Here is a 92,860-nt window from a genome sequence, read left to right on the forward strand (position 1 = left end):
TGACGAAGAAATCCATGGCGATTGCCCGTCTGGACGTTGACAAGGCGATGCATGGGACGAAACTCGAAGTCCGCGGCAAGACCGTGAAGGCAAGCGCCACCGCCCACACGCTTCCCTTCGACGATCCGGAGAAGAAAAAGAGGATTGCCGTAGGTTAAGGAGCACGCGAATGCTCGTTGCAGGCATCAAAAGCCGACCAGTCTACACGGGCTTGACCATCCAGCCGCGCGCCCGGCGGCACATTTTCGCGCTTGAAGGGGAGGGCGCCAAGGCTCTGCTCGATCAGCAGCCGGAGCTTGACGAAACAGCTCTTTCCCGCAGCGAAATCCTCTATGTCGCCCGCGGCTCGCAGGGTACTGGCCTGGACGAGGCGCTGGCCCGCCTCGGCGCCGACATGTTCTTCACGGCGCCGACGATCGCCACGCTGCTCTTCCGATTGAAGGGTTCGCTTGCCACCGCCCATATGGGCACGCGGCTTTATCTGTCGGGCACGGAAGGCTTCATCGGCCAGGCAATGCTCGTGGCGCTCGATTACGGCATGGACCATGCCTCTGTCATCACCGAGCATCGCGGCTCCCTGGCCCGGCGCGTACAGTGCGTCCATTGCAAGGGCATCACCGACGACGTCACCACCAGCCCCTTCAATTGTAGCCATTGCGGGCTGCCCCTTCTGGTGCGCGACCATTATTCGCGCCGGCTGGCTGCCTTCCAGGGCGTCAACATCGATGCGGAAGAACCGGGCAGCGCGCCTGATCCGGAGGAGTTGTTCCTTTGAGCGGTGGCACTGAAATTCCTGTCCGCGTGACGAGGATCACGCCGATCGCCGAGCGGGTCAAGCGCTTCCGTTTCGAGCGCCTTGACGGCAAGCCGATGCCCTATTTCTCCGGCGGCGCCCATGTCATCGTTTTGATGAACGATGGCGGCCATATGCGCCGCAACGCCTATTCGCTGATGTCGCCGCCGCATGATTGCGCAGCCTATGAGATCAGCGTTCTGCACATCGAGGATTCGCGCGGCGGCTCCACCTTCATGCATGAGAAGGTCCGCGAAGGCGACGAGCTGAAGGTCAGCTATCCCGTCAACCTGTTCCAGCCGGACTGGCGCGGGCGCAAGCACCTGCTGATCGCCGGCGGCATCGGCATTACCCCCTTCATCGCGATGATGGAGCAGTTTTCCCGCGAGGGCGCCAATTTCGAACTGCATTATGCCATCCGCACGCGCGACCGCGGTGCCTATTGGCGGCAACTCGTCGAGCGCTATGGCGGACATCGCATCAAGATCTATTGCGATGCCGAAGGCGGCGCCATCCCGTTGACACGCCTGCTCGACAGCCAACCGCTCGGCACGCATCTCTATGTCTGCGGCCCGTCCGGGATGATCGACGGCGTGCTGAAAACCGGCCTCAACGCCGGCTGGCCGGAGCAGAACCTGCATTCGGAACGGTTCCTGTCGTCTCTGCCAGGCAAGCCCTTCGCGATCGAGCTCCTGCGGTCCGGCAAGACCGTGAAGGTCGGCCATCACGAAAGCATGCTGGAGGCGATCGAGGCGGCGGGCGTCGACGCGCCCTTCCTCTGTCGCGGCGGCGCCTGTGGTCAATGCGAGACCGGGGTCGTCACCTGCGACGGCAAGCTGCTGCACCATGACGTCTATCTGACGAACGAAGAAAAAGCATCTGGCCGCAAGGTGATGATCTGCGTTTCCCGCTTCGAGGGAAACACGCTGCATCTTGATCTCTAGCGGCATCGGAAGCGGAACAAGGAGACCGGACATGGCAATCGTCTTCAAGCAGGAAACCTTCCGGAACGATTTCAGCTATCGGAACAGCCCCGAAAACATCCGGCGTTTCCCGTTTCCGTTCGACCGCGACGAATACATGTATTCGGTCAATATGGAGCCGCATGTGCACGGCCGGGCGGGAACCGTCTACGAAAGCCTGATCGACGTCGACGAGCATTATGTCGCCGAGATGCACGACCGGGCGTTGGTCCTGAAGGAAGATCCGCTGCGCTATCAGGCCCTGCCGCACATGATGAGCGCGCAATGGGATACGCTCGAACTTTTGATGGAAGAGCAGGCGGCGGGTTACCCCGACCATTTCACCCTGATCCGCGACGGCGACCAGTGGCGCTGGATCAACCGCCCACTCGGTATCGACGACAGCTTCACCTTCGGTGATGCTTCGACGCTGCCCTATGAGCCCTTCGAATATATCACCCGCCAGGCCCAGGGCGATTTCTGCATCGTCGACCAGCGCGACAGCAATCTCTGGATGGACGCCGGCATGGTGACGACGCAGGCCGACTGGTCGCTCGATTTTGATATCGGCATGAATTTCATGGAATGGCACGGGCCGGTGCCGCTCGCCCACCAGATCGGCGTCTTCGACCGGGCGCTGAAATTCCTGCTGAACCTGCAGCAGGGCAAGCCGACACGGCGCTTCAACTGGACGATGACGATCAATCCGCGCCTCGACACCAGCCCGGAGAATTATCACAAATGGGGTCCTGACCGCACGACGGTGACGCCGGACAATGTCGGCGAAAAGGTGCATCTGCGCGTCGAGCTGCAAAGCCTCTGGCGCCTGCCGCGCTCGAACGCCATCCTCTTCGTCATCCGCTGCTACCTGATGAACATGGAAGAGCTCGTCACCGTGCCGAAATGGGCACGCCGCTTCCCGCGCGTGCTGAAGACGCTGCCGCCCGAGCTCATCGACTATAAGGGCCTCACCCGCTTCCGCGAGACGACGATCGACTGGCTTGCCAAATATGACGACGGGGCACCGACCAGCCCCGGCATCTATCCGGACTGACACGCAGGACAATGCGATATAATCAAGAGGGGAATGCTTCATGACAAGAGTAGCCGTCATCGGTGCCGGGCCTTCCGGGCTGGCGCAGTTGCGCGCCTTTCAATCGGCCGCCCAGAAGGGCGCCGAAACCCCGGAGATCGTCTGCTTCGAAAAGCAGTCGGATTGGGGCGGGCTCTGGAACTATACCTGGCGCACCGGCCTCGACGAATATGGCGAGCCGGTCCATGGCAGCATGTATCGTTACCTCTGGTCGAACGGTCCGAAGGAATGCCTCGAATTCGCCGACTATTCCTTCGAGGAGCATTTCGGCAAGCCGATCGCCTCCTACCCGCCGCGCGCCGTGCTCTGGGATTACATCAAGGGCCGCGTCGAGAAAGCCAACGTCCGCCACTGGGTGCGCTTCAGCACGCCGGTGCGCATGGTGCGCTTCGACGATGAGACGAAGAAGTTCACGGTGACGGCGCATAACCGCATCGAAGACCGGATGTATGACGAGGAGTTCGACTATGTCGTCGTGGCATCGGGTCACTTCTCGACGCCGAATGTGCCCTATTTCGAAGGCGTGAAGACCTTCAACGGCCGCGTGCTGCATGCCCACGATTTCCGCGACGCGCTGGAGTTCAAGGGCAAAGATATCCTCATAGTCGGCCGCAGCTATTCGGCCGAGGACATCGGCTCGCAATGCTGGAAATACGGCGCGAAATCGGTGACGACCAGCTATCGCTCGAAGCCGATGGGCTTCAAATGGCCGGAGAATTTCGAGGAGCGGCCGCTGCTGGTGAAGCTCGAAAACCGCACGGCGCATTTCCTCGACGGCTCGACCAAGGAGGTCGATGCCGTGATCCTCTGCACCGGCTACCAGCACCATTTCCCCTTCCTGCCCGATGATCTCCGGCTGAAGACCGCCAACCGCCTTTGGGCCGACAGCCTCTACAAGGGGGTGATTTTCGACAAGAACCCGCGGCTTTTCTATATCGGCATGCAGGACCAGTTCTACACCTTCAACATGTTCGACGTGCAGGCCTGGTGGGCGCGCGACGTGATGATGGGTCGCATCACCCTGCCATCCGAAGAGGAGCTGAAAGCCAATTTCGACATGTGGCGCGCCCGTGAGGAAACGCTCGAGGATGCCGAGCAGATGATCTGGTATCAGGGCGACTATGTGAAGGAACTGCTCGCCGAAACCGATTATCCCAACTTCGACATCGAGGGGACCAACCAGACCTTCATGGAGTGGGAACATCACAAGGCTCACAACATCATGGGCTTCCGCGACCATGCCTACCGATCGCTGATGACCGGCAATATATCGCCGACGCACCACACGCCCTGGGTCGAGGCGCTCGACGATTCCATGGAGGAATATCTGCGCAACTGACGAGGCGGGCCTGCATTGCCGGAGGAGGGTGTGCGGGCACTCTCCTCCGGCATATTGTGAGCCGCGCCTTTGAGCGAGACGACTGCAGCTCTTTTCTTCGGATGTCGCCTTCATGGATTTTCAAACGAGCATTCTCGGGCGCATGAGCGGTTTTCTCTACCGCTGCCATGCCGATGAAAACTACACGATGCTTGAGATGACCGACGGCATCGAGCGCATCTTCGGTTATCCGGCCGACGAAATCATCGGCAACCGCACGCGGACCTTCACCTCGATCATGTACGAGGAAGACGTGCCTCTGATGGACGAGATCGTCGGGCGGGCGCTGGAGAGACGCGCGGACTGGACGATGGAATACCGCATCCGTCACGCCATGGGGCATCTCATCTGGGTCACCGAGACGGGCGGCGGCATCTGGGACGAGAAGGGCGAGCTTCTCTATCTCGAAGGCAGCATCATCAACATCGAATCACTCTATCAGCGAATCGATGACCAGACCGCCGACATGCGCATCACCGCTTCGAAGACCAATGAGATCCTGCAATCGCTGCGTTACCTGAAGCTGCTGGCCGTCAATGCCGGTATCGAGGCCGCCCGCGCCGGCACGGCCGGATCGGGTTTTGCCGTGCTGGCCGCCGAGATGCGCACGCTTGCCAACTCCTCGGAAGAGGCCGCACGCGCTATTTCCAACGCACAACGCACGGCGAAAGGCTGAGCGTTACCCAAGCAGCGGCGGATTTGCGGCTCAAGTTCAAAGCCGCGTCATTAACCGTTCAGTGCTTCCAGAGATTGCGACGCTTTCCCAATGACTTGCGGTAATTCCGCGCTTAAAGAATCTCAGGTGATTGTCGGTGATATTAAGGTCGCGTTAACTTTTTGTTAACCATAGCAGCGGTAGACATGGTCAACGATTTCTTCACATAGATGACCAAAGTGCTAACAGACGCTCGCTCCATCCGCATCAAGGGCCGTTCTTTCCTCGCGGTCATGCTGTCTCCGGATCTTCCGATCGATGATTGGTTGATCCGGCTGGACGATCTGGCCGCGCGTTCGGCCGGCTTCTTCCTCGGACGGCCTGTCGTGCTCGACCTGACGGACCTGCAAATCGACCGGCCGCAGCTGAAGGACCTGATTGCCGAACTTGCCAAGCGCAATGTCAGCATCATGGGCATTGAGGGCGCGCGGCCTTCGATCCTCGGGTCCGGCATGCCGCCGGCACTCAAAGGCGGTCGTTCGGTTTCCGATATCGAGGTTCAGGCAAAGGAACCTGCCGATCCGCCCGGCAAAGCGGCAGTGGCAGAGACCCGCCCGGCCATGCAATCGATCGTCATCAGGGAGCCTGTGCGCTCAGGCCAATCGGTGATCTTTCCGGAAGGCGACGTCACCGTCATCGGATCGGTCGCCTCGGGTGCCGAGGTCATCGCCGGCGGGTCCGTCCATATCTACGGGACCTTGCGTGGCCGAGCCATGGCGGGATCCATCGGAAACGCATCGGCGCGGATCTTTTGCCGCAAGCTCGAGGCCGAGCTGGTTGCAATCGACGGCATCTACAAAATGGCGGAAGACATGGCGCCCGATCTTCGCGGACAGGCTGTTCAGCTCTGGCTCGAAGACGACGCGATCATGGCAGAGAAACTGATCTGACGACAGCGCCGCGCGCCTGTTCGAGAGCCGCAAGCGACGCTTTAACACTTTGAATTACTGGGGCCACGGCAAAGGAGAGACAATGATGGGGAAAGTGATCGTCGTCACGTCAGGCAAGGGCGGGGTTGGCAAGACCACCTCGACCGCCGCACTGGGAGCGGCACTGGCGCAACGCAATGAAAAAGTCGTCGTCGTCGATTTCGACGTCGGCCTGCGCAATCTCGACCTCGTGATGGGCGCCGAGCGCAGGGTGGTCTACGACCTGATCAATGTCATTCAGGGCGACGCCAAGCTTACCCAGGCGCTGATCCGCGACAAGCGGCTGGAGACGCTGTTCCTGCTGCCGGCCTCGCAGACGCGCGACAAGGACAATCTGACGGCCGAAGGCGTCGAGCGCGTCATCAACGACCTGAAGCGCTATTTCGACTGGATCATCTGCGACAGCCCCGCCGGGATCGAGCGCGGCGCAACGCTCGCCATGCGCCACGCCGATGTTGCCGTGGTCGTCACCAATCCCGAGGTCTCCTCGGTGCGCGATTCGGATCGCATCATCGGCTTGCTGGATGCCAAGACTGCCAAGGCCGAACGCGGCGAACGGATGGAAAAGCACCTGCTGCTCACCCGCTACGACGCCAACCGCGCCGAACGCGGCGACATGCTCAAGGTCGACGACGTCCTGGAAATCCTGTCCATCCCGCTGCTCGGCATCATACCCGAAAGCATGGATGTTCTGCGTGCATCCAATATCGGTGCGCCGGTCACGCTGGCAGACAGCCGCAGCGCGGCTGCGATGGCCTATTTCGACGCCGCTCGCCGGCTCGCCGGCGAAGTTGTGCCGATCGCGATCCCAGAGGAAAAGAGGAATATTTTCGGCAAGATCTTCGGACGGAGGGCGGCATGAACATTTTCCGTCTTTTCAACAAGCAGAGAACCGCACCGGCCGCCCGCGAACGGCTGCAGGTCCTTCTCGCCCATGAACGTTCCTCGGCGGGGTCGGACCTGGTTACCCTGCTGCGCGAGGAAATCCTGGCGGTGATCGCAAAGCATGTGCAGCTTGACCACGACAAGGTGCAGGTGACGATCGATCGCAACGAGTACGTCTCGACCCTTGAGATCGACGTCGAAATCCCGCTGAATGCAGCCGTGCAGGCCGCTTGAAAGAGAGCGCTGCCTGTCTTGACGACAGGCGGCGCTGACGATCAGGACTTCCTGGCTTTGCGATTGGCGTAACGCAGGTCGCGTTCGGCCTTTCGGGCAGCTTCGTCGGCAATCACGCGGGCGATCCGGTCTTTGTCAGCCGCTTCGCGCGCGTCGGCATCGGCGCGTGCTGCGGCCTCGGCGGCAGCCTGACGTTCGGCCTCGGCGGCCTGAGCCCGCTCCAGCTCCTCGAGCTTGACCCGTTCCCGCTGAGCGCGACGTTCTTCCCTGGCCGCGGCAATGGCTTGACGCTCCGCCTGCTTTGCCAGCCTTGTGGGTTCGGCTGAATCCTTGGCGCTACGATACGCATTGAGGAGAGCCGCCTTGGCTTCGGCAGCGGCGCTGCGGCGATCGGAAAGCTCGTTGTTTCTGGCGTTTTTCAAATCTGTTTCCTGACTGTTTGACTTCGACCCTACGGCGCCGCGCGTCTTCAGACGCGCAAAGGACGCTGCAATATTTGAACATCTACATTTTATCCTGAAATCGAATCCGATTTAAGGAATTATTCGGTAGGGTCAGATTTTCTTTTTTCGCTTCGCGCTGGGAGCAGTAACCCCTGTCAAGCGATCCTGCAATTCCTTGGCCTCACGCGCTTCGCGTAACCGCAAGGTTTTTTCCTCGCGGGCACGTACGGTCGAATCGATTTCCTCGACTGCGCGGCTTCGCGCCAGGAACTGCGATTGCACGTTTCCGAAGGCAATCTCCGCCTGCTTGCGTGATTTGCTGTGTGACTCTGTCATATCAATCCTGGATTTATGAGCCCGCTTGGCGAACGCAGCAAAAAGGCCAGGCAAATTGCCTGACCTTAATAGTATCATACTTTCGACTGTGCCGGTACATCCGCGGTCAAAGGAAAGCAGATTTCAGTTTAAGCAGCTTGGAGATTGCAAGCGGACATTTTGCCCGACTTGTTATCGCGCTCAAGCTCGTAGCCGATCTTCTGGCCTTCGACGATTTCGCGCATGCCAGCGCGTTCGACGGCAGAGATGTGGACGAAGGCGTCAGCGCCGCCGTCATCAGGCTGAATGAAGCCGAAGCCCTTGGTGGAATTGAACCATTTAACTGTGCCAGTGGTCATAACAAACCCTTTCATAGCAATTGACGACCGCACGTGCGGAAGCACGACGGATGATGATCTCGATTTTGAAGAGGGAAGTTCGTCCAGGGCACGTTGCCAGCGTGCGATAACAAAAGTCAAACAAGCAATATCGACCACCGAGATATAGTCACTCAACTCGAATTTGTCAACTTTTAGTTTTTCAGGGCCACTCACTCATCATCAGGTTGCATCCCGGCCGCCTTGCATGCCGAGACGCCGATCACCGTCCTCGACCCAAAGCAGGCGTTATGAGCGCGGCCGCGTCTTCTGCGGGTCGTAGTGCGAAAGCGGCACGATCGTCGCCGGCAGGCGCTTCTGGTGGCCGTCGAGCTTGCCGATCTCGACCTCGGTGCCGGGGCTTGCATGCATCACATCGATGCGGGCGAGCGCGATCGTCTTGCCGAGGATCGGCGAGCGCGTGGCGCTGGTAATAACGCCCACCTGCGCCCGGCCGATATGGATGCAATCGCCATGGCCGACCGCCTCGTTGGCCTTAATATCGAGACCGACGAGCAGATGACGCGGATGCTCCTTGCGCCGGATCAGCGCCTCGCGGCCGATGAAATCGTCCTGCTTGGATTTCAGCGGCACCGTGAAGCCGATCCCGGCCTCGAACGGATCCGTCTGGTCAGTGAATTCGTGATGGGCGAAGATCAGGCCCGCCTCGATGCGGACCATGTCGAGCGCCTCCAGCCCCATCGGCTTCAACCCGTGCGACTGGCCTGCCTCCCAGACGGCGTCAAACACCGTCAGCGCATCCTTCGGGTGGCAGAAGATCTCGTAGCCGAGTTCGCCGGTGTAACCGGTGCGCGAGACGACGATCGGGGCACCCTCGAAGCCGCCGATGCGGCCGACGGTGAAGCGGAACCATTCGAGTTCGCCGATATCAGGCTGGCGCGGCGCAGTCCAGATGATCTCCTTGAGGATATCGCGGCTCTTCGGCCCCTGCAGGGCGATATTGTGCATCTGATCGGTCGAGGAGCGGACCCAGGCCTTGAAGCCCTTTTTCTCGGCCTGCTGGCGCAGCCATATGCCGCTGAAATCATCGCCGCCGATCCAGCGGAAATTCTTGTCGCCGAGCCGGAACAGCGTGCCGTCATCGATCATGCCGCCGTTTTCGTAGCACATGGCGGAATAAACGACTTGGCCGGTCGACAGCTTGCGCACGTCGCGCGTCAGGCAATATTGCAGCAGCTCTTCGGCATCCGGCCCCGTCACCTCGAATTTCCGCAAGGGCGAGAGGTCGATGACGGCGGCGCGCTGGCGGCAGGCCCAGTATTCCTCGACCGGCCCTTCGCTGGAAAAGCGGTTCGGCAGCCAATAGCCGCGATATTCGGTGTAGTCCCGCGTCAAGGCGGAGAGGCGGGGATGGAAGGCGGTTTCGCGCGTCAGTTCGGCGTCTGCATCTGGGGTCATGCGATAGGCTACCGCTCGTGAGAATTTCTCTTTTCCGGAAAAGGTGCGGACGTGGATATCCGTCGGATCCCAGCCGTTCGCAGCGTCGATATCGTCAGGGCAGGACGAAGAGACACAGACGAGATCGGTCAGCGCCCGCATCAGCACGTAATCGCCCGGACGCGACCAGGGCTCGTCGAGATAGAGCTGGTTGTTGTGGTCGATATTGGTGTTGTAGAAATAGTTCAGCGCTTCCCAGCCCTTGCGGCCGGCAATGCCGTAAGGCGCCAGCGCCGCGTTGAAATTATCCGTGCAGTTGACGTGGCCGGGATAACCCATGTCGTCGTAATAGCGCGAATTGCAGGCGGTCGCGAAAGCGTCGTGACGTCCGACCGTATCCTGGACGATTTCGACCAGCGGCTCGAAGTCTCGGTCGAAGGCCTTGGAGGGGAGACCCGGCATCGGATAGCTGCGGCCGAGCAGCGTGCGGGTGACGGTGGAATCGAGCGCCAGGTCGAGACCCTTGTCGACCTTGCGGGCGGCAAACGCCTGGAAATCTGTGCATTGGCGTCCATAAACATCGATGATCTGGATGAATTCGCCGGCACGCACGAAATAGGCTGCGGCGGTCGCCGCCCGGATGCGGATATCCTCGACCGGATCGGCGGCCGGTTCCGGCAAAGCGGAAGCGTAATCGCGGATCAGCAGGCTGCGCTTGATCCTGATCTCGATCGGCGTCGCCGTATCCTGCGCCTCCGGCGACATGGCGCCGGCGGGTGCTGCGACGATCAGCAGACCCTTCATGGAAATCGTGAAATCCGCCCGGCTGCCCGGTGTCGATCCCGCCCCGAAAATGCAGAGCGCGCCGGCCGCTGCCAGATCGGCGCCGCGACGCTGAAGCGCTGCACGCGCGCGGGCAGCACTCTCATCCTCCGCTTGAAGAATTGCCTTCAAACCCTCGGCTGAATTGCTGAATGCCGTTCCGAGACCGGCCGCCAGGAAGCGCCCTTTCTCGTCGAGGAAGGAGATCTCGCAGAGCTGACCGCCCTCGCTGTCGATGACGCTGACGCGGTCTCCCGGCTCGACGCGCATAACGACCGATCCGCCGCCCTTTGCCCTGTAGCGCGCCGTTCCCTCCGGCAGGGTGGGAATGCCGGGATAATGCACGAGGCTCGGAGCGGCCGGCCGCAGGCCTGTCATAGCAGGATGAAGTTCTCGCATACTGCCCTCATGGGAGGATCGGACGTCCACGGACACCCACCCATGCAGGTTACAAAATGCCCCGGGAAAGTAAAGTGATGTTGACTAAAAAGAAAATATCTTCACTATGCATAAAGAGTTGAGACTCGGGAATCCGTCGGGAACACGGATCGCCAAAATCATCCGGGCCGGCTTGAGACTGTCAGGGAGACACGTTCAGGGAGACGTACAAAGATACGTCCGGAACAAATAGAATGGGGAATTTCACCGATGACAGACGTTGTGGAGGCCGGGATTGCATCCGGCACCGAAGGTAAGCTTGTACGCGCGCTCGACTGGAAGGGCGCATTCTGGGTGGCTGCGGGCGTGCCGCCGCTCGTTCTTTTCTCCATTGGCGGCATCGCAGGCACGACGGGCAAACTCGCCTTCGTCGTCTGGATCATCTCGATGGTGATGGGTTTCCTGCAATCCTTCACCTATGCCGAGATCGCCGGCATGTTCGCCAACAAGTCCGGCGGCGCTTCGGTCTATGGCGCCACCGCCTGGCTGCGTTACTCGAAATTCATCGCGCCGCTGTCCGTCTGGTGCAACTGGTTTGCCTGGTCGCCGGTGCTGTCGCTCGGCTGCGCCATCGCCGCCGGCTACATCCTCAATGCATTCTACCCGATTCCGGCAGCGGATTCGCAAATGGTCCTCGACTGGATCTCAGCGCATGCCGCTTCCGTCACGGCCGACAGCCCCCGCGTCGCTGAATATATCGCAGCCCATGCCGGCACGACGCCGGATGACGCCGTCAAGGCAGTGCTCGGCACCGATGGTGTCGCCGCCCTGACACCGGCGATCCGCAGCTGGTCGCTCTTCAGCTTCAGTATTCCCTTCCTTGCCACCGCCAATATCAATGCCACCTTCTTCATCGGCGGCATCCTGATGCTGATCATCTTCGCCATCCAGCATCGTGGCATTTCGGAAACGGCAAGCGTGCAGAAGTGGCTGGCCATCATCGTGCTGGTGCCGCTGCTCATCATCGGCCTTTACCCGATCGTCAGCGGCCAGATCCTTGCCACCAACGTTACCGGTCTCGTGCCACCGACAGCCGCCTATTCCGCTGCCGACGGCACCTGGAGCAACGGCGGCTGGACACTCTTCCTCGGTGGCCTCTATATCGCTGCCTGGTCGACCTACGGCTTCGAGACGGCCGTCTGCTACACCCGCGAACTCAAGAACCCGAAGACCGACACCTTCAAGGCGATCTTCTATTCCGGCCTTGCCTGCTGCCTGTTCTTCTTCCTCGTGCCCTTCGCCTTCCAGGGCGTTCTCGGCCATGCAGGCATGCTGGCCCCCGGGATCGTCGATGGCACCGGTGTTGCCGAAGCGCTCGGCGGTCTGATCGGCGCCGGCCGCGTCGTTACCCAGCTGCTCGTCGTACTGATGATCATGGCGCTCTTCCTCGCCATCATGACGGCGATGGCCGGTTCCTCGCGCACGCTCTACCAGGGCTCGAAGGATGGCTGGCTGCCGAAATATCTCGACCACGTCAACGAACACGGCGCGCCGACGCGGGCGATGTGGACCGATTTCGCCTTCAATCTCTTCCTGCTGGCGATCGCCTCGGATGTCGGCGGCTATTTCTTCGTGCTCGCCGTCTCGAATGTCGGCTACATCATCTTCAACTTCCTGAACCTCAATTCCGGCTGGATCCACCGGATGGATTCCGGTCATATCGAACGCCCCTGGAAGGCGCCGACCTGGCTGATCGGCCTCAACACCGTGCTGGCCTTCGTCAACGCGCTGTTTCTCGGCGCCGGTGCCAAGGTCTGGGGTTATTCCAATGCGCTCTGGGTCGGCTTCATCTTCGCCGCCCTGATCCTGCCGGTCTTCGCCTATCGCCACTATGTGCGCGACGGCGGTAAATTCCCGGCTGGCGCGATGGAGGATCTTGGCCTCGTCGGCCAGGATCTCGGCGTCAAGAAGGCCGGCATCCTGCCCTATCTCGCGCTCGCCGGCGGCCTGGCGATCGTCCTGATCGCCAACGTGATCTTCCAGCTTCCGGCCTAAAATCGCCTCCCAAGCAGATAGGCCGCCAAGCCGCCATGGAAACATGGCGGCTTTTTGCGTGGATGGTCGTGGTGTCAGGCGGCCGAAGCCCTGGTGGCCTTGATGGCGGCCGCGTCGACATAGAGACCGAAGCCGACAGCGATACGGTTCCACCCGCTGATGATGTTGATCATCATGGTGAGCTTGACCTGCTCCTCCTCCGTGAACTGGGTCTTGAGGGTTTCGTAAGCGGTCGCGTGCTCCCGTCCTTCGGAAAGGCGTGTCAGGGCTTCGGTCCAGCCGAGCGCAGCGCGTTCGCGATCGGTATAGCAAGGCGCCTCCCGCCAGGCCGGCAGCAGGTAGATGCGTTGCTCGGTTTCGCCATTCTCGCGCGCTTCGGACGCATGGAGATTGATGCAGTTGGCACAGCCATTGATCTGCGAGGCGCGGATTTTGACCAGTTCGGAAAGGATCGGGTCGAAATTGGCAGCGACCTCGAGTTCGATCGATGTCCGCTGCCAAGACTTCATCAGCGAAGGGGCAGCTGCGAAGAGATCAATTTTTGTCGTCATGATTGGCTTCCTTCTGTTGTTGCCGATATCATGACGGGCCGGGATCTCCCGATGTGACGGCTCACGGAAATTTTTGATTTATGCGGCCAGTGGCGCCGCATGCCTATCAGAGGCAATTGCGACTGAGCCGCGCGCGGCAGTTGCTTCGGTCAGGCACGCCACCCGCCGAGGTGGCCGAGATGGTGGGCTTCGCGGACCAGAGCCATCTCTCCCGGCTGTTCAAGCAGACGACGGGCGTGACGCCCGCCGACTATGCGAAAGGTTTATAGCGTTCAAGACAGCGGTGCTTCCACCTGTGCATACTGTCCACTCTTGCGCAATGGCTCCCGCGGGATGACCACGGGCTGGGCCCAGCGAATGCTCGCAAGACGAAGCGGAAAACAGGAGCAGGGCGATTATCATGCCAACCTTCGGCAATATCTGGTTGTTTATCGGCGCTTCCTTGGCCCTGCTCCTGATTCCAGGGCCGGCGGTTCTCTATATCTTTGCCCGCTCGGTTGAGCACGGCCGCCTCGCCGGCTTTCCATCGATTCTCGGCATTCACGCTGCGACACTGGTGCATGTCATCGTCGCGGCATTGGGCCTGTCAGCGGTCCTGGCTTCGTCGGCTTTAGCGTTCAGCATCGTCAAATACGCGGGCGCGGCATATCTGATATGGCTTGGGTTCAAGAAGATTTTCGGCCGAAACGAACTTCCCGACACCCACTTGAAGCCCTTCGGCTACGCACGCCTTCTCCGCGACGGATTCGTCGTCAATCTCTTCAATCCCAAGACCGCGCTCTTCTTTCTTGCCTTCCTGCCCCAGTTCGTCGCGGTAGATCGGGGTCACGCAACGATGCAGATCGCCGTCCTGGGTCTGATCTACACCTGCCTCGGCATCATAACCGACGGCAGCTACGCGTTCGCCGCCGGTATCGCGGGCAACTGGTTGAGGCGCAATCGCCGCTATCTCACGGCCGAACGCTATGTCAGCGGGGTCCTGTTGATCGGCCTTGGGCTGATGGCTGCCTTTGCGGGGAACCGAAGCAGCCGCCGCTAAAGCATGATGCCGAAAAGTGTGAGCGGTTTTCGCGCGACATCATGTTCTAACTCTTTAATTTAGAACAGAATTTTCTCGGCGCCGGTCGATCGTCCTGGCACCCTGTCCGCTTCGGCGAGAAGCGGACAGGGTTTGTTCGGAGACAGAGGAAAGGCTCAGCGGCCGCCCTCGATCTTGCGATGGCGTTGGTTGATACCGCCCTTTCCATAGGGATAGTCGAACGGCTGAGGCGCGCTCACATCGTTCAGTTTGGCCATCTCGTCGTCGGAGAGTTTGAGCTTCATGGCGCCCAAATTGTCGGCGAGCTGTTCGGGCGTGCGGGCGCCGAGGATCACGGACGTGATCGCCGGCTGCGCTGCCGTCCAGGCCAGCGCCACCTGCGCCATGCTGACGCCATGCGCCTTGGCGATCTCCTCGACGACAGCGATGATCGCCCAGGTTCGTTCCAGCGCATTGCGCGGCGCATAGGATTCGCCGCCGCGATTGGGGTTTTCGCCGAGGCGGGTGGCACCCGTCGGCATCTCGTCGCGCTTGTATTTGCCGGTCAGCCAGCCGCCGCCGAGCGGCGACCACGGCAACAGACCCATGCCGGCATCCTGGCAGGCCGCGATGATCTCGAGTTCGATGTCGCGCACCAGCAGATTATATTGCGGCTGCAGCGTCACCGGGCGGGTATAACCGCGCGCCTTGGCGATCTCCGAGGCCTTGGCGATGTGCCAGCCGACATAGTTGGAGAAGCCGTAATAGCCGATCTTGCCGGAGGAAACCGCATCGTCGAGGAAACGCAGCGTCTCCTCGATCGGCGTCAGCGCGTCCCAGGCATGCATCTGGTAAAGGTCGATCTGCTCGAGGCCGAGGCGGCGGAGCGAATCGTCGAGCGCCTGGCCAAGATGCCGGCGCGACAGGCCGATATCGTTGGGGCCGTTGCCCATCGGGAACCGCCCCTTGGTGGCGACGATCGCCTGGCGGGCCTCGGTCGGGCGCGCCTTCAGCCAGCGTCCGATGATCTCTTCTGACTTGCCGGCGCTATAGACATCGGCGGTATCGATGAAATTGCCGCCCCAGGCGAAATAATCGTCGAGCAGCTTGTGCGAGGCGGCCTCATCGGCCTCCGCGCCGAAGGTCATGGTGCCGAGGCAATAGGCGGTGACGACGGTCCCGCTCGGACCGAGCTTGCGATAATCCATTTCTTCCTCCTCATGCGGATACCCGCAGCCGACGTGCAAACGTCGGGGTAGAAGCCGGGGCTCCTGCAATCAATGACAATGACAATATTGTGCTTGAGGCGGCGGCTTGCCGCCGGATGACGTATAGCGCCCTGGGCTGGGAGCACAGGGGCGAGGGCAGCATAACCAATCCCGCCCGCGCGACCAAGTGAGAAAAAAATATTCCTGCTGCCGTGGCAGCCGGCGAAGGCACGGATTTCACGAAAACGAGTCGGCAATCCGATCGGCAGCCGCAACACCGGTCTCGTAGGCGCCGTGCGCCGTCGAATAACGCGACGTCGAACAGGCCTCGCCGGCAAAGAAGATCCGCTCGTCATGCGGCGCGGCGAGACGGCCGCGTTGATCGGAGGCGCCGGGTTCGGCGTAGGAATAGGAGCCGCCGATATGGGGCGCCGCAGCCCAGGCCGACATCGCGACGACCGACAGCTCCTTGCGGATGTCGGCACCGAAATGTGCCGCCAGTTCGTCTCCAGCGAAGGAAGAGGCAGCCTCTCTGCCTTGCCTCTCCAGATCATGCGCGAGGTCGCCGGCGAAATAGGCCTCGACGACGGGAGCGCCGAACGGCCGGAGCTGATAGGTGCCGGTCGCGCCGTGACTGTTGGAGCCGAGCATATGCGTGTCCGCCGGCAGCGCCTCCTGATTTGCGAGCTTCAAGAAGAGCTTGTCGGCGAGCCCGAGCGGCAAACGGGCCGCTGCCTCGATCTTGTCAGGCAAAGGCGGGTCGAAGGCGATCTTGCCGGCGGCAAGCACATTCGTCGAAACGGTCACCAGCACCGCGCGGGCACTGAGCACACCCTGGTTCGTCTCGATGACGATACGGCCGGCATGACGATGGTCAATGCGCGTAACCTCGGTGCCGCGCCTTGCCCGAACCGGCTTGCCGTAATGCGAGACCAGCCTTCCATAGCCCTCGCGCACCCGCCAGTCAGGGCCGGGGCCGGGATCATATCTGTTGTAGTCGACGACCGACGACCGCTCCAGTTCGGCGCCGGTGATGTAGGTGCCGACCGCCCGGATCTGGCCGTTCCAGGGATTGCCGGGCTCGAGCATATCGGCCATGGCCGCATCATTCCCCGCGTGGCTCTCGAGGCGCTTGAAATAGGCGCCGATCGCCTGACTTGCGGCGTGCGCCTCCGCGTCATCCCGCTGAAGCCGCCGTCCGCCATCGTTCCAGGGCGCAGGCGTGCGGTCGACCGTCAGTCCGACCTCGCCGGCGATTGCAGTCCAGGCATTGGTCCGCGCGCCATGCAGCCAGCCGCAGCCGAGATCAAGCCCGATGTCGAACGCTTCAGGCAGACTGGCCGTCCAGGCGCGACCGCCGAGACGATCGCCAGCTTCAAGCAGGAGGATGGACAGGTCCGGGCGGATTGCCAGCAGGCGACGGGCGGCGGCAATGCCGGCGGCACCGGCGCCGATGATAACGACATCCTCGTCGGCACCTTTGCTGTTGTCACCAGGCATACATTCTCCTTCGGTCGCGCGACGGTTAAGTGGAAAGGGTCGCGCTCATGCCAACCCGCTTGCTATTGCAGCTGTTCCAGCAGCCGCCGGAGTGCTGTCCGCAGATCGTCCATCTGCTGCTGGCTGGTCAAGGCCGCCCAGCTTTCATCGACACGCCGGCCCGCCGCCATCGCTATCGGCCTGACCCCCTGGCCTTTTTCCGTCAGAAACACCAGCCGGCCGCGGCGGTCGTTCGGATCAGGCCGGCGCTCGACATAACCCAAGCGCTCGAGTTCTTCCACGGCCTGCGTCATCGTCTGCTTGCGAACACGGGCGAGCTTGGTCAGCTCGCTGACCTGGATGCCCTCTGGGCGCGCGAAGGTGAAGACATTGGCGTGCGGCGGGCGGATATCGCCGTAGCCGGCCTCATCGAGTGCCGCTTCGACGGCCTGTGTCCAATGCTGATGGACCAGACGCAACAACAGGCCAAGGGAAGACGACGACATGAAACCCCGCGCAGCAATATCGACAGTCACCTGTCTATATGATAAATGGACAGTCGCCTGCCTATATAGCACGAAAGCGTGGAGCTCCATATGCCGACCATCGATATCCTCACCTCGTTCATCTCCTACGAGGAGCTGGGGGAGGGCGACCCGATCGTCTTCCTTCACGGCAATCCCACCTCATCGCATCTCTGGCGGAACATCATGCCCGGTATCGGGTCGGGCCGCTGCCTGGCGCCCGATCTGATCGGCATGGGGCGCTCCGGCAAACCCGACATCGGCTATCGCTATGGCGATCACATCGCCTATCTCGACGCCTGGTTCGATGCGCTTGCCCTCGACGACATTGTGCTCGTCGGCCACGACTGGGGCGGCGCGCTGGCATTCGACTGGGCCTCGCGCCACGCCGAGCGGGTGCGCGGCATCGCCTTCATGGAAACCATTCTGCGGCCGATGAGCTGGGAGGATCTGCCAGGCGGCGGAAAGGCGCGTTATGAACTGTTGCGGGGTGCGGGAACCGGCGAGGCCAAGGTCCTCGACGAAAATTTCTTCATCGAACAGGCCTTGCGAGCGACCACGCTGAAAGGGCTTAGCGATGCCGACTGGGATGTCTACCGCGCACCCTATCCGGACCGTAACAGCCGGCGCCCGCTGCTGAAATGGCCGCGTGCCATGCCGATCAACGGCGAGCCGGCCGATGTAGTCGCCAGGATTGAGGGCTATGACCGCTGGCTTTCCGCCAGTCCTGAGGTTCCCAAGCTGCTGCTGACCTTCGAAGGCCCCCCCGAAACGCTGTTAATCGGCAGCGAGATGATTTCGTGGTGCCTCGACAACATCGCAGGCCTGGAGATCAGAGGGTGTGGGCCGGCACGCCATATCGCCCCCGAGGACCAGCCCGAGGCGATTGCCACCGAAATCAAAAGCTGGATCGACAGGAGCGGGCTGAGAGCAGCGCACCGGAAGGTCGCGTCTCAGTCATGAAGATCTGCCTCGGCGGCACCGTGACTGCGACATGACAGACTGTTGCAATGTTGAGCCGGTTCATAGGTGGGATCAATCAGCCACCGTGAAGGTCCCATGCCACGTTTCGATCGACGACGCTTTCTTCTCGCCTGGCTTCGCGCGCCGCTGCGCATCGCCTCGATCACGCCTTCAGGCCCCCGCCTTGCGGGCCTGATGACCAAGGAAATTTCTACGTTAACCGGGCCGGTTCTCGAACTCGGCCCGGGCACCGGCGTTTTCACCGCAGCCCTTTTGGAACGCGGCATTGCCGAGCGCGATCTGACGCTGGTCGAATACGAGCGGGATTTCGCCACCCTGCTTCAAGGCCGCTTTCCCGATGCCAGGGTGCTGTGGGTGGACGTGCGGCAGATGTGGAAGACGGCGCTTTCCGGAAGCTTCTTCGGCGGTGTCGTCAGCGGGCTTCCGCTTCTTGCCATGCGGTCGGAGGACGTGCGGACGCTCCTCGAGGGCTGCTTTTCCAACCTCAGACCGCACGGTGCCTTCTATCAGTTCACCTACGGGCCGAAATGCCCGGTGCCCGTCGAAATCCTCGACTCCCTCGACCTTGTCGCCACGAGGATCGGCTGGACGTTGCGCAATATCCCGCCGGCCGCGGTCTATCGGATCAGCCGCAGGTACCAGCCGATGATATTGATCGAGCAGCGCCGCGCGTGATGACGGATACGATCCTTTGCTACGCGGCGGCGATCCCGCATTCGATGCGCGACAGGCATCGCAGACTTGTTCGAGGGTGATATGGTTTCCACCTATGGACCGACGGCCCCCGATAGGTCCCCGATAGGAATGTGAGATGCGCATATTACTGATCGAGGATGAACCTCAAATGGCCGTGGCGCTCCGAGGCGCCCTGACCAGGCACGACATGGTGATGGATCATGTTTCGACGCTGTGCGACGCCGAACTGGTGATCGGCGACGGCGCCTACGACGCCGTCCTTCTGGATCGGCAACTGCCTGACGGCGATGGCCTCGAACTTATTCCGAAGATCCGCAAGAAGGGGCTGACGCTGCCGATCATCGTCATCACCGCCAAGGGAGAGGTTCCAGACAGGATCACCGGCCTTGAGACCGGCGCCGACGACTACCTTGCCAAGCCCTTCGTCTTCGACGAACTTCTGGCGCGGCTGCGTGCCGTGATGCGCCGCTCCGAAACCTTGCGCCCGGCGCTGATCTCGATCGGCCGTCTTTCGTTCGATCCGACCTATTGCGACATCATCGTCTCCGGCCTGCGTCTGGAAATGCCGCGCCGGGAGGCGCTGGTGCTCGAATGCCTCATGCGCCGCGCCGGTCGCATGGTGCCGCGACCGGCCTTGATGGAAGCGGTCTTCGGCTTCGACGACGAGATCCAGTCGAACGCGCTCGATTCCCACATATCGCGGTTGCGGCGCAAGCTGGCGGCATCGCAAGCAGGCGTGGTCATCAACGTTATCCGGGGCGTGGGTTATCTCCTGCGGGAAGCATCATGAGCAAACGATGCTCCTATTCGCTGCGCAAGCGCCTGTTCTGGCGCCTTCTTGCCGTGCAATCGGTCGTGCTCATCCTGGTGATGATCGTGCTGATTTCGGTTGGCAAGATATCCGAATACAGGTCGACGGAGGGCACGATCGAGGTCCTGCGCCAGGCCGTCTTCCGGCAACCCACCGGAGAGTTGAGCCTGAGGGAGACCGAGGATCTGCGGCAGCTGCGCAAGGACGCGCCCGATCTCTGGTACACTGTCCGTGACATGCAGGGACATGTTTTGACCGAGGGCCAGATTCCGGAAGAATATGCCACAATCGGCAACACGCTCGATCATGTCGTCGAGGCCGAGTTCGGCGCGAATCTCGGCGACCACGACCGTCCGGCTGCCCGGATGAAGTGGATTGCGACGGATTGGGGACAGGTGCAGTTTCTGACGAGCACCGACGGCCCCATCTCGTCCACCTTGATCCTGCTCAAGCTTTCGCTGGTGCTTGCGAAGATTGTCATTCCCATCGTCGCGGTGATGGCGTTGGGTGCGTTGATCGCGACGCCGCTCGTCGTGCGACGATCGCTGGTCGGGATCGATCAGGCCGCGCTCCAGGCCGATACGATCGATATCGACCAGCGTGGCGGCCGGCTGTCGGAACACGATATTCCCGAAGAGATCGCGCCGCTGGTGCACGCCGTCAACCGCGCGCTCGGACGTCTCGACGAGGGTTACGAGCGGCAGGAACGGTTTCTGACCGATGCCGCCCATGAGCTGCGCACGCCGATCGCCATTCTGAACACGAGAATTGGAGCCCTGCCGCACAGTTCGATCAAGACCGACCTCCTGGAAGATGCAGCCAGGCTCGCCGTACTCACCGAGCAGATGCTCGATCTTCAGCGACTGAAACAGGGCAAGGTCCAGTTCACCAAGGTCGATCTCGGCCAGTTGGCGAGGAAGGTCATGATCGAGATGGCGCCGCTGGCCTTTGCCGCCGGCTACACGGTACAGTTCGATGTCGACGGCGCCGGCGAGATCGAGGGCGATCCTCTGGCGCTGCAGCGCGCCCTGATGAACATCCTGCAGAACGCGATCAACCATGGCGGCAGGAAAGGCACCATCTCGCTGACATCAGGCTGCAACTGGATCGAAGTCAGGGACGAGGGACCGGGCATCCCCGCCGATATGCGCGATCGCATATTCGAGCCGTTCTTCAAGCGCCATCACGACGGACGCGGTGCCGGCCTCGGCCTTAATCTCGTCCGCGACATCCTGCGCATGCACGGCGGTGAGGTGACGATCGACAACTACAGTCCAGGCGCGGTCTGCCGGCTGAGCTTCCCGACGGACAAAACGGCACATGTTGATACTCCACCACATCTGGCGACTGCATAATTCAAGGTGCTAGCGGCGCCTCTCGAAAAGGCGTGGTGCTGTCCGTGCGATGGATTAAATCGCCTCTTCATGACATATAGATTCGATGAGCGTGCACAGAGATTCGCAACTCGACATGTTTGCCAAGGCATCGCCAGCAACGGCCAAGGCACGCGGTCCATCGCACCGGCGGCCATCGCAGCCGGTCGTCCACTCCAATGAAGACATGGCGCGGACGCTCGAAGAGAGCGGCAACTATCGCATCTTGAGAAAACTGGCCACCCGGCCGATTGCGTCAGTCAGACGGCCGGGGTTTTCGCGGCTCGGCGTCATCCTCGATACGGAGACCACAGGTCTCAACCACCGCAACGACGAGATCATCGAAATCGGCGCCATCGCCTTCACCTTCGACGATGACGGCACGATCGGCGATATCGTCGGCATTTACGGCGGCCTGCAACAGCCGTCCCGGCCGATCCCGCCCGAGATCACCCGGCTGACGGGTATCACCGATGCGATGGTCGAAGGACAGCTCATCGATATCCAATCGCTGAGAACTCTGATCGAGCCGGCGGATCTGATCATTGCCCACAATGCCGGTTTCGACCGGCCGTTCTGCGAGGCCTTCTCGAAGATTTTCACCGGCAAGGCCTGGGCATGCTCGGTTTCGGAGATCGACTGGAGCGGCCGCGGCTTCGAGGGTACGAAGCTCGGCTATCTCGTCGGCCAGGCCGGGTATTTCCACGAAGGCCATCGCGCCGTGGACGACTGCCACGCACTGCTGGAAATCCTCGATCGGGAGCAGCGCGGCGGTGAAAGCCCGTTCACCGAGCTTTACCGCGCCAGCCAGCGCTCGCGCATCCGTATCTTTGCCGAACACAGCCCGTTCGAGATGAAGGATCATCTGAAGGGGAGGGGTTATCGCTGGTCGGACGGCAGCGACGGCCGCCTGAAGTCCTGGTGGATCGAAGTCGGCGAAGAGGATCTCGACGACGAACTCTCCTATCTGCGCTCGGATATTTACCGATGGGCAGAGGCGGAGCCGCCGATCGTGCGGCTGACGGCCTTCGATCGTTTCAAACTCTGACCGCGAAGCGGTTCGGATCCTGAGCTGCAAGATATGGCCACCCATGCAAGTGCCGCATAGGTGCACTGATGCATTGGCGCTGCAATAATCAGCGGTCTCGTATTATATACACCTCATCGAAGCGAACGAAGCGCCAAGGACTGGCAGCTAAGCTTCGAAAGCCCACGAAAGGGGATCATCATGAACGTAGCACGCTCTTTCAATAACTGGCGCAAGTATCGTCAGACGGTCGCTGAACTGGGTCGTATGTCCGCACGCGAACTGGACGACCTCGGCATCGGCCGCGGCGACATCCGCAACGTCGCCCGCGCAGCCATCGCCCGCTAACGGCAGCTTAGACCAAGCATCTTCAAGACCATGCCAGCGCCTGCTTCCTCCCGAGCGGGCGCTTTGCTTTTTGTGCTTACAGCGAATGGACCAGGGTAATCGAGCCTCCCGCTTTTCGCATAACGCATAGCTGCCCTGCAAATAAATGCCTATCAACTGAGCAAGAAATAAGTATGATTAATTCTATCGAAGCGATGCACCTCCTCCCGCGTCCCTTCGATGTACAGGCGCCCCATCCTCCTCCCAGGGTCGCTTGTGGAATGACAGCACTCCTCCTCCCAGCTGTCGTTCGGTTTTTTACGAAAGCCTGCCGCACCTCCTCCCGCGGCAGGCTTTTTCGTTTTGGCCCAAGAAAATGTCGGGCCGCGCCGAAGCATCCGCTTGCGATCGATGATGGCGTCATCATCTCCGGAAATTCTCCCGTCTATTCCCAGATTTTCTTTCGTGTTCTTGCGGGCCTTGCGTCTCCTCAAGCGAGGACCGACAAACCTGTTGACACCAAACTTGTCGTACAACTATGTAACCGGATGGATACCGCCGCAGCGGAACACGCCGGACAAGACCGGCTCCCGCAACAGCGACGACCCATGGCGACAATGAAGCGGAAGGAAAATTGACATGCAGATCGACGTGAGGCACGCCTCCCATCCAGAGGCCGTGCGCAATTTCGACACGGAGACGCTGCGGCGTCATTTTCTGGTGGAAACCGTCTTCGCGAGCGGCGAGATCCGGCTCACCTATTCGCATTACGATCGGATGGTCATCGGCGGCGCGACGCCGCTCGGCCCCGGGCTGACGCTAACGGCGCCGACGGCGGTCGGACAGGAAACCTTCCTCGCCGAGCGTGAACTCGGCGCGCTCAACATCGGCGGTGCCGGCCGCATCATCGTCGACGGCACGAACTACGATCTTGCCAAATATGATTGCCTCTATGTCGGCAAGGGTGCCAGGGACATCAGGTTCGAGAGCGCGGATGCCGCCAATCCGGCAAAGTTCTATCTGGTCTCGACGCCAGCGCATCAGGCGCACCCGACCGTATTGCTCACCCGCGAAAAGGCCCGTCACCTGACGCCGGGCGAAGCCGCGACGGCCAACAAACGGTCGATCTACCAGTTCATCCATCCTGAGGTCTGCCAGTCCTGCCAACTCACTCTGGGCTTCACCATGATCGAGCCGGGCAGCGTCTGGAACACAATGCCTGCCCATACGCATGACCGTCGCATGGAAGCCTATCTCTATTTCGATCTCGAAGCCGAGCAGCGTGTGTTCCATTTCATGGGCGAGCCGCAGCAGACCCGCCATATGCTTGTCGCCAACGAACAGGCGGTCATCTCGCCGCCCTGGTCGATCCATTCGGGTGCCGGCACCAAGAATTACAGCTTCATCTGGGCGATGGCCGGCGACAATAAGAGCTTCACCGACATGGACCATATCGCCATTGCAGATTTGAGGTGAGCGTCGTGGCAAATCCCTTCGACCTTTCCGGCCGGGTTGCCGTCGTCACCGGCGCCAATACGGGTCTCGGCCAGGCCATCGCGGCAGCGTTGGCGCAGGCCGGTGCGTCGATCGTCGCCGTCGGACGCTCCTCGATGGACGAAACCGAGGCGCTGGTGCATGAAGCGGGAAGCCGCTTCCATGTCGTCAAGGCCGATCTCGCCAGCATCGAACCGGTCAAGGGGATCGTTACCGAGACCATCCAGATCTTCGGCGGCCTCGACATCCTCGTCAACAATGCCGGCATCATCCGCCGCGCCGATGCACTCGACTTCACCGAGGAAGACTGGGACGCGGTGATCGACGTCAATCTGAAGACTGCCTTCTTCCTGTCTCAGGCGGCCGGCCGCCATATGGTCGACAAGGGCAGGGGCAAGATCATCAACATCGCCTCGCTGCTCTCCTTCCAGGGCGGCATCCGGATCCCGTCTTATACCGCCTCGAAAAGCGGCCTTGCCGGGCTGACCAAGCTGCTTGCCTGCGAATGGGCCGGCAAGGGCGTCAACGTCAACGCCATCGCCCCCGGCTACTTCGTGACCAACAACACCACGGCGCTGCGCGAAGATGCCGACCGCAATGCCGCCATCCTTGCCCGGATCCCGGCCGGGCGCTGGGGAATGCCGTCCGAACTCGGCGGTGCGGCCGTATTCCTGGCATCGTCGGCATCCGACTACGTGCATGGAACGGTGCTGCCCGTCGATGGCGGTTGGCTGGCTCGGTAATCGGTCTCACCTAAAGCGCGGGGAGCTAATCTGAAAGATCGCGACGCGCTTTAGTGCCGCTGCCCACCCCCATCGGCGTGGATGCGGAAACGAACAGGAAACGGGGTCGGCGCAGCCGCCTCGACACCAGGATTTCGAAACAGGATGGCAGATAAGGACAACGCGGTCTTCAATACCATTCAGCAGGCGCCGAACCTGCGCAGCAACCTTGCCGACATGTTGACGGCGCAAATCGAGTCCGGCGACCTGAAGCCGGGCCAGCGCCTGCCGACCGAACAGGCGATCATGACGGCAACCGGCGTCAGCCGGACGATCGTTCGCGAAGCGCTCGCCGCGCTGCGCGCGAAGGGGCTGATCACCACACGGCAAGGCCTTGGGGCTTTTGTCTCGAACGATCCAACGCCCAGATCCTTCTCCATCATTCCCAACGACCTGCAGTCGATCGACGAGGTCCTGCGTGTGCTGGAACTGCGCATGGGGGTCGAATATGAAGCCGCCGGTCTTGCGGCGCTGCGGCGCACACAGGAGGACATCGACCGTATGCAGGATCGTCTCGATGACCTAGACAAGGCGCTCGAAGAAGGCGGGTACGGCGCGCAGGAGGACTACGCCTTCCACCGGTCCATTCTGGTCGCGACGCAAAACTACTATTACGGCCGCCTCTTTGACACGTTCGGCAACATCATGGTGCCGCGGCAATGGGCGCGCTTGGACAAGATGACCTCAGCCGAGCGCAAGCGCCATGCGGCGCGAATGCGCAGGGAACACCACGCCATATTCGCGGCGATCCGCGACCGGGACGAGCCTGCCGCGCGCCGCGCCATCCGAAGCCACCTATCGAAGAGCGCCGCGCGCTTCGAAGAGCTGCGCGACGCTACTGCATAGATAGCGCCTCGTCCTGAACTGTTACGCCTTGGGTTTCGGCTTCATCAGCCGCCGCCAGGCGGCGTGATCCGTTTGCAGATCGGCGGAGGCATGGATTGCGGGCAGAAGCGGTTTACGTTTGCGCCGGCCGAAGCGCCGTTTGAAGCCGAGGATATTTCCGACGAAGCTCCTGGTGTAGAGCCCCGGGCCGCTTGAATAGATGCGCCATCCGCCGTCGACGGCAATCTCTCCCGCCTTGACGCGCCCCCATTCGGCCGCTGCCTGATAACGGTCGTGGAAAGCCGCATCACTGCTGCTGAAATAGGTGTTGCGCTGGCGCAGCGATGCATGCGGCAGCGCCGTGGTGACAGAAATCGGATTGACGACGGCGATCGCCTTCCAGAGTTCGTCCACTTCCGCCTCCAGCGCCAGCGTCTCGCAATAGCGCAGATGCGCATGCACATACATCAGCCCGATCTCGCGGCCGAAGAAGGAGGAGGATTCGGCCCGCCGAAACAGCGTCTCGGGCCCGCCGGCATAGGTCGCCGGTTTTTCCATCAGCCGCACGCCGTCGGGGAAGAGCAGATGCTCTTCGATCAGATTCATATGATCGCGTCTCTGAACCGGCGTGAAGAGGCCGCCAAGCATCGCCTGCGTCATCGAGATCAGCGAGAAATGCAGGCCGGTGCGCCGGTCGCTCGGGTGCAGCAGCAATTCGACGCCGTCATGGGCGGGATCGAAGATACCGTAGCCGGCAACGACGCCGTCGCGCACGAGATGACGGTTGAAGTCCCGGCGCATCGCCGTTGCGATCTTCCTCAAGCCCCTGGCCTTGTCGCCGTGGCCGAGGCGGCGCAGGATCGCCGAATAACGGACGATCTGCTCGTAGAGCAGGGCAACGGTCCAACTGCTGACCATCCAGTCGCGCAGATGCGGATCGGCCGGCTGCAGGGAATCGTTCCAGTCTCCCTCGCCATAGCGGATCAGATGCGTTCCAGGGATGAAAGCTTCGCGAACGGTCTCGAGCAGCTTCTCGACATGGATCGCGATGGTGTCGAGCTCCGGCGCCCTGGCCATCGTCTTTTCGTCACGCCAGGAGACTTTCTCGTCGAGGATGGCGAGATCGCCGGTCGCCTCAATATAGTCGCAGAGCGCCTTCAGCGGCCAGACGACGATGTCGCCGTGACTATCGCCCGCCCGGATGTTGGCATAGGGCTCCAGCATAAACCATTGCGGCCAATCGCCTTTTTCCAGGTATTGTTCGCTGAAGACGGTCTTCAGCACCTCCTTGGCTTCGCGATCATGCTCGTAGGCGAGCAGGAATTCGATCGGCCCTTGGCATGCGTCGCGTGTGCCCCAGGCAGCACCTGTATATTGCTCGAGGCCGTGCGGTACGCTCAGATGCACGATCGCGTCATGCGCGAGCCAGGGCAGCAGGGTCGTCTGCGCGGCGAGGTCGGGCGAGGTGCTGGCGATCGTCAGGCCGCGCACAGTGTTCCGCCAGAATTTCGATGCCGGTGCCAGCATGGCTTCATCGGTGACGCCGGCCTCATAACGTTGCGCCAGTCGCTCGGCTTCCGCCGCATCGGTCATCGAGCCGACGACGGCGAAAGAGAGCGCTTGCGTCATCAGGGATCGGAGCGCCACGAAGGCGCCATTGCGTGTTACCCCATCGCTGTAGAGCAGTTCGTCGCCGCCGATTTCCTCGATCGCGTCGGGCGTCGAACTCACCAACCAACAGCCGGCATCGGGATAACGCTCGCCCCAGAGCCAGGCCGGGTCCGGCCGGAAAAGAATGCGTTTGCCCGACGGATCGAATTCGATCTGCCCGCCGGCGTCATATTCGCGCTCGCCAAGCACGACATGGCCGAACACCAGAAAGCGGCACGGCTTGCCCTCGACGGAGACGCTCCACTGCATCGCCGCATTCTCGCCGGAGGCGACCGCCGACACGATGATCGTGCGTTCGGGGAGACGATAGATCCAGCGGCAATCGCTGAGCCCCATTTCGAAAGCCGACGGCACTGCCAGAAGCTGCCAGCCGGCGCCGACATCCGCCATGATGCGCAGCCCGCTGGCGCGGGTCAAATTGTAGGGATCGCGGGAGACGGAAAAGAGCTTGTGAAAGGACGTATTGCCGATCGTCAGCTGGGCCGCGAAAATGCCCTGCATCCAGCAGGTCGCGGCAAGCGTCGCATCGTCGAGCAGCATGTTTTCACCGCTTCTGACGATCGCGCCGTGACGGCGCGCCACCATGAGTTCCTTGTCGCGCAAGACCACGTGGCGGTTCAAAATGCCGTCCGACACGAAAAACGAAAGAAGCTTTCCGTCGACGCGCTCTTCCAGGCTCCGCGCCGGATAGAGCTGGCCGATCGCTTTTTTATTCAGCGCCTCGGCCTTCAGCAAGGCAGCATCCTGGAGAAGGCTGCGGACTGGCGCGACCTCCTCGATATCGGCGGTCGCACTGTCTGTCGCCGCGAGCTCGTCAAGCCGTGAAAGGTCGGCATCGCTCGATGCCTCGGGATGATCGGCGGCAAACACGGCAAAGAAGGTCACGGTCGCACCGCTTGCCGGAACGGAGAGCGATTTCGACTGAATGGCGGGGCATGCCGTCTCCTGCTGCCGCCGTTTGCTCGGCAGGTTGGTGCCGAAGGGGCCGACCAGCATGTCGTCGAGCCGGTCGCTCGCCTGCACCAGCTGGATCGCATCCGTGGCATAGGCGGCCGCGCCATCGAGGCAGCCCTGCACGAGCCAGGGGTTGCGGACGCCCGACTGCTTGAGATTTTGCCGGTTCATCACGACAGGGCCGAAGGTCTCGTGATCGGCGATATGATGATCGACATATTGAGAGGCATAGGCTTCGCTGTTCATCAGGAAGCCGCGATCGCCGAGACCGACGTCCTGGATCAGCACCAGATCGACCGGCAGCGTCCCATCCTTCCGATGCCGGATGGAGACACGCCAGAACCAGGCTGTTTCGGAAGGGTGAAGCTCAAGGCGGACATTGTAGCCGATATCGCCTCTCTTGCCGCTCCAGGAGAGGCTCGTCGCATCGTGCCCGAAGCTGCCGTCGGCGCGAGACCCGACAAGCTCGACGACGTCAGGTGCAGCCCCGCCGATGCGCAGATAAAGGCGACCGATGCCGCCGGTAAGCGGCGAGCCCTGGATCTGGTTGATCTGCATCGATCCCTTGTCGTCGGCATATTCGATGGCAAACAGGGTGCCGTTCGGCAAAGCCGATATCGATAGGCCGGAACCGTTGCTGATCGTGAAGAGGCCAAGCTCGTCGCGTCGGGGCATTTGAAAACTGCGGTCAAGGTCCGTGGCCATTGAGATCTCGTCGATTGGCTTCAGAAGGAAACTGGAGGATGACGCAAAATGGTTGAGAGAAATCTTACCGCTATCGCCGGTTCTCGATGAGGGCCTTGAAAGCCAGGCCAGTCGATATCACTTGATGTTCCAATTCGATAGTTGCACCGATAGGTTATTGCCAAGGCTTCAAAGGAACTGTGGTGGCCGGTGACGATGATGCCGTCAGATGCTCAATGGCGCCATACCGCGGGAACGGAGTTCCCTATCGTTTAAGTTCAAGGCAAACTGGGACGGAAACTGCTGATTCCATCTGTGCGTGCTTCTTGACGCAACTCGCAGCTCCTATTCAACGAGGTGACTATTGACGCAGTTCTTCGAAACCACTCAAGGGATCATGGCAATGGGAGCGTTCATCGGCGCCGGCGGTTTGGCCGCTGGCTCCTTGCTTCCCATCGTCATTCGACTTGCGAAGTCTGGGATCAACCGGCGCCCGAAAGCCGAGGTTAGAAACCTAGCGATGCTGACGGTGCTGGCCCTAGATGATTTTGTCGGAGCCAGCTATGCCGCCGTTCACGACATGCCCGAATTCAATCCTATGGATGAAGGCCAATTCGCGTTTCACGTTCCCGATCCAACCCTTGCACTTCCGCAAGACGCAAACTGGGCGCTTTTTAATCCCGAGCTTGTAGAAGAAATTTTGTGGTTGTCGAACCGGGTGAAGACCCTTTCTTATGCGTTGGATAGTCTCGACCTTTCCAGGCCCGGATACGATGGCTTCTTCGAGCGACGCCAAGAAGGTTATGCTGGTCTGGCGGCTGAAGCGATGGACATTATTGAGCGTATGCTTGAAGAGTTTGACATCACCCTGCCTGCCAAGCCAGATTATTATCGCCGGCGGGAAGGTCTCGTTTCAGCTGTCCAAAAGGCTGGAGAAAATAGCTCGCAGCGCCCAAAGGCTCGCACTCTCGCGCACCCGGGTGGGTCAAATGTGCTGCAACTGTTCCCAAAGGCAAACGACGACGCCGAGTAAAATCAAGCGATATCGTCGAACCCGGTCAAAGGTATCGCGTCCTCACGCATGGCCTGTTTTCCATTGGATGGCTCGTTTCAATTGCGGCCTAGGCCGGCGCCAGATCGACGCCTTCTAGAAAGTTCAAAACCCAGGTCGCGGTAGCAGCGTTCAAGATCCATCCTCCACGGCTCCTTCGGCTGGATAGTCCGCCGTTGCATAGCTGCATTGCACAAAAAATGTTTTCCAACTGGTCAAAAAAGGAGCATGGTGATTATAGCTGATGCAACACGACGGCTTTCCTCCCAGTTCCGTCGTTTCAGCTGTTCCCCTCTGGAGGTTTATACCTTCACAATTAAAGGGCCACGGTTCTCCGTCGGCCCTCTTTTTTTGTCTGCGAAAATCACGGGTTGCTGCCGGGTTTGATCGACCGGCATCCAATTCGTATGTCATAAAACGCCCAGGTAAAGCTGGCAAATGGCCATCGCGGCTTGCGGCTGTGATCTTTTGGGCTGTATGCGCTATGAGCGAACCACGGCAGCCGGGGATGGGAACAAATGACCACAATCACCATCGACGATGCTCTCAACCACGCGGGAGCAGGACGATATCAGCGACGGCTGATGGCCATCTTCGGCTTGGTCTGGGCAGCTGACGCCATGCAGGTCATCGCAGTGGGCTTCACAGCGGCTTCGATCGCCACGAGCTTCGAACTGACGGTGCCGCAGGCGCTTCAGACGGGCACGGTGTTTTTCCTTGGCATGTTTCTGGGCGCAATGGGGTTTGGTAGGCTTGCTGACAGGATCGGCCGTCGCGGCGTTCTGATCGCGACTGTCTCCTGTGATGCGGTCTTTGGCACACTGTCAATTTTCGCGCCAGACTTCACCTTCCTTCTGTTCATGCGCTTCCTGACCGGTGCAGCAGTCGGCGGGACGTTGCCGGTGGACTATGCGATGATGGCCGAATTCCTACCGGCGAAGAACCGAGGCAGGTGGCTGGTGCTGCTGGAGGGTTTCTGGGCCGTCGGAACCCTGGTTGTCGCAATTGCAGCCTGGCTGCTCAGTCTCTGGAGCGTGGCCGAAGCCTGGCGATTGATCTTTGCCGTAACAGCGGTCCCGGCGATTATCGGTTTCGGTCTGCGGTTTTTCGTGCCGGAATCGCCGCTCTATCTTCTGCGCAAGGGAAGGGGTGGAGAAGCAAAGGCGATCATCGACCGGATGATCCTGGTGAATGGCCGCCGTGCTCTGGGAGAAGAGGTTGACATAGCGCCTGCGACACCGACGCGTAGTGTCGGAATATTCTCCCACGCTCTGCGGCGTCGAACCGTTCTGATCCTCGCGGTTTGGTTTCTGGTATCCATTTCTTACTATGGTGTCTTCACCTGGATGCCTCCGAAACTTGCCGGGGACGGCTTTGGCTTCGTTCGAGGCTACGGTTTTCTTGTGCTGATCGCGCTTGCCCAGATCCCCGGGTATGCGCTCGCTGCCTACGGCGTCGAAAAGTGGGGGCGGCGTCCAACGCTTGTGGCATTTTGCATCCTTTCCGCGATGGGATCCATTTTGTTTGTCGTCGGCTCATCCGCACTCTTGGTAGCGTCGTCACTGCTCATCATGAGTTTCGCGCTGCTTGGTACGTGGGGTGCACTCTACGCCTATACGCCAGAGCTTTATCCTACTGCCTCCAGGGCAACCGGAATGGGTGCCGCCGGTGCTATGGCTCGGCTTGGAGGGCTGCTTGCGCCATCGTTGATCGGTCTTTTTGTGACTAAAGATTTCGGCCTGGTCATCGGGATTTTCGCTGCGTTGCTGCTGTTGGCAGGTGCTGCAGCCTATTTCATCGATGCCGAGACGCGCAGTGCTAAGCTAGCCTAGAAGCCGTTTGGCCGATGCGTTGGCTTCCATCTCAGGATCGCGGGGGGTAGGTCTCGTCAACCCTGGTTTTCACGTTGACGTTGGCCGCCTGGCAAAGGGCACCGAGAGCAGGGCGCAGCCGGTCAGGACGGCAATCACCATCCAGGCTTCGTTGATCGCCTGGACGCTTGCCGCGGTCTGGACCAGCGGATCGAGCAGTGCCGTGGTATCCGCGTCGAAGCTGCCACTATGCCCCGATATGGTCTGAAGAGGTGCGCCGACGAATGTCGCAGCCTCGACGTCGCCGGCTTGAAGACGGGTCCAGAGGCCTTGTCCCAGCGGCTCCGAGCGCGTGTAGATGATGGTGTCGATGAGAGCGATGCCGATCGCCCCGCCGAGATTGCGCATCAGATTGAAAAGTCCGCTCGCGTCGGGGATGCGGTCTGGTGGCAGAGTGCCGAGCGCCAGCCGCGTCGGCGGCAGTAGGCAGAACATGATGGCGACGCCGCGCACGACCTGCGGCCAGAACATCGCGTCATAATCGGTGCGAGGATCCTGAAAAGCGCTCATCCCGACACCGACCGCAAACAGCGCGAAACCGGCCGCCGACAGCAATCGCGCGTCCATCCGCTTCTCCAGCGCCACCGCGATCGGCGCCGTGATCAATTGCGCGACGCCGGTGACCAGCATCGTCATGCCGATTTGGAGGGCGTCGTGTCCCCTGATGAAAGCGAGAAAGACCGGCATGAGGTAGACCGAGCCGAAGAGGCCGATGCCGAGCACGAAGCTCAGAACCGAGCCGACGAGAAAGTTTCGATCGCCGAAATTGCCGAGATCGACGATCGGCCGGTTTCTGCGCAGCGTTCGCCAGATGAAGACACCTCCCGATGCAAGGCAGACCGCCAGCAGGCTGAGCACATAGGCTGAGCCCCAGCCGCTCGTCGGCGCCTCTTTCAGGCTGAGCTCCAAGCTCGTCAGCGCGGTTGCCATCAGCAGAAGCGACAGACCGTCGAGATGCCTGAGTTCGGACGGATCGGTCGCCTGCCTCGGCAAGGACCGTGCCGCCAGGATTGCCGAGGCAATGCCTGGGAGGATGTTGATCAGGAACAACCAGTGCCAGGAGTAGGTTTGCGTCAGCCATCCGCCGACGATCGGTCCGACGGTCGGGGCCAACACTGCGAGAACGCCGGCGATCGTCGTCGCAAGTGCCTGGCGCTCGTTCGGGAAGAGAATGAACACGGCTGAAAACACCGAGGGGATCAGGGTTCCGCCGGAAAAGCCCTGAAGCACCCGCCAGGCTACCAGCTCGCCGAAGCTGCCGCTCATCGCACAACCGGCGGAGGCTGCGACGAACAGGCTGATGGCGGTAACGAACAGCCATCGCATCGTCAGAAGCCGCGTCAAGAAGCCGGTGAGCGGGATCGCGACCACTTCGGCGATGAGATAGGCCGTCTGTATCCAGCTCATCTGATCCGGATCGATACCCAGCGCCGACTGGATGGTCGGCAGCGATGTCGCCACCACCTGGACGTCGAGGATCGCCATGAACATGCCGACGCACATCGCCATGAAGCCGAGCCAGACGATGGCCGGTGTTTCATCAGGGCGGGCAGATTCAAGTCGTTCCGACATGCGATGATCCCGCGCGCTGCATTCTCCACCCAGGGTGCGAAGACTAAGGCCGATCCTATTTACGATCGAGACGGCATGCCGCAAACAAAGACGTGGAGCGCAATTCCGCCGACGCCGACACCATAGTTCGGATGAGGACGGAAGGGATAGGGATCTGCCAACACAAATACGTCACCAACGCGAACCAGCCGTCCCATGCCCGACTCGATGGAATCCGAGAGCGCCCCGACGAGGTCTTCCTGCAGTTCGGTGCGCGTCGCTGAGAGCCGATCCGGAGGCGCTGCAGAAATTTCCGATCGGCAATTGACGTGTCGGCGGGAAACTGACTATCAATCTTAAATCAATTTGATTGACATCAAAAACAACGGGATCGCCGGGATGAGGTTGAGCAAGGATGCACCCCGCCCATTTGCATCGAAGCCGGCTTTGCGGAAGCAACCGCTCCGATCGGGCTTGGCCACGCGATCATCGGCAACATTTCCACCCGCCGCCTTCTACCAAAAGGCCGCTGGCGCCATACCCAATTCCGCTCCCGGTAATGCGCCGGAATACGCATGATCCGATCTTCAAGAGGAAAGAGTGACCATGTCCACACCGCGACCAAAAGCCCTGCGGCTTGAAACCCTTTGGAACCCGCCTGCGGATGGCAAGGAATTTTCCTACGTCCTGCGCCTCAAAAATCTGGGCACAGAGCCGCTTTCGAATTTCTCGCTGTGCGTCAGCGGTCCGGGTCGCGTCGATCCGGCCGGGCGCGTCGAAGGCGCCACGGTTTCGCAGCGGCTGTCGAATTTCACCGAATTCCAGCCGCCGGCCAATTTCGTTCTCGGCGCCGGCGAGACGTGGACGATCTCGGTCTACGCGCTGAGCTGGCAATTCCGCCACTGGACGGATGGCGCGACGAGCGGTTATCTCGCCCTTTCCGACGGCAGCACGATCGTGCTCACCATAGAGCCGACGCGATCTTCGGTCAGCAACGCCCCATTGAAGCGTGGCGCCGAGATCTATCCGGTGCCGGTCAATGCGCCTGTTCAGGTGTCGATCATCCCCTGGCCGAACCATGTGGCGGTCGCCTCGCATCGGCCACTGCCGGCCGGTTTTGCGCCGCAGGCGCAGAGCGCTGCAGGGGAGGCGGCAACACGCAGTTTCGCAGCGCTGGTCGAGCATCTCTTCGCCGTCGAAGGCATTGTGCGGAGCGAGGCGGAAGGCGCGGTTCCGGTTGCCCTGAAGGATGCCGCCGGGCTCGGGCCGGAGGCCTATCGGCTGAGCTTCGAGGGTGAGGCGATCACCATCGAGGCCGTCAGCCAGACCGGCTTCCTCTATGGCCTTGTCACACTCGGCCAGATCTGGCGCGGTGCAAGGCTGCATCCCGAGGTCTTCCGGTTTCCGGCCTCCGGCGAGATCGTCGATGAGCCGTCGATGGGTTGGCGCGGCCTGCATCTCGACGTCGCCCGCCAGTTCTATGGCGCGGCTGAAGTCAAGAAGCTGCTGGCGGTGCTGGCCTGGAATAAGCTCAACCGCTTCCACTGGCACCTTTCCGACGACGAAGCCTGGCGCGTCGAGATCGACGCCTATCCTGATTTGACCGCGGTCGGTGCCTGGCGCGGCCACGGTCTGGCCGTTCCGCCGCTGCTCGGTTCGAGCCCGGCCCGCACCGGCGGTTACTACACCAAGGCTGCCATCCGCGAGATCGTCGCCCATGCCAAGAGCTTCGGCGTAGAGATCGTGCCGGAGATCGATGTCCCCGGCCATTGCTACGCCATGCAGCAGGCAATACCGGAGCTGCGCGATCCGGCCGAGATCGGCAGCTATTATTCGGTTCAGGGCTTTCCCGACAATTGCATCAATCCGGCCCGCGAGAAGACCTATGAGATCATCGAGACGATCCTCTCCGAACTCATCGAGCTCTTTCCGTTCAAGATCATCCATCTCGGCGCCGACGAAGTTCCGCTTGGCGCGTGGTCCGGCTCGCCGGAAGCGCTCGAACGCCTGCGTAGCGTGGCGGGCGACGAGGTTGCCGATGCGCATGCCAAGCGGCTGAACGTCGTGACCAATACCCATGGCGCCGACGACATCCACGGCTCGGGCGCCGCCATCCTGCAGGCGGAATTCCTGAGCCGCGTCCAGCGCTTCCTTGCGAGCAAGGGCTGCATCACCGGCGGCTGGGAAGAGGCGGCCCACGGCGATGTCATCGACAAATCGCAGAGCTATCTCTGCAGCTGGCGCAATGTCGAGGTCTCGGCCGAACTTGCCGAGCGCGGCTACGAAATCGTCGTCTGCCCCGGGCAGGTCTACTACCTCGACATGGCGCTCAGGCCCGACTGGGACGAGCCGGGCGCCAGCTGGGCGGGGACTTCGGATGCCGAGAAGCTCTACAATTTCGACCCCACCGGCGGCTGGACGGCGAGCCAGAAACAGAAACTCCTCGGCATTCAGGCCTGCATCTGGTCCGAGCCGATGACGGATCGCGCCGTTTTCGACCGCCTCGTCTTTCCGCGCCTTTCCGCACTGGCCGAAACCGGCTGGACGAAGCCGCCATCCAAGTCGTGGGAGCGCTTCAGGGCGCTCGCGGGACTGATGCCGCTGCTCTACGGGCTGCAGCAGTCGTAGCGCGCGGATTGGGCCGCGGGTTTTGATGTGAGGATCCCCCCTTGCCATCGCCGGAGGCGGTGATGGCAAGGATACGGACATCGCTTTCAAGGGGTGTTGTCAGGTGCCGCGTCATCTGCCGTGGGCAGCTGACCTTCGGGTGCGGCGATACGAATAGGACGTGTTCCAATAGGCGCGCCGGTCGCGCAGTCGATGGTGACGGGATCGATCTCGGTTCCTGTTTCAGCGTCAAAGAAGCGGGTGACTGCGCCGCCGCCGCGGTGCTTGCGGCCCCAGGCGCCGATTGCAAACAGCACCGGCAGAAAGTCACGGCCGGCTTCCGTCAGCACATATTCGTCGCGCGGCGGACGCTCGGAATAGCGACGCTTTTCCAGCAATCCTTCTTCGGTCAGCGATGACAGCCGCCCCGTCAGCATTGTCGGGACGATGCCGAGGCTTTTGCGAAATTCATCGAAACGGGTCAGCCCCGCATGGGCGTCGCGCATGATCAGCATGCTCCACGCATCGCCGACGAGCGCCAGGCTGCGGGCGATCAGGCAGGGCTGTTCGGAAAGATTCTTCATGTCGATATCTTTTTAGTAGTGACTTGCTATCTTTTTGATAGTAACAGAGTGCGCATGGATGTTCCATGACAAAAACGAAGGCAGACATCGATGAGCAAAAGAGAACGCGGCATTGCCCTGGTCACCGGGGCCTCCTCCGGCATCGGGCTGGTGACGGCTAAGGCCTTGCTACGCGACGGTTACCGGGTGTTCGGCACCAGCCGAAGGCCGATGGCCGACACCGCCGACGGCATCACCATGTTGGTCTGCGACGTCATCGACGATCAATCCGTGCAGAGCGTCGTCGACGAGGTTCTGAAACGCACGGGACGGATCGATCTTCTCGTCAACAATGCCGGGATCGGCCTGCTCGGCGGCGCCGAGGAATCGACGACGGCGCAGGCCAAAGCCGTGTTCGACGTCAACGTCTTCGGCACGATGCGTATGACCAATGCCGTGCTGCCGGTGATGCGGCGGCAGCGCAGCGGCCGGATCGTCAACCTGAGCTCGATCCTCGGGCTGATCCCGGCGCCCTTCAACGCGCTCTACGCAGCGACTAAGCACGCGATCGAAGGTTATTCGGAATCCCTCGATCATGAAGTGCGCACGCAGGGCATCCGCGTCGTGCTCGTCGAACCAGGCATCACCCGCACCTCCTTCGAGGAGAACATCACGCGGCCGGACCGGCCGCTTGCCGTCTACGATGCGGTGCGCGCCGACGCGGAGAAGCTGATGCGCGAGATCATCTCAAAGGGCGATGCGCCCGAAGTGGTCGCCGCAACCGTCATCCGGGCTGCCAATGCGGCCTCGCCCAAGAGACGTTACACAGCCGGGAAAGCAGCAGGACAGGTGCGTTTCATCCGCCGCTTCCTGCCCGAGTCCTTCGTCGACAAGAGCCTCCGGAAATTCAACAAACTTCCCGGTTGAGCCAGCGCCGGCGTTATCGGTCAAGAGATCAAGGCTGCCCTCCCGCCCCGCTCACAGCGAACAAACACGTGTCGAGCGAAGGCGCTTCACTGTCGTTGCCGGTAGGCAGAGGGTGTGACGCCTGTGCCCAATTTAAATGCCCGTGTCATGTGGCTCTGGCTGCTGAAGCCGCAGGCCGAAGCGATCTGCGCGATTGGGTCCATGCCTGATAACATCGATTTGGCGCGCTCGACACGCCGGTGGGCCACCCAGCCATGCGGGGACACACCATAGCTTGCTCGGAACATCCGCTGAAAGTGAAAGGCGCTGAGCTGCCCGATCGCCGCCAGATCCTGCAAGCGGATTGTCTCGCCGAGATGGGCCTCGATATACTCCAGACTCCGGCGCCGCACATGAGGAGCGAGGCCGCCGCTGATCACGCAGGGACGCATCGCTCCATAACGCGGATCAACGAAGAAGTCGTTGATCGCCTGCGTCATCGCTTCTTCAGCCAGCAGATGACCGCCCGTCAACATCGCCTTCGTCATCCGCCGAAGCGTGTGCGCCAAGGCGGGTGCATCTGCGAAGGTCAATTCGGGAAGTGCCATGAGCCTGGAATCGCGGTCAAACGTCTCCGCAAACATCCGGCGCATCTGGTCGTCGGGAACATACAGATGGACGAATTCGGAGAAGTCGGTGATTTCCCATTCGGACGAGTGCTCCTGTGGCATGATGCACAGGACCCCCGGACGGCCGCGCGCGCCGAGAATGCCATCCAGACGACGCGTTCCGGCGCCGCCTCTCAGATAAAGACTGAACGTATGACCGTTCGGCCGCTCATAGCTCATCCTGTCGTGTGCATTGCTCCAGATGGCCGCCGATCGCCCGAAACCCAAATCGATGGACTGTGACATCCGTGCAGTAGGGGATGCGGACAGAAACCTGAAAACCGAAAGGCGGCTATCTTTCACCAATTCTTCCCCACACAAGGCCACGCCTTGCGAACAGTACCGGTGGACGACCCGCATGGCGAGCGGGGAAGTCCGGGCAGATCGATTTCATAGCAAGAATCTGCAAGAGACCTGCTCGCGGTTCGCCTACTGGTCGCGAAAACGAGGATCACGCCATGGCAAATGCCGCTCTCTTCATCGCCACCGTCCTGATATGGGGGACGACTTGGATCGCCATTGCGATGCAGGTCGGTCCCGTGCCGGTCTTGGTCTCGGTCTTTTACAGATTTGCGGTCGCAGCCGTGATCCTCGTCGCCATCCTGGCTGTCATGCAGCGGCTCAAGTTCCCTGCCTTGCGCGATCAACCTTTCATCCTTGCGCAAGCGCTCTGCCTGTTCAGCCTCAACTTCATCTGTTTCTACAACGCCGCCGCCTTCATCCCGTCCGGGCTGATCTCCGTGATCTTCTCGCTCGCGACGATCTATAATGCCGTCAATGCGCGCCTCTTCTTCGGCGACGGCATTACAGGTCGCACGCTTCTCGCAGCGGCGCTCGGAGCAGCCGGCCTCCTCCTCCTTTTCGGACAGGACGTTGCCGTCGATTTCGATATGGGCACGTTGAAAGGGATCGGGCTCGCAGCGCTTGGCACGCTGTTTTTCTCGCTCGGCAATATGGCATCGCGTCGAAACAGCGCGGTCGGAATCTCACCGCTGACCGCCAATGCCTGGGGCATGACCTATGGCACGATCGTCCTTTTCTTCCTGATTGCCGTGACGCGAACGCCGATCGTGGCGCCGCCTGACATCACCTATCTTGCCGCCCTGCTCTATCTCGCGGCAATCGGATCGGTGATCGGCTTCACCACCTACCTCATGCTGGTGTCCCGCATCGGCTCCTCACGCGCTGCCTATGCCACCGTCCTGTTCCCGATCGTCGCCCTGTCGTTGTCGACGGTCTTCGAGGGCTACCACTGGAGTGGTCCAGGCCTGATCGGCCTGGCGCTGACGCTTCTCGGCAACGTGGTCATCTTTGCGCGACCTCTAGCCCGTCGGCCGCGGCAGTCGGATGCGAGGCTGCCGGCAGGCGGATAAGGGGCCGAGGTGTATTAGCCGAGCGGCTTTTGCAGGACGTCGAAGCGCGGATTGGTTTCGGAAAAGATCGGCAGGGCGGCGGCGCCGAGGATTGCCGTATCCTTGCCGGTCATGCCGATCATCACGCGGGGTACCGTCCGCTTTTGATTGGGGTCGATCGGGGTATGCAGCGGCTCCAGCCGCTCTGCAAGCCGCCGCATCAGCGATGTCGATATGCTGCCGCCGAGCACTATGGTCTGCGGATCGAAGGCAAGCTCCAGAAAATCGACGGTCTGCCGCAGCGGCTGGACGGCCTGATCCAGCCAGGCGTCGAGACCTTCGCCGCCCTTGGCGATCAGAGCATCGAGATCGTCGGACGACAGCTCCTCGGCATTGGCAATGCCCATGAATTCATAGGCGACGGCCGGTGACACATAGCGATCCAGACAGCCGCGCTTGCCGCAGCTGCAAAGCTTGCCATGCGGTTCGACGATGATATGCCCGATCTCGCCGGCATTGTTGCGGCTGCCCTTGTAGAGGTGACCGTCGAGGAACATTCCGGCGCCGATACCGCCGCCGCCTGCGAGAAACAGATAGACGAAGCTGCCCAAACCGCGGGCGACGCCATGAAGACGCTCGCCAATCGCGGCTGCCGTCGCATCGTTTTCGACCAGCACCGGCACTCTGACCCGCTGTTCGAGCTCAAGCGCGACAGGAAAATCCTGCCAGCCGGGCAGGCTCTGCGGGCTGAGCGACGTGGTGCCGCCATCGGCATAGCGGCCGGGCAGGGCCATCCCGACGCCGAGCAGCCTGTTCCGGTCGAATGTGAAGGCCTGCTGAAGATCCTCGACGATGGACTGGAGAGCCGGCATCGCCCTTTGCGGATCGGGATGTTCGACGTGGCGTTCGATGCGCGCGCAAACGGCGCCGGAGAGATCCGTCAGGACCCCGCTTGCGCGCTGGCGGCCAAGTTCGAGGCCTATCGAATAGGCGCCGCGCGGATTGATGGTGTAAGGGATGATCGGCTGGCCGCGCGCCAGCTTCTGCGCCTCGGACGGAACGAGAAGGTGCGATCTCTCCAGTTCCTCGACGATATTCGAAACAGTTTGAGCAGTCAGCGCCGTCATCCGGGCGATTGCCGCGCGCGACAAGGGACCGTTGGTGCGGACAGCCTCGATCACCACACGCCGGTTGTGAGACTTGGCCTGCTCGAGATTCGTGCCGGAGATTGCCTTCATGTCGCCTTCAAAGGAAATGCAGCATCACCCTTGTCACAAGACGAACACTGATGAAAGCTCCATTCTTCGTCACGTCCTGTTTGCCGTGGCATCGGCTCAATGGGCATGGTGTCTCTGCAGAAAGCCGAGGAGCGCTATCCCCGATAGTCCTGTGACGGCGCTCAGGATGGCGGTTCCAGAATAGCCGGTCACATAGGTGCCGGCGGCAAAAACCAGCGCGCCGATGCCGGCGCTGGCAAAGATGTTGACGGAGATCAGCGCACTGCCGAGCCCCGGTCGGTCGGCAATCAGATCCTGCAGATAGGTGATCGGAAAGCTGATGATCGCCGCCGCTCCGATGCCGGCGAGCACGGTGAGCGCATAGAGATGCCACGGCTCAGAGGCAAGGCCGAGAAGGCTGAGGAAGACGGCGTAGATGATGGTGCCGGCGGCAAGCGCCGTCATTTGGCCGGTTTTCCGGGCGATCCGCGACCAGATGATGATGAAGACGACCTCCAGCAATGCGACGATGCCGACGAGAATGCCGACATCGCTAAGCCTGCCATGCGCGGCACCGGTGACAATCAATGGCAGCAGGGCGTCATTGAGATGCAGCGTGCTGGTGATCAGCGCCACCCCGCAAATATGCGCGGATATTCGCGGCGAGACCACCTGGCGAAGCGCACCGAGATAGGTGAGATGATGAACTGCTGCCATCTCCGTCGCCGCCCGCTTCGGCAAGGCGAACAGGATGATGCCCTGGCAGAGCAGACACGAGATGGCGGCAAAGAGGTAGGCCGGCAGCATGCTCGATGCGCCAGACAGCAGCAGGCCGGTGATGCCGGGGATCAGCACCCAGGACAGCGAGATCATGGCGCGCACGCCGGCGTTGGCCGTCACCATCTCGCTTCGGCTCATGCCGTGCATCGCCGCACGCGCATTGGCAAACAGCAGCGAGTTCAGCGCCCCGTAGATCGGCAGCGGCAGCAAGCCGCTGATGACGAAGACGGCCGCGGTTGGAGAGGCGTAGACCATGCCGTAGCCGACGATGCCGAAGAGGCAGGCGCCGATCATCGTCGATCGGTACTCACCCAGCCGGTCGGCGAGATTGCCGAGCAGAATGCTGATGACGACGTTCACCGCCGCGGAGACGAAACTCAGGAAGGAATAGAGGCCGTCGCTCAAGCCCAATTCGCGGATGCCGATGATCGAGCGGTAGGGTGCGGTCATCGCCCCCGCCATCCCGAAGGTGAAAATGGCGATCATGCAGGCGCGGATCGCCGGATTGCGGAAGACGTCGGGAAAAAGTCGGCTCATGCGGTCATCGATCAGACGTAAGCCGGCTTCACAACCTGCCCCTCTTGTCTTCCTCAGGGTTTCAGTAATGTTCCGATTGTGAAAAGGTCCGCGCGAGTTCGGCCTGGCCGGCCGTGAGGCCGCAATCGACAGGCAGGCAGACGCCTGATATCGCTGCGGCCAGGGGACCGGCGAGGAAGGCCACGGCATTGGCGACATCTTTCGGATCGACGACGCGCTGCAGCGGATACCAGCGGCACGCTTCCTCGAAAACGTTGGGATTGGCTGCCGCGCGTGCTTCCCAGGCCTGCGTTTTTACCGTACCGGGCGCGACGGCGTTGGACCGGATGCCGAACTTGCCGTATTCCACGGCGACCAGTCGGGTAAAATGCAGAAGGCCTGCCTTAGCGACGCTATAGGCCGGGTGTCCGAAGACATGCATGCCGTTGACCGAGGCGATGTTGACGACCGAACCCCTCGAGGCCTTCAGCATGGGCTCGAATGCGCGGAAACATAAGAATGCCGCTTCGAGATTAAGCGCATTGTCCGCCCGCCAGATCTCGGGCGTCGTCTCATGCAGGCTGGTCGCGCGGGCAGCACCCGCATTGTTGACCAGGGTTCGAACCACGCCGACGTCGGCAGCGCGTCTTGCCAATTCGGCGATGCTCGTCTCGCTGGTCACATCGCTTTGGACGGCGATGAAGCGATTGTCCGGCCCGAGCTTCAATGCCACGGCAGCTGCGGCCGCGGCATCGATGTCGGCGAGCAACACGACGTCGTGGTCATCGGCGAGCCGTGCGGCGATCGCCGCGCCGATATCGCCTGCAGCGCCGGTAACGATGGCTATCGACTGCGTCATTCCGTAGCTCCCGTTCATGAACCTCAATCTCCAAGCAATTGCCGGTCGTCGCCGTCACGGTGAATGACAAGCTGCTGCTTGATACGCCGAAGCGTGGTCGTCGCCTTCGGCTGAACGGCATAGGCGACCAGGCTCGACAGGATATCGATCGTCGCGATGTAGGCGATGCGCGTCGAGGTCGGGCGATAGATATTGTGGCCCTCGGGAAGGTCGATCGCCACGACGATTTCGGCCGCCTTGGCAACCGGGCTGGCCGTCTGGGTGAGCGCGATCGTCTTCACCTTGGTCTGGCGGGCAAGCTCGAAGGCGCGCACCAGCTCCATATTGCGCCCCGAGAAGGACGAGCCGATCAACACGTCGCCGGGTCTTGCCGCGGCAGCCATCATCAGCTGCATGCTGTGGTCGGAACTTGCGGTGATACGAAGCCCGAGACGGAAGAGCCGGTTCTGGAGCTCGTCGGCAATCATCGACGAATTGCCGCCCGACCCGAACGCATAGATCATATCGGCCTTGGCGATATGCGAAACGGCGGCTTCGATCGCGGTAAGATCGAGTGACCGGTGCAGGAGAAAGAGCGCGTTCTGGGCTTTGGTGATGATATCCTGGGCGACATCGGCCGGATCGGTGCTTTTCGATTCCGGTTTCAGATAACGAACGCCGATATGGGCGGTGCGGGCAAGCTGCACCTTGAAGTCGGAAAAGCTCTCGCAACCGAGCCGCCGGCAAAAGCGCGTGACGGTCGGCGGCGATACCTCGGCCCGTTCCGCCAGCTCGATGATCGAGGCATTCACGGCAAATTCGAAGTCGTTGACAATGATCTCCGCGATGCGGCTCTCGGAGGGAGAGAGCCGACCCCTATCTTCCTGCAACGTCGAAAAGATATCCAAACCCGTCCCCCCGATGGCTCGCTATGCGTCCTTCTTCTTATAGGCCACGCAGTCGATCTCAACCTTGCAATCAACCATCATCGACGATTGCACACAGGCGCGTGCCGGCGGATGTTCGCCGAAATACTCCTCATAGATTTTGTTGAAGGTCCAGAAATCGCGTGGATCATCGAGCCAGACGCCGACGCGCACGACGTCCTCGACGCCGTATCCGGCCTCATCGAGGATCGAAAGGATGTTGGCAATCGTCTTGTGGGTCTGGGCGATAATATTGCCGTCGATGATTTCGCCATTTTCCATCGCAACCTGGCCGGAAACGTACAGCCATCCGTCGGCTTCGACCGCACGTGCGAAAGGCAGCGCCTTGCCGCCGGCGCCCGTTTGAACAGTGCCATAGCGCTTGATCGGCATGCTGGAGTCCTTGCAAATTATTTTCTTGATAAGTTGACAAGTGACCATAGAAAGCAGAATTTGACCAGTGAAAAACGCGATTTATGAAAAGAATTTCAATCCGGGGCTGATATGCGCGATCCTTTCCAGAATCCATTCCCGTCCGACAGCGCCCGGCATGCCATCTGGGAAATGCTCGTTGCGCGCGATATCGATGCGTTTCTGGCGGCCGATTGGTCGATGGTGGAACATGACTTCGTCGAAGAGGGCTTTATCGGTATCGATGCCCAGAAGCAGGTCAGCCCCGACAGGTGGCGTCTGGCATTTCCGACGCTGTCGGCCTATCGCCAGGAATGGCTGAGGCAGGCAAACGATTTCGCCGAGCAGAGTTTCGCAGAAGATGCGCGCATGGCGATCTTCACCACGACGACGCTTGAGGATATCGAAATCGAGGGCGAAATGGCCCTCGTTCGCAAGAAATTCGACGGCGGCATTACCAAGAGCGACGATACCCGGGACGTCCTGCAATGGCAGACGCTCTATTATTGCAGGCTTCACCAAGGACGCTGGAAAATCTCAGGTTTCACCGGCTACCTGCCGAACCCGATGGGGTAGAGCAGAGCCGACAACACGAAAGCGACTTACTTGCGCATTTTCACGGCGGCACTGGCGACCGAGACCAACACCTTTTCCCCGATCTGCGTGGATCGCCGCGCATTCGAAGCCTCGCTTTATGCGCCCCCCGGTCAACATCCCGAAACGCCGACGCTGTGCACTGCGCCGATCACCGTCGGAAGGCGCGTCACCCGGGAAAAGGGTTGGGAACTGATTGAGGGAACCGCCACCTGGGCAGACCCCGCAGGCCTCGTCAACCGGGCGACCTACGAGGAATTGCGTGACGAAATCCTCGGGCAACTCAGCGCGGCAATGCCTGTCGACGCCGTTGTCATGGGCCTGCACGGCGCCATGGTGGCAGCCGGATACGAGGATACGGAAGGCGATCTTCTCTCACGCATCCGCGAGATCGTCGGGCCCGATGTCCTCATCTGCGCCGAGCTCGATCCGCACAGCCATCTCACCGCAAAACGCGTCGCCGCTCTCGATTTCGCCGTCTATTTCAAAGAATTTCCGCACACGGACTTCGTCGACCGCGCCGAGGACCTCTGGCGCATTGCGGTCGAGACGCTCGAAAGCCGCGTCAGGCCTGATATGTCGGTGTTCGACTGCAAGATGATCGACGTTTTCCCGACATCACGCGAGCCCATGCGTTCCTTCGTCGACAAGATCATGCAGATCGAGAAGGATGATCCGGACATCCTGTCGATTTCGGTGATCCACGGCTTCATGGTGGGCGACGTTCCCGAAATGGGAACGAAGCTGCTTGTCGTGACGGACAATAAGCCGGAAAAGGGCGCGGATTTGGCGCGCGAACTCGGCCTTGAACTGTTTTCGAAGCGCGGCACCTTCATGGTTCCGCAGATCGACGAGAAAGAAGCCGTCGCGCGCGCGATGACTGCCACCGCATGGCCGGTCGTTATCGCCGATGTCTGGGACAATCCGGGCGGCGGCACAGCAGGGGATGCGACTGTTATCCTCGGGGAGCTCATGGCCCGCGGCGTCACGAGTGCTGCGATCGGCACCATCTGGGATCCGATGGCCGTCCAGATTTGTTTTGCGGCGGGCGAGGGGGCGGAAATTCCGTTGCGCTTCGGCGCCAAGTCGGCGCCCGGCACCGGCAATCCCGTCGACGGCACCGTCAAGATCGTCAAGCTGGTGAAGAATGCAGAGATGCAGTTCGGCGAGAGCCTCGCACCTTTCGGCGATGCCGCACATATCGTGCTTGACGGCATCGACATTATCCTCAATTCGACGCGCGCTCAAAGCTTCGATCCGAGCCTTTTTTCGGCGATGGGCATCGACCCCGCAAGGCAGAAGATCCTGGTGATCAAATCCACCAACCACTTCTTCGCGTCCTTCTCGAAGATCGCGGCGGAGATCCTTTACTGCTCGGCCGGAACGCCCTATCCCAATAATCCGGCGACGACGCCGTACCGGCGGGCACCGAAGACCATATGGCCGATCATCGCCGATCCACACGGACCAGAACGCGGAGCCGCCTAGATGCATGACAACCGGTTTGCCGTCATCGCCAAGGCAGGCGACAGAATCGCCGATCTGTCGACGCCGCGTCCTGTGATCGACGAAGACAGGCTGGCGGCAAACATAGACCGCGTTCAATCCTATATGGATCAGCACGGGCTGAACTTCCGCCCGCATATCAAGACGCACAAGATCCCGGCTCTCGCCGTCGCGCAGGTTGCCGCCGGCGCCAAGGGCATCAATTGCCAGAAGGTGACGGAAGCCGAAGTCTTTGCCGAAGCCGGCTTCGAGGATATCCTCATCACCTTCAATATCCTCGGACCGCAGAAGCTCGAGCGGCTGGCCAGGTTGAACGAGAGAATTTCGGCCCTCAAGGTCGTCGCCGACAGCGAAGTGACGGTCGACGGGCTCGCGGCGCATTTCTCCGGCCACAAGCCGCTGAACGTACTGGTCGAATGCGATACCGGCGGCGGCCGCTGCGGCGTGCAGACACCGGGGGAGGCGGCCTCGCTCGCCAGACGCATCGCCGCTGCCGACGGCCTCACCTTCGGCGGCATCGTGACCTATCCGAAGCCGCAATCGGCGGCCCCCGTGGAAGCCTTCACCGCCGAGACGCTGAAACAGCTGAAAACGGAAGGCCTAACCTGCCCGATCGTCAGCAATGGCGGAACGCCAAGCCTCTTCGAGGCGCATCTCGTCATCTCAGCCACGGAACATCGCGCCGGCACCTATATCTACAATGATCGCCAGATGGTGCGCATGGGCCATTGCACCGAGGACGATTGCGCGATGCACGTGCTGGCAACCGTCGTGTCGCGGCCAAACGCCGACCGTGCCGTCATCGATGCCGGGTCGAAGGCGCTGACATCGGATCTTCAGGGTTTTAGCGATTACGGGTTGATCGTCGGTTATCCCGAGGCGCGGATCAGCAGTCTCTCGGAAGAACACGGCGTGATCGATCTTTCGAATTGCACCGGCCCCCGGCCGCAAATCGGCCAGAAGCTCTTCATCATCCCGAACCACACCTGCGTGGTGTCCAATCTGTTCGACACGATGGTCTTCCATCGGGGCGGCATCGTCACCCGCGTCGAGGATGTCGCGGCCCGCGGTCTCGTCTGGTAGGAGGCGGTTGCGGCTGAGGGCGAAATGGCCCTGATCGCCAAAGGCCGCGGCTGTCGATGAATTACTCGCGATCAGGCGGCTCCTGGCGTCCAAATAGCGACAAGCGTGACGTCATGTGCCGGTCGGGGAAGCTCGCAGCGGTAAGATACGTACCTTCTCGGAAGCGAACGTCCAGACTAAGGTGCCCCTCGGAGAGCGAATATTCTGGCCATAGCGCGCCCAACCCATGGTCTTCGACATGTCACAGCACACGGTGCGACAGGTGGTGGTAAAGAACGCGGCCGATCCAGCTGAAAGCGAGTGGCTGCAGCAAGCAAGAGCTGGTGACACATCGGCATTCGACCAGCTCATGAAGCCCTATCGCAAGCCGCTACACACGCATTGCTATCGCATGCTCGGCTCGCCCTTTGATGCCGACGATGCTCTGCAGGAGACACTACTCGGTGCATGGCGTGGCCTAGGGTCTTTCGAGGCACGCAGTTCGCTCGGCACGTGGCTCAACAGCATCGCCACGCGCATTTGCCTTCGCATGATTTCGAGACGCCCTCGGCGTCTAGCGTCAGGCGATCTCGCCCCGCCGCTTCGGTCCACAGCCGAACTGGGCGAGCCGGTGCAGGGGCCCGTGTGGCTGGAACCAATGCCGGATAGCGAACTGCTGTACGGGAGTGCGCCCAACGAAGATCCAGCAGCGATACTGCTGCGTCGCGAATACATAGGACTTGCATTCGTTGCCATGTTACAGCACTTGCCCGGCACGCAGCGCGCCGTACTGCTGCTACGCGAGGTGCTTGGGTACTCGGCCACCGAGACCGCCGACATCCTTGGAACCACCGTGGCCTCAGTCAACAGTGCGCTGCAGCGCTCTCGACAAACGGTGAGGGCGAAGAAGCCCGCAACCGTGCAGTCGGGCGAGATGCTGCAAGTTGATGCGCAGGGGCTCGAACTCCTGCTGCATGCCTTCGTATCCGCTTGGGAACGCCGCGACGTCACAGCAATGGTGAACCTACTAGCCGATGATGTCCGCTTCACAATGCCGCCGCTGCCGGCATGGTTCAGTGGTCGCGAGTTTGTCGGAAAATTCTTCGCAGAACGCGTGTTCGAGACTCCCTGGCGGCTCCACTCTTTACGCGGCAACGGCCAGCCCGGATTCGCCTGCTATCTGAAGCAAGCTGGTGACGACCGCTTCCGGCCGGGTGGCGTCGTGCTGCTGAGCGTGTACGACGGCCACATTACTGCCATCGACAGCTTTCTTGACCCTGCAGTCTGCAGCCGGTTCGGAATGCGCGACGAGTTTCACTAGGAATTTTCGCCACGGAGCGATGAGTTTCCGCATCGCTATGTCTCTAAGGGAACGACAGGCCCGAAAGGTTCGGGACTGCATCACTCGTTCAGCAGAAGGACATTCGCGATGGCCAAGCTCGTCGTCAGCATTCTGAGCTCCCTCGACAACTACTGCGCCGGCCCGGATGGCCGGCTTGACATGCTGCCAATGGGGGAGGCGTTCGACGCCCACAATCTTGAACTCTTGCGCAACGCGGGCACGCTGCTCTTCGGTGCAGTCACGTTCCCCATGTTCGAGGCCTATTGGCCGAATGTCGATCGCAGTCCGTCCAACGACCCGGTGCAAAGCGAGATCGCCGAGCGTGTCGACGCTGCACGCAAGCTCGTCGCCAGCGACACGCTGGTTCTGGCAAAAACGTCGCCTTGGGCCGGCACCGAGGTGGTGAGCAGGACACGCGTGCATGCGCGGATCGCTGAACTCAAGGCTCAGGCCGGTGACGACCTGCTGATCTTTGGCAGCCGCATTCTCTTCAATGACTTGCTTGCACATGGCTTTGTCGACGAGTTTCACCTTCTGGTGGGCAACGTCGTGTTGGGTGAGGGCGTGCGTACATTCGAGCCTGGCTTGAGTGCACCGTTCAAGCTGCTGGGCGAGCGCAAGCTCGCAGGCTCGGATATAGCAGCCTTGCACTACGACTGCCGGGCGCACTGTTTGCGGACGCCGTCGGGGCGTCCGCTTGCCGGAGCAGGTGGAACAGCACGATGAATGCTCTCCAGATGGGCGAGTAGCGCGGGGTCGGGAAACTTGCCTCGGAGTGAACGTCTGCTCTTAGGCAGTGTCTCCGCCGGCCTTGCCGGCCAGAGCGGCCGGTAGCGAGGTCAGCCATGCGAGTGTGTCCGCGGCGGAAAACAGACGTGCTCGCCGTGTTCAGTGCGCCGCTGTTCCGAGCGCTGCGGCTAGTAGGTCGGCGAGGCCGCGCCCGGCGCTGCCGTCCTCATCAAGGCGCGGATTGTAGATGGTGATCTCGATACCGACTGCCGTGCCGCTCGCCAAGGCAACCCGAAGCGCGGTTTCTAGCTCGTCCCATGTTAACCCGCCCGGCACGCGGAAATCGACAGCCGGCATGATGCCGTCGTCGAGGCAATCGGCGTCGAGATGGATGAAGAAGCCATCCAATTCCTCTCGCGTCAGGTGGTCGACCGCTTCGCGCACGGCCGCCTCGATGCCCATCGCGCGCACGGCGGGAAGGTCAATCGCCTTGAGCTCCTTGAGAAGCGGCTGGCTTCCGTACTCCTCCTGATCCTTATGATCGCGATATGCGAAGGCGACGGCGTCTTCGGAACGGACCAAAGGACCGCGACCTTCAATGTCGGTCAAGAGCGACGGGCCGTGGCCGGTGACCAAGGCAAGATCCATCGAGGCGCCCTCACCATTGGGTTCCGCCTCGGGCTGGAAGAAATCGGCGTTGCCGTCGATGAAGAACAGGCCGTAGCGGCCGCGCCGTCGAAAGGCGAGCATCGAGCCCATCAGGATCGTGCAATCGCCGCCGAGTACAACCGGAAATCTGCCCGCGTCAAGCACCGCTTCCACCGCGTCGGCGAGCTTGGGCGACCACGCCGCGATTGCCCTGGCATTCAGGATACCGGTCTCGGGATCGGGCATAGGGTCCTTCGGTGGCACCGCCAGACGCTCGGCGCGGTGCGCATGGATGCGCTCTGCAAGACCGAGATCCTGTAGTCGGTCGGGCAAGTGCTCCACACCTTCGGTCGCCAAGCCCAGCGTGGAAGGAGCTTCGAGAATTGCATAGGGAAGGGTCGGCATGCGCGCCTCCGTGAGCGAGTCATTTTGCGGAGTAGGTCACGGCCTCGATCTTGTGACCGTCCGGATCGCGGACGAACGCTCCATAATAGTTCGCATCATAACTCGGCCGCAGGCCCGGAGCGCCATCGTCGCTGCCGCCATATTTTAGTGCTGCTGCGTAAAATTGATTGACCATCGAACGGTCCTCGACAGCAAAGGCGATATGAGTGCCATTGCCCACGGTCGCTGGTTTTCCATCAATCGGAACCTGGACGCTGAAATGAAACGTACCACTGCCGTAACCAAGTCCACCCTCGTCCTCGGCCATCGGCACAATTCCGACGATGGGTAAAACGGCGTCGTAGAAGCGCTTCGAGCGCGCAACATCATTCGTCCCAACCGAGACATGGTGGATCACGACTACCTCCGCTAGCCTTGTCCCCCTAACGGCAGCTTTTGGTCATTGTTCCCTCAAACCGTTGTTTGCAATCACCTCGCGTGTCATTTCCTGCCCGCAACCGATCCCTGGCAGGACAAACCTCTGAAACGGAGCCAGTCGGTTCAAGCCGCCGTCGGGTTGATCACGTTCATATCGATTTCGGTCAGCTCAACGCGCCGCTCGAAAGCTATGCCCGCCTCGTCGAAGAGGTGGCAATCTGCGGCATTGATGCCGGTCGCGACCGGCGCGCCCGCACGGATGCCAACGCTGCCCGGCAGCATGGCGCAGAAATTCTCGGACTCTCCGTTGAGCGAGGCGTAAGCGACGGTATTTGCCCCGAGGCGCTCGATGACTGTCGGGGTCACGGTAAAGACGATATCGCCGCCGCCAAGCTGGATATGCTCCGGCCGGATGCCGAGCGTTAAAGCCTTGCCGGCCATGCCGTCGCGCGGCGTCACCGGCAGAACGGCTGTCTGGCCTTGATAATCCACCTCGACGCCATTGGCGCTGACGCCCTTGCAGATTACGGGCAGGAAATTCATTTTCGGATTGCCGATGAAGCCGGCGACGAACTGGTTTGCGGGTTTGTGATAAAGCTCCAGCGGCGCGCCCGTCTGGGAGATGTCGCCGGAATCCAGCACGACGATACGGTCGGCCATGGTCATCGCCTCGACCTGGTCGTGCGTCACATAGATCATCGTCGCCTTCAACTGCCTGTGCAGCTTGGCAAGCTCGATACGCATGTCGGCGCGCAGCGCAGCGTCGAGGATGTCGCGGCCCCGCGGGGATGGCTTAATCGCGGTGCAGCCCCGCGGAAGGGGTCATGGCGATCACTACTCTTGCGACCGCCAAGCAGACCTCAGTTCTGCAGGGCCCAATCCGCTACCTGCCAACGCATCTGCCCATGGTCGGCAACGACACGGCCGAGCCCTGGAAAGGGCATGTGCGTGGCGGCGATGAGGGCGCCTTCGGAAGCGGCGCGAGGAAAGAACCGGTCGCGCATGGCTTTGGCTGCGGCAGGATCCTGCTCGAACAGGAAGAACACGTCGGTCGCCCCAGGATGAACGACGGGAAAGATCATATCCGAGACCATGATGAGGCTCTGTCCGCCATCTTGGACCCGCACGCCGATATGGCCGGGTGTATGGCCGGTCAGGTCGACAATTGAGACGCCCGGCACGATTTCTCGCTCTCCGTCGATCGCCTGAAGTCTCGGATAGAGGCGCACGACCTCGTCGGCCATCTTGAAGCTGGTCTGCAGATAATCGGGTGCGCCGCTGCGCTTGGCCGGATCAGTCCAATGCGCGACGTCGCGGCGATCTATATAGAGTTCCGCCTTGGGATAGTTGTTCTTGCCTCCGAGGATCAGACCGCCCATGTGGTCCTGATGCATATGCGTCACGATCACCGCGTCGATCTGGTCGGGCTGCAGGCCGAGCGCGGCGAGCGCCTGCGGCAGTTGGCCGGTCTGGCCGATCGAGCCTGCCGCACCGGCATCGATCAGGATGCGGCGTTCGCCATCCTCGACGAGATACTGGTTGAACAGGAACCGCACCCCGCCCGCGCGGGCGGTGAACTGCGCGACTGCCGCCTGTTCGACCTCCGCCGCGGTTCGCCCCGGAAAATAATCATAGGGCATATCCGCATAGCCGTCCGTCAACGCCGTCACCGTGAAACGACCGATGCGGATCTGCGCGAGCGGCGTAACGCTGACCGGCGCTTTGGCCGTAGCCGGTGTCGCGGCAAGCGCGGACGCGCCTTCAATCATTCCTCCGCCGAAAAGGCTTCCCCCAAGCAAGCCGAGTGGGAGAGCGCTTGCAAAGGCACGGCGCGAAAGTGTGGGCATGACGTCCTTCCTGATCATTGGCAATACGGGAAACCGAACAGCGCCGGTGAACGACGTGAAGCTATGATATCCACAAACAGTACGGTATCCTGCCATTTTGAGAACATTCCTCTCAGATAGCGGAAGGATTGCATGGATCGTTTTGACGCGATGTCGGTACTGCTGGCGGTGGTCGATGCCGGCAGCCTTTCTGCCGGGGCGCGGCAACTGCGTGCCCCCCTTGCCACGGTCAGCCGCAAGGTCGCCGATCTTGAAAAACACCTCGGCGTGCCCTTGGTGCTGCGCACTCGCCGGGGCCTGTCGCTGACCGAAGAGGGGCGCACCTTTGTCGCCGCCTCACGCCGTATCCTTGAGGAGCTGGACGCGGCGGAGCGGCAGGCGAGCGGCGACCATGGGGCGCTGCGTGGCGGGCTCCATGTGACCGCACCTGTTGCCTTCGGCGAGCGTCATCTGCTGCCAATCTCGCTGCAATTCTTGAACGAGCAACCCAATATCAACCTGCGCCTGACGCTGGTCGATCGGCAGATCAATCTGGCGGACGAGCAGGTTGACGTGGCTCTTAGAATTGGCCACCTGACGGACAGTGCCCTGATCACAACACGCGTCGGCAGTGTCCGCCGGGTGATCTGCGCCAGCCCCGAATATCTGGCCCGGCGAGGCGTGCCGCGTCAGCCGGAAGACCTCGCACGACATGACGGCATAAGCTTCCAGGGCTTTGCGACCGCGCCGGAATGGCGCTACCGCCGCGACGGTCCGGCCTTCGCCATCGAGCCGCACCCCAAACTCGCGGTCAACACGACGGAGGCGGCCATTCAAGCTGCAATGGCCGGTATCGGCATTATCCGCGTACTGTCTTACCAGATTTCCGATCAGCTGCGCTCCGGCGCTCTGCAGGAATTGCTGACGGAGTTCGCGCCGGAACCGCTACCTGTGAACGTGATGCATGGACCAGCCGATCCGCTGTCGCTGAAGGTGCGCTGCTTCCTCGATTGGATATTGCCCCGCCTACGCGCGCGGGTTGCGGACTAAAGCGCTCGTCGCCGGGCGCGGCTCGGTTGATGACAGTCACGCGAAACGGTCCGAATGCTTCGGGGCGCGGCTGGCCTTTCCTAAGTTCGTAACATGTCGACCCAGAAATCGCTGAACGAGAGGCGCAACGCCGCCATACTGCCGACGCCCGAACCTCTGAAACGGAGCCAGTCGGTTCAAGCCGCCGTCGGGTTGATCACGTTCATATCGATTTCGGTCAGCTCAACGCGCCGCTCGAAAGCTATGCCCGCCTCGTCGAAGAGGTGGCAATCTGCGGCATTGATGCCGGTCGCGACCGGCGCGTCCGCACGGATGCCAACGCTGCCCGGCAGCATGGCGCAGAAATTCTCGGACTCTCCGTTGAGCGAGGCGTAAGCGACGGTATTTGCCCCGAGGCGCTCGATGACTGTCGGGGTCACGGTAAAGACGATATCGCCGCCGCCAAGCTGGATATGCTCCGGCCGGATGCCGAGCGTTAAAGCCTTGCCGGCCATGCCGTCGCGCGGCGTCACCGGCAGAACGGCTGTCTGGCCTTGATAATCCACCTCGACGCCATTGGCGCTGACGCCCTTGCAGATTACGGGCAGGAAATTCATTTTCGGATTGCCGATGAAGCCGGCGACGAACTGGTTTGCGGGTTTGTGATAAAGCTCCAGCGGCGCGCCCGTCTGGGAGATGTCGCCGGAATCCAGCACGACGATACGGTCGGCCATGGTCATCGCCTCGACCTGGTCGTGCGTCACATAGATCATCGTCGCCTTCAACTGCCTGTGCAGCTTGGCAAGCTCGATACGCATGTCGGCGCGCAGCGCAGCGTCGAGGTTGGACAGCGGCTCATCGAACAGGAATATCTTTGGCTCGCGCACGATGGCGCGGCCGATCGCGACGCGCTGACGCTGGCCGCCGGACAGCATGCCGGGTTTCTGCTGCAGCCGCTGTTCGAGATGCAGGATGCGCGCCGCGTTCTCCACCTTGGCCTTGAGCTTTTCCTCTTCCATTCTTTCGACCCGAAGCGGGAAGGCGATGTTCTCGAAGACCGTCATGTGCGGATAGAGCGCGTAGGACTGGAACACCATGGCGATGCCGCGCTTGACCGGCGGCAGATCGTTGACCCTGACGCCATTAATGACGATGTCGCCGGCGGTCGTCGCGTCGAGACCTGCGATCATGCGCAAGAGCGTGGACTTGCCGCAGCCCGACGGTCCGACGAAAACGACGAACTCGCCGTTCCGCACCTCGAGCTGCACGCCCTTCAGAACTTCGTAATCGCCATAAAATTTCTGAACTTTGTTGAGAAGGAGTTGTCCCAAAAATCTGTCTCCACCGGCGGCCTTGGTCGGGCGTTCATCGTCAGGGAAGGGATCGCGGATGTCACATCCCGCGATCCCAGAGAGCCCGAGGGGCTTATTTGAAGGCTTCGATTTCGCCCGCCGCCTTCTTGAGCGCGGCTTCCGGCTCGGCCTTGCCTGTCACGACGGATTGGATCATCTCGATCATCGAGTTCTGGAAGCCTTTATAGTCGGTGAAGAGCGGCTCCGGGCCGCCGTAGCTGATGCCTTCGATCAAAGGCTTCCAGTGCGGATCCTTGGCGACGAATTCATCGACCTTGGGCGACGGACGCAGCGGTGTGAGGCCGGCGCCGCCCTGCAGTTCATATTCGGACTGCACATCCGGCGACGTGATGAACTTGGCAAATTCCGTCGCCTTGTCCTCGACACCCGAGCCCTTGAAGATCGCCAAGCTGTCGGTGATCAGCAGCGTGCCGGGACCCTTGGCGTCGGGGCCGAGCGGCAGCGTGGTAATGCCCCAGCTGATCTTCGTCGCCTTCAGGCGGTCGGCTGCACCCGAGCCGGCCTGGATCATCGCCACCTTGCCGTCGAGGAAGATGGCGCGGACTTCGTTCTGCTCGTAGGCCGTCGGGCCTTCTTCGGAGTAGGGGACGATCTCCTTGTAGGCCTTCAGCGCGGCGAGAATCTGCGGGCTGTCGAGCGTAACTTTACCGTCCGCATCGATCACCGTGCCGTTGTTGGTGTAAACCCAATGCATGAACTGGTGCATCGTGTTGTCGAAGGTCTTGGCGGAGAGACCGAAGCCCGGAATGCCGGTCTTTTCCTTGATGGTCTTCGCCATCTCGATTTCTTCAGCCCAAGTCTTCGGCGGCGTCTCGGGATCGAGGCCGGCCTGCTTGAAAAGATCTTTGTTCCAGTAAAGCGCCTTGGTGGAGAAAGCGATCGGAACGCCCCACTGCGTGCCCTCGAAGGTCACAGTGTTGACGATGTTCGGATAGTAGGTCTTCTTCTCGTCGTCCGTCATCGGCACCGGAACGATCAGGTCGTTCTGCGCAAATTCCTTCAGCGTGCGCGAGCCGACATAGGCCATCGCCACCGGCGTGCCGGCGGCAGCAAGCGTCGTTGCCTTGTCCTGGCACTGCGCCCATCCGACGACCTCGGGGGCGACCTTCCAGCCCGCGTTCTTTTCTTCCCATTGCTTGATGTATTTGGTGTGGACCGGGTCGATCGTGTCGCCGCAATAGATCCAGCTGATTTCCTTGTCGGCGGCCTGGGCAGTGACGGCGGTCAGTGCCGTCGAACCGAGCAGGGCGAGCGCCATAAGGCCTGTCTTGATTGATATGCTCACGTCGTGACTCCCATTCTTGTGTTAGCTGTTCACTCGTTTTTTGGTCTTATTGTTTCACCGCACCGGCGGTCAGCCCGCCGACAAGGTAGCGCTGAAGGAAGAAGATGACGACCATCGCCGGCGCGATACCGACGAAGGAAGCCGCCATCAGTTCGTTCCAGATGACCTCCTGCTTGCCGAAGTAAGCAAAGAGCCCCACCGGCAAGGGCATGTATTCGGTCTTCGAGTTGAACGTCAGCGCGAAGATGAATTGCTGGGCGTAAGCGCCGATGAAGGTGGTGATGGCGACGACGATAATCCCCGGCATCGCAATGGGCAGGATGACCCGGCGCAGCGTGTAGAAATGGCTGGCGCCATCCATGTAGGCCGCTTCGTTGAGTTCCTGCGGGATACGGATCATGTAGGTACGCAGCAGCCAGATCGCCGAGGGGATCAGGAAGGCGACGCCCGGCACGATCATGGCGAGATAGGTGTTGAGCACGCCGATGCTGCGCATCAGCCGGAAGAGCGGGATCAACAGCACGGCGCCGGAGAACATGTTCACCGTCAGGAAGGCGCCGAGCAGGATGCCCATGCCCCTGAACTCAAACTTCGCGAAGGCATAGGCCGCCGGAATGACGAGGCAAAGCACGATCAGCGTGACGATGATCGAGATGAAGAACGAGTTGAAGATATAGCGCCCGAAGCCCGGCACGCTGATCCACATCGTCCGGTAGGCTTCGAACGAGCCGTTCTCCGGCCAGAAACGGTAGGGCGAGGAGAAGAGTTGGCTGAGCGGCTTCAGCGAAACCAGGAAACCTTCGACGAAGGGCGACAGCACGAAGAAAAGAAACAGCGCGATGCCGCAATAGATCAGGATGATTTCCCACCAGCGGTAACGGTCGATCATGGCTGCGTTGCTCATGCGCGCTTCTCCGGATTGAGGCGGCGGGTGACGCGGAAATAGGCGAAGCAGAAGAGCGACAGGAAGATGCAGATCAAAACGGCGCGCGCTGCACCTTCACCGTATTTCTTCGAGCCGATCGCGGTCTGATAGGTATCGATGATCATCGTCGTCGTCTCGCCGCTCGGTCCGCCCTGCGTCAGGATCCAGATGATGTCGAACGAGTTGAAGGTGGCGATCAGCGAGAGCATCGACATGGTGATGATCGCCGGTACCATCAGCGGCAGCGTGATGCGGCGGAAGCGGTACCAGCGGCCGGCGCCGTCGGTCCAGGCGGCCTCGTAGAGATCCTTCGGAATGGACTGGATCGCCGCCAGGAAGTAGATCGTCACCAGCGGCACGCCGATCCACACGTCGGTGATGATCGTTGCCCAGAAGGCGGTGTTTCCATAGGCGAGGAAGGCGACCGGTCCGTCGACGAGACCGAAGCGCTGCAACAAGCCTGATATCATCCCGAACTGGCCGTTATACATCCAGCCCCACATGAAGATGCCGATCGCCATCGGCACGATCCACGGCGGCATGGTCAAAAGCCGGAACAGCGAGCGGCCGGGGACCGCGGCATTCAGCATGCATGCGCCGAACGTGCCGATCACCATTTTCAGGGCAACGGAGAAGAAGGTCCAGACGAAGGTGCGGATGATCACTTCCGCAAACCGTTCATTGAAGATCTTTTCGTAATTGGCCCAGCCGACCCAGTTGGTGGTCTTTCTGAGGGACGCGTCGGTGAAGGAGAGAATGAACGTATCGACCAGCGGATAGGCGACGATTGCCAGAACATAGAGAACAGCCGGAAGAAGAAGGATGCAAGCGAAGATGAAGGTGCTTCTTTGAACACTCATCTTGCCGCCCCCCTCAAGCCGCTCTCGCGTGAAGGGCTTCGTCGAAGCGGTCCCAGACGGGTCTGAGATCGACGACCGCTTTCTTCATCCTCGCTTCGTCCATCGCCAAGGCGAGGATGCCGGCTTCGAGCGCATTCAGGGTGGAAACAGGAAGTTCGAGCCCGGTGCGCACGCTTTCAAGCAGGTCGCTCGCCATCTGTTCATCGGCGCCGTAGTGCTGGGAGAGCTCGGTCGCGGCATATTTGTTTTCGACCACCTTGTTGCCGGTCAGCTGTTCGTGAACGTCGAGATAGCCGCGAACGAAATCGCCTTCGGCCATGCCGCGCGAACCCATGATGGCGAAACGGCGGAACTGGTCGGGCACGTTGAGATTGGTGTGAAAGTTCATGCCGACGCCATTGGCATATTCGACGATCGCCACCTGATAGTCGATAATATCGGCATCGCTGTCGAAGACCTTGTCCGATCCCATCCATCCGCTCGGCTTACGGTGGAAAAGCTCGAGGTCGTTGATGCCCTCGCGCGCCGGGTCGTTAGCCGGGATGAAGCTCTTGCGGCCGCCGAAACTTGCGACGCGCTCCGGCCGTGCGCCTATGACGCCGTTATAAAGGTCGAGGTCGTGGCAGCATTTCTCCAGCATGAAGCTGCCGGAATAGCGCTCGTAGCGGCGCCAGTCACGCATGAAGAAGGCGCCGTGATAAGGCTCGATATGTTCGGAGGCCTCGATCGACACGATCTGACCAAGCTTGCCCTCGGCCTGGATGGCGCGGAGATCCTTATAAAGGGGAGAATAGCGCAACACGAGACCGACCATCAGTCGCTCATGGCCGAATTTTGCCATCAGATGGGCGAGTTCGATGCTTTCGGCGATCGTCGTGACGATCGGCTTTTCGCAGAAGACCTTGAGACCGGCTTGAAGTCCGAGCCTGATATGGTCGAGATGCAGGTGGTTGGGGGAGCCGATCATCAGCAGATCGAGTTTTTCGGAGGCGAGGAGCTCTTGCGGCGAACCATAGGCCTTGCCGACTGAAATTCCCTTTTCCGTCAATCCGGGAAGTCCGGCGGGTTCCGGATCCACATAGCCGACAATGTCGAAGCTGTTATCGATTGCCTTGAAAACATAGCCGAGATAGCCGAGCCGGAATCCTAGCCCGATGATTCCCACTTTCATGCCGATCAAGTTCCCATTTAGTAATTTATTTTCTTTAAGTTGGGACAAAAATCGGGAGGCGTCAATAGAAAACGGGCATCGAAGCGCAAGCATGAAATTAATTTTCATAGATCGATAGCCGGCGGTCGATTGCTGGCTGCGACCAGCCGGACGCGGATTGCCAAAGCGAATAGGGCGCATCTCTTGACGCCGAGGCATCGAATTCAGCGACTGTGGCGCAGCCGACGATCGCCCCGGCAAGCTCACGCGGAACTCGCGAAATGTTGAAAAGAGCCGCGAGTTTACGTGTGTAGGATGATGCGAGACCCGAAGGCACGGAGGAGCCATCATGACCCGTATGACAGCCAAGGATTTCCCTCAGGAACTTCTCGAACTCTACGATTATTACGCGCACGGGAAAATTACCAAGCGCGAGTTTCTCGACCGGGCCGGCAAATTCGCCGTCGGTGGTGTTACGGCAGCTGCCATTCTTTCATCGCTGAGCCCTGACTATGCGCTGGCGACCCAGGTCGAGTTCACTGATCCCGATATATCAGCCGAATACATCACCTATCCCTCGCCAAAGGGAAATGGCGATGTCCGCGGCTATCTCGTCCGCCCCAAAAATGCGACCGGCAAAGTTGCGGCCGTGGTGGTCGTTCACGAGAACAGGGGCCTGAACCCCTATATCGAGGATGTGGCGCGGCGCGTGGCGAAGGCGGGTTTCATAGCCCTTGCGCCGGATGGCCTCACATCGGTCGGAGGCTATCCCGGCAACGACGAAAAGGGGCGGGAACTCCAGCAGAAGGTCGACCCGGAAAAGCTGATGAACGACTTCTTCGCGGCGGTCGAATTTTTGATGAACAACGATCTCACCACAGGCAAGGTCGGCATCACCGGCTTCTGCTATGGCGGCGGCGTCGCCAACGCTGCGGCGGTGGCCTATCCGGAGCTTGCCGCAGCCGTGCCCTTCTACGGCAGGCAGCCGCGCGCCGAAGACGTGCCGAAGATCAAGGCGCCTCTGCTTCTCCATTATGCCGGACTGGACAAGGGGATCAACGAAGGCTGGCCGGCCTATGAAGCTGCGCTGAAGTCCGCCGGAAAAACATTCGAGGCCTACGTCTATCCTGACGTCAATCACGGCTTTCACAATGATTCCACACCCCGCTACGACGAAGCGGCTGCCAAGCTCGCCTGGCAGCGGACGGTCGACTGGTTTACGAAATACCTCGCCTGAGAAGGCCGGACTTGAACGAGCTGCGGCGGGGAGCCATTCCCTGCCGCTTTTCCGTCCCGCGGCTTGTCAAGGCGACTGACGGTCCCCGATCAGGCTCCAGAAGGGATCGTCGCCGGACAGGTTTTCAGAATCGGCAAGCCTGCGAAGCTGCAGGAAAGAGGCGTCGGACACATCCCGATTTCCCCAGCGCAAGCAGTCCATGAATTTGACCTTACGTTCATGAACGCTCATCGGCGCTTCAAGGGATCCCTTCGCATGCAAGCGGGACTTGTCCAAAATGCGCCCGTCGCGCATCGTGACCGTGACGACATGCGGGAGGCGCTCCACGCCTTTTTCCTCATCAGCTGAATAGGACTGCATTTCGATGCGCGGCATGAATTCCCGGATTTCCGCTCGCCCAATCTCCTGCCGTGTAAAGTCCGAAAGGCTAAGGGAGCCTTTTAGCAAAGCTGTCGCCAGACAATATTGCATTGAGAAGCGGGCCTGCATCTCGTCGGCGGGATCGGGATAAGCGAGATTTCGGGCAGCGGATATGCCGACTTTCGTCTCGATCCTGGCAATGTCGTCCGCCAAAAGCCCATGCTCCTGCTTCAGATCCAGAAGCGCATCGATCGCGCGATGGGTCGAGGCGCAGCAGGGATGGCGCTTGGTCACCACGCCCCGGCTTTCGATGATATGCTCCTCGTCGAATGTCAGGTCTTCCCAGCCCTTGGCATCATCGCCGCCGAAAAGATCGACGAAGCCTTGCGGCCGTTCGAGGATATCCGGCCGCCCGCCCATGCCCGCCAGCGCCATGCGCGCCGCGTCCACGCCATTGCGCGCGGCAATGCCGGCGTGAAGCGGTTTGGCGCTCGTGCCGAACTGCCCTTTTGGGCCGCAGGCGAAGCTCGTCGCAAGGCTCATCGCCGCGATTAGGCTCTCTTCGTCGGCGCCGAGAAGCCGTGCCACGCCAGCCGCGGCCCCGATGCTGCCGACCGTCGCCGTTGCGTGCCAGCCTCTGTTGTAGTGAGAAGGATTGACGCCGAAGCCGACCGCCGCCTGCGCTTCCAGCCCGGCCAGGTAAGCCTCGATAAACCGTCTTCCGCTTGTTGCCTTGCCGCGCGTCAGAACCGCCAGCAGCGCCGGCACCAGCACCGCGGAAGCATGCGCCCTTGCCGGATGGAAATTATCATCGAAATCGAGCGCATGAGCCGCCGTTGCGTTGATGAGTGCGGCCAAAGAGGACGAGGCGGAGCCGCCGGTGACGAGCCGCGCTTCGCCGCCTCCGACGATCTCCCCGTCGAAGGCGCGAGTGAGTGCGGCAACGCTGTCATCGCCCCTGCCTGCAATCATACAGCCGATGGTATCCACCGCAGCATCTCTTGCTCGGTCCATGGCGAGGTCTGAGAACGTCGTGCGCGACAGGACCTGTTCCGCGATCTTCCGGAGAATGGTGGCCATTGACGAAAGTCTTTCCGTGAGTTTGGTTCTCAGCGGAAAATGTTCAACTTTCCGCAGCTCCGCAATCTTATGCGGTTTGCGGGTAGGGCTATCGACATTGGAGATAGAATGGCGCGAGACACGAGTGCGGCGATCAGCCTGAAGCATATCGAGGCCTATGACGCCATCGCCGCGACGGGCTCGACGATCGCCGCCTCCGTCGAGCTTGGGATCTCGCAATCCAACGCCAGTCGCTTGTTACAGCAACTGGAAGACTATCTCGGCGTCCGGCTTTTCGACCGGGAAAAGAACCGGCTTCAACCGACCCGCGAGGGGCTGCAGCTCGGCCCGGAAATCCGTGCCATTTCCGACCGGCTACGCGCCTTGAAAACGGCGGCGATGGAGCTCGAGAGCGGCCGATCGCGCGAGATCATGCTGCGGCTCGCCTTTCCCGCCAGCCTTTCCTCGACGCTCATTCCGAAGCTGGTGAAGAACTTTCTCGCGGCGAATGGTCCGATGCGCGTCGAGGTCGCATCCGGCAGCTATCTGGCAATTGAACGGATGGTGGCCGATGGCGAGGCCGATCTCGGCTTCGCGCGTCTGCCGCTGATGAGCCCGGGATTGAAACAGGAGAAGATCCTGTCGTCGCGGATCATTTGCGCCCTGCACAATGATCATCCCAAGGCCGGCAGCCGCCTATTGTCGGTCGGCGACCTGAAGGGGCAGGATCTGATCATGCTGAACAGGGAGCGACCGGTTCGCCACGAGTTGGAGGCGTTGTTCTACAAATCAGGCATCCGTCAACGCCCCTTGCTCGAGGCACATTCGGTGGCGAGTGCCTGCGCGCTGGCCGCGCAGGGGCTCGGCATTGCGCTGGTCGGCGAGATCATCGCCCGTGAATATGCGACGCTGCCGCTGCAGTTCATTCCGCTCGAACCCGAACTGCCGGTTGCCTACGCGCTGATCAGCGGAGAGAAATTTCCGATGCCCAAGGCCGCCAGCCTTTTCCTTCAAAGCATTTCGTACTGGGCATGATGACGGCGCCTGAACTGTCCCGGGGGATCGCAAACGCATGAATATCAAGCAACTGGAAGTCCTGCGCACGCTTCTGGCGACGGGGTCGACGATTGCCACGGCAAAGACGATGGGGCTCAGCCAATCCGGCGTCAGCCGCCTTCTCCAGCAGCTCGAGGGGGACCTTTCGATGTCGCTTTTCGTGCGCGACAAAGGCCGTCTCATCCCCACCCCCGAGGCCCTGCTTCTTGCCCGCGATGCTGAAAACATCTTGCTCGCGGTCGATCGGATGTCGGGCCACGCGGAGGACTTAAGAAGCGGCGCCGCCGGCCCGGAGATCGTCCGTGTCGGCCTACCTAGCAGCATGTGGGAGCATTTCGCGCCGGCAATGCTGGCCGATTACATCAGCGATTTCCCAGGTGTGCGGATCGAAACCTTTTTCGAGACGACGACCGCGATCAACAAGCTCGTCGAGCAGAGGGTTATCGATTTCGGCTTTCTGCGCATGGAAGGCGAGAGCGGACCGGGCATCGAGGTCGAGCGGGTCGCCACCGGCGAAAGCGTCTGCGTCGTTCCGAAGGATCATCCTCTTGCGAAACTGGAGGAAATCACGGTCAGAAATTTGCGCGACGTGCCTCTCATTCTGATTGGCCGACAACGGCCGAACCGCATGGCGCTCGACCAGACCTTCCGGCGGGCTGGCGTCAAGCAGATCGTCAAGATCGAGACGCATACCAACAGTTCCGCCTGTTCCTACGTCGCGCATGGCCTCGGGGTCACGATCATCAGCAGCTTTTATGCGAATCTCTATCGCCACCTGCCGGTGGTTCACCGTCCTTTCGTGCCACGCGCGACGCAGGAGTTCGGATTGGCGAGGGCAGTCGGGACGCCGCTGTCGATTGCCGCTCACGCTCTGAGTGATGCTTTGAAGCGACAGATCCAGCTTTCGCAAAAAGATATTTGAAATTAAACCTTTAGCCTGAGCTCTTACCCCAATGCAGCCGCTTTGGTTGCGGTCGTATTCCGCATAGACTTATGACGGAATCGCATAATATTGCGGATATTTCTTCATTCGATCATAGTCTGTGGCAACGAAACCGATGGCGCCGGGCACTGTCCGTCGCCAATCGCGGGGAACAAAAATGCTGAAATTCGTTCTGAACCGCCTGTTGATGGCATTGCCGACGATCGTCCTCGTTTCGGTGACCGTCTTCACGCTGATCCGCTTCATACCCGGCGATCCGGCGGCGCTGATGTTGGGCGATATGGCTGAGCCCGATCAGATCGCGGCGATGCGCTCGGAACTCGGCCTCGACAAATCGCTGCCGGAACAGTTCCTGATCTGGACCGCCAATGTCGTCCAGGGTGACTTCGGCCGCTCGATCGTCAATGACGAGCCGGTTCTGCCGCTCGTCGCATCACGCTTTCTGGTCAGCGCCGAAGTCGTCGTCGTCGCCGTCCTTTTGGCGAGCCTCATCGCCGTGCCGGCCGGTGTCATCGCAGCCTGGCGGCAGAATAGTCTGACGGATCTGGCGCTGGTCGGCACCGCCACGATCCTGCTGTCGATCCCGACATTCTGGCTGGGCCTCCTGCTTCTGCTTTTCTTCGGCTTGAAACTCAGCTGGCTACCGGTCCTCGGCTATGTCTCGATCGGCAGCAACGTCACCGGCGGCCTGCTTTACCTCGTCCTGCCGATCATGACCCTGGTCATTCACGAGATGGGTGTGTTGATCCGCATGGCACGCGCCTCGACGCTGGAAGTGCTGCGTCTCGACTATATCACCCACGCCAGGGCCAAGGGGCTTTCCGAGAGCGCCGTCCTTTGGCGGCACGCCTTCAAGAATGCCTTCGGCCCGACCTGGACAGTCATCGGTCTGATCCTCGGCAATCTGCTCGGCGGTATTGCCGTCATCGAAACGGTCTTCACCATTCCGGGGCTCGGGCGACTGATGGTCGACAGTATTTTTGCCCGCGATTACCCCGTGATCCAGGGTTGCCTGCTGTTCGTCTCGCTTTCCTATGTGCTGGTCAATTTGGTCGTCGACCTGCTCTATCCCTTGTTCGATCCGCGGGTAGTCGCCGAATGAAAAACGTCACGTTCAACGGCTTCATCGGCAGCACTCTTATTGCCGCATTACTCATCTCGGCTGCGATCGGCCTCTTCTGGACACCCTATGATCCGATGAAGCTCGGCTTCACCGCACGGCTGGCGGCGCCAAGCAGCGCCCACTGGCTCGGAACCGACGAATTCGGCCGCGACGTTCTCAGCCGCCTGATCGTCGGCGCCCGGGCGAGCGTCTGGATCGGCACCTTGACGGTCACCTTCGCGACGGTTTGCGGCACGCTGATCGGTCTCGTCAGCGGTTACGCCCGCGGTTGGATCGATGCAGTCATCATGGCCGTCAACAATGCGCTTCTCGCTTTTCCAGGCATTCTTCTGGCGCTTGGATTGCTCGCCGTTTTCGGCGCCAACCAATATGGCATCATCTTCGCGCTGGGCATTGCCTACTCTCCCTCGATGGCTCGCGTTGTCAGGGGTGCCGTCCTGTCGCTGCGCGAGCGGGAATTCATCGAGGCTTCCAAGGTGATGGGCAATGGCGAGCTCTACACCATGTTCCGCCATATTCTTCCCAACTGCATCGCCCCGATCACCGTGCTTGCGACCTCGATGTTCGGTTGGGCGATCCTTTCGGAAAGCGCGCTCAGCTTTCTCGGCCTCGGCGTTCCGCCACCGGCGCCGACCTGGGGCAACATGCTGGCCGCCGGCCGGCCATTCATCGAGCAGGCTGTCTGGCTGGGTCTCTTCCCGGGCCTGGCGATCGCCCTGACGCTCCTCGGCATCAATCTTCTGGGCGACGCTCTTCGGGACAAGCTTGATCCACGGATGAGGGGGCTGAAATGACCAATAGAACGCTTTTGAATGTCCGCAACCTGTCGCTCCAGGTCGCTGGAACCGGTGTAGAGGTCGTCAAGGAGGTCAGCTTCGACATCGCACCAGGCGAGATCTTCGGCATCGTCGGAGAAAGCGGATCGGGCAAGACGCTGGCAACACGCGCCCTGATCTCGCTGCTGCCGGCACCCATCAAGGTGATCGGCGGCTCCGTTGCCTACAAGGGACGCGACGTGCTTTCCATGAACGGCGCCCAATTGCGCCAGTTGCGTGGTGCGGAAATCGGTGTCGTCTTCCAGGAGCCGATGACCTCGCTCAATCCCTCGATGACCGTCGGCCGCCAACTCGAAGAAGGGTTGCAGCTGCATACGAAACTTTCGAAGGAGGAACGGCGCAGCCGGATCCTCGACATGCTGAACCGGGTCGGGATCCGCGATCCCGCCGGGGCGCTCCCTTCCTATCCGCATGAATTCTCGGGCGGCATGCGCCAGCGCATCATGCTGGCATCGGTGATGCTGCTGAAACCGGCGCTCTTGATCGCCGACGAGCCGACGACGGCGCTCGATGCGGTGATCCAGCGCGATGTCATGGAATTGATGGTGGAACTGACACAGGCGGAAGGCACCGCCGTGCTGCTGATTAGCCATGATCTGCCGATGGTTGCCCGTTACACGAACCGCATCGTCGTCATGGAAAAGGGCGTGATCGTCGAAGAAGGACGCACCGCCGATCTGCTCGACGCACCGCAGCGTGCCTATACGAAGAAACTGCTTTCCTCCCTGCCGTTCCGCGGAGAGACGCGGACGATCGACAAGACCAAGGCGCCGATGGTCTCGGCGCGGGATATCGTCGTCGATTATCCGGGCCGGCGGTCGCTGATGAAGAAGGCAACGCCGAAACGGGCGCTGCATGGCGTCAGCATCGATATCCACGAGGGCGAAGTAGTGGCGCTGGTCGGCGGTTCTGGTTCCGGCAAGACCACGCTCGGCCGCACCATTGCCGGACTGGTCCGCGAGAGCGAAGGCGATATCCGGTTCAAGGGACGCAGCCGCGACGACGACTGGATGGATTATCGGCTGAATTGCCAGATGGTGTTTCAAGATCCTTATTCCTCGCTCGATCCGCGCATGACCATCCTCGCACTTGTGGAGGAAGCGCTGCGGCTCGTTCCCGATCTCGACGCCATGGCTAAGCGCAAGCGTGCTTTGGAGACGCTGGAGGAAGTCGGTCTTGGGTCCGACTATGCCGGGCGCTACCCGCATGAGCTTTCGGGCGGCCAGCGGCAGCGCGTGGCGATTGCCCGCGCCATTGCGCGCCGGCCGAAATTCCTGATCGCCGACGAACCGGTATCGGCGCTTGACGTGACGGTCAGGGCGCAGGTGCTCGAACTCCTGTCTGATCTGCAAAAACGCTACGGCTTTTCCTGCCTGTTCATCAGCCATGATCTCGGCGTGGTCGAACAGGTGGCCGATCGCGTCGTCGTCATGCAGGACGGCCGGATCATCGAGGAGGGCAACCGCGATACGGTTTTCGACAGCCCGAAGGAGGCCTATACGCAAAGGCTTCTCTCGGCCATCCCCGCTCTGGACCACAATGCTCAGGGCGGCGTGATCCTCAAATGGCGCCTGGAGAACAGATATGACGACGATGATTGAATCCGGAAAGCTCGCGGAGCGATTGAACGCGATCTGCGATGCCCAGCCGTTCGTGACGCGCTTCATGGTGCGTGCGCTTGGCAGCGGCGAAACGATCGGCAGGGGCGCCGACGAGGAAACGCCCTCCGCCAGCACCCGAAAGACTTCGATCATGATGGCGGCCCTGAAGGCCGCGCATGAAGGCCGCCTGGATCTCGACGAACGGATCACCTACGAAAAACGTTTCGCCGAGGAAGTGGCGAGCGGGATGTTCCGCTATCTGACGCCCGGTATCGTCATATCGCTGCGCGATGCCATCACCGGCATGATGGTGCTGAGCGACAATGTCTGCACCAAGATGGTCTTCGAAAGGCTGACGCTCGAAGAGGTCGACGGCTATTGCAAGTCGATCGGCATGACGGGCACCAACCATCGCTTCCTCATCCCTCCCTTGGCGCTGTCGCCCGACCATTCATTGAAGGCCGTCACCACGACGACGGCGCGGGATCAGGTCTATCTGCTGCAGACCATCCTGGATGCGCAGGATTCGCAGGAAGCCGCGGACCGGCTCGGCTGCTCGCAGGCGCTCAGCGCTTACGCGCTTCAAACCCTGAAGAACCAGATCCTGCGTTATGCCATTCCCTCCAGGCTGCCCTTCGGTGTGCTCGTCGCGCATAAGGGCGGCACGGGAAAACGCGGCCGCATGAATGCCGGTATCGTCTATCGCGACGGGTCCCCCTTCTACATCATCGCCGCCTATACCGACGACGTGCCGCAGGAGATGCCGGACGGCACCCCTGGCTACACGGTCGCGCTTGAAACCATCGGCAGGCTTTCACGCGCCTGCTGGGATGAACTCCGATCCTAACAATCCATAAAAGAGGGTAGAACAATGCATAAGCTTCTTCTTGCAGGCACCATGTTGATGGCGATGACCGGCGTGGTCGACGCCCGCGACATCGTCGTGGCTCAAAGTTCCGATCTGCGCAGCAACAATCCGGGCGTCAATCGCGACGGCAATACCGATGGCGTCATCCTGCATATCGTCGAGGGGCTCGTCGGCTATGCCAACAACGGCGAGGTCAAGCCGCTGCTGGCAAAGACCTTCGAAGTCTCGGCGGATGGGCTGACCTACAGCTTCAAACTGCGGGACGACGTCAAATTCCACAACGGCAAGACATTGACCGCCGATGACGTCGTGTGGAACTGGAACCGCTATCTGAAGCCCGAAACGAAATGGACCTGCCTTCCCGATTTCGACGGCAGCGGCAGCGTGCATGTTACGGGGGTCAAGGCAGCCGATACTTCAACCGTCACCATCACGCTGGAAAAGCCATCCGCAGTTTTCCTTGGCCTGATGTCGCGCCCTGAATGTGGTTACACCGGGATGATTTCCCCGGAATCGGTCGGCGCGGACGGAAGCTTCATCAAGCCGATCGGCACCGGTCCCTTCAAATGGGATGAATGGAAGAAGGGCGAGTATATCCATCTCGCCAAGTTCGATGATTATGTCTCGCCGGAGAATGACGGCAAGCCCGACGGCATGGTCGGTTCCAAGCGCCCTCTTGTCGATGGCATCAAGTTCATGGTCATTCCCGATGCCTCGACCGTAAAGGCCGGCCTTCAGTCCGGCGTGCTCGATACCGCGGAGATTTCGCCGGATCTCATTCCCGAATTCAAGACGAGCGACACGATGCAGCTGATCGTGGCTCGCAACAACGGCAAAAACCTCTTCTACATCCAGACGCGCGACAAGGTTCTGAGCAATCCCGGCGTGCGCCGCGCCATGGCGATGGCGCTCGATCTCGACCAGCTCGTCGAGGCCGCCTCCAATGGCACCGGCGCAGCCAATGGTTCGATGGTTTCGCAAGACTCGCTCTATTTCGAGGATGTCCAGAAGCAGCGTCTGCCCTACGACATCGAGGCCGCGAAGAAAGAGCTTGCGACGGCCGGCTACAAAGGCGAGCCGATTACCATCATCGCCAACAAGCGCAGCAACGTGCCAAGCTTCCCGGCCGCGGTGATGGCGCAGGCCATGATGCAGCAGGCAGGTCTCAATGTGCAGATCGAGGTGCTCGACTATGCGACGCAGGTCGATCGCCGCCGGTCCGGCAACTACCAGATCATCTCGCAATCGGTCGCGCCGCGGCTCGATCCGGCGCTGATGTACGGCTTCTATGTCGGCAACAAGGATAAGAATGCGTCTTTGATGTGGGATGATCCGAAGGCCGTCGAGTTGATGAAGGCCGCCTATGCGGAACCCGACCAGACGAAGCGTCAGGCGATCTTCGACGAGTTTCACACGCTGATGCTCAAGCAAATGCCGGGCATCTTCCTCTATGACATGGTCGATGTCTGGGGTGCCACCAAGAAGCTGAAGGGCCAGCCGGTCTGGCAATCGAATGCCCGTCTTTGGGAAGTTTCGCTCGACAACTGATCCTGAACTGCCGCGCCCGGATGGTTCGGGCGCCGCCATTCCGTTTCGACAGTCAACAGGAGATCCGGCAGGCAGTCCTGCCGGGTCCGGTGCAACACGTTCCTGTGGCGGCAGGATAGACAGCGAGGAAATGCCATGAATCTTGACGCGATCAGCTCCATTGCCGCGACGGTCGAAAAGATGAAGCCGGATTATATCGCCCTCAGCGACAGTATCTGGGATTTCGCGGAGTTGAAGTTCGAGGAGCGGCGCTCGTCGCAATTGCTGGCAAGGACACTCGAGGAAAACGGCTTTGCCGTGCGCCGCGGCGTCGCAGGCATGGAAACAGCCTTCATCGGCCAATCCGGCAGCGGCAAGCCGGTCATTGCTTTCCTCGGAGAATTCGATGCCCTGGCCGGAATGAGCCAGACCGCCGATGTGGCCGAGCCTCTTCCCGAGGCGGCAGGAGCAACCGGTCACGGTTGCGGGCACAATCTGCTTGGCGTCGGGTCGCTGATGGCAGCGGTTGCGCTTGCCCGCCACCTCAAGGACAACAACCTGCCCGGAACGGTGCGCTATTACGGCTGCCCGGGAGAAGAGGGTGGTTCCGGCAAGACCTTCATGGTTCGCGCCGGCGCGTTCGATGACGTCGATGCCGCGCTGACCTGGCATCCGGCTCCGTTCAACGGTGTTCGCTCGACGAACAATCTTGCCGTTCTCGAATATTACTATCGCTTCAGGGGTGTCGCGGCCCATGCTGCCAACAGCGCCCATCTCGGCCGGTCGGCGCTCGATGCGGTCGAACTGATGAATGTCGGCGTCAATTTCCTGCGCGAACACATGCCGCAGGATTGTCGCGTTCACTACGCGATCACCGACGCCGGCGGCAGGGCCGCCAATGTCGTGCAGGCCAGCGCCGAGGTTCTCTATCTGATCAGGGCGCCTGACATGCCGCAGGCGCTTGAGCTTGCCGGGCGCGTCGAGAAAGTTGCACGCGGTGCGGCGATGATGACCGAAACCGCGGTCGAGATCGTGTTCGATACGGCCTCGACGAACCTTCTTCCCAACATCACGCTCGAAACGGCGATGCACGAGAATATGGTCGCGCTCGGGCCGATAGCCTTCGACGAGGCCGACATCGCCTTCGCCAAGAAAATCCAGGATACCTTCACACCCGAAGCGATCCGGAGCAGCATCCGCCTCTATCAGATCAAGGGCGATGTGTTCTCCAACGCCAAGGTCGATGGCTCGACGCCCTTGCACACCGGTCTGCGCGATTTCGAGGGACAATCGCATTTCCGGGCCGGATCGACCGATGTCGGCGATGTCAGCTGGGTGACGCCGACCGCGCAATGCTGGGCGCCAGCCTGGGCAATCGGCACCAATCCCCATACCTGGCAGGTCGTCGCGCAGGGAAAAAGCCCGGCCGCACACAAAGCCATGGCGCATGCGGCCAAGACGCTTGCCACGACGGGCTTCGCCCTGATGTCGTCATCCGATCTCCTGGCAGCCGCGAAGGCCGAGTGGCGGGAAAAGACCAGCGGCAAGGCCTATGTGTGCCCGATACCCGAAGATGTGATGCCTGCATCGGTTCACAGCAGATAGTTCCGTCTCCGTCTATTGTGACAGCGACCTGCATCGCACCCGCTTGCAGGATCCCATGAAAAAGCACTAAGGGTATGGAAGTCGAAAGCGCGGAACTGAGGCATTTCACCGCTTTCGAACCTCCAACACCTCGGAAAAGGCAAAGATGACAAGCTCCGAATGGCGGGTGGGAGTGCTGTTTTCCAGAAGCGGAATTAGCGAAATTACGGAAACCGAGCACTTTCTTGGCACCGCACTTGCGATCGAGGAAGTCAATGCGGCGGGGGGCGTGCTTGGCAAGCCCATCGTTCCGATTGCCTATGATCCGGGCGGGGATCAAACCGCCTATCGCAATCTGGCACGGCGCCTTCTGGCAGACGACGACGTCAACATCATTTTCGGTGCGTCGATGTCGGCCAGCCGAAAGGCGGTCCTGCCGATCGTCGAGCGGCACAATGGACTGCTGTTTTATCCGTCGATGTATGAAGGTTTCGAATATTCGGAGAATGTGGTCTATACCGGCGCCACCCTCAATCAGAACACTTTCGCGCTGGCGGAATACCTTCTTCGCCACCACGGACGCCGGATCCTCTTCGTCGGCGCGGACTATATTTATCCGCGCGAATCCAATCGGGTGATGCGGGATGTGGTCGAGGCAAAGGGCGGTGAAGTCGTCAGCGAGCGATATCTTCCTCTTCATGCCGACGAACAGACCTTGCGTTCGGTTATTTCCGATATCGTCCGTCTCAAGCCCGATGCCATCTTCTCGACGATCATCGGCCGGCCGGCGCAGCGTTTTTACCGCATGTATGCCGAGGCCGGGATCGATCGAACGCGCGTCCCGATTGCCAGTCTGACCATGGCCGAGAGCGAGATTCGCGAGATCGGAGCCGACGCTTGCACCGGCCATATTCTCTCGGCGACCTATTTCCAGACGGTCGAGAACGAGGCGAATGAGCGCTTCGTAGGAGCATTCAAAGCCCGCTTTGGCCAGAACTTTACCACGAGCGTCTGGTCGCAGCCGGCCTATGCGCAGGTTCACCTTTTCGCCCGCGCGCTTGCTCGGGCCGGCTCGCTCGAAACCCATCGCATTTCCGAAGAAATTCTCCTGGAAGATTTTCTGGCTCCGGAAGGCCGGATCAATTTCGACGCCGATACCCGTCATCTCTGGCTGCATCCCCGCATCGGCGTGGCGCGCGCCGATGGACTTTTCGACATTGCCTGGCAGGCGCCTGGCCCGATCCGGCCGGATCCCTACCTGACGGCTTCGCGGTTCGAAGACGTTTGGCTGGAGGCCTGAGATGGCGGGACCGAGCAGGATCGTTCAGGATCTGCGGCGAGCACGCGTTCTGGTCGTTCATCCTCGCGACGAGGACGGCGACGTGCTCATCGCCCACCTCAAGCGCCTTGGCTGCGAGGTCCGGGCCACCTGGCCGCTACCGCCAGCCTTGCCTCCTGACGTAGACACCGTCTTCCTGCACGTCGAGGATGTGCATGTCGAGCACGCGCTGCAGATCATCGACCTCCAGCAGACGGCGATCATCGCGATCGTCACCTACGAGAGCCCGACCGCTCTCCAGGCTATCATCGATCTCAATGCCCACGGCGTTATCAGCAAACCATTGCGGCCGCTCGGCATTCTGACGCAATTTGCGCTTGCACGTTATCGGCATAGCTACGAAAAACGGCTCGCCGGCAAGGTGCAGAAACTCGAGGAAACCTTGAAAAGTCGCCGGCTCGTCGAAAAAGCCGTTTCAGCGTTGCGGGTGATGAATGGTCTCGACGAGGAGGCGGCCTATAAGCTCTTGCGCGATCAGGCGACGTCAAAACGCGTTCCGATGGCGACGATCGCCGAATCCATCATTGCCGCGCAAGACACCATGAAAAGCCTCGGACTTTCCATCAGCGCAAAAACTCAACCTTAAGTCGCCAACTCTTACCCCCTGAAAATGCCTGCTGAAGCGGCTTGACGGTCACATTCTTTCGTGCAAGCCTAAAGACAACGAGCAGGTTTGCTCGGCGGCAGGGCTGCCGCATTCACATCATGGCTATGTAGCCTCTGGTTCACGGATTGAATTCCGTGCCAGAGGTTTTTTGCGTTTGGAGACAAGATTGACCGTCAAGACCTCAGCCGCACGGACGGTAACCGTCGCAACCGTCCAGTTCGAACCGATCGTCGGTGATCGCGCCGGTAATCTCGCGGCTATCGAGCGGCTGGCGAGGACGGCAAAGGCCCAAGGCGCGGAGATCGTCGTTCTGCCGGAACTCGCCGATAGCGGCTATAACTTCCATGACGACGACGAGATCGCCGCATTGGCCGGCCCGGTACCCGGCGGCCCGAGTGCCGAGACGCTCTGCCGCCTTGCCGGAGAGCTTGGCCTTTACATCGTCAGCGGCGTTGCCGAGCAGGATGGAGACCGGTTTTACAACAGCGCTCTTCTCTGCGGTCCCGAGGGTTATATCGGCAAATACCGCAAGCTTCATCTGTGGAACAACGAAACCCGTCTGTTCAGAAAAGGTGATCTCGGGCTGCCGATATTCGACCTGCCCTTCGGCCGTATCGGCATCGCTATCTGCTACGACGGCTGGTTTCCGGAAACGTTTCGTCAGTTGGCGATGGCCGGCGCCGAACTGGTCTGCGTCCCCACCAACTGGGTACCGATGGCCGGCGCGGAAAGCGCTCCCGAGCCGATGGCCAATATCCTCCACAAGGCGGCCGCCCACACCAATGGCCTCTACATCGCCTGCGCCGACCGGATCGGCATCGAGCGCGGTCAGCCCTTCATCGGCCGCAGCCTTATCGTCGGTCCACAGGGCTGGCCGATATCCGGTCCGGCCAGTGCCGATCGCGAGGAAATCCTCCTTGCGCAAATCGATCTGTCGAGCGTGACGGAAACCCGCACGCTCAACAGCTTCAATCATCTGCTCGGCGATCGCCGAGCCGATGTCTACGGGTAACATCGACCCACTCAAGAAAGGGGAACAAAATGCAAATGAAAACCATAATGCTGACGCTGGCATCTGCGGCATTCGCCACCGCAGCTTTCGCCGAGGATCCGATCAAGATCGGCGTGCCGGTCGGGCTGTCTGGCGCAAACAGCGTGGTCGCGCCGTCCGTCGTCCAAGCTGCGGAGCTTGCCGTCGAAGAAATCAATGGCAAAGGCGGCGTGCTCGGGCGGCCTCTGCAGCTTGAGATCGCCGACGACGCGTCAGGTGCGGCCGGCGCGCAAAAGGCCTTCGATTCCCTGGTTTTCCAGAAGGAGGTGAACGTCGTCATCTCCATGGAGACGAGTGCTGCGCGCAATGCCGGCTTGCCGATCATTTCCAAGGGTGACGTGCCATACATCTACACGTCGTTCTACGAAGGCAAATCCTGCAACGCCAATCTTTTCGTCGATGCCTGGGTTCCGGAACAGCAGGTGCCGCCTGTCGTCGACAATTTCATCACCAAACAGGGCGCAAAGAAGTTCTTCCTGATCGGCTCGGATTATGCCTTCGGACGCGGCATGCTGACCTTCGCCAAGGGCTATATCGAAAAAGCCGGCGCTCAGATCGTCGGCGAGGAATATCTGCCGATGGATGGCAGCGACTGGACGGCGATCATCTCCAAGCTCCGCTCCTCCGGCGCCGATGCCATCATCACCTCGACGGCCGGCGGCGCACCGAACGTGACCTTGACCAAGCAGTTGCGCTCGTCTGGCGTCACCTTGCCTTACGGCAATCTCGCGGTCGACGAAGGCACCGCCAAGAGCATGGGCACGGATGCCAAGGACATTTTCCTCTCCGCATCCTACGTCACCGGCATCAACAGCCCGGAAAACAAGGCTTTTCTTTCGGCCATGGACAAGAAGTTCGGCAAGGAACTGCGCACACCGAACGATCTTTCGGTACCGCAATATGAAGCGATCTACCTTTACAAGGCAGCCGTCGAAAAGGCCGGCAGCACGGATACGGCGGACGTGCTCAAAGCCCTTCCTGACGTATCCTTCACCGGTCCGCGCGGCAAGATCTCCATGAACAAACAGCATCACGCGCCGCTGACGATGTATCTTGGCCAGGTAAAGGACGATGGCAGCGTTGCAGTCGTCGATAGCTTCAAGGACGTCGATCCCGGCGATCAGTGCCCGAATCTCTGAAACCAGCGTGGCGGGGCAGGGCGCCCCGCCTCCAGCATCGGAGTTCTAGAAATGACGCTCTTTCTTGATATTGTCAGCACTGCGGCCATTCTCTTCATCGTTGCCGCCGGGCTGCTTGCGATCTTCGGCGTGCTGAAGATCATCAATTTCGCGCATGGCGCATGGCTGACCATCGGGGCTTACTGCGCTGTCGTCGTCAGCGGGGTCGGCCTCAATCCGTGGCTTGCCATTCCCTTCGCGTTTCTGGTCGGAGCGATCCTCGGCGGTATTGCCGAGCGGTTCATCGTGCGGCCTCTCTATCGCCGCCCGCTCGACGCCATTCTTGCAACCTGGGGCCTTGGCATCGTCATCGGCCAGCTGATCACGCTCTGGTTTGGCCGCGACGTGCAGTTCACGCCGGCGCTGCTGCCTGGCACCTTCGATCTCTTTGGCACCGGCTATTCGTCCTACCGTCTTTTCGCGATCGTCGCGGCGATCGGTCTGGGTCTCGGCTTTACCTTGCTGCTCGATGGGACAAGGCTTGGCCTTTCCGCCCGCGCAGTCATCATGAATGAAACGCTGGCGCGCGGACTCGGTATCGATACCGAAAAGGTGCGGCTCGCGACCTTCATGATTGGTACCGGCCTTGCGGCCCTTGCCGGCGTACTGCTCGCGCCGCTGACCAGCGTCGATCCCAATATGGGCGTCGCCTGGCTGACAGGCGCCTTCATGCTGGTGATGGTCGCAGGCTCTTCTTTCACTGCGCTTGCTGCCGCCTGCCTCATCTTCGGGGCCGCTCAGGTGCTCGTCAGCACCTATTTCAGCCCAATCCTCGGCGGCATCACCGTGGCCGTCCTCTGCGCAATCACACTGCGCATACGTCCGAAGGGATTTGCCCGTGCGTGACAGACAAAAACTCCGGCTTGTCCTTCTTCTGGCGCTGGCGCTCACAGCTCTCCTCTTGATCGTCTTCGGACCGATGTTTCTCGGCCGCTTCAGCCTCAACGTGCTGACGCGCTCGATGATCTACGCCATGCTGGCGATCACCGTCGACTTGCTCTGGGGCTACACGGGTGTTCTCACCTTCGGGCAGGCGGCATTCTTTGGCGTGGGCGCCTATGCCACCGCCATGGTTCTCACCCATATCGGTGCAAGCCCGGCGCTTTTCGTCGTCGCACTTGTCGCCGCCGTGCTCGTTCCGCTCGTGCTTGGCCTCGCCGTCGGCTGGCTGTCGTTTTATCACGGATCGACACCGCTCTATGCCACAGTAATCTCGCTCGTGGTGCCGATCGTCGTCACACAGCTCGTCTTTTCGGGCGGCACCTGGACCGGTTCCTCGAGCGGCCTCGTCGGTTACGAAACTCTCCCGCTCGGGCTTTCCGGCTATTTCCGCCTGTCGGGCGCGTGCCTGCTGGCCTTGGCCGTTCTTGCCATCGTCTTCGTCCGGTCGGACGCCGGCCGTCTGCTCGTTGCAATCCGCGATAATGAAGCCCGTATCGCCTACCTCGGCATGAATCCAGCTCGGCTGAAGATCGCCCTGACGGGCGTTCTGGCCGGGGTATGCGGCCTGGCGGGCTTCCTTTTTGCCAACGCGTCCGGTGTCGTCGCTCCTGAAAACACCGGTTTCGTTTTTGGAACCGAACTCGTCGTCTGGACGGCGCTCGGTGGCCGGGGAACGATTATCGGACCGTTGTTCGGCGCAATCGGCATCGATTATCTGAGTGCCAGCCTTTCGGGCGATCTGCCCTTCCTGTGGCAACTGATCATCGGAGCGCTCTTCGTCGCCATGATCATCCTTTTGCCGGGCGGCCTCGCTTCCCTGGTGACGCGTTTCCTGCAGTCGGCGAACTCCAGCAGCATTCTCAAATCCTTGCCGACGCGCATCGTCGCCAAGGATGGTGCGTTGGCAGGCAAAAGCCTTCTGTCGATCCGCGGTCTCGGCAAGTCCTATGGCAGCTTCGCCGTCCTCAAGGGCATCGACCTTGAAATCGGCGCCGGCGAACTCGTCAGCCTGGTCGGCCCCAATGGCGCCGGCAAGACCACGCTGATGCGTTGTCTGTCGGACGGTACCCAGCAGATCGAAGGTCAAGTGGACATCATCGGTACCAATATTGCCGGTCGTGCACCCGAACGGATCGTCGCCCTCGGCGTCGGCCGGAAATTCCAGGTTGCCAGCATCTTCGACAGCATGACGATCGGCGAATGCCTGAAGATGGCGCGTTTCAGCCGCGAGAGACCCAACCCGATGCGATCGCTTGGCGAGATCATGCTGCCCGCAGCGGCGGCCGAGATCCTAACGCTCACCGGCATGGCGGATATGCTGGACAAGCCGGTGTCGCTGCTGTCGCACGGTCAAAGGCAGGCTCTCGAACTGGCGATGGTCGTCGCTCTGGAACCACGCATCATTCTTCTCGACGAGCCGACCGCGGGTCTTACCAAGGCCGAGCGCATGACCATCGGAACCATCCTCAAGAAGCTGACGGACGAAATGGGTTTCGCCGCCATCCTGGTCGAACACGATCTGGATTTCGTGCGCGACATATCGAGCCGCATCGTGGTTCTCCACCAGGGCAAGCTCGTTCTCGACGGCACGGTGAATGACGTGGTCAATTCCGAAACGGTTCGCACCATCTACGCGGGAGGCGCCCATGGCTGATACGTTCAAACTCAAGCTCAGCGGCGTATCGAGCGGATATGGCGCGGTCGATGTCGTCAATGGCGTGTCGCTCGCCATCCGGCCGGGCGAGATCTTCGCTCTCATGGGCAAGAACGGCATGGGCAAGACGACCCTGCTGAAGACGATCCTTGGCTTCCTGCGTGTCGGCAAAGGCAAGATCGAGGTGGACGGTGCTGCTATCACCGACAGCAAGCCTGCCGAGCTGATCGCTTCCGGCATCGGCTACGCTCCTCAGGAATTGCCGTTGTTTCAGGATCTCTCCATCCGCGACAATCTGCGCCTGGCGCTCAAGGGCGATCGGGATTTGGCATCCGCACTGGAGCGGGTCTACGGTTATTTCCCGTTCCTGAAGGACCGGCTGCCGCAGAAGGCCGGCACGCTATCGGGCGGGGAGCAGAAAATGCTGATCCTCGCGCGGGCGCTGATGCTGCGGCCAAAACTGCTGCTGATCGACGAAATCTCCGAAGGCCTGCAGCCCTCCGTCGTCCAGAACATCGCCAAAGCATTGAGGGACGATCGCGAAACGCGTGGCACGACCATCCTGCTCGTCGAACAGAACCTGGATTTTGCCCTTTCGGTGGCCGACCGCTGGGCCATTCTCAAACTCGGAGCGATCGAAGACGAAAGTCTCAATGATCCAGATAGCCGCGGCCGTGTGCTGCAACACCTGAAGATCTAGGGAGCGGGAGCAAATGCGCGACCCATGGAACGCTTTCATGCCCTATCCGGATGCGGATGTCGGGCACGCGGCCATCGGTCCGCTTTCCGGCCTTCGCCTGGCGGTCAAAGACCTTTTCGATGTTGCCGGCTATCCGACCGCGGCCGGCAATGCCGCGGTGCTCGCAGGCTCCGGCATCAAGACATCGACGGCGCCTCTGGTCCAAACGCTGCTCGATGCCGGCGCCTGTTTCGTCGGCAAAACCAATACGGATGAGCTCGCCTATTCCCTGATCGGCGGCAACATCCATTTCGGCATGCCGATCAACCCGCGCGATCCCGACCTCATCCCCGGCGGATCGTCGTCGGGCTCGGCCGTTGCGGTTGCCGCTGGCCTCGCAGATATCGGCCTTGGAACAGACACGTCCGGCTCCATCCGTCTGCCCGCCGCCGTCAACGGCCTCATCGGCTGGCGGCCGACACATGGAAGCCTCGACAACAGGGCGCTGCGTCCGCTGGCGCCAAGCTTCGACGTGCCGGGCTTCATGACGAGAAGCCTGGAACCAATGGCCGCGCTGATGAGCGCCGTCGGCATGCCTGCGGCAAATGACCGACCACCATCTATTCTCGTTCCCGAGGATATTTTCGCAACCATTGACGGCGCGGTCGCCGACGAGATGATCGCGAGCCTTCGATCAACGGGCATGCCTGTTCGCAGGACCAATGCTATCGCCTCGTTCTGCCTTTCCGATCTTGCTTTGGCGTTCATCACCATCCTGCAAAGGGAAGCCTGGGAAAGCAACAGAACACTCTTCGAGCGGAGCCCTGAAGCCATTGCGCCCGATATTGCGGCGCGTCTTCTGTCAGGATCTCGCCTGGACGACGAGGAAGTGCGCGAGGCAGGCAGGATCCGCAAGCTGTTTTCCGCGGAGATCGACCGATTGTTTTGCGAAAATGTGGTTGTCGCTCTTCCGACCTTGGCCATGAACCCGCCAAGGCGCGATGCAGAACTGGAACGCTTTGCCGCATTTCGTTCCGCCTGCATCAAGCTTTTGTGTCTCTCGGGCCTTGGCGGTTGCCCACAACTGGCTTTCCCCATTGTCAATTGCGCGGGAAATGTTTCGCTTTCCTTGTTCGGCGCAAGGAGCGCCGACAGGATGCTTATGAATGTGGCCCGGCAATTAACGGCTGAGTGAAAGAGCAGATGCGGTGAGTTTCCGCCGTCCGTCCCCGCGGCTTGCGACCGGCCGATGAAATTGTCGGTCGTCGGCGGCACCTGAATCGCAGCACGGCGCGCTTGGTTATTGCGGACCGCCGGCTTTGCGTCGTCGCCGGCTGACCATCATTCCGCCGACGATGAGAACAATTCCGGCCGCGTTCGCCCAAAATGATGCGGGAACGGCGCTGATATAATCAAACGCTACCCCTGTCACCATCTGGCCACCGATGATCAGCAGAGCCGAATTCACCGCTCCGATTCGAGCAATGACCCAACTGCCCGCCGCCACGAAGATGACGCCGATAGGACCACCCAGATAGGCATACCAAGGCGCCTCGGCAGCGCCCGCAGGAAGCAGACCTCCGACAAAGAGACCCAGGCAGGTGAGGGCAGCAAAGCCTATCGCATGATTCCAAAAGGATGCGATCAGTGGCGTCGTCGATATGCTCAACCGTCCATTGAGCTGACGACTGAGGCCGACGAGCACACCGCCCAGGCACGCCAGGAGAATGAACACCGTCATGCCGCACCTCGCCCAAACAGTATAATGAGTGCGGCCCCCGTTACGACCAAGCCGAGTGCTACGATGTCTCGTCTATCTGGGCGCCGCTTTGGCAGACCGAACAGTCCCCAACTGTCGGCCGCGAGGCTGAAGGCGACCTGGCCTGCCAAACCCAAAGCCAAGGTGCCGGAGAGCCCGAGCGGTGAGTTGACCGCGGTCGAGGTCAGAATGACTGTTGCAGCGCCGGATATCCCACCGAGATAGGACCATAAAGGTGCGTTGGGGGCTTTTTCTACCAACGGCATGCGCCGGCGGTGGACCACCAGGAGAAGAATGACGGCTGCGATGATGCCTGTGCCGTGTGCGGTCCAGGATGAGAACAGGGGATTGCCATAACGGGCCAACTCGCCGTTGAGGTGCACCATGAAAGTCAGGAGTCCACCCGTGGCAAAAGCTCCGATGAAGTAGATGGGATGCGAATTACGTGCTTCGGTGGTCATTGCAGATCCCGTCAAAGAATCGATTGCGCCCGATATTTTTCAAATTGCCACTACAGCGCCGCGTCTTTTTGGACGCGCAAAGGACGCTGCAGCACTCGCCTGGACGAATGCGTCGACCATGGTTCCTGATTAGGACGGTACGTCTCAGCGGATTTCCTGCCTGGCGTCAATCGTGGTTCGACAAACATCCCTTCCATTGACGCGCCCTTCCAGCAGATGGCTAATAGTCCGGTGCCGTCACTGCCGTGCAAGCATGGAGGATGCGATGCTGATCAAGGGCGCACGAACGTTCGTGGTGCGGGATGCGGGCGGCTTCGTCGCACATGTCAATATGCCGGGCTGGTTGAAGCCGAAGCCGACCGATCACGGCCAGGGCCCTCTCGCCATGGTCGTTGAATCCATCCTCGATCCCGGCCGCCTGATCGCGATGCACGAGCACCGGAACGACGAGATCATTTCCTGGGTGCCTGAAGGCGTCATGCGCCACGACGACAAGGCCGTTGGCCGCTTGGTGGTCGACCGCGATCATCTGATGGTGATGAATGCCGGGGTCAGCTTCTGGCATTCCGAAGAGACGCTGGCATCCGATCCGCCTCTGCGGATGCTGCAGATCCTCGTCCGCCCTTATGCGGTCGATCTGGAGCCAAGGATCCAGCATGGGCCGATGCCACGTGCCGCGGCCAACGTCTGGCGACACCTGGTCGGGCCTGAAGGAGAGAGCGCCCCCTTCTATGTCCGCAGCGCGATCGACGTCTTCGATATCCGGCTAGACGCAGGCATACGAGTGGAATTCCCGCAGAAACACGGCCGAGAGCTCTATTTCTATGTCTTTAGCGGTTTCGTTGTGGTCGAGACGCAGACCTTTGCAGAAGGGGAGCAGGGGCTGCATTTATCTGATGACAAGCTCGAAGTAGAGGCGCAGAGTGCAAGCACGTTGGTCGCCTTTCTGCTCGACCCGAACGCATCTATCACCAGGCAGGGAACTGTCGGCGACCACAAGAAGATCCCGCCGGCAATCATTATTCGCGCGTTCCTGCGATGGAGGAAATTTCGCCATATATGGCGTCGTCATCTTTCGCATCGCCGCTCGAAGACCGAAAAGGCGATATGAATGGAACAAGGATGCCCCTAGCGGGTTTCGAACCTTAGCGTTCAATAGGAGGAGCATTTCATGCCTACGGTTGCCGCGACACCCATCACCCCACCGGACCAGCACGTGGTAACAGCGCGCGAGGCCATCGAGCCGCTTTATGAGAAGCTCGAGCTTCAAACGGAATCGCTGGTCCTGTCTGCGGCGTTGGAAGCGGGATGGTCTTCTGATGAGGCAACCGAGGCATTGGCAGCGCTCAGACTGCAGGACGCACTTTCCACCCTTGGACGAACGGCCTGACCGAGAAACCGACAAGATCGGCTGCGAGGTTGGCAAAGCACCTTCCGGTTCTATCAGATAGGAGATCAACAAGGCTCGACCTTGGTTGAAATCTTCGCCGACGTATTGTATATGCCTATGTATATACACAGGAGTCTGATGTGGCCTATTCCCGACATCAAGAGCCTATCCCCCCGCGGGAGGCGAAGCTTTTCAGAAACAACAAGAGTCAGGCTGTGCGAATCCCAGCTGACTTTGAGCTACCCGGTGACCGAGTGATGATCCACCGCGATGGCGATCGGCTCATTATTGAGCCTGTGTACCGCAAAAACCTCCTGGAGGTTCTCGCCGGTTTGGAGCCGCTTGGTCCTGACGATCAGTTTCCTGATGTAGACGATACCCTGCTTCCTGTGAAGAAAATTGACCTTTGAGCAGGCTTTATATGCTGGACACCAATATCGTGTCGGAGCTTGCTCGAAACCCCAGGGGCGTAGTCGCCCAACGCATCGCCGAAGTTGGGCCCGATGCAATCTGCGTCAGCATTATCACGGCGTCGGAGTTGCGCTACGGGTGCGCCAAGAAGGGATCATCGAAACTTCTAGCACAGATCGAAGCCATCCTCGGCAGCGTAGCGGTGCTTGCGCTGGATGTGCCTGCCGATGCTGCATACGGCGGCATCCGCGCTGAACTGGAGGCCGCTGGCAAGCCTATCGGTCCGAATGACCTATTCATCGCCGCCCACGCCTCTGCGCTCGGAGCAGTTCTAGTGACAGCGAACATCGGCGAGTTCATGCGGATCCGCGCCTTGCAGGTCGAAAACTGGCTGGTTTGATGGCCATAAGCCCAGACGTCCATAGTTCCATCTGTTCCATAACATAGATTACGCCACTTTCGCAATCATAGATTGCCAACATTAGCAAAATCTCCTCTTAGTTGCCTAAAGGCACTCGGCTGAAATGTCCCCGTTTGATGATCGTAGCTCGTAGAGCACGTGATGGCGCAACGGATGCCCTTCGGCCAAATTGGGATGATCGAACTCACCGATCCGGTTCATCCCCAGTCGTCTCATCAAACCCCAGGAATTGCTGTTTGCGGGCACTGTGAAGCTGACGATGCGGTTAAGCTTCAGCTCGTTGAACGCAAAGTCGAGAGACCGTTCCGCGGCCTCACGTGCATATCCGGCGCCGTGCCGAGAGGCTGAAAGCCGCCAACCGATTTCGACTGCCGGGGCAAATGGCAAAGCAGGTGAAACCTTGGCGAGGCCGCACATGCCGATCAACTGGCGGCTTGCCTTCTCCTCCAGCGCCCAAAATCCCCAGCCATGATCCTCGAAGTGCCGGTCGATACGGTCGAGCATCGCATCCGACTGTTCGTCGGTCAGAGGATTGAGATATCTGACAACGTCGGGTTCCTCATTGATCGCAGCGAAGGGCTTGCGATCTTGCTGCTGCCAGGGCCTCAAAATCAGGCGTTCAGTTTCGAGTTGCATCGTCCCTCACCATCGCTCCTACCAGAGCGTCATATGACGGTTGACGTCCTTGTAGAGCAGGTAGCGGAAAGGGCCGGGGCCACCGGCGTAGCATGCCTGCGGGCAGAAGGAGCGCAGCCACATGAAGTCGCCAGCCTCGACCTCGACCCAATCCTGGTTCAGCCGATAGACGGCCTTGCCTTCCAGCACATAGAGACCGTGCTCCATGACATGGGTTTCCATGAATGGGATCACGGCACCCGGCTCCAAAGTCACGATATTCACGTGCATGTCGTAGCGGACATCGGCCGGATCGATGAACCGGGTCGTCCCCCAGCGTCCATCGGTATCGGGCATTGCCGAGATGGGGTGCTGGTCCTCATGCGTGACGATCGCCGGCGGCGGTTCCAACCCCTCGACCTCCTGAAAAGCCTTTCGAATCCAGTGGAATTTTGCCGCAGTCGAACCGCTATTTTTCAGGCGCCAGACCGAGCCCGCCGGAAGATAGGCGAACGAACCGGCGCGCAGCGCATGGCTGTTGCCGCCGAGCTCCACGGTCATCTCGCCTTCGACGACGAACAGAACCGCTTCGGCCCGCTTGTCGGGCTCCGGCCGATCGCTTCCGCCGCCGGGCTGAACCTCCATCACATACTGCGAGAAGGTCTCGGAGAAACCGGAGAGCGGCCGGGAGAGAACCCATGCCCGTGTCCCCGTCCAATGCGGAAGGACGCTGGTGACGATGTCGGTCATGACGCTGCGCGGGATGACCGCATAGGCTGTGGTGAAGACGGCCTTGCTGGAAAGCAGCTCGGTTTGCGGCGGCAATCCGCCGAGTTTGGAATAATAATCTCTGTTCATCGGTCCAGGCTTCGCGGCATGTGGCACTGCATCTGCTTTATGCGCCGCTCATCGTCCAGGCAACTCTTAATTCGGCCCGTCAAAATCGATGGGGAGCCGCCCGGCCGGGTTTCCGTCAGAACTCGACTTCCAGTTCGACGATCTCGTCCGGCTCGGCCATCGCGCCTTCGGTCCACTCGCGCATCAGCGGCCAGGACAGCACCGTTTCCACATAGACTTCGAGCTGCGGTTCGAGCTCCACCGCATAGGTGCGGAAGCGGGTGCAGACCGGCGCATACATCGCATCGGCCACGGTCGGCGCGGTCCCGAAAAGCCACGGCCCGCCGCTCGCGTCGAGGCATTCAGTCCAGATCGCCTTGACACGCTCGACATCGGGCCGCGCGCCCGAAAATATCTTGAAGCTCGCATGCCGCGCCTTGAGGTTCATCGGCAATGCTGATCGCAGGTTATGGAAACCCGAATGCATCTCGCCCGAGACCGACCGGCAGCGGGCGCGCGCCGCCCGCTCGACGGGCCAGAGCCCGGCAGTCGGCGTCACTTCGTGGAGATATTCGGCAATCGCCAGCGTGTCCCAGACCGTCACATCGTCATGGGTCAGCCTCGGCACCAGAACCGATGGTGAAAGCAGAAGCAGTTCCTGACGCGCCTCGTCATCCATCTCCACAAGGACTTCGGTGAAATCCAGCCCCGCCATCCGGCATAGCAGCCAGCCGCGCAGAGACCATGAGGAGTAGTTCTTCGAGGAAATCGTCAGTGCAGCTTGCGACATCGGGCTCGTATCCTTGTCGGACAATGTTGCTTCTTCCTCGATAATCTTCTCGCATGGCAGAACATATTCCACTAGCATTTTTTGCACCGCCGCATCGATGCGGCAGTGCGGGAGATTTCGGCCATGCTCTACCAGGCCTATCAGTTCCAGGATGATCTCATCGCGCCGCTCCGCGATCTGGCGCGGCGCCTGCAGATCTTCTCCGCGACAGCGCTCTGGGGATCCGGCAGCGAAATGGGACGGCACTTCGCCGCCGCGCTGGAGATGATCTCACGCTTCGAGATCACCCACCAGCGTCCGGATTTCGCTATAGACTCGGTCATGATCGGCAATCGCGTGGTGCCCGTCACCGTCGAGACCGTACTCGACATGCCCTTCGGCACGCTGCTGCACTTTGCAACGGACACCGATGCAAAGCGGCCGCGGGTGCTGGTCGTCGCACCGCTGTCCGGCCATTTTTCCACGCTGCTGCGTGGCACCGTGCAGACTCTGCTGCGCGACCACGACGTCTACATCACTGACTGGGTCAACGCCCGTGACGTGCCGCTGTCGGCCGGACGCTTCGGCATGGACGACTATGTCGATTACATCATGCATTTCCTGGAGGAAATCGGCCCCGGCGCTCATATCCTCGCCGTCTGCCAACCCTGCGTACAGGCGCTGGCCGCCGTTGCCGTGATGTCGGAAGAGCGGCATCCCGCCACCCCGCGGACCATGACGCTGATGGCCGGGCCGATCGATCCGCGCGAAAGCCCGACGAAGGTCAACGAACTTGCCGTATCGAAGTCGCTCGCCTGGTTCGAGAACTCGCTGATCACGGGCGTTCCTTGGCGTTATCGGGGCGCCGGGCGGCGGGTCTATCCCGGCTTCCTCCAGCTCGTCGCTTTCATGTCGATGAACATGCAGCGCCACCAGGACGCTCATCGCAGGCTCTACGACCATCTGGCGAAGGGCGAGACGGCCGAAGCCGGCAAGATCAAGAAGTTCTACGACGAATATTTCGCCGTGCTCGACCTCACCGAAGAATTCTACATCGAAACCATCGAACGCGTCTTCCAGAAGGCGGAACTCGCGACCGGCGACCTCACCCACCATGGCCGCAAGGTCGACCCGGGCCAGATCCGCAACACGGCGCTTTTGACCGTCGAGGGCGGCCGCGACGACATCTGCGCGCTCGGCCAGACGTCGGCCGCGCACGATCTCTGTCGTTCGTTGCGCCCGCATCTGAAGCGCCATCATCTTCAGGCCAATGTCGGACATTACGGCGTCTTCAGCGGCCGCCGCTGGGAGGGGGAAATCTACCCGGTCGTGCGCAACATGATCCTGGCGATGGAATAGCGCTCGTCAGATCCGAAACGCGATGGCGAGTCTACCGATCGGCCATGACCAGGTGGCCCGGCCCGACTTCGCGATAAGACGTGCTCGCAGGCTGATAGTCGACGGCGCGCATCGGGCTCTTGATTTCGTCATTCGCCACCATCCGCTTTTCATGGCGACGGTCCGGATCGGGCACGGGCACTGCCGCGATGAGTTTCTTCGTATAGGGATGCTGCGGATTTTCGAAGACCGCGGATCGCGGGCCGATCTCGACGATCTCGCCGAGATACATCACCGCCACACGGTGGCTGACGCGTTCGACCACCGCCATATCGTGCGAGATAAACAGGAAGGCAAGGTTGAGGCTCTGCTGCAGGTCGAGCATCAGGTTGATGACCTGTGCCTTGATCGAGACGTCGAGCGCCGAGACACTTTCATCGGCGACGATGACCTTCGGCTGCAAGGCAAGCGCGCGGGCAATGCAGATACGCTGGCGCTGGCCGCCGGAAAACTCGTGCGGATAACGCGCGGCCATCTCCGGTAACAGGCCGACCTTCACCAAAAGATCGGCGACGACGTCTTTCGCCTGCTTCGAATTACCCATCCTGTGTTCGAGATAGGGTTCGGCGATCGCGGCACCAACCGTCATGCGCGGATTGAGGCTGGCAAAGGGATCCTGAAAGATCATCTGTACGGATTTGCGCATGTCGCGCAGATCCTTCCGGTCGAGGCCGAGCACCTCCCTGCCCTCGACCAGAACGGAACCGGCCTGCGGCTCGATGAGCCGCATGATGGCGCGGCCGGTCGTCGACTTGCCGCAGCCGGATTCGCCGACGAGCGACAGGGTCTCGCCGGCATGAAGATCGAAGGAGACGTTTTCGACCGCATGCACCCTGCTGGTCAGCCGGCCGAACAGGCCGGAATGAATGTCGAAGCGCTTGGTGAGGTTCTTCACCTGTAGGACAGGCGTCGCTGCCACCGTATCGGCGACCTCGGCGGGAATATCCGATTCACCCGTTGCGGTATTGACCACGGGAAAGCGCAGCGGCCTTTGCCTGCCCTGCATGGAGCCGAGCACCGGCACGGCTGAAAGCAGCGCTCTCGTATAGGGATGTTTGCCGCGGTGAAAAATATCGGCGGTGGCGCCGCTTTCCACCTGTTCGCCGCGATACATCACCACCGTCCGGTCGGCGATCTCGGCGACGACGCCCATGTCGTGGGTGATGAAGAGAACGGAGGTCCCCTCCTCATCCTGCAGCATCTTGATCAGGTCGAGAATCTGGCCCTGGATGGTGACGTCGAGCGCCGTCGTCGGCTCGTCGGCGATCAGCAATTTCGGCCGCGAGGCAAGCGCCATGGCAATCATCACCCGCTGGCGCATGCCGCCGGAGAAACGATGCGGATATTCGCCGAAGCGCGAGGCAGCCGAGGGGATGCGGACCTTTTCCAAGAGCCGGATCGTCTCGGCTTTGGCATCGGCCCTGCTCATATCGGAATGGCAGAGCAGCGCCTCGGATATCTGGTCGCCGATGGTGAAGAGCGGATTGAGCGATGTCATCGGCTCCTGGAAGATCATCGCCACCTCGTTGCCGCGCACCTGCCGCATGGCATTTTCCGACAAGGCCAGAAGGTCGCGTCCGCCGAGCATGACGCGGCCCTCGACACGGCTCGTATCCGCCTGCAGCAGCCGCATGATCGAGAGCGAGGTGACGCTCTTGCCCGAACCGGATTCGCCGACGATCGCCACCGTCTCCGCTGGCGCCACCGTGAAAGAAACATCGCGTACGACCGGTTTCCAGACGCCGTCCACCAGAAAGGAGGTCGTCAGCCTGTCGACGGAAAGAACGTCGGTCGTCGTCTGGATCGGTTTCGTTTGGGCGCTGGCCATTTACTGTTCCTCTTGCGGCGGATGAGCGGCGGCGGTTCAATCCGGCCAGCGCAGCACACCGTCGAAACGGTGCCTGCTGCGGTTTTCGATCGGCGTTGCGATGATCTCGTTGGAGGCGCGCGCCTTGTCGAGTTCCTGCGCCAGGCGCTCCGCCACGATCGTCTCCTCGCCCGGGTGCAGATTGCACGGGTCGAGATAGAAATAGCGGTGCTCCACCTCATGATCGCGCACGATGATCGGCGGGTTGCCCTTGGCAAGCGCATCGGCCAGATCCCAGGCGGTGATATGGGCTTGCTCGGGATCGACGATCAGGCGCAGCCGATCGAGCGGATTGTTGGTCGGATCAGGCTCGATCAGCGCGGTGAGGCCAGTGCGGCCGTCGAGCGTGCGCTTCCACAGGTTGAGATAGCCGGTCTCGCGTTCCCGGATGCCGGCATGGTCGCGGTTTTCCCAGGCTTCGAGTGCCGCCATGACGCCGAAGATGCTCTCCTTGCCGACCTTCATGCCGCGGCCGATGCCCATGTTCTGCAGGAAGGCATGGCGCACCAGCTCCTTCCTGCCGGCAACGATACCCGAGGTCGGGCCGCCGAGGAATTTGTGGCCGGAGTAGAGCGCGATATCGGCTCCCTGCTCCAGGAAGATGCGCAGGTCATATTCCGAGGCCGCGTCGACGATGACGGGCACGCCCTTGGCATGGGCGATCTCGACGAATTCCTTGAGGTTCAGCAGGCCGTAGTCGACAACATGGTGGGAGACGACATAGACGGCGGCGGCGGTCTTGTCGGTGATGGCGTTTTCCATGTGGAAGCGGTGCGTCGAGGTCGCCTGCCCCACAAGCACGACCTTGCCGCCGGCAAGCCGGATCGCCTGGTCGACCGGGGCGCCGTAACTGACGACATGGCCCATCTGCACCAGCACCTCGTTCTTCTCCGACACCACATCCGGCAGCTTCTCGATCGCCAGCAGGTTATTGCCGGTGATTGCGCCGGCGACGGCAAGCGAAATGCCGGCCGAGCAGGAGGCGGTGACGAAGCCCGCCTCGCCGCCGGTCAGCCTTGCGATGACGGCGCTTGCCTTGCGCTGCAGGTCGTTGATCTCGACAAAGTGCGGCAGGATCGATGCCATCGCGCTGATCGCTTCGGCAACGACGATCGAGGCGCCGAGGCTGGTCATCGTGCCCGATACATTGATGACAGGGCGAAGGTCAAGCGATGGGCGGATATCAGTGGACATGGAGATCTCCAGGATTCTGGGTCGAAAAACGAAACATGGGGCGGTCGATCAACTGTGTCGAACTCCCGTCAGCCGTGCAAGGCGACGATCGCCTCGATCTCGACGGTGATGTTGCCGGGCAGCGAGCCGAAGCCGACGGCCGAGCGGGCATGTTCGCCCGCCGGCCCGAAGACTGCGATCAACAGATCCGAGCAGCCGTTGATGACGCTTGGATGATCCTCGAAATCAGGCACGGCATTGACCATGCCGAGCAGCTTGACCACCCGCTTGACGCGGGCGAGATCGCCCAGCGCATCCTGCATGACGGCAAGCAGATTGATGCCGGTCAGCCGCGCGTGACCGTAGGCCTGCTCGACACTGACCCCACCGCCGACCTTGCCGGCATGCATGAAGCCGTCGGCCTCGCGCGGGCCCTGCCCGGAGAGATAGAGCATATTGCCTTCGATCACGTGCGTCACGAAATTGGCGATCGGCGGCGGCGGCGGCGGAAGCGTTATGCCGAGGGCCGCAAGCCGTTCGTAAGGCGAGTTCTCGACTTTGCCGGCGGCGGTAGGAAACTGATTCACGCAAACTCCTGTCATGCAATTTTCGATTAGGCGAATTTCGATTGGGCCGACGCTTGGTCGGCGGATTAAAGATCCTTGCGCAGTCTTGGATCGAGCATGTCCCTGAGGCCATCGCCGACCATCTGCAGCGACAGCACGGAGAGGATGATGGCGACACCCGGAAACAGCGTCATCCAGTCGGCCTGGCCGATATATTGGCGGCCGGCGGCAATCATCGTTCCCCAGGTCGGGATTTCGGGGCTGACGCCGAGGCCGAGGAAAGACAGGCCGGCTTCGGCAAGCATCGCGCTGGCGAATAGGAACGTCGCCTGCACGAGGATCGGCGACAGCAGATTTCGCAGCACATGCCGCGTCATGATATGGAAGGTCGAAATGCCGAGCGCCCTCGCCGCCTCGACATAGGGGAGTTCACGAATGACCAGCGTCGATGCGCGCACGATGCGGGCAAGCCGCGGCGCATAGACGATCGACAGCGCGATGATCACCGTCGTCAACGACGGGCCGAGGGCGGCGACGAGCGCGATTGCCAGCAAAATATCGGGGAATGCCATCATCGCATCGATCAATCGGGCGATCGGCGTGTCGAGCTTCTGGAAAAAGCCGGCAAGCAGGCCGAGCGTCACTCCGATCACGGCCGACAAGGTCACAACAGCCGCACCGACGAGCAGCGACAGGCGGCCGGCGAAGATGGTGCGTGAGAAGACGTCGCGGCCGAATTCGTCGGTGCCGAAGACAAAGGTGCCGCTCGGCGGTTTCAGCCGGTTGACGATGGAAAGCTTCGACGGCGAATAGGGCGCGACAAGAGGCGCGAAGACTGCCAGAAGCACGAAAATTGTCAGGATCAGCAGGCCAAAGGCGACCGTCTTGCGCTTCAGCAGGCGCCTGGCGAATTTGCTGCCCTCACCTTCGACTGATTTGATTGCGATATCGGCCATCAGTAGCGCACCCTCGGATCAACAAGCAGATAGAGCATGTCGATCGCAAAATTGATCAGCACGTAGAGCGCGGCGATGACGAGCAGCGCGCCCTGGATGACGGGATAATCGCGGCGTAGCACCGCCGAGACGACGAGGTTGCCGACACCGGGCAGCCCGAAGACGGTCTCGGTGACGACGGCGCCTGAAATCAGGACCGCTGTCGTCAGGCCGATCACCGTCAGGATCGGGATCAGCGCATTCTTCAGCGCGTGCTTGAGGATCACCCGACGCTCGATCAGCCCCTTGGCGCGGGCCGTACGGATATAATCGTCGCCGAGCACATCGAGCATCGACGCGCGAGTGAAACGCAGGATCAGCGCCGAGGAGACGATGCCGAGCGCAAAGGCAGGCAGCGTCAGGTGATACATGCGCTCGAAAAAGGTCGAGCCCGGACCGCCATAACCCGAGACCGGGAAGAGGTTGAGCCTGACGGCGAAGAACTGCATCAGGATCAGGCCGAGCCAGAAGCTCGGAATGCTGGCGGCAAACATCGCAAGCGTCGTTGCTGCCTGGTCTATGAAGGAACCGCGCCGATAGGCGGCATAGATGCCGATCGGCAAGGCGATGATGCTGGCGATGGCAAGTGAGAACAGTGTCAGGAAGAAGGTCGGCTCGGCCCGATCGAGCAAGGCCGAGGTGACAGGCATGTTGAGGAAGATCGACTGGCCGAGATCACCTCTCAGCATCTGGCCGATATAATAGACATATTGCAGGCCGAGCGACTGATCGAGGCCGAGCCGGGCCCTGAGGTCGGCAATATCCTGCGGCGTCGCATCCGGCCCGAGCATCACGGCGGCCGGATCGCCCGGGGTCACGCGCACGATGACGAAGACGATCGTGACGACGAGAAACATCACGACGATCATGCCGAACAGGCGCTGGAGGATGTAGCGTATCATCCGAACCATGCTCCAGCGCTTGGTCCATGTGGCATCGTAGCGGAATCCGCCGATCCTCT

The 92,860-nt window shown here is 61.0% G+C and carries 90 protein-coding genes and 2 pseudogenes (1 of these 92 cut by a window edge); 54 read left to right on the plus strand and 38 right to left on the minus strand.

The genetic code is table 11. From position 1 onward, the window contains the following. The 9 genes from RWJ89_RS07615 to minE form a co-directional block, all read left to right on the plus strand. Positions 1-158, plus strand: partial view of an aminomethyltransferase family protein gene (locus RWJ89_RS07615; protein ID WP_077980038.1) — the 3' portion only. 976 nt of this gene lie to the left of the window's left edge; only the last 158 of its 1,134 coding nucleotides appear in the window; its start codon lies beyond the left edge, outside the window; it ends in the stop codon at positions 156-158. 11 nt (positions 159-169) lie between these two features. Further along, a complete protein-coding gene (locus tag RWJ89_RS07620; RefSeq protein WP_316030792.1) occupies positions 170-775 on the plus strand; it encodes a dimethylamine monooxygenase subunit DmmA family protein in 606 nt (201 codons plus the stop codon). Continuing rightward, positions 772-1,737, plus strand: coding sequence for a PDR/VanB family oxidoreductase (locus RWJ89_RS07625; RefSeq protein WP_131640614.1), 966 nt, complete (start codon positions 772-774; stop codon positions 1,735-1,737). The genes RWJ89_RS07620 and RWJ89_RS07625 overlap by 4 nt, the downstream gene beginning before the upstream one ends. A gap of 31 nt (positions 1,738-1,768) precedes the next feature. Further along, positions 1,769-2,809, plus strand: a complete 1,041-nt coding sequence (locus RWJ89_RS07630; protein WP_077980041.1) for a heme-dependent oxidative N-demethylase family protein — start codon at positions 1,769-1,771, stop codon at positions 2,807-2,809. Positions 2,810-2,849: 40 nt separating this feature from the next. Beyond that, positions 2,850-4,187 carry an NAD(P)-binding domain-containing protein gene (locus RWJ89_RS07635; RefSeq protein ID WP_077980042.1) on the plus strand — a complete coding sequence of 446 codons (1,338 nt, stop codon included), beginning with the start codon at positions 2,850-2,852 and terminating at the stop codon, positions 4,185-4,187. A gap of 112 nt (positions 4,188-4,299) precedes the next feature. Then, a complete protein-coding gene (locus RWJ89_RS07640) occupies positions 4,300-4,902 on the plus strand; it encodes a methyl-accepting chemotaxis protein (RefSeq protein WP_077980043.1) in 603 nt (200 codons plus the stop codon). A 209-nt stretch (positions 4,903-5,111) separates the two neighbouring features. Next, a complete protein-coding gene (gene minC, locus RWJ89_RS07645; protein ID WP_316030793.1) occupies positions 5,112-5,831 on the plus strand; it encodes a septum site-determining protein MinC in 720 nt (239 codons plus the stop codon). An 85-nt stretch (positions 5,832-5,916) separates the two neighbouring features. Beyond that, positions 5,917-6,732: a septum site-determining protein MinD gene (gene minD / locus RWJ89_RS07650; RefSeq protein WP_025397600.1), complete on the plus strand. Its 816-nt coding sequence runs from the start codon at positions 5,917-5,919 to the stop codon at positions 6,730-6,732. After that, positions 6,729-6,989, plus strand: a complete 261-nt coding sequence (gene minE / locus RWJ89_RS07655) for a cell division topological specificity factor MinE (RefSeq protein WP_003548116.1) — start codon at positions 6,729-6,731, stop codon at positions 6,987-6,989. Before minD ends, minE begins: the two co-directional genes overlap by 4 nt. Positions 6,990-7,030: 41 nt before the next feature. On the opposite strand, the gene RWJ89_RS07660 is transcribed toward minE, so the two are convergent. The 4 genes from RWJ89_RS07660 to RWJ89_RS07675 form a co-directional block, all read right to left on the minus strand. Continuing rightward, positions 7,031-7,411, minus strand: coding sequence for a DUF6481 family protein (locus tag RWJ89_RS07660; RefSeq protein ID WP_020052803.1), 381 nt, complete (start codon positions 7,409-7,411; stop codon positions 7,031-7,033). Positions 7,412-7,543: 132 nt separating this feature from the next. After that, on the minus strand, positions 7,544-7,768 hold the full coding sequence (locus tag RWJ89_RS07665) for a hypothetical protein (protein ID WP_026265582.1): 225 nt from the start codon (positions 7,766-7,768) through the stop codon (positions 7,544-7,546). Between the two features lie 128 nt (positions 7,769-7,896). Next, entirely contained in the window at positions 7,897-8,106 is a 210-nt protein-coding gene (locus RWJ89_RS07670; RefSeq protein ID WP_003548109.1) for a cold-shock protein, read from the minus strand. Between the two features lie 267 nt (positions 8,107-8,373). After that, positions 8,374-10,743 (minus strand): DUF1989 domain-containing protein, encoded by a 2,370-nt coding sequence (locus RWJ89_RS07675; RefSeq protein ID WP_316030794.1) that lies wholly within the window; start codon positions 10,741-10,743, stop codon positions 8,374-8,376. 249 nt (positions 10,744-10,992) lie between these two features. Here RWJ89_RS07675 and RWJ89_RS07680 point away from each other — a divergent pair, with 249 nt between their 5' ends. Beyond that, a complete protein-coding gene (locus RWJ89_RS07680; RefSeq protein WP_222010580.1) occupies positions 10,993-12,777 on the plus strand; it encodes an APC family permease in 1,785 nt (594 codons plus the stop codon). 74 nt (positions 12,778-12,851) lie between these two features. Here the strand turns inward: RWJ89_RS07680 and RWJ89_RS07685 are convergent, their stop codons facing one another. After that, complete coding sequence (locus RWJ89_RS07685) at positions 12,852-13,328, minus strand: carboxymuconolactone decarboxylase family protein (RefSeq protein ID WP_168266658.1); 477 nt, start codon at positions 13,326-13,328, stop codon at positions 12,852-12,854. A 95-nt stretch (positions 13,329-13,423) separates the two neighbouring features. Here RWJ89_RS07685 and RWJ89_RS07690 point away from each other — a divergent pair. Together RWJ89_RS07690 and RWJ89_RS07695 are read left to right on the plus strand one after the other, a co-directional pair. Further along, positions 13,424-13,597, plus strand: a pseudogene (locus RWJ89_RS07690) (helix-turn-helix transcriptional regulator); the annotation flags it as partial. A 131-nt stretch (positions 13,598-13,728) separates the two neighbouring features. Continuing rightward, positions 13,729-14,367 carry a LysE family translocator gene (locus RWJ89_RS07695; RefSeq protein WP_222010581.1) on the plus strand — a complete coding sequence of 213 codons (639 nt, stop codon included), beginning with the start codon at positions 13,729-13,731 and terminating at the stop codon, positions 14,365-14,367. 155 nt (positions 14,368-14,522) lie between these two features. On the opposite strand, the gene RWJ89_RS07700 is transcribed toward RWJ89_RS07695, so the two are convergent. The 3 genes from RWJ89_RS07700 to RWJ89_RS07710 all read right to left on the minus strand — a co-directional run bounded on the left by RWJ89_RS07700 (position 14,523) and on the right by RWJ89_RS07710 (position 17,629). Next, the gene (locus RWJ89_RS07700; protein WP_316030795.1) at positions 14,523-15,554 is read right to left on the minus strand and encodes an aldo/keto reductase; all 1,032 of its coding nucleotides are present in this window, start codon (positions 15,552-15,554) and stop codon (positions 14,523-14,525) included. 237 nt (positions 15,555-15,791) lie between these two features. Next, positions 15,792-17,054 carry a flavin monoamine oxidase family protein gene (locus RWJ89_RS07705; RefSeq protein ID WP_222061432.1) on the minus strand — a complete coding sequence of 421 codons (1,263 nt, stop codon included), beginning with the start codon at positions 17,052-17,054 and terminating at the stop codon, positions 15,792-15,794. Between the two features lie 62 nt (positions 17,055-17,116). Next, a complete protein-coding gene (locus tag RWJ89_RS07710) occupies positions 17,117-17,629 on the minus strand; it encodes a MarR family winged helix-turn-helix transcriptional regulator (protein ID WP_316030796.1) in 513 nt (170 codons plus the stop codon). Here RWJ89_RS07710 and RWJ89_RS07715 point away from each other — a divergent pair, their 5' ends adjacent. The 6 genes from RWJ89_RS07715 to RWJ89_RS07740 all read left to right on the plus strand — a co-directional run bounded on the left by RWJ89_RS07715 (position 17,630) and on the right by RWJ89_RS07740 (position 22,796). Continuing rightward, complete coding sequence (locus RWJ89_RS07715) at positions 17,630-18,520, plus strand: haloalkane dehalogenase (protein ID WP_222061430.1); 891 nt, start codon at positions 17,630-17,632, stop codon at positions 18,518-18,520. 96 nt (positions 18,521-18,616) lie between these two features. After that, on the plus strand, positions 18,617-19,216 hold the full coding sequence (locus tag RWJ89_RS07720; protein WP_316030797.1) for a class I SAM-dependent methyltransferase: 600 nt from the start codon (positions 18,617-18,619) through the stop codon (positions 19,214-19,216). 136 nt (positions 19,217-19,352) lie between these two features. Continuing rightward, a complete protein-coding gene (locus tag RWJ89_RS07725; protein ID WP_011655266.1) occupies positions 19,353-20,027 on the plus strand; it encodes a response regulator transcription factor in 675 nt (224 codons plus the stop codon). Further along, on the plus strand, positions 20,024-21,403 hold the full coding sequence (locus RWJ89_RS07730) for an ATP-binding protein (protein ID WP_316030798.1): 1,380 nt from the start codon (positions 20,024-20,026) through the stop codon (positions 21,401-21,403). The genes RWJ89_RS07725 and RWJ89_RS07730 overlap by 4 nt, the downstream gene beginning before the upstream one ends. 85 nt (positions 21,404-21,488) lie before the next feature. Beyond that, complete coding sequence (locus RWJ89_RS07735) at positions 21,489-22,469, plus strand: 3'-5' exonuclease (RefSeq protein WP_316030799.1); 981 nt, start codon at positions 21,489-21,491, stop codon at positions 22,467-22,469. Between the two features lie 180 nt (positions 22,470-22,649). Continuing rightward, positions 22,650-22,796, plus strand: coding sequence for a DUF1127 domain-containing protein (locus RWJ89_RS07740; protein ID WP_003594835.1), 147 nt, complete (start codon positions 22,650-22,652; stop codon positions 22,794-22,796). Between the two features lie 152 nt (positions 22,797-22,948). On the opposite strand, the gene RWJ89_RS07745 is transcribed toward RWJ89_RS07740, so the two are convergent. Then, a complete protein-coding gene (locus RWJ89_RS07745; protein WP_316030800.1) occupies positions 22,949-23,311 on the minus strand; it encodes a hypothetical protein in 363 nt (120 codons plus the stop codon). 103 nt (positions 23,312-23,414) lie between these two features. On the opposite strand from RWJ89_RS07745, the gene kduI reads away from it, so the two are divergent. The 3 genes from kduI to RWJ89_RS07760 all read left to right on the plus strand — a co-directional run bounded on the left by kduI (position 23,415) and on the right by RWJ89_RS07760 (position 25,897). After that, a complete protein-coding gene (gene kduI / locus RWJ89_RS07750; protein ID WP_221999161.1) occupies positions 23,415-24,251 on the plus strand; it encodes a 5-dehydro-4-deoxy-D-glucuronate isomerase in 837 nt (278 codons plus the stop codon). Beyond that, positions 24,248-25,012, plus strand: a complete 765-nt coding sequence (kduD, locus tag RWJ89_RS07755; RefSeq protein ID WP_316030801.1) for a 2-dehydro-3-deoxy-D-gluconate 5-dehydrogenase KduD — start codon at positions 24,248-24,250, stop codon at positions 25,010-25,012. The genes kduI and kduD overlap by 4 nt, the downstream gene beginning before the upstream one ends. A 144-nt stretch (positions 25,013-25,156) precedes the next feature. After that, a complete protein-coding gene (locus tag RWJ89_RS07760; protein ID WP_077980053.1) occupies positions 25,157-25,897 on the plus strand; it encodes a FadR/GntR family transcriptional regulator in 741 nt (246 codons plus the stop codon). Positions 25,898-25,918: 21 nt separating this feature from the next. Here RWJ89_RS07760 and RWJ89_RS07765 read toward each other — a convergent pair whose 3' ends face one another. Further along, positions 25,919-29,206: a GH36-type glycosyl hydrolase domain-containing protein gene (locus tag RWJ89_RS07765; protein WP_316030802.1), complete on the minus strand. Its 3,288-nt coding sequence runs from the start codon at positions 29,204-29,206 to the stop codon at positions 25,919-25,921. 343 nt (positions 29,207-29,549) lie between these two features. On the opposite strand from RWJ89_RS07765, the gene RWJ89_RS07770 reads away from it, so the two are divergent. Together RWJ89_RS07770 and RWJ89_RS07775 are read left to right on the plus strand one after the other, a co-directional pair. After that, a complete protein-coding gene (locus RWJ89_RS07770; protein ID WP_131662524.1) occupies positions 29,550-30,218 on the plus strand; it encodes a hypothetical protein in 669 nt (222 codons plus the stop codon). 536 nt (positions 30,219-30,754) lie between these two features. Further along, positions 30,755-32,068 (plus strand): MFS transporter, encoded by a 1,314-nt coding sequence (locus RWJ89_RS07775; RefSeq protein ID WP_131662525.1) that lies wholly within the window; start codon positions 30,755-30,757, stop codon positions 32,066-32,068. Positions 32,069-32,137: 69 nt separating this feature from the next. Here the strand turns inward: RWJ89_RS07775 and RWJ89_RS07780 are convergent, their stop codons facing one another. Beyond that, entirely contained in the window at positions 32,138-33,679 is a 1,542-nt protein-coding gene (locus tag RWJ89_RS07780; RefSeq protein ID WP_316030803.1) for a DHA2 family efflux MFS transporter permease subunit, read from the minus strand. A 585-nt stretch (positions 33,680-34,264) separates the two neighbouring features. Between RWJ89_RS07780 and RWJ89_RS07785 the strand changes: the two genes are divergently transcribed. Next, on the plus strand, positions 34,265-36,286 hold the full coding sequence (locus RWJ89_RS07785) for a beta-N-acetylhexosaminidase (protein ID WP_221947870.1): 2,022 nt from the start codon (positions 34,265-34,267) through the stop codon (positions 36,284-36,286). Between the two features lie 86 nt (positions 36,287-36,372). On the opposite strand, the gene RWJ89_RS07790 is transcribed toward RWJ89_RS07785, so the two are convergent. Continuing rightward, a complete protein-coding gene (locus tag RWJ89_RS07790; protein ID WP_316030804.1) occupies positions 36,373-36,849 on the minus strand; it encodes a winged helix-turn-helix transcriptional regulator in 477 nt (158 codons plus the stop codon). A gap of 90 nt (positions 36,850-36,939) precedes the next feature. Here RWJ89_RS07790 and RWJ89_RS07795 point away from each other — a divergent pair, with 90 nt between their 5' ends. Next, positions 36,940-37,755, plus strand: a complete 816-nt coding sequence (locus RWJ89_RS07795) for an oxidoreductase (protein WP_168305058.1) — start codon at positions 36,940-36,942, stop codon at positions 37,753-37,755. Positions 37,756-37,841: 86 nt separating this feature from the next. Here the strand turns inward: RWJ89_RS07795 and RWJ89_RS07800 are convergent, their stop codons facing one another. Continuing rightward, positions 37,842-38,582 (minus strand): AraC family transcriptional regulator, encoded by a 741-nt coding sequence (locus RWJ89_RS07800; protein WP_316030817.1) that lies wholly within the window; start codon positions 38,580-38,582, stop codon positions 37,842-37,844. Between the two features lie 278 nt (positions 38,583-38,860). Here RWJ89_RS07800 and RWJ89_RS07805 point away from each other — a divergent pair, with 278 nt between their 5' ends. Then, positions 38,861-39,775 (plus strand): DMT family transporter, encoded by a 915-nt coding sequence (locus RWJ89_RS07805; protein ID WP_316030805.1) that lies wholly within the window; start codon positions 38,861-38,863, stop codon positions 39,773-39,775. Between the two features lie 14 nt (positions 39,776-39,789). Here the strand turns inward: RWJ89_RS07805 and RWJ89_RS07810 are convergent, their stop codons facing one another. The 5 genes from RWJ89_RS07810 to RWJ89_RS07830 all read right to left on the minus strand — a co-directional run bounded on the left by RWJ89_RS07810 (position 39,790) and on the right by RWJ89_RS07830 (position 44,424). Then, positions 39,790-40,992 (minus strand): ROK family transcriptional regulator, encoded by a 1,203-nt coding sequence (locus RWJ89_RS07810; protein WP_316030806.1) that lies wholly within the window; start codon positions 40,990-40,992, stop codon positions 39,790-39,792. A 96-nt stretch (positions 40,993-41,088) separates the two neighbouring features. Then, positions 41,089-42,288, minus strand: coding sequence for an MFS transporter (locus tag RWJ89_RS07815; RefSeq protein WP_168259017.1), 1,200 nt, complete (start codon positions 42,286-42,288; stop codon positions 41,089-41,091). 61 nt (positions 42,289-42,349) lie between these two features. Then, positions 42,350-43,126, minus strand: a complete 777-nt coding sequence (locus RWJ89_RS07820; protein WP_077980268.1) for an SDR family oxidoreductase — start codon at positions 43,124-43,126, stop codon at positions 42,350-42,352. A gap of 23 nt (positions 43,127-43,149) precedes the next feature. Then, positions 43,150-44,013, minus strand: a complete 864-nt coding sequence (locus RWJ89_RS07825; protein ID WP_077980064.1) for a MurR/RpiR family transcriptional regulator — start codon at positions 44,011-44,013, stop codon at positions 43,150-43,152. A gap of 21 nt (positions 44,014-44,034) precedes the next feature. Beyond that, on the minus strand, positions 44,035-44,424 hold the full coding sequence (locus RWJ89_RS07830) for a RidA family protein (protein ID WP_077980065.1): 390 nt from the start codon (positions 44,422-44,424) through the stop codon (positions 44,035-44,037). Positions 44,425-44,535: 111 nt separating this feature from the next. Between RWJ89_RS07830 and RWJ89_RS07835 the strand changes: the two genes are divergently transcribed. From RWJ89_RS07835 to RWJ89_RS07855, 5 genes are all read left to right on the plus strand, one after another. After that, the gene (locus tag RWJ89_RS07835; RefSeq protein ID WP_131662227.1) at positions 44,536-45,018 is read left to right on the plus strand and encodes a hypothetical protein; all 483 of its coding nucleotides are present in this window, start codon (positions 44,536-44,538) and stop codon (positions 45,016-45,018) included. 30 nt (positions 45,019-45,048) lie between these two features. Then, the gene (locus RWJ89_RS07840) at positions 45,049-46,524 is read left to right on the plus strand and encodes a M81 family metallopeptidase (protein WP_221941291.1); all 1,476 of its coding nucleotides are present in this window, start codon (positions 45,049-45,051) and stop codon (positions 46,522-46,524) included. Continuing rightward, positions 46,525-47,625: a D-TA family PLP-dependent enzyme gene (locus tag RWJ89_RS07845; protein ID WP_316030807.1), complete on the plus strand. Its 1,101-nt coding sequence runs from the start codon at positions 46,525-46,527 to the stop codon at positions 47,623-47,625. A 226-nt stretch (positions 47,626-47,851) separates the two neighbouring features. Beyond that, positions 47,852-48,925, plus strand: a complete 1,074-nt coding sequence (locus RWJ89_RS07850; protein WP_245503789.1) for an RNA polymerase subunit sigma-70 — start codon at positions 47,852-47,854, stop codon at positions 48,923-48,925. 108 nt (positions 48,926-49,033) lie between these two features. Beyond that, on the plus strand, positions 49,034-49,672 hold the full coding sequence (locus tag RWJ89_RS07855; protein WP_131662230.1) for a dihydrofolate reductase family protein: 639 nt from the start codon (positions 49,034-49,036) through the stop codon (positions 49,670-49,672). A 162-nt stretch (positions 49,673-49,834) separates the two neighbouring features. Here RWJ89_RS07855 and RWJ89_RS07860 read toward each other — a convergent pair whose 3' ends face one another. The 4 genes and pseudogenes from RWJ89_RS07860 to RWJ89_RS07875 all read right to left on the minus strand — a co-directional run bounded on the left by RWJ89_RS07860 (position 49,835) and on the right by RWJ89_RS07875 (position 52,992). After that, complete coding sequence (locus tag RWJ89_RS07860; RefSeq protein ID WP_316030808.1) at positions 49,835-50,728, minus strand: arginase family protein; 894 nt, start codon at positions 50,726-50,728, stop codon at positions 49,835-49,837. Positions 50,729-50,747: 19 nt separating this feature from the next. Further along, positions 50,748-51,125, minus strand: a complete 378-nt coding sequence (locus RWJ89_RS07865; RefSeq protein ID WP_065284099.1) for a VOC family protein — start codon at positions 51,123-51,125, stop codon at positions 50,748-50,750. Positions 51,126-51,268: 143 nt separating this feature from the next. Beyond that, positions 51,269-51,913: pseudogene (locus RWJ89_RS07870) on the minus strand (ABC transporter ATP-binding protein); the annotation flags it as partial. 92 nt (positions 51,914-52,005) lie between these two features. Further along, positions 52,006-52,992 carry an MBL fold metallo-hydrolase gene (locus tag RWJ89_RS07875; protein WP_131628880.1) on the minus strand — a complete coding sequence of 329 codons (987 nt, stop codon included), beginning with the start codon at positions 52,990-52,992 and terminating at the stop codon, positions 52,006-52,008. Between the two features lie 132 nt (positions 52,993-53,124). On the opposite strand from RWJ89_RS07875, the gene RWJ89_RS07880 reads away from it, so the two are divergent. Next, positions 53,125-54,021, plus strand: coding sequence for a LysR family transcriptional regulator (locus RWJ89_RS07880; RefSeq protein WP_316030809.1), 897 nt, complete (start codon positions 53,125-53,127; stop codon positions 54,019-54,021). Between the two features lie 176 nt (positions 54,022-54,197). Here the strand turns inward: RWJ89_RS07880 and RWJ89_RS07885 are convergent, their stop codons facing one another. The 5 genes from RWJ89_RS07885 to RWJ89_RS07905 all read right to left on the minus strand — a co-directional run bounded on the left by RWJ89_RS07885 (position 54,198) and on the right by RWJ89_RS07905 (position 59,614). Next, complete coding sequence (locus RWJ89_RS07885) at positions 54,198-55,331, minus strand: ABC transporter ATP-binding protein (RefSeq protein WP_131628878.1); 1,134 nt, start codon at positions 55,329-55,331, stop codon at positions 54,198-54,200. Between the two features lie 94 nt (positions 55,332-55,425). Continuing rightward, positions 55,426-56,631 carry an ABC transporter substrate-binding protein gene (locus tag RWJ89_RS07890; RefSeq protein WP_316030818.1) on the minus strand — a complete coding sequence of 402 codons (1,206 nt, stop codon included), beginning with the start codon at positions 56,629-56,631 and terminating at the stop codon, positions 55,426-55,428. A 73-nt stretch (positions 56,632-56,704) separates the two neighbouring features. Continuing rightward, the gene (locus tag RWJ89_RS07895; RefSeq protein ID WP_003553169.1) at positions 56,705-57,562 is read right to left on the minus strand and encodes a carbohydrate ABC transporter permease; all 858 of its coding nucleotides are present in this window, start codon (positions 57,560-57,562) and stop codon (positions 56,705-56,707) included. Further along, positions 57,559-58,443 (minus strand): carbohydrate ABC transporter permease, encoded by an 885-nt coding sequence (locus RWJ89_RS07900; RefSeq protein WP_027665515.1) that lies wholly within the window; start codon positions 58,441-58,443, stop codon positions 57,559-57,561. Before RWJ89_RS07900 ends, RWJ89_RS07895 begins: the two co-directional genes overlap by 4 nt. A gap of 13 nt (positions 58,444-58,456) precedes the next feature. Continuing rightward, on the minus strand, positions 58,457-59,614 hold the full coding sequence (locus tag RWJ89_RS07905) for a Gfo/Idh/MocA family protein (protein WP_131662232.1): 1,158 nt from the start codon (positions 59,612-59,614) through the stop codon (positions 58,457-58,459). Between the two features lie 328 nt (positions 59,615-59,942). Between RWJ89_RS07905 and yghX the strand changes: the two genes are divergently transcribed. Then, positions 59,943-60,830 (plus strand): YghX family hydrolase, encoded by an 888-nt coding sequence (yghX, locus tag RWJ89_RS07910; protein WP_131662233.1) that lies wholly within the window; start codon positions 59,943-59,945, stop codon positions 60,828-60,830. Positions 60,831-60,896: 66 nt separating this feature from the next. Here the strand turns inward: yghX and RWJ89_RS07915 are convergent, their stop codons facing one another. After that, entirely contained in the window at positions 60,897-62,270 is a 1,374-nt protein-coding gene (locus RWJ89_RS07915; RefSeq protein WP_131662234.1) for an MmgE/PrpD family protein, read from the minus strand. A gap of 39 nt (positions 62,271-62,309) precedes the next feature. Between RWJ89_RS07915 and RWJ89_RS07920 the strand changes: the two genes are divergently transcribed. From RWJ89_RS07920 to RWJ89_RS07995, 16 genes are all read left to right on the plus strand, one after another. Next, complete coding sequence (locus tag RWJ89_RS07920; protein ID WP_206105833.1) at positions 62,310-63,284, plus strand: LysR family transcriptional regulator; 975 nt, start codon at positions 62,310-62,312, stop codon at positions 63,282-63,284. A 37-nt stretch (positions 63,285-63,321) separates the two neighbouring features. Beyond that, positions 63,322-64,227 carry a LysR family transcriptional regulator gene (locus RWJ89_RS07925; RefSeq protein WP_131662236.1) on the plus strand — a complete coding sequence of 302 codons (906 nt, stop codon included), beginning with the start codon at positions 63,322-63,324 and terminating at the stop codon, positions 64,225-64,227. 178 nt (positions 64,228-64,405) lie between these two features. After that, positions 64,406-65,350 (plus strand): ABC transporter permease, encoded by a 945-nt coding sequence (locus tag RWJ89_RS07930; RefSeq protein ID WP_072641710.1) that lies wholly within the window; start codon positions 64,406-64,408, stop codon positions 65,348-65,350. Next, the gene (locus RWJ89_RS07935) at positions 65,347-66,165 is read left to right on the plus strand and encodes an ABC transporter permease (RefSeq protein WP_168283425.1); all 819 of its coding nucleotides are present in this window, start codon (positions 65,347-65,349) and stop codon (positions 66,163-66,165) included. Before RWJ89_RS07930 ends, RWJ89_RS07935 begins: the two co-directional genes overlap by 4 nt. Next, positions 66,162-67,808 (plus strand): ABC transporter ATP-binding protein, encoded by a 1,647-nt coding sequence (locus RWJ89_RS07940; protein ID WP_316028896.1) that lies wholly within the window; start codon positions 66,162-66,164, stop codon positions 67,806-67,808. The genes RWJ89_RS07935 and RWJ89_RS07940 overlap by 4 nt, the downstream gene beginning before the upstream one ends. Then, positions 67,792-68,655 carry a serine hydrolase gene (locus RWJ89_RS07945; RefSeq protein WP_131662239.1) on the plus strand — a complete coding sequence of 288 codons (864 nt, stop codon included), beginning with the start codon at positions 67,792-67,794 and terminating at the stop codon, positions 68,653-68,655. Before RWJ89_RS07940 ends, RWJ89_RS07945 begins: the two co-directional genes overlap by 17 nt. A 24-nt stretch (positions 68,656-68,679) precedes the next feature. Then, positions 68,680-70,224, plus strand: a complete 1,545-nt coding sequence (locus tag RWJ89_RS07950; RefSeq protein ID WP_316030810.1) for an ABC transporter substrate-binding protein — start codon at positions 68,680-68,682, stop codon at positions 70,222-70,224. Between the two features lie 135 nt (positions 70,225-70,359). Next, positions 70,360-71,808: a M20 family metallopeptidase gene (locus tag RWJ89_RS07955; RefSeq protein WP_316030811.1), complete on the plus strand. Its 1,449-nt coding sequence runs from the start codon at positions 70,360-70,362 to the stop codon at positions 71,806-71,808. A 145-nt stretch (positions 71,809-71,953) separates the two neighbouring features. After that, a complete protein-coding gene (locus RWJ89_RS07960; protein WP_168287206.1) occupies positions 71,954-73,087 on the plus strand; it encodes a transporter substrate-binding domain-containing protein in 1,134 nt (377 codons plus the stop codon). A gap of 1 nt (position 73,088) precedes the next feature. Next, a complete protein-coding gene (locus tag RWJ89_RS07965; protein WP_003553141.1) occupies positions 73,089-73,712 on the plus strand; it encodes an ANTAR domain-containing response regulator in 624 nt (207 codons plus the stop codon). Between the two features lie 187 nt (positions 73,713-73,899). After that, positions 73,900-74,745 (plus strand): nitrilase family protein, encoded by an 846-nt coding sequence (locus RWJ89_RS07970; protein ID WP_168283420.1) that lies wholly within the window; start codon positions 73,900-73,902, stop codon positions 74,743-74,745. Between the two features lie 29 nt (positions 74,746-74,774). Then, positions 74,775-75,923, plus strand: a complete 1,149-nt coding sequence (locus tag RWJ89_RS07975; protein ID WP_131662243.1) for a substrate-binding protein — start codon at positions 74,775-74,777, stop codon at positions 75,921-75,923. 51 nt (positions 75,924-75,974) lie between these two features. After that, positions 75,975-76,808 (plus strand): branched-chain amino acid ABC transporter permease, encoded by an 834-nt coding sequence (locus RWJ89_RS07980; RefSeq protein WP_131662244.1) that lies wholly within the window; start codon positions 75,975-75,977, stop codon positions 76,806-76,808. Beyond that, positions 76,801-78,558, plus strand: coding sequence for a branched-chain amino acid ABC transporter ATP-binding protein/permease (locus tag RWJ89_RS07985; protein WP_312890267.1), 1,758 nt, complete (start codon positions 76,801-76,803; stop codon positions 78,556-78,558). Before RWJ89_RS07980 ends, RWJ89_RS07985 begins: the two co-directional genes overlap by 8 nt. Continuing rightward, a complete protein-coding gene (locus RWJ89_RS07990; protein WP_131662246.1) occupies positions 78,551-79,258 on the plus strand; it encodes an ABC transporter ATP-binding protein in 708 nt (235 codons plus the stop codon). The genes RWJ89_RS07985 and RWJ89_RS07990 overlap by 8 nt, the downstream gene beginning before the upstream one ends. Positions 79,259-79,271: 13 nt before the next feature. After that, positions 79,272-80,432: an amidase family protein gene (locus RWJ89_RS07995; protein ID WP_221947848.1), complete on the plus strand. Its 1,161-nt coding sequence runs from the start codon at positions 79,272-79,274 to the stop codon at positions 80,430-80,432. Between the two features lie 105 nt (positions 80,433-80,537). Here the strand turns inward: RWJ89_RS07995 and RWJ89_RS08000 are convergent, their stop codons facing one another. Together RWJ89_RS08000 and RWJ89_RS08005 are read right to left on the minus strand one after the other, a co-directional pair. Next, positions 80,538-80,978 carry a DMT family transporter gene (locus RWJ89_RS08000; RefSeq protein ID WP_017958096.1) on the minus strand — a complete coding sequence of 147 codons (441 nt, stop codon included), beginning with the start codon at positions 80,976-80,978 and terminating at the stop codon, positions 80,538-80,540. After that, complete coding sequence (locus RWJ89_RS08005) at positions 80,975-81,457, minus strand: DMT family transporter (protein WP_131662248.1); 483 nt, start codon at positions 81,455-81,457, stop codon at positions 80,975-80,977. The genes RWJ89_RS08000 and RWJ89_RS08005 overlap by 4 nt, the downstream gene beginning before the upstream one ends. 265 nt (positions 81,458-81,722) lie before the next feature. Here RWJ89_RS08005 and RWJ89_RS08010 point away from each other — a divergent pair, with 265 nt between their 5' ends. From RWJ89_RS08010 to RWJ89_RS08025, 4 genes are all read left to right on the plus strand, one after another. Beyond that, the gene (locus tag RWJ89_RS08010; protein WP_221947845.1) at positions 81,723-82,568 is read left to right on the plus strand and encodes a pirin family protein; all 846 of its coding nucleotides are present in this window, start codon (positions 81,723-81,725) and stop codon (positions 82,566-82,568) included. A 60-nt stretch (positions 82,569-82,628) separates the two neighbouring features. Next, entirely contained in the window at positions 82,629-82,847 is a 219-nt protein-coding gene (locus RWJ89_RS08015) for a hypothetical protein (RefSeq protein ID WP_003547964.1), read from the plus strand. Positions 82,848-82,987: 140 nt separating this feature from the next. Beyond that, positions 82,988-83,257 (plus strand): antitoxin, encoded by a 270-nt coding sequence (locus RWJ89_RS08020; protein ID WP_131662250.1) that lies wholly within the window; start codon positions 82,988-82,990, stop codon positions 83,255-83,257. Continuing rightward, complete coding sequence (locus tag RWJ89_RS08025) at positions 83,254-83,658, plus strand: type II toxin-antitoxin system VapC family toxin (protein WP_131662251.1); 405 nt, start codon at positions 83,254-83,256, stop codon at positions 83,656-83,658. Before RWJ89_RS08020 ends, RWJ89_RS08025 begins: the two co-directional genes overlap by 4 nt. Positions 83,659-83,763: 105 nt before the next feature. Here the strand turns inward: RWJ89_RS08025 and RWJ89_RS08030 are convergent, their stop codons facing one another. The 3 genes from RWJ89_RS08030 to RWJ89_RS08040 form a co-directional block, all read right to left on the minus strand. Beyond that, positions 83,764-84,315 carry a GNAT family N-acetyltransferase gene (locus RWJ89_RS08030; protein WP_221945064.1) on the minus strand — a complete coding sequence of 184 codons (552 nt, stop codon included), beginning with the start codon at positions 84,313-84,315 and terminating at the stop codon, positions 83,764-83,766. An 18-nt stretch (positions 84,316-84,333) separates the two neighbouring features. Further along, on the minus strand, positions 84,334-85,152 hold the full coding sequence (locus RWJ89_RS08035; protein WP_221999300.1) for a bifunctional allantoicase/(S)-ureidoglycine aminohydrolase: 819 nt from the start codon (positions 85,150-85,152) through the stop codon (positions 84,334-84,336). 115 nt (positions 85,153-85,267) lie between these two features. Further along, complete coding sequence (locus RWJ89_RS08040; RefSeq protein WP_316029207.1) at positions 85,268-85,921, minus strand: glutathione S-transferase; 654 nt, start codon at positions 85,919-85,921, stop codon at positions 85,268-85,270. A 123-nt stretch (positions 85,922-86,044) separates the two neighbouring features. Between RWJ89_RS08040 and RWJ89_RS08045 the strand changes: the two genes are divergently transcribed. Beyond that, positions 86,045-87,259: a polyhydroxyalkanoate depolymerase gene (locus tag RWJ89_RS08045; protein WP_131640568.1), complete on the plus strand. Its 1,215-nt coding sequence runs from the start codon at positions 86,045-86,047 to the stop codon at positions 87,257-87,259. Positions 87,260-87,290: 31 nt separating this feature from the next. Here the strand turns inward: RWJ89_RS08045 and RWJ89_RS08050 are convergent, their stop codons facing one another. The 5 genes from RWJ89_RS08050 to RWJ89_RS08070 all read right to left on the minus strand — a co-directional run bounded on the left by RWJ89_RS08050 (position 87,291) and on the right by RWJ89_RS08070 (position 92,801). After that, positions 87,291-89,126: an ABC transporter ATP-binding protein gene (locus tag RWJ89_RS08050; RefSeq protein WP_316029208.1), complete on the minus strand. Its 1,836-nt coding sequence runs from the start codon at positions 89,124-89,126 to the stop codon at positions 87,291-87,293. Between the two features lie 36 nt (positions 89,127-89,162). Continuing rightward, positions 89,163-90,359: an aminotransferase class V-fold PLP-dependent enzyme gene (locus RWJ89_RS08055; RefSeq protein ID WP_316030812.1), complete on the minus strand. Its 1,197-nt coding sequence runs from the start codon at positions 90,357-90,359 to the stop codon at positions 89,163-89,165. Positions 90,360-90,427: 68 nt separating this feature from the next. Further along, positions 90,428-90,940, minus strand: a complete 513-nt coding sequence (locus tag RWJ89_RS08060) for a RidA family protein (protein WP_221999296.1) — start codon at positions 90,938-90,940, stop codon at positions 90,428-90,430. Positions 90,941-90,990: 50 nt separating this feature from the next. Next, the gene (locus tag RWJ89_RS08065; RefSeq protein ID WP_222061390.1) at positions 90,991-91,860 is read right to left on the minus strand and encodes an ABC transporter permease; all 870 of its coding nucleotides are present in this window, start codon (positions 91,858-91,860) and stop codon (positions 90,991-90,993) included. After that, positions 91,860-92,801, minus strand: a complete 942-nt coding sequence (locus tag RWJ89_RS08070) for an ABC transporter permease (protein ID WP_222061389.1) — start codon at positions 92,799-92,801, stop codon at positions 91,860-91,862. The genes RWJ89_RS08065 and RWJ89_RS08070 overlap by 1 nt, the downstream gene beginning before the upstream one ends. Positions 92,802-92,860: the final 59 nt, after the last annotated feature.

Origin of the sequence: Rhizobium sp. 10PS4, from assembly GCF_032464805.1 — a bacterium.
GTDB lineage: Bacteria > Pseudomonadota > Alphaproteobacteria > Rhizobiales > Rhizobiaceae > Rhizobium > Rhizobium laguerreae.

Coding starts and splice junctions, on each gene's coding strand:
- RWJ89_RS07620 (WP_316030792.1), top strand. CDS start 170: ATGCTCGTTGCAGGCATCAAAAGCCGACCAGTCTACACGGGCTTGACC.
- RWJ89_RS07630 (WP_077980041.1), top strand. CDS start 1,769: ATGGCAATCGTCTTCAAGCAGGAAACCTTCCGGAACGATTTCAGCTAT.
- RWJ89_RS07635 (WP_077980042.1), top strand. CDS start 2,850: ATGACAAGAGTAGCCGTCATCGGTGCCGGGCCTTCCGGGCTGGCGCAG.
- RWJ89_RS07640 (WP_077980043.1), top strand. CDS start 4,300: ATGGATTTTCAAACGAGCATTCTCGGGCGCATGAGCGGTTTTCTCTAC.
- minC (WP_316030793.1), top strand. CDS start 5,112: ATGACCAAAGTGCTAACAGACGCTCGCTCCATCCGCATCAAGGGCCGT.
- minD (WP_025397600.1), top strand. CDS start 5,917: ATGGGGAAAGTGATCGTCGTCACGTCAGGCAAGGGCGGGGTTGGCAAG.
- minE (WP_003548116.1), top strand. CDS start 6,729: ATGAACATTTTCCGTCTTTTCAACAAGCAGAGAACCGCACCGGCCGCC.
- RWJ89_RS07665 (WP_026265582.1), bottom strand. CDS start 7,768: ATGACAGAGTCACACAGCAAATCACGCAAGCAGGCGGAGATTGCCTTC.
- RWJ89_RS07670 (WP_003548109.1), bottom strand. CDS start 8,106: ATGACCACTGGCACAGTTAAATGGTTCAATTCCACCAAGGGCTTCGGC.
- RWJ89_RS07675 (WP_316030794.1), bottom strand. CDS start 10,743: ATGCGAGAACTTCATCCTGCTATGACAGGCCTGCGGCCGGCCGCTCCG.
- RWJ89_RS07680 (WP_222010580.1), top strand. CDS start 10,993: ATGACAGACGTTGTGGAGGCCGGGATTGCATCCGGCACCGAAGGTAAG.
- RWJ89_RS07685 (WP_168266658.1), bottom strand. CDS start 13,328: ATGACGACAAAAATTGATCTCTTCGCAGCTGCCCCTTCGCTGATGAAG.
- RWJ89_RS07695 (WP_222010581.1), top strand. CDS start 13,729: ATGCCAACCTTCGGCAATATCTGGTTGTTTATCGGCGCTTCCTTGGCC.
- RWJ89_RS07700 (WP_316030795.1), bottom strand. CDS start 15,554: ATGGATTATCGCAAGCTCGGTCCGAGCGGGACCGTCGTCACCGCCTAT.
- RWJ89_RS07705 (WP_222061432.1), bottom strand. CDS start 17,054: ATGCCTGGTGACAACAGCAAAGGTGCCGACGAGGATGTCGTTATCATC.
- RWJ89_RS07710 (WP_316030796.1), bottom strand. CDS start 17,629: ATGGAGCTCCACGCTTTCGTGCTATATAGGCAGGCGACTGTCCATTTA.
- RWJ89_RS07715 (WP_222061430.1), top strand. CDS start 17,630: ATGCCGACCATCGATATCCTCACCTCGTTCATCTCCTACGAGGAGCTG.
- RWJ89_RS07720 (WP_316030797.1), top strand. CDS start 18,617: ATGCCACGTTTCGATCGACGACGCTTTCTTCTCGCCTGGCTTCGCGCG.
- RWJ89_RS07725 (WP_011655266.1), top strand. CDS start 19,353: ATGCGCATATTACTGATCGAGGATGAACCTCAAATGGCCGTGGCGCTC.
- RWJ89_RS07730 (WP_316030798.1), top strand. CDS start 20,024: ATGAGCAAACGATGCTCCTATTCGCTGCGCAAGCGCCTGTTCTGGCGC.
- RWJ89_RS07735 (WP_316030799.1), top strand. CDS start 21,489: ATGAGCGTGCACAGAGATTCGCAACTCGACATGTTTGCCAAGGCATCG.
- RWJ89_RS07740 (WP_003594835.1), top strand. CDS start 22,650: ATGAACGTAGCACGCTCTTTCAATAACTGGCGCAAGTATCGTCAGACG.
- kduI (WP_221999161.1), top strand. CDS start 23,415: ATGCAGATCGACGTGAGGCACGCCTCCCATCCAGAGGCCGTGCGCAAT.
- RWJ89_RS07760 (WP_077980053.1), top strand. CDS start 25,157: ATGGCAGATAAGGACAACGCGGTCTTCAATACCATTCAGCAGGCGCCG.
- RWJ89_RS07765 (WP_316030802.1), bottom strand. CDS start 29,206: ATGGCCACGGACCTTGACCGCAGTTTTCAAATGCCCCGACGCGACGAG.
- RWJ89_RS07775 (WP_131662525.1), top strand. CDS start 30,755: ATGACCACAATCACCATCGACGATGCTCTCAACCACGCGGGAGCAGGA.
- RWJ89_RS07780 (WP_316030803.1), bottom strand. CDS start 33,679: ATGTCGGAACGACTTGAATCTGCCCGCCCTGATGAAACACCGGCCATC.
- RWJ89_RS07785 (WP_221947870.1), top strand. CDS start 34,265: ATGTCCACACCGCGACCAAAAGCCCTGCGGCTTGAAACCCTTTGGAAC.
- RWJ89_RS07790 (WP_316030804.1), bottom strand. CDS start 36,849: ATGAAGAATCTTTCCGAACAGCCCTGCCTGATCGCCCGCAGCCTGGCG.
- RWJ89_RS07795 (WP_168305058.1), top strand. CDS start 36,940: ATGAGCAAAAGAGAACGCGGCATTGCCCTGGTCACCGGGGCCTCCTCC.
- RWJ89_RS07800 (WP_316030817.1), bottom strand. CDS start 38,582: ATGAGCTATGAGCGGCCGAACGGTCATACGTTCAGTCTTTATCTGAGA.
- RWJ89_RS07805 (WP_316030805.1), top strand. CDS start 38,861: ATGGCAAATGCCGCTCTCTTCATCGCCACCGTCCTGATATGGGGGACG.
- RWJ89_RS07810 (WP_316030806.1), bottom strand. CDS start 40,992: ATGAAGGCAATCTCCGGCACGAATCTCGAGCAGGCCAAGTCTCACAAC.
- RWJ89_RS07815 (WP_168259017.1), bottom strand. CDS start 42,288: ATGAGCCGACTTTTTCCCGACGTCTTCCGCAATCCGGCGATCCGCGCC.
- RWJ89_RS07820 (WP_077980268.1), bottom strand. CDS start 43,126: ATGACGCAGTCGATAGCCATCGTTACCGGCGCTGCAGGCGATATCGGC.
- RWJ89_RS07830 (WP_077980065.1), bottom strand. CDS start 44,424: ATGCCGATCAAGCGCTATGGCACTGTTCAAACGGGCGCCGGCGGCAAG.
- RWJ89_RS07835 (WP_131662227.1), top strand. CDS start 44,536: ATGCGCGATCCTTTCCAGAATCCATTCCCGTCCGACAGCGCCCGGCAT.
- RWJ89_RS07845 (WP_316030807.1), top strand. CDS start 46,525: ATGCATGACAACCGGTTTGCCGTCATCGCCAAGGCAGGCGACAGAATC.
- RWJ89_RS07850 (WP_245503789.1), top strand. CDS start 47,852: ATGGTCTTCGACATGTCACAGCACACGGTGCGACAGGTGGTGGTAAAG.
- RWJ89_RS07855 (WP_131662230.1), top strand. CDS start 49,034: ATGGCCAAGCTCGTCGTCAGCATTCTGAGCTCCCTCGACAACTACTGC.
- RWJ89_RS07860 (WP_316030808.1), bottom strand. CDS start 50,728: ATGCCGACCCTTCCCTATGCAATTCTCGAAGCTCCTTCCACGCTGGGC.
- RWJ89_RS07875 (WP_131628880.1), bottom strand. CDS start 52,992: ATGCCCACACTTTCGCGCCGTGCCTTTGCAAGCGCTCTCCCACTCGGC.
- RWJ89_RS07880 (WP_316030809.1), top strand. CDS start 53,125: ATGGATCGTTTTGACGCGATGTCGGTACTGCTGGCGGTGGTCGATGCC.
- RWJ89_RS07890 (WP_316030818.1), bottom strand. CDS start 56,631: ATGGCGCTCGCCCTGCTCGGTTCGACGGCACTGACCGCCGTCACTGCC.
- RWJ89_RS07895 (WP_003553169.1), bottom strand. CDS start 57,562: ATGAGCAACGCAGCCATGATCGACCGTTACCGCTGGTGGGAAATCATC.
- RWJ89_RS07900 (WP_027665515.1), bottom strand. CDS start 58,443: ATGAGTGTTCAAAGAAGCACCTTCATCTTCGCTTGCATCCTTCTTCTT.
- RWJ89_RS07905 (WP_131662232.1), bottom strand. CDS start 59,614: ATGAAAGTGGGAATCATCGGGCTAGGATTCCGGCTCGGCTATCTCGGC.
- yghX (WP_131662233.1), top strand. CDS start 59,943: ATGACCCGTATGACAGCCAAGGATTTCCCTCAGGAACTTCTCGAACTC.
- RWJ89_RS07915 (WP_131662234.1), bottom strand. CDS start 62,270: ATGGCCACCATTCTCCGGAAGATCGCGGAACAGGTCCTGTCGCGCACG.
- RWJ89_RS07920 (WP_206105833.1), top strand. CDS start 62,310: ATGTTCAACTTTCCGCAGCTCCGCAATCTTATGCGGTTTGCGGGTAGG.
- RWJ89_RS07925 (WP_131662236.1), top strand. CDS start 63,322: ATGAATATCAAGCAACTGGAAGTCCTGCGCACGCTTCTGGCGACGGGG.
- RWJ89_RS07930 (WP_072641710.1), top strand. CDS start 64,406: ATGCTGAAATTCGTTCTGAACCGCCTGTTGATGGCATTGCCGACGATC.
- RWJ89_RS07935 (WP_168283425.1), top strand. CDS start 65,347: ATGAAAAACGTCACGTTCAACGGCTTCATCGGCAGCACTCTTATTGCC.
- RWJ89_RS07940 (WP_316028896.1), top strand. CDS start 66,162: ATGACCAATAGAACGCTTTTGAATGTCCGCAACCTGTCGCTCCAGGTC.
- RWJ89_RS07945 (WP_131662239.1), top strand. CDS start 67,792: ATGACGACGATGATTGAATCCGGAAAGCTCGCGGAGCGATTGAACGCG.
- RWJ89_RS07950 (WP_316030810.1), top strand. CDS start 68,680: ATGCATAAGCTTCTTCTTGCAGGCACCATGTTGATGGCGATGACCGGC.
- RWJ89_RS07955 (WP_316030811.1), top strand. CDS start 70,360: ATGAATCTTGACGCGATCAGCTCCATTGCCGCGACGGTCGAAAAGATG.
- RWJ89_RS07960 (WP_168287206.1), top strand. CDS start 71,954: ATGACAAGCTCCGAATGGCGGGTGGGAGTGCTGTTTTCCAGAAGCGGA.
- RWJ89_RS07965 (WP_003553141.1), top strand. CDS start 73,089: ATGGCGGGACCGAGCAGGATCGTTCAGGATCTGCGGCGAGCACGCGTT.
- RWJ89_RS07975 (WP_131662243.1), top strand. CDS start 74,775: ATGCAAATGAAAACCATAATGCTGACGCTGGCATCTGCGGCATTCGCC.
- RWJ89_RS07980 (WP_131662244.1), top strand. CDS start 75,975: ATGACGCTCTTTCTTGATATTGTCAGCACTGCGGCCATTCTCTTCATC.
- RWJ89_RS07990 (WP_131662246.1), top strand. CDS start 78,551: ATGGCTGATACGTTCAAACTCAAGCTCAGCGGCGTATCGAGCGGATAT.
- RWJ89_RS07995 (WP_221947848.1), top strand. CDS start 79,272: ATGCGCGACCCATGGAACGCTTTCATGCCCTATCCGGATGCGGATGTC.
- RWJ89_RS08000 (WP_017958096.1), bottom strand. CDS start 80,978: ATGACGGTGTTCATTCTCCTGGCGTGCCTGGGCGGTGTGCTCGTCGGC.
- RWJ89_RS08005 (WP_131662248.1), bottom strand. CDS start 81,457: ATGACCACCGAAGCACGTAATTCGCATCCCATCTACTTCATCGGAGCT.
- RWJ89_RS08010 (WP_221947845.1), top strand. CDS start 81,723: ATGCTGATCAAGGGCGCACGAACGTTCGTGGTGCGGGATGCGGGCGGC.
- RWJ89_RS08015 (WP_003547964.1), top strand. CDS start 82,629: ATGCCTACGGTTGCCGCGACACCCATCACCCCACCGGACCAGCACGTG.
- RWJ89_RS08030 (WP_221945064.1), bottom strand. CDS start 84,315: ATGCAACTCGAAACTGAACGCCTGATTTTGAGGCCCTGGCAGCAGCAA.
- RWJ89_RS08035 (WP_221999300.1), bottom strand. CDS start 85,152: ATGAACAGAGATTATTATTCCAAACTCGGCGGATTGCCGCCGCAAACC.
- RWJ89_RS08040 (WP_316029207.1), bottom strand. CDS start 85,921: ATGTCGCAAGCTGCACTGACGATTTCCTCGAAGAACTACTCCTCATGG.
- RWJ89_RS08045 (WP_131640568.1), top strand. CDS start 86,045: ATGCTCTACCAGGCCTATCAGTTCCAGGATGATCTCATCGCGCCGCTC.
- RWJ89_RS08050 (WP_316029208.1), bottom strand. CDS start 89,126: ATGGCCAGCGCCCAAACGAAACCGATCCAGACGACGACCGACGTTCTT.
- RWJ89_RS08055 (WP_316030812.1), bottom strand. CDS start 90,359: ATGTCCACTGATATCCGCCCATCGCTTGACCTTCGCCCTGTCATCAAT.
- RWJ89_RS08060 (WP_221999296.1), bottom strand. CDS start 90,940: ATGACAGGAGTTTGCGTGAATCAGTTTCCTACCGCCGCCGGCAAAGTC.
- RWJ89_RS08065 (WP_222061390.1), bottom strand. CDS start 91,860: ATGGCCGATATCGCAATCAAATCAGTCGAAGGTGAGGGCAGCAAATTC.
- RWJ89_RS08070 (WP_222061389.1), bottom strand. CDS start 92,801: ATGATACGCTACATCCTCCAGCGCCTGTTCGGCATGATCGTCGTGATG.